This is a genomic window from Vibrio sp. Y2-5, assembly GCF_014596725.1.
Classification (GTDB): Bacteria; Pseudomonadota; Gammaproteobacteria; order Enterobacterales; family Vibrionaceae; genus Vibrio.
On record NZ_JACVEG010000005.1, the window covers coordinates 1 to 115,343 of the forward strand.

Genomic DNA, 115,343 nt, shown 5'->3' on the forward strand with positions numbered 1-115,343 from the left:
GTGTGGGGTCTCCCCATGTGAGAGTAGGACATCGCCAGGCTCATATTTAAAAAGGAGCCCGTCTAACGACGGGCTTTTTTAGTCTTGAAGACACAGCTTCTTGCTGATATGGCTCAGTCGGTAGAGCGCATCCTTGGTAAGGATGAGGTCCCCAGTTCGATTCTGGGTATCAGCACCATGTATTAGACTTGCGATAAGCGGTCACAAAATTTGCTTAGCGACCATAGCATTGTGGACCCACCTGATTCCATGCCGAACTCAGAAGTGAAACATAATAGCGCCGATGGTAGTGTGGGGTCTCCCCATGTGAGAGTAGGACATCGCTAGGCTTTATTTCCAAGCCCCTGTAGAGATACAGGGGCTTTTTCGTATCCATTAACCGAGCTGTCTGTTATTTCTTTTCATTCAATTTCCAGTCGTACTCATATTTTATATCCCCTTGATAATGGCTTACTCCAGTTCGGTATTTACTCAGATGCTCGAATAATTGAGGACGGTTACCAAAATCTTCCGCAAACCAATCATAAATAGATGAAAGGGTCAGATGGTTATCTTGATACGAAACACCTTTGTCACTATTGATGAATTCACGTGCAGCTTTTTCTAACAGAAGCTCAGTGTTTTCCGCGGTGAATGCCTTTGGTTGCAGGTTGGGACATCCTAAGCTGGCACAATTGATCGCATAATGTGTTCTCGGATCTCCCCAAATTGGTCTTAAAATTCGATGCTCTATATCATTGAGCGTTAAAGGCTTTCCTACCACATTTGCGATTTCATCATCCCATGGACCAAAACCAAACCAACTACCGATTTTGGTGATTGAAGCAATAGGGTAATTATCCAATATTAGCTGTACTGTAAGGGCGTTATAGAGATTTACCCAATACGCATACTGTTCTTTTTTATTCAGTTCTCTAGGATCGGTTTTCGATAACTCAGATAAATATTCAGTGAGCTTTTCTTTGTCTGATGGTGTGACTTGAGCGTATTTAAACAAGGTGTATTCACCCTGAGAGATTAGATAAATGTCTAGAATGGCTTGCCATTTGTGGTGAGATAACGAGGTACTGCTTTGTTGATTGCTGACATCCCAATAAGACCATAGATCGGATTTAGGTGCCGAAAACGAAAGTGGTGAGAACAGCAAAAGTGCGAACGCGAGGAGTCTTTTCATAAACGTGTCAGCTAAAGGGTATGTAGATAATAAGACCAAGATTAATCGTGTTTTATTTCAGTGATAAAAAAGGGTTGCTTGCCTGCAACCCTTTATCATTTCGTTATCTTAAGAATGAAGGAATTTTCGCTTCATACTCTGCAATTTTTGCTTCGTGTTGCAGAGTCAGACCAATGTTGTCTAGACCATTTAGCAAACAGTGGCGGCGGAATTCATCGATTTCGAATCCATATTCTTTACCGTTTGCCGTCACAATCATTTTTTCCAGATCAACGGTAACCTGCGCCCCTTCGTTTGCTTGGACATATTGGAAAATCTCATCAACTTCTTGCTCTGTTAAACGAACAGGAACCATTTGGTTATTGATAGAGTTGCCATAGAAAATGTCCGCAAAACTTGGAGCGATCATCACCTGAATACCATAGTCAGCAAGCGCCCATGGTGCGTGTTCACGAGAAGAACCACAACCGAAGTTCTCACGTGCTAGCAAAATACTTGCCCCTTTGTAGCGATCTTGGTTCATGACGAAATCTGGATTTGGTTGCTCTCCAGCATCATCTAGGAAGCGCCAGTCATGGAATAGGTGCTTGCCGAAACCAATACGGTTTACTTTCTGTAGAAACTGCTTAGGAATAATTGCATCGGTATCGACATTCGCTGCATCTAGAGGAACAACTAAGCCTGTATGTTTTTGAAAACCTGCCATTTAAATATCCTCTATCCTTAGTTGTTACGAATATCGACAAAGTGACCAGCAATCGCTGCTGCTGCAGCCATTGCAGGGCTAACTAGATGAGTTCTACCATCACGACCTTGACGTCCTTCAAAGTTACGGTTTGAAGTTGATGCACAACGCTCTCCCGCACCCAAACGGTCATTGTTCATCGCCAGACACATAGAACAGCCTGGTAAACGCCATTCAAAACCGGCTTCGATGAAGATTTTGTCTAAGCCTTCAGCTTCTGATTGAGCTTTTACCTGCTCAGAGCCCGGAACGATTAGTGCCTGTACATGTGATGCTACTTTCTTACCTTTGGCAACGGCGGCTGCTGCACGCATATCTTCAATACGAGAGTTAGTGCAAGAACCAACAAAGACTTTATCGACCTTGTAGTCTGATAGCATTTTGCCAGCTTCTAGTCCCATATATGCCAACGCTTTTTCAGCAGATACACGTTCGACCGGATCGCTAAAAGATTCTGGTGAAGGAATTGGCGTATCGACAGCAATTACTTGACCAGGGTTGGTTCCCCAAGTGACTTGAGGACGAATACTTGCTGCATCTAGTGTTACAACTGCGTCGAATTTCGCATCGTCGTCGGTTTTCAGTGTTTGCCAGTACTCAACTGCTGCATCCCAATCTGCGCCTGTTGGAGCAAACTTACGGCCTTTGATGTAATCAAAGGTTGTCTGGTCTGGAGCAATCAAACCGGCTTTTGCACCTAGCTCGATAGCCATGTTACATACCGTCATACGACCTTCCATAGAAAGATCGCGAATCGCTTCGCCACAGAACTCCACTACGTAGCCTGTACCGCCAGCCGCAGTTGTTTTACCTATAATGGCTAGAACGATATCTTTTGCAGTAATTCCCGGAGCGACTTTGCCTTTGACTTCGATTTTCATCGTTTTAGCGCGAGCTTGTTTTAGCGTCTGAGTCGCCATGACGTGTTCAACTTCAGATGTACCGATGCCGAATGCCAGAGAGCCAAATGCGCCGTGTGTAGCCGTGTGAGAGTCGCCACAAACGATAGTCATACCCGGAAGAGTAATACCTAACTCAGGGCCCATTACGTGAACAATACCTTGGTATTTATGATTGATGTCGTAAAGGGTAACGCCAAACTCTTCGCAGTTTTTAGCTAGTGTCTGCATCTGAATACGAGCCATTTCGCCAGATGCATTGATGTCTTTCGTCGTCGTTGAAACGTTGTGATCCATGGTTGCGAAGGTTTTGCTTACTTGGCGCAGTTTGCGTCCTTTTTCGCGTAAGCCATCAAACGCTTGAGGTGATGTCACCTCATGAACCAAATGACGGTCGATGTATAAAATTGGGTTTTCGCCTTGAGCGGCAACTACGACGTGAGCGTCGTAGACTTTTTCATACAGTGTTTTGCCCATGTGTTTGCTTCCTTGTCTCGCTCTTCTTGACTAGCCAATGACTTATAGAAAAGCCATTGGCTGGCGAGAGTACTAATTATTATGAATTAAGAATGTATTCAGCGATCTTGTCGCCCATTTGTGAAGTGGTTAGAGCAGGCTTGCTGCCTGACAGATCTGCTGTTAATTCGCCAGCTGATAGTGCTTTGCCTACTGCAGCTTCAATATCTTGTGCAGCCGCTTCTTCACCTAAGCTGTAACGAAGCATTAGTGCTGCAGAAAGGATTTGCGCGACAGGGTTAGCAATGTCTTTACCTGCGATGTCAGGAGCACTGCCGCCCGCGGGCTCATAAAGACCAAACTTGCTTTCATTCATACTTGCAGATGGAAGCATGCCCATAGAGCCAGTGATCATTGCACATTCATCCGAAAGAATGTCACCGAAGATGTTTGAACATAGCATGACGTCAAACTGAGATGGGTCTTTAATTAACTGCATAGTCGCGTTATCAATATACATATGTGATAACTCAACATCTGGGTAATCTTTTGCAATTTCAGTGACGACTTCGCGCCATAGAATCGAGCTTTGAAGTACGTTTGCTTTGTCGATAGAACAGACTTTCTTACGGCGTAGACGAGCTGATTCAAAAGCAATCTTAGCGATACGTTCGATTTCAAAACGATGGTAAACCTCAGTATCAAACGCTTTCTCGTTAGCGCCTTCACCTTCACGGCCTTTAGGTTGACCAAAGTAAATACCGCCCGTTAGCTCACGCACAACCACAATATCAAAACCGCGATCAGAAATATCCGCACGAAGAGGAGAGAACGCTTCTAGTCCCTTGTGGATCTGTGCTGGGCGCAAGTTACAGAACAATTGGAAATGTTTACGTAGTGGTAGAAGCGCGCCACGCTCAGGTTGTTCGTTTGGTGGAAGGTGTTCCCATTTTGGACCGCCAACAGAACCGAAAAGAACAGCGTCTGATTCTTCACAAGCGCGAAGTGTGCTGTCAGGAAGTGGGCAGCCGTGGTTATCAATTGCAATACCACCAACGTCATGTTCTTCACGCACGAAAGTTAATTTGTGTTTTTGTTCGATGGCATCAAGTACTTTGTGTGCTTGTTGCATTACTTCTGGGCCGATGCCGTCACCTGATAATACGGCAATCTTATACGTTTTGTCTGTCATGCGAGTCCTTCACTAATTTTGATAATTCGTTCAATGTTGTGTTTGCTGTCATTGCTTGTATTTTGGAAGCGAATTAAACGCCAGCAATGACTTTCTTCTTCTGTTTAATTTCTTCAATTTGATTTGCGCGATGAATGCTGTTAATTACATGCAATAGCGCTTGACCAGAGGCTTCAACAATATCGGTTGATACGCCTGTGCCGTGGTATTTACGTCCTTTGTAATTCGCAATGATGTCTGCCTGACCTAAGCCATCTTCGCCTTCGCCTTTTGCGGTTAAGTCGAACTTGTCTAGCACGATGTCATAGCCAGTCACGCGGTAGATACATTGATATAAAGCATCTACAGGACCATTGCCAACTGCCGCTTCACATTTCTCTTCGTCGCCACAACGCATTTTCACGCTGGTTGTCGCCATTACACTACCAGATTGAACGCTCAAATAGTTCAACTTGTAGTAATCATCTTCATCGCGAAGATTTGAGAAGTGCATTAACGCTTCCAAATCATAGTCGAACACTTGGCCTTTGCGATCCGCCAGTTTCAAGAAGTCTTCGTATAACGCGTTTAGGTTGTATTCGTTTTCGTTGTAACCCATGGAGTCCATATGACTCTTCACTGCTGCGCGACCGCTGCGACTAGTCAAGTTAAGTGCTTGGTTTTTCAAGCCAATCGACTCAGGCGTCATGATTTCGTAAGTATTCTTGTTTTTCAACATACCATCTTGGTGAATGCCTGAAGAGTGGCTGAATGCGTTTGCACCAACAATCGCTTTGTTGCTCTGAATCGGCATATTGCATAGTTGGCTTACCAACTTGCTGGTACGGTGAATTTCTTCGTGTTTGATAGCTGTATGAACGCCCAAAAACTCCTGACGAGTTTTGATGATCATGGCGATTTCTTCTAGGGCACAGTTACCAGCACGTTCACCGATACCATTGATAGTGCCTTCGATTTGGCGAGCACCGGCTTGAACTGCTGCAATGGAGTTTGCAACAGACATACCCAAGTCATCGTGACAGTGAACAGAAATAATCGCTTTATCAATGTTTGGTACACGGTTGAATAGGGTTTGGATGATGCCACCAAATTCACTTGGCACTGTGTAACCTACCGTGTCTGGAATGTTGATAGTGCGAGCACCTGCATTGATAGCCGCTTCAACCATACGGCATAGGTTGTCGATAGGTGTACGCCCTGCATCTTCACAAGAAAATTCCACATCATCAGTATATTGGCGAGCATGTTTAACCGCTTTCACCGCCATTTCTACGACATCGTCATAACTACGACGAAGCTTGTCTTCAACGTGGATGGTTGATGTTGCCAAGAAGGTATGAATTCGGAACTGTTCAGCTACTTTTAGCGCTTCAGCAGCCGCATCGATATCTTTCGCAACGGCACGTGAAAGCGCACAGATTCGGCTGTTTTTGATATTTTTCGCGATAGTTTGTACAGACTCGAAATCGCCCGGTGAGGAAACTGGGAAGCCCGCTTCGATCACGTCAACACCTAAGCGTTCCAGTGCGTAAGCGATTTGCAGCTTCTCTTTTACCGTTAGGCTTGCTGACAACGCCTGCTCACCGTCGCGCAAAGTTGTATCGAATATGATGACCTGATCGTTCATGTTTACTTCCTTACTCGAAGAGTTAATCGTTTACTTCCTGAATTTAGTTATAAAAAAACCCGCATCGTGTGCGGGTTCTTGTAAATCTGTTGTGGTGTCTTCCGTCCACTCATTACCCGCGCGATTGATTCACGATAAGGAGCAGGTTCAGGAGCAGAGAAGAACGAATTGTCATTATTAACATCCACAAATTTGAATTAACAAATTAGTACCGTACTCAACCGAGCGCGTCAACCCTAAAGTCATTTTTTTGTTCATATCGGAGCAGTTACTTCGTCAATAAGGCAAAAATCAGCAGTTTGTTGTTGAAAGCATGTCGCCAATGTAACCCATTTAAGCTTGAGTGTAAGACTAAGGTAAACAAATTTATTGCTGTACTACGACTAACTGTCATCCATTTACAAACAAACAGTCACGGATTTGCAATCTATAGCTTTTAGCTTGGAGGTAGGAACATTTCTATTTGAAGCATTTTCAATTGAAAGTAAGGGGATGCCATGAAAACCATCAAGCCCATCGCAAAACTTGATTTAGCTTTTTCGATGCTTTGTCTACAGCACAGGTTTAATCAGCCAGTCGCGAGGATCAGTAAAGCGGTCTCCCATACCGGAGATGGACATTTATATGCTCTATTTGGTGCATTGGCTTGGGCGATTGGTGGTAGCCATGGCTCAAACTTCTTAGCTGCGGGGTTGGTGGCATTTGCGATCGAACTGCCATTGTACTGGTTGCTAAAAAACAGCTTCCAACGCCGACGACCTCAAGAGCTTTCGCCCGTATTAACTGCTTTTATTACTCCGTCTGATCGTTATAGCTTGCCTTCAGGTCATACCGCTGCGGCATTTGTGATGGCAACCTTGATAGGTCAGTTCTATCCAGATGGTTATGAGGTTGCCTTTATGTGGGCGGCACTCATTGGCAGTGCGAGAATTCTGCTTGGTGTGCATTTTTTAACGGATGTGATTATTGGCGCCATTCTTGGTGCTAGCTGTGCAACGATTTCAATGCAGTTGTTGGAGATGAATTTTTGAAAATTTTGTATGGTGTTCAAGGTACCGGTAATGGTCATATTGCGCGTGCTCGGGCAATGAGTGAAGCTTTCAAACAGACTGATGCGAAAGTGGATTTCTTGTTTTCCGGTCGCGAAGCGCAAAAGTTTTTCTCTATGGAGAGTTTCGGTGACTACCAAATCCGTCGTGGATTAACCTTTGTGTTTGAGCAAGGGCGGGTAAATTATCTCCAAACCGCATTGAATAATAGCCCTTTGCAACTCATGCATGAAATCCGCCAATTGGATTTATCGGGTTATGATCTGATTCTGAATGATTTTGAACCTGTGTCTGCGTGGGCGGCCAAGCGCCAAAAGAAGGAAGTGATTGGTATCAGCCACCAAAATGCGTTTCGTTACCCAGTGCCATTAAAGGGTGCCAGTTGGTTGGATAAGCAAATCATGCAGCGATTTGCGCCAGCAAAGCATAATTTGGGCCTACACTGGTATCATTTTGATCAACCGATACTGCCACCGATTGTTCATACCACTTCGCAAGAGATGTTGAATCAAGACTTCATTTTGGTTTACCTGCCTTTTGAAGATGTTGATCAAGTGTGTGAGTTGCTATTTCGCTTCGTGAACAAATCTTTTATCTGTTATCACCCTCAGGTTATTGAACCGGAAACGGTAGAAAACGTTGAGTTAAGACCGCTATGTCATAGCAGTTTTCAGTACCATCTCCATCGCTGTGATGGCGTGATTGCCAACGGTGGATTTGAGTTGCCTTCAGAGGCTCTTTCACTAGGTAAAAAACTGTTATTGAAACCTTTGATGGGGCAGTTTGAGCAGCAGAGTAATGTGGCTACTTTGGAAACCCTTGGTCTGGCGTCCGCAATGGATTTTCTGGATGTTTCATCGGTGAGCAAATGGCTAGATGAAAAGCAGGCTGAACGGGTAATTTATCCTAATGTTGCTAAAGCCATTGTCGAATGGATCTTGCAGGGGAATTGGTCCAATCAACAAGATTTATGTGACGGTTTATGGCAACAAGTCGATTTCCCCAGTTATGCTTCGGTTAATTAACTTCTGATATTTAGCTGCTCCTAGCCGTTATATATGAAAAATAAAAGTTGCAGCTTATAGGCTGCAATTTTTTATTTTCCGGTACTGAAATTACCCCCAATAATTGGATTTAAATATAGTTAATATCAATGCTTTTATATCTGAACCCTCTCTTTCTAACGTTAGTCTTTATCTCTTTTGATACTTTCGATAGAGCTTGGTAATGCTTGTGTTTTGTAGGTTTATTCCTCTTTCTGATGTCAAAAAATCTGACTTTCCCTTGATGCTATTGCCATTCGGCAAACGAATGAATCATAGTTGGGCCAGCTTGAAAATATCCAAACAACCAATAATAAAAGTACAGGTTATCTATTCGCTTACGAATGTTTGATATTTGATTGGATAGATTAATTTAGAGGTATAGCGAATGTTAGATAAAAACGGCGGCATGGGAGCCATTTCTAGTTATCGTATGGAAAGCGTTTTACGTGGTGTCGATTTAAACCTACTGACGGTTTTTGATGCTGTAATGCAAGAGCAAAATATTACTCGTGCAGCTCATAATCTTGGTATGTCGCAACCTGCGGTAAGTAATGCGGTTGCTCGTCTTAAAGTGATGTTTAATGACGAACTGTTCATGCGCCAAGGTCGTGGTATTCAGCCTACTCAACGTGCTCGTCAGTTGTTTGGTCCTATTCGCCAGGCTCTTCAACTTATCCGTAATGAGTTACCAAGCTCTGTATTTGCGCCAGAAACATCAAGTCGCTTGTTCAAATTGGCTATTTGTAGCCCGTGTGATATTCGTTTTGCTCCGAAAATCATGGAAACCATCCATGAAATCGCGCCAAGTATTCAGTTGCACTTAGACGCTGAATTTGACCGAATGTTGGCGGAACGTATGCGTTATCAAGATACTGATTTTGTTATCGATTATGCGCATTTTGATGGTCAGGGTTTCTCTAGCACTGAGCTTTTCCAAGATGAATTAGTCGTTGTCGCAGCGAAATCTCATCCTCGCATTCAAGGTAAAGTGACCCGCGATGAGCTAATGCAAGAGAAACATGCGAAGCTATCAAAAATTCACGGCCAACGTAGTTTTTCAGAGCAGGCTTATCAAGAATTGTATTGCTCTTCAAGTTATGAAGGCACGAGTTTAAGCAACGTACTGTACGTGGTTGGTCAGTCTGAGCTCGTCACTGTCGCTCCTCGTTGGATGGTAGAAAACGTTGCAAATGCAGACATGTTACAAATTCTAGACTTCCCGTTCGAGAACGCAAAAATCAGTGGTTACTTAAGCTGGCATGAGTCAAGCGAAAAAGACCGTGGTCACATTTGGTTACGAGATCAATTGATGATGATTTGCCGCGAAGTAATTGCTCGCAAATAAGACGTAATTTTACGTTAATTATTTAAAACAGGATGTTAAGTAAAAGCCTTGGGAAGGAAGACCAACTCAAGGTTTTTTTATTGTTTGTTACGTCTAAAATTATCCATAAGTTTGATGTTTGTCAGTTGCCTTTTGTCTTTCAATCGGTACACTTGTGCGCTCGATTAGGCTTACAGGTGTAAGCTATAGGTAGATAGATGACTAATTTAGATTTTCATATCGTTAAACGTGTTCGTGAGCAAGTTGCTCACAACGGTGATCGTAGTGCCCTGAAACATAAACTAGGGGATGCATGGAAAAGCATTAGTTGGACACAATTTGGGCAGCAAATCGACGCGTTATCGTTAGCGCTTCTTTCTCAACATATTGGCGTTCAGGATAAGGTTGGTATTTTCTCCAACAATATTCCTCAATGGACTATTGCTGATTTTGCAGCATTGCAATTGAGAGCCGTCACTGTCCCTATCTATCCGACCAATACCGCCGATCAGTCTGCCTATATCTTGCAAGATGCAGATGTCAAAATTCTCTTTGTTGGTGAACAGCCTCAATATGACATCGCTTTGGACATATTCGAACAATGCGAACAACTTCAGCTTGTCGTCGCTATGGACGACAACATTGACCTGAAGGGCTTTGAGAGTGCTATTCATTGGTCTCAATTTACCGTGTTGGGGCAAGAGTCAGATCGTGAAGAGCTAGAAGCTCGTATTGCTCAGGCTAACTTTGAAGATCTGATTACCCTAATCTATACCTCTGGCACCACAGGTCAGCCGAAAGGTGTGATGCTGGATTACCGTAATATCGGTGCACAGCTAGAGGGACATGATCAGCGTCTTAATTTAACTCAAGACGATGTTTCGTTATGTTTCCTACCGCTTTCTCACGTATTTGAACGAGCTTGGACTTTTTACGTACTTTATAAAGGTGCGACTAACTGCTACCTACATGATGTTTCTTACGTACGTGAAGCATTGAGTGAAGTTCGTCCAACGGTGATGTGCGCGGTTCCGCGCTTTTATGAAAAGATTTTCTCTGCTATCCACGAGAAAGTGGCTAGAGCATCGTTTATTCGTAAAGTCATGTTTACTTGGTCCGTCAATATGGGCGCAAAGATGGCGGTATGTCATCAAGAACAGCGTAAACCTTCCTGGTTACTCACTAAATGCTATGGCATCGCGGACAAAGTGGTTTTGTCTAAACTGCGAGGATTGCTAGGTGGGCGCATCAACTTTATGCCATGTGGCGGTGCGAAGTTAGATGAAACCATTGGCCGTTTCTTCCATGCCATCGGAATTAACGTGAAACTTGGTTATGGTATGACCGAGACAACGGCAACGGTTTCTTGCTGGGATGACAAATGCTTCAATCCAGATTCTATTGGTCTTTCTATGCCGGGTGCTCAGGTTAAGATTGGTGAAAACAATGAAATTTTAGTTCGCGGTCCAATGGTGATGCGCGGCTACTATAAGATGCCGGAAGAGACAGCTAAGACATTTGATGAACACGGTTTCTTAAAAACGGGTGATGCTGGTCATATCGATGAACATGGCAACCTATTTATTACCGATCGCATCAAAGAGCTAATGAAAACGTCGGGTGGCAAATATATTGCTCCTCAGGTTATTGAAGGAGCAATCGGTAAAGATCACTTCATCGAACAAATCGCTGTTATTGCTGATACACGTAAATTTGTATCGGCGCTGATTGTTCCTTGTTTTGATGCGTTAGAAGAACATGCTAAAGAGCTGAATATCAAATATCACGACCGTTTGGAATTACTGAAAAACAGCGAAGTATTAGAGATGTTCGAAAAACGCATTAATGAACTTCAAGATGGTTTGGCGAAGTTTGAGCAGGTGAAAAAATTCAAGCTGCTACCGAAAGCTTTCTCTATGGATGAAGGTGAGTTAACTCCGACGCAAAAGCTGCGCCGTAAAGTGATCAACACTCGCTATCAAGATGAGATTGAAGAGATGTATCAGGAAAAGAAAAAGTAGTTTCTCCTTACTGATTTCTAAATACCGTGCTTTCTAAACAGTGACAATAAACATCGATCCCCAGTGAGATTATCTCTTGCTGGGGATTTTTTTATATGTGGCAGAAAGTAGCGTGTTTCGCCGTACATTACTCGACAGGTGTGAATATTTTGTACCGTTTTTTATTGTCGTTCTAAAACTATCCTCTGTATCGATGCTTTGAGGTAATCTTTGATACTTGTTGAATAAGCTTCTGCAATATATCGCCGAGATTGTATCAAATTAGTGGTTAGACCTAATGCTAAGAAAGGGTTAAAGTTGTTTCGTTACCTTAGCTTTTGTTATGACAAAAGCGGGACATAGCTGAAAGCGGAAAGTTTTCGAATTAGGCTACGAATAAGCCCTAGACTATGTAAAACCAGACCAATTAACCGACCGCGTTAATCGGATTCTGGTAAGGAGAAAATATGGCAATGTTATCCGGCGCAGAGATGGTCGTTCAGTCTCTGATCGAAGAAGGCGTAGAACAAATTTTTGGCTACCCAGGTGGTTCCGTTCTTGATATCTACGACGCCCTCCACGAAAAAACCGAAAAAATAAAGCATGTTCTTGTTCGTCATGAACAAGCTGCAACTCACATGGCTGACGGCTATGCACGTGCTACGGGTAAACCGGGTGTTGTGCTAGTGTGCTCTGGCCCTGGCGCAACAAATACAGTTACTGGTATCGCAACGGCATACATGGATTCGATCCCGATGATCGTAATCTCAGGTAACGTGGCAACCAATCTGATCGGTAATGATGCTTTCCAAGAGTGTGACATCGTTGGTGTTTCTCGCCCGATCGTTAAGCACAGCTTCCTAGTGAAGAAAGCAGAAGATATTCCAGAAACGATCAAAAAAGCCTTTTACATTGCATCGACCGGTCGCCCTGGTCCAGTGGTGATCGATCTACCTAAAGATGTAATGAATCCACAGATTAAGCTTCCATACCATTACCCAGAATCGATTAAAATGCGTTCTTATAACCCAACGACTTCAGGTCACAAAGGGCAAATCAAGAAGGCATTAAAAGCACTATTAGAAGCGAAAAAACCGGTGCTTTACGTGGGTGGTGGTGCCTCTATCTCTGGCGCTCACGAACAAGTGCAGCAGCTAGCTGAAAAACTGAATTTACCTGTAGTCAGCACACTCATGGGTTTAGGCGTGTTCCCAGGAACACATAAGAATGCCTTAGGTATGCTTGGTATGCACGGTGTGTATGAAGCGAATATGGCCATGCACAATTCAGACTTGATCTTCGGTGTGGGTGTTCGTTTTGACGATCGAACCACCAACAATCTTGAGAAATATTGCCCAGATGCGAAGATCATGCATATCGATATCGATCCATCATCTATTTCTAAGAACGTGAAAGTTGATCTGCCAATCGTAGGTTCAGCCGATCAAGTTCTGGAAACCATGCTTCAACTCCTTGGCGAGCAAGACGGCAGTAATGATGCTGAAGCCATTGATGAATGGTGGCGCGAAATTCAAGTGTGGCGCGATCGCAAATGCTTGTCTTATGAAACTTCAAGTGAACGTATTAAGCCTCAACAAGTCATTGAAACCTTATTTAAACTGACCAATGGTGATGCGTATGTGGCATCAGACGTTGGCCAGCATCAGATGTTTGCTGCACTTTACTATCCGTTTAATAAACCACGCCGTTGGATCAACTCGGGTGGCTTAGGCACTATGGGCTTTGGTTTACCTGCTGGTATGGGCGTTAAGTTTGCCATGCCGAAAGAAGAAGTGGTGGTGGTAACTGGTGACGGTAGTATTCAGATGAATATTCAGGAACTATCAACCGCATTGCAATACGATATTCCAGTGAAAATCATTAACCTGAACAACCGTTTCCTAGGCATGGTGAAACAGTGGCAAGACATTATTTATCAAGGGCGACACTCTAACTCCTACATGAGTTCAGTACCGGATTTTGCAGCGATTGCAGAAGCTTATGGTCACGTTGGTATTCGAATCAACACACCTGATGAGCTAGAAGCAGGATTGCAAAAAGCATTAGATATGAAAGACCGATTGGTTTTTGTTGATATCAATGTCGATGAAACTGAACACGTGTACCCAATGCAAATCAAAGGCGAGGGTATGGATAAAATGTGGTTGAGCAAAACGGAGAGAACCTAAGATGAGACACATTATTTCAATATTGATGGAAAACCAACCTGGTGCTTTGTCTCGCGTTGTTGGTCTGTTCTCTCAACGAGGCTACAACATTGAGAGTTTGAACGTATCTCCTACTGATGATGGCACTTTATCGCGTTTAAACCTGACCACGACCTCTACTGAGATGCAGCTTGAGCAGATTCAGAAACAACTGCATAAGCTAATTGATGTGCTTAAAGTTCAGGAAGTGACAGAGTGTGAGCACATTGAACGTGAGCTGATGTTGATTAAAGTGAAAGCGACGGGGTTCGCTCGCACGGAAGTGAATCGCACAACGGATATTTTCCGAGGTCAAATCGTTGATGTAACGGCTTCTCAATATACAGTTCAGCTTGCAGGAACCAGCGAAAAACTCGATGCTTTCATTCAGGCAATGGCTGAAGTGACAGATGTGGTTGAAGTTGCCCGCAGTGGTGTTGTTGGTATTGCACGTGGTGAGAGAGCACTACGTAGCTAACAATCCATCGCTTTAGCAAAATATCTCATTGAACGAAAAAACCAGCCGATTGGCTGGTTTTTTACTTTCTATCACTTAACCACCCGTTTCAGCTGGTGGTCAGTTTTAGAGACTAAAAGATTAGTGAAGGATACGTGCGCGAATAGTGCCTTCGATGCCTTTTAGTTTATCCAGTGCTTCTAACGAGCGATTTGCTTCAACATCAATAACCACATAGCCGATGTTTGCCGTTGTTTGTAGGTACTGAGCTGCGATATTGATGCCTTCTGATGCAAAAATGGTGTTAATTTGCGTCAAAATACCCGGACGGTTTTCGTGAATGTGTAACAGACGAGAACATTGACGATGTTCTGGTAGTGAAACTTCAGGGAAGTTTACACTTGAAAGTGTAGAACCGTTATCTGAGTATTTCGCTAGCTTGCCAGCAACTTCAATACCGATATTCTCTTGTGCTTCTTGAGTTGAACCGCCCACGTGAGGAGTCAGAATTACGTTATCGAATTTCATTAGCGGAGATTCAAACGCTTCTTTGTTTGAACCTGGTTCTGTTGGGAATACGTCGATGGCTGCACCCGCTAGGTGACCAGATTCCATCGCATCGCATAGCGCAGGGATATCTACTACCGTGCCGCGTGCTGCGTTAATGAAGATTGAACCCGGCTTCATGCGGTCAAATTCCTCTTTACCCATCATATTCTTTGTTTCTGGTGTTTCAGGAACGTGGAGAGAAACAACATCACACTTATTCAGCAGTTCACTCATGGTATGAATCTGAGTCGCATTACCCAGTGACAGCTTGTTTTCGATATCGTAGAAGTAAACACGCATACCTAAGTTCTCTGCGATAATACCTAGCTGAGTACCAATGTGACCGTAGCCGACGATACCTAGAGCTTTACCACGAGCTTCGTATGAGCTGTCTGCGCTCTTCTTCCAAATACCGCGATGAGCAAGCGCATTCTTTTCAGGGATACCACGTAATAGAAGTAGGATTTCACCCAGAACAAGTTCTGCAACACTACGTGTGTTCGAGAATGGTGCGTTGAACACTGGAACACCGCGTACAGCGGCAGCATCAAGATCTACTTGGTTTGTACCAATACAGAAACAGCCAATTGCTACCAGTTTATCTGCAGCTTTAATCACTTTTTCTGTCAGGTTAGTACGGGAACGAATACCGATAAAATGAACATCTTTGATTGCTTCAATCAGTTCACCTTCTTCGAGCGAACCCTTGTGGTATTCAATGTTGGTGTAGCCAGCAGCTTGCAGAACTTCTACCGAAGATGGATGAAGCCCTTCAAGGAGTAGTATCTTAATTTTTTCTTTTTCCAGTGAAACTTTGGCCATTATTCTCGTCCTTAAAATGGAAAGGGAGGGCTGATGCGTGAAACATCAAGCGAACTACACAATTATTAATCTAAATTAAAAAAGCAAACGTTTTCGTTGCGTTTGTTATGACCATTAAGTTATCAAATTTTTTTGTGATTGGGTAAGAAAATTACGGAATAAGGCATAATTTTCTTTATAGGAAAGCAACAAAAACGGCACCATAGGTGCCGTTTGTAATCTAATAACGAAAATAGCTCGTTTTATAGAATTATTCTTCGATTTTGGCGCCTTCAGGAGTACCAGTGATCACCACATCGGCTCCGCTAATAGCGAACAGACCGTTGGTTACCACACCTGCAATACCGTTAATCTTTGCTTCTAGGTCTTTAGCATCAGTAATGTGTAGTCCGTGAACGTCTAGAATTACGTTACCGTTATCGGTCACAACCCCTTGACGGTACACTGGGTCACCGCCCAATTTAACTAACTCACGAGCTACGTATGAACGAGCCATTGGAATAACTTCAACTGGAAGCGGGAATGTGCCCAGCACATCAACAGCTTTTGTATCATCAACGATACAAACAAATTTATCGGCAATAGCGGCAACGATTTTTTCACGAGTCAATGCTGCGCCACCACCTTTGATCATCTCACGTTGAGGGTTGATTTCATCAGCACCGTCAACATAGATATCTAGGTTCATGACATCGTTACAATCGAAAACTTCAATACCTAAACCTTTAAGCTTCTCAGTTGAAGCGATAGAGCTTGATACCGCGCCTTTAATATCATCTTTGATTGAACCCAAAGCATCGATGAAGTGATTCACTGTTGAACCAGTACCAACGCCGACAATGCTGCCTTTTTCTACGTATTTAAGTGCAGCCCAACCGGCAGCTTTTTTCATTTCATCTTGAGTCATGCCCATCTCCTGAGACGATTTTTTGAGAAAACTTGATTTCTAAGTGAAAGCTGTATGTTTTATATAAACGTTAGCGTGCGCGGGATTATATACGCAAAAGATTGAGAGATGTACTTCGGTTTCCGAATAATTGAAGTCATACCCTTCCTACTTGAAGCAGCAGGGCTTTATGTTTTGCTATGGGGGCTACGTTCGTTCACCCCAATCACGCATGGTAATTTGTGGTCATGGGGATTCACTCACTTGCCGCCTACCTGCAACTCCAAGTAGTTTGGGTATACGTCACTTCAGTGATGCTTGGTCTTGTAAGTGGTAAATAAGGAGCTTACCACTGCCAAATTTGGCTAGGAGTAACAATTTTAGGCAAGGGAATATCCCACTCTTCAGTTGGCAGTTCGTCGACATGCTGGCAGTCATGGGCCAAACCTAATGGAGACGCTCCTTTACCTGTCGTAAACCAAGGTTCGAGCGTTCGGTCGTAATAGCCTCCGCCCATGCCTAGTCGATGACCTTGAGAGTCAAAAGCAACCAGTGGCGTGCAGATAAGGTCCAGTTCTTTCACCGGACAAATCAGGGTTTGATTGAGCTTAGGCTCAAGAATGCCAAATTTGTTGTAAGTCATCGGTGTCTCTGGCTGATAATGCAGAAACAGTAAATGACCAGCAGAAAAAGGGTGCAAGACAGGTAGGTAAATATGTTTACCTTGTGACCAAAGCCATTCAATTAACGGTTGGGTATCCAGTTCGCCATCGGTCGACAGATAGAGAGCAATCCGCTGGCATGTGTGCATTTCTGGCAGAGTAGAAAAACGTTCGATAAGATCTTGGCTTGCCTGAAACTGAACATCACTGGCAAGTTGATTGCGTTTTTCGCGAATAAGTGTTCTTAGTTCTTGTCGTGAATACAACATTAGGGAACCCCAGAGTGCCGTTGTAGATTGTGGCCCTTGAACCAGCTAGTTCAAGGCGGATCAGCAATGGTAACCGTAGGCTTCTCGGTACGAGCCAAGCTTGCTCAATAGCTACTAAGTACTAATCCTTGGGTATTGCTTATCGGCTCGGGGACTTAAATCCACTGACAAACACCCCAGGGTAAATACTTTTGATGGCGGACGTCTAGATTCGTTCCAGTGTCACCTTATTGAGAGCTTCTTCTAGAGAAACGGTGAGCTTTTCCATGCGTTCACTGATTTCTTGCTGCTGACCATTATTTTGCTGCTGATAAGTTTGCAACTCATAGCAAATGTTCAACGCCGCAATAGTTAAGAGCTTCACTTCATTGGTTACTTTTGTGCGGTCAGTCATTTCTTTTAATCGTCGGTCGAGATCTTGGGCTGCACTAATCAGAGAGTCTTCCTGACCCGCTGGGCAATTTACCCGTGTCACTTTACCTAAAATTTCAACGTCAACCGCTTGATTACTCATGATAAATGAACTCTATTCATATCGCCAAAGATGATACTTCTCAAGTGACCATCGTGGGGGAAACTATAGGTAAAGCGCTCTCAAGATTCAAGCTTTTCCCGATTATCTATCAAAAATGAGCAACGAAAACTCAGTTCTTAGTCAATTTGCGTAAAACCTAGCCACAATTGGTAACTTGAGCGTTTTCGCATGAGTGTTGAAGTGGTAGGATTGGGCTTATTTTTCTGATTATGAGCCCGTTATGAGCGACATTACATTTCCGACTTACGACATTTTATCTGGCGAGCTGAAATCAGCTTCGTTAGGCATAAATCCTGCTGAGCTGCACGGTTTATTGACTGGCATGTTAGCTGGTGGATTAAGTTTGAAAGATGACAGCTGGCAGCCTTTGATTTTCGACTACACCAATGATGGCATGGGCTGGCCAGTTAAAGCGCTTGAAATGGCGAAACAACTTTTAGCAGCAACTAATGCTGAGCTGACGGACACAACGCTAGAGTTGAGCCTTGTTCTTCCGGTTGGTGATGGCCCTGAAGCGCTGTTTGATTTTGCTGATGGCGTCGCGGATTGGGTAAACCACTTTATCTCAGGTTTAGGTTTAGCGGGGGCTTCTCTTAATAAAGCGTCATCAGATGCAAAAGAAGCATTAGAAGACCTTGAAGAAATTACCAAGCTAGGCATTGATGAAGACGATGATCTGGAAGAGCAAGCACACCTATTAGAGCAGGTACTGGAGCACGTCAAAGCTTGTGCTTTGCTTCTGCACGCAGAGCTGGGCATTAAACCAGAGCAAGACAAAGCACCAACTATTCACTAAGGGCAAGGACTGTGAGCCAAGTAAAATCGTTTGATGTGATTATTGCTGGTGGTGCTATGGCTGGAGCTACGCTGGCTCTGGCATTGCATCAATTGAGTCAAGGCCGCTTATCTGTTGCGGTTGTTGAGCCTTTTCAATCCAATCATCAGCAACATCCGGGATTTGATGCACGCTCAATTGCTCTGTCTTATGGAACCGTTCAAATCCTACAACGTTTTGGACTTTGGTCCTCGCTTCAGTCTGTTGCTACGCCTATTGAGCATATTCATGTCTCTGATCGTTCTCATGCAGGAATGACCGATATCACGAAAGAAGAAGTGGGTGTTAACGCATTAGGTTATGTGGTTGAGTTGGCTGATGTCGGACGAATCTATGCTGAAAAAATGGAAAATACATCCAGCATTTCTCTGTATTGCCCGTTAAGTATTCAGAGCATAGAGCGCAATATCAATAAAGTCACAGCGATTTTATCTAACGGTGAACAAATAGAAGCTAAGCTACTAGTAGCGGCTGATGGCGCTGTTTCCACTTGTTGTGAACAAGTAGGCTTGCCATTACAAGAACACGATTTTGAACAGGTCGCCATCATTGCAAATGTGGTCGCGAGCGAAGCTCATCAAGGTCGTGCGTTTGAGCGATTTACCTCTCATGGTCCGATAGCGTTATTGCCTATGAGTGATAATCGAATGTCGTTAGTTTGGTGTTTACCACCAGATAAAGCACAAACTGTTATGGCTTTTGACGACGACGTGTTTCTCAATCAATTACAAGCTGAGTTTGGTTGGCGTTTAGGTAAGCTTGAAAGAACGGGTGCAAGAAGCGCGTATCCGTTGTTATTGAGATATCGAGAACAAAATATCTCACATCGGTTTGCCATTGTGGGGAATGCCGCTCAATCACTTCATCCTATTGCGGGGCAAGGTTTCAATCTTGGTATACGAGATGTTGCCAGTTTGGCTGAAGAGATCGTTCATGCTGAGGATGTGGGAAGTTACCGACTTTTGACAGAATTTAAGCGTAGACGTGACAACGACAGAACGGCAACGATTACGCTAACTTCCAGTCTGGTTCATCTGTTTTCTAATGACTGGCTAACTCTGCGTATTGGAAGAAATTTAGGATTAGCAGTGATGGATAACATTCCGGTGCTAAAAACTCCGCTGTTACGCCGCACCTTGGGTGTGGTTAATCGATAAGGTACTCGAAAATGATGCGAAGTGTAGATATTGCAATTGTCGGTGGCGGAATGGTTGGTTTAGCTTTAGCTGCGGCCTTTAAGCATACCGATTTAAGAATTGCAGTGATTGAAGGAAATCTTCCTCATGAAGGATTGGCTGAGCAACCTGATACCCGAGTGTCTGCTTTAAGCCGCTCAAGTGAAGTGATTCTAAGAAATTTAGGCGCGTGGCAAGGCATTACTATGCGACGAGCTTCGCCATATCAAGCGATGGAAGTGTGGGAACAAGACAGTTTTGCTCGCATAGAGTTTGATGCAAACAGCCTCACTCAACCAGATTTAGGCCATATCGTCGAAAACCGTGTCATTCAACTGGCATTGCTTGATCAGGTGAAGCTGCAAGACAACGTTTCTCTATTTATGCCTGCAAGTTGTGAAAAAATGGCGATCGGAGAAAGCGAAGCGTGGCTAACCCTGAATAATGGACAGACACTTACGGCCAAGCTAGTCGTCGGTGCTGATGGGGCAAATTCTTGGGTTCGTAAACAGCAAGATATCCCTCTGACTCATTGGGATTACGGACACAGTGCTGTCGTGGCAAATGTTCACACTCATAAGCCGCATCAGCAAGTAGCTCGTCAGGTATTCACGCCATTAGGTCCACTGGCTTTTCTGCCTCTTGGCGATCCGAATATGAGTTCTATTGTTTGGTCGACTGATCCCAACCGAGCGGAACAGTTAGTCGCCATGGGCGATAGTGAGTTTAATAAAACGTTGACGGCAGAGTTCGATTCTAGACTCGGACTGTGCAAAGTTGTTAGCGAACGAAGTGCTTTTCCTTTGAAGATGCGTTATGCACGAGATTTCGTTGCAGAACGAGTCGCTTTAGTTGGTGATGCGGCACACACCATTCATCCACTTGCTGGACAAGGTGTAAACCTTGGCTTCTTAGATGCTGCTAGTTTGGCGCAAGAAGTGATTGAGCTTTGGAATCGCGGTGAAGACATTGGCAGTAAACGCAATCTGCGCAGTTATGAGCGTTGGCGCAAGGCTGAAGCGGCAAAGATGATTGCAGCGATGCAAGGGTTCAAGGACTTATTTGAAGGTAATAACCCAGCCAAGAAGTTGATCCGTGGTATCGGTATGCGTCTGGCTGGTCAGCTACCAGGCGCCAAAGATGAGATCATGAAGCGTGCGCTTGGATTGAAAGGCAACTTGCCTGATTTGGCCAAAGTGAATAATGCGCAACCGATGATTTAATACTCTGTGTGAGCTATATAGGTCAGAAACGTAAAAGGGTTGGCAATTGCCAACCCTTTTTAAACTTAACGTTGTATCAAATTTGATGTGAAACTCGTTCGATGAGAAGCTCTATTTAAGCGTACGCACAGCGTAATTTTTTGATTTCTAGATTCACTTCTTTCACGGTCTGAAAATGTCGATGCTCAGCGCGTTCTGGCAAAATCAACTTACCGTTATCAAATTCGAATGTTCCAATTCCGTAGATATAAATTCTTCCTTTAAAAAGACGGCTAACATGTTTAGCAATCATTCCAGGCATGTAGCGCTTAAACAGTCTCATACTTCGATCCTTACGTTGTTCAGCACCTTTAGTATATTAAAATCAGCATAAAGTAAGTGTGACTTAAATGGTGCTTTATGCAGTTTTGGCTGACGTATTTATATTAATGTGTGGTTCTATGCAGTTTTTTGGGTAAATATCCTAATTTGTGTGACCAGAGCCTCAAATGAAAACCATCAATGGAACCCAAGATTTTCTGGCGTGCTTATTGAGCCAGATGAATATTACACAAAAAAGAATAACCCAATTTACATTCTCTTAATCAATATGAATGCGAAATTCGTGCCAGCGTTAGGTAAAAAAGTGCCCGCAAAAATAGTGCGGGCAAAAGTCACAGATGCATTACACAAAAAGTGGATGTCCTGAAACAATCAGTGGATTCACTTTTTTGTTGGTGAAGGGGACCCAGAATCACACATTCTGAATGAGCTTTAACCAACGGTTGGAGATTACTTTAAAATTTACTAAATGACTATTTATTGATCCTAAATGATTAAAAATTCATTTGGTGGTTTTTGTTTGTGTGATGTTGATCGCTATAAATTGTAATGCATTGCATCAATTTAGTTCATTCTTCGCGCTGAATGTGTGCAAAAGTGGGGCAGCAAAGCTTAATCAGGTCTTGAGTTTGAAGGGCTATACCAGCCATTGAGGAGCCGCTACTGATGGTGACAACAGGCTGTTCAAGAATTTGATGGTCAAAAATGACGGGCATTGATGTTTTAAGCAAGAGAGGAGTGACCGTTCCAAGCTGGTATCCGGTTATAGATTCGACATCTTTCATATTTACGCATGTCATGCGTCGCCATTGCAGAAGCGTTCGAACTTTTTTCGGATCAACACTTTTGTCTCCTGGAGCACAAGCTAGCGCTAACTGGCCGCCCATATCACGAAGCAGGATGCACTTAACCATTTGATTTGGCGTGATTCCGCGTTGATTTGCCGCATCTTCAATGGTAGTTGCAGGTGTTTGATGGTGCAGCAAGCGGAAAGCCACTTGCTGCTGTTCAAGGAATTGAGTGAGTTTTGTCTCGCTAACTTTATTCGTCATCGTTTAATGAATAAGGAAGCACTTCGATAGTCCAGCGAGTGTCCGGCTGTGAAGACAGCCTGAATTCTGTTTCTTGGTCTAAATTGTTTGGCAGTACAACCAAACCAATCGCTGTATTATCAGTAAAGGTGTAGTGAACCATAAGTTGGCCTGCTGAACGCCAGTTTTCACCGACAGAACGTTCCAACTGAACGATTTCATCGTTGCTCAATGGTGACTCTATGCTGCCTTTAACAATGTACATTGCACGCTTGTTGATGCCACGATACTTGGCTCGCGCTACGGTTTCTTGTCCTGTATAGCAACCTTTATTAAAGCTGATGCCATTTAGGGCTTGAAGGTTGAGCGCTTGTGGAATGTGCTCATTTTGCTCGGCTTGCGTTACCACTGGGTAAGCCTGCTCTATTTCAAATCGTGTCCAGAGCGATTCATCAACTTTAGCGGCTTCAGTACCATTGATGATCTTTTCTGCTTGCTCGCTGTCAACCAATAGTAGCCAACGTTGCGAATCAATCTTTACGGCACTTCCGCCTTCGATAGAGCGAACATCGCCACGAGTTTCGCTATGAGAATCAATCCAAGCTTGGGCTTGTGCACCTATTAAACCTAGAGCAATATCGCTGCTGTGGGTTATCTCAGCTTTGGAGAAAATTGCATATTTCTTTAGTTCGCGCAGTTCTACGTCGATGGCTGAAAGCGGCTGAAACATTGCATAACCATCGTTATGGTGAAAAATGCGAAAGACAGACCAGACTTTTCCTTTTGCGTCGCAATGTGCACCAAAAGTCATTTGCTCCGCTTCCAGAGAAACCACGTTACAGGTAACTTGTCCTTGCAAGTAAGACTTAGCATCTGTACCTACAATTTGAATCGCGCCCCAAGATGCTAGATGTGTGAGCATGAGCTCAGGCAAAGCGTCATCAGCATTGACAGATAGGGGAGAGAAAGTGTTTTTCCAATCCATGATACTCAACCATAGTGAACAATATTGATCTATGGTAATCCGGATAAGTTTTTTTGTCAGCTTGATTGGGACTGTGATTGAGCCCCTAGTTGATTTTTCTGTCTGTTGGTAGACTTAGCAAAATTACCGTTTGTTAGCCCTAATAACTATAAAGTGAGAAAGGTAGATGTATAACGCTGAAGAAAAAGCTCGAATTAAATGGGCATGTCGTCGTGGTATGTTGGAACTGGACGTCGTTATAATGCCATTTTTTGAAGAGTGCTTTGATGCCTTAAGTGAATCCGAGCAGAAGGATTTTGTGTCTTTGTTGGAATGTGATGACCCAGATTTGTTTACTTGGATTATGGGACATGGGCGTTCTGAAAATTTAGGCCATGCAGCAATCGTGGATCAAATTGTCGCTCATAACCTCAGCAAAGTCCGTTAAGCTAGAACTCTGCTACTCCTATACTGCCCAAGTATTCGCTGCCATTTTTTTCATGGTGTTGATATGGGCAGTCATTGTTTCCCCCATTCCTCTAGCCGCATCAGTGTGGCTACTATCTGTTTTCATACCTCGTCCATTGAGTGATTTTCTGCCGGATTCTTTACACGGTTCTGTTGAGATTGGTTTTGATGGTTATTTTATAATGAATAATCACAAGCAGTCTTTCGAGTCTGTTAGTGATCTTCAATCATTTGCTTTCTTATCTTTTCACACCAGAGGAAAACACTGGTTGTTATGGAGAGACAGTTGCCAAGAAGAGACATATCGTCAGTTATTGGTGAGACTGAAAAGAAAATAGGAGCTTAAGCTCCTATTTCTAATGTTAGGCAGATTATTCTTGCTTAAAGAATCAGCATTCTTTTGGCGAGAGAATGGTAGGTCCACTGTTTTCTAACTGCTCTGGGTAATCCAAAGTGTAATGCAAGCCACGGCTTTCTTTACGTTGCATTGCACAGCGCACCATTAATTCGGCTACCTGTAGAAGGTTACGCAGCTCCAGTAAGTTATTGGAAACGCGGAAGTTACTGTAATATTCCTGTGTTTCTTGTTGTAGCAACTGGATACGGCGTAGTGCTCGCTCTAAACGTTTATCTGTGCGTACAATACCCATGTAATCCCACATGAACAGGCGCAGTTCGTGCCAGTTATGTTGGATCACGACTTCCTCATCAGAGCTGGTGACTTGGCTCTCATCCCAAACAGGAACAGACGGCGGCATATCGATATTCTTAATGTTCTTAACAATATCTTTCGCTGCTGACCAAGCATAAACCACGCATTCCAGCAGTGAGTTAGAAGCCATGCGGTTTGCACCATGCAGTCCGGTATAACTTACTTCACCGATAGCATAGAGGTGCTTGAGATCGGTTTGACCTTGTTGATTAACTATGACGCCACCACAGGTGTAGTGTGCAGCCGGGACAATTGGAATCGGCTCTTTGGTGATATCAATACCCAAATCCATCAAACGGCGATAGATAGTTGGGAAGTGCTTTTCAATAAAATCAGAAGGCTTATGGCTGATGTCGAGATACATACAGTCCGCACCCAAGCGTTTCATTTCAAAATCAATAGCTCGAGCAACAACATCACGTGGTGCCAGCTCTGCGCGCTTATCGAAATCGAGCATAAAGCGTGAACCATCAGGACGTCGCAGGTAAGCTCCTTCACCACGAAGCGCTTCTGTTAGTAGGAAGTTGCGAGCTTCAGGGTGATACAAACAAGTTGGGTGGAACTGGTTAAATTCCAAGTTCGCCACGCGACAGCCTGCACGCCAAGCGATAGCAATACCATCGCCGGAAGAAACATCGGGGTTTGATGTATATTGATAAACTTTCGAAGAGCCACCCGTTGCAAGAACTACGTATTTAGCGCGAACGCTTTCAACGTGCTCTTCATTGCGGTTCCATACATAAGCACCAATCACTTTATTTTTATCACCGCCGACTTTATCTTCGGTAATCAGATCTAAAGCGTTGTAGCGTTCAAAAATAGAGATGTTCGGATGTTTATGAGCGTTATCCTGCAATGAAGTTTGCATTGCCATACCGGTAGCATCAGCAGCATGAAGGATTCGACGATGGCTATGGCCACCTTCACGGGTTAAGTGATAACGAGGGTTATCATCGTCATCATCACAGTCTTCTTCTCTGTCAAACGGTACACCGCCGTCAATCAGCCACTGTACACACTCTTTTGCATGTTCCGCGATAAAGCGAACGGTTTTTTCTTCACAGATACCATCGCCAGCGATGAGCGTATCCTGAACATGAGAATCAATGCTGTCAGATTCATCAAATACAGCGGCAATGCCACCTTGAGCGTAGAAAGTCGCACCTTCGCTTCGAGGTCCTTTACTCAGTACGATGACTTTGCAATGTTTTGCGATACGCAAAGCTAACGACAAGCCTGCTGCACCACTACCTATCACTAATACATCACATTGATGCTCTCGGTTTTCGTTCATAAAACTTTTAAATTCCCGAACTATAGTAGAATCGTACTACTCTATATTGAATTATTTCACTTGCTGATTTGATGAGCCTGATTGAAAAAGAGCGTCATACCAATGACAAAACTATAAAATGAATCAAGCAATTAGGAAACCGAGCTACGTGAGTCCCGCATTTAAATTGTGTTTTTAAAATAATAGTTTTTAAAAGCTATTGTTTTTATAGATTTGTATCCGCAAAATCGTTTAGGGGTTACAAACCTCGATTACATCACATTGTGCATTATGTTTGGCAATTAAATTAACACATAATTGAACTTTATCTTTTTTACTGAGTCACAATAGTGCTCATGTAAACAGTGGTGTCAATACTACATTCTGGATAATTAAAGCCCATATCTGAGAAGGTAAGGGAGATAACAATAGGAGTAACCGCTCGAATGAACGAGCAGCTAACCGATCAAGTATTGATTGAGCGAGTTCAGAATGGAGATAAGCAAGCATTTAATCTTTTAGTTTTGAAATATCAAAATAAAGTCTGCAATCTTATTTCTAGGTACGTGAGCAATTCAGGAGATGTTGCTGATGTAGCACAAGAAGCATTTATCAAAGCTTATCGCGCTATCCCAACTTTTAGAGGTGAAAGTGCGTTTTACACTTGGCTATATCGTATTGCTGTCAATACCGCGAAAAATCACATCGTAGCACAAGGGCGTAGGCCTCCTGCCACGGATGTTGATGCTGAAGAAGCTGAATTTTACGAAACTAACAATGCGTTAAAAGAAATATCGAACCCTGAGAACATTACGCTGTCGAAAGAATTGAAGCAGGCAGTGTTTAGTGCGATAGACGCGTTGCCTGAGGATTTAAAAACGGCAATGACTTTACGCGAGCTGGAAGGCTTAAGTTATGAAGACATTGCAGAGATTATGGATTGCCCTGTTGGTACGGTACGTTCTCGTATATTCCGTGCTCGTGAGGCGGTAGAAAAGAGAATCAAATCTCTTTTGTAGCGTTGGAACCAGTAAGAACCCAGTAATTGGAAAATAATGGTGAAAATAATGGCGGACAAACAACAACTTTCAGCTCTCATGGATGGAGAGATGGTCGACAAGTTGCTAATTCAAGAATTAGCAACTGATCGTGAAAGTATCGAAACGTGGAAAAATTACCACCTGATAGGTGATGTAATGCGTGGCGATGCACCCGAGAGACCGGAATGGAATATCGCTGAAAGTGTGGCATTAGCGTTGGAAAATGAACCTGCACATACCCCTTATACTGCCAATGTTACCGATTTAGATAGTATGAGAGTGGTGGAGGAGCAGCCTGCACCGCACAAAGCACGTCTACAACTACCAAAATGGTTATCTCCATTTGGTCAGGTAGCTGTTGCTGCGTGTGTCTCTTTAATTGCTATCATCGGTGTTCAACAATATGGTGCAAGTGGTTCTTCAGCTGCGGATCAACCTTTTCCTGTGCTGCAAACAGTTCCTTTATCTGGCAGTGTAGAACCTGTGAGTCTGACTCGTGAGTCAGTAAGACCAAGTATAGAATCAAATGCTCAGGAGCAGCGTCGTCGTGTTAACGCCATGCTTCAGGATTACGAACTGCAACTGAGACTAAATAGCGAGGGCTTGGGACAACACCAAGACTCAATCGAACCGGTAACTGAATGAAAAAATTTCTGATCAGTGTGTTGGCGCTGTTCAGTTTGAGCTCTACTACAGCCTTTGCAGAGGACGAATCTGCAGAGGCTTTATTGCATCAAATGAACGAAGCCAGTCAACATCTCAATTATGAACTGTCTTATATCCTGATTAAGAAAAACAGTATTGAACCTTTGCTGTATCGTCATGCTCGTCATGAACAGAAAGAATACGCTCATCTCGTTTATTTAAGCGGGCCTATGCGTGAAGTTTTTCAGCGTGACAATGAAGTGAGCTACATTGAACCCGGAGTCGAACCTTTTACCATCGAATCAGGTAATATGGTTGCGCCTACCATCCCTATGCTCAATAGCGATGTTACAGAGCTCAGCCAGTTCTATGATTTCGTGAAAATGGGACGAGCTCGCGAAGCGGGGACGCCCTGTCAAGTTGTGCGCATTGTCCCTAAAGACGGTTTAAGATATTCCTACATGCTTTGGGTAGATGAAAAAACACATTTACCATTACGGGCGGATCTCGTTGATCGATACGGTGAAGTATTAGAGCAGTATCGATCGATCTCTTACTCGGTCAGTGACAAACTGGCAGAGTTGATGGCAGGTTTTGATGATGTTCAATTACCGGAAGTGCTATCATTACCTAAAAGTAAAGTGAGTGAGACGTTCTGGTCAGTCGGTTGGAAGCCTGATGGTTTTAAATCTGTAAACCTCAATCGCTATCGAATGATGAATACCGAGCGAGTGGTTGAAAATCAGATGTTTTCAGACGGTTTGTTCAGTTTTTCTGTCTATGTTTCTTCCCGTGATGAACATTCACTGCAAGGGCAACTCATAAGACAGGGGCGCCGGACTTTACAAACGTTTATTAAGGGTGACCGTGAGGTTTCGGTAGTGGGTGACATTCCACCAGAAACGGCTAAACGTATCGCTCAATCGATTGTATTTGATAACACCAAGGCTACTGCACAATGATGACTGCGCTTGCCACTGTGATGGCTGTACAAACAAAAGAACAGGGTTTTCATGTTGAGTTGAGCTGTGAGCAGAAAACCAGTTGCAGCAGCTGCTCGTCGGCGAAAAGCTGTGGTACAGGCATTGTGTCCAAAGCAATTGGTGGCAAGTCATTACGCTGGCAGTTAGATACGGATAAGAGCGTATCTCAAGGTCAGGTCGTTGAAATCGGTTTTCCAGAAAAAAGCTTATTGCAGTCAGCTGCATTGGTTTATTTAGTTCCTCTGTTAATGATGATCCTTGGCGCTTGGCTTGCTGATAGCTGGCTTGCTCCCATGTTTGGTATGGGAGAAGGGATTGTCATTTTAACTTCACTGCTCTTCATCGGGCTGGGTATACGCCTAGCTAAAATTTGGTCTGGCTCGCTGGAAAAGCGTACAGAGCAAGAAGTGGTTCTTCTAAGGGTCCTTGGAGAGCCTATTGCCTAAATTATGATGCGATCCCAAAGGAAATTGGGTAGAATCGCCCAACTTGAATGAAAGGGCGCTTTAATTAGCCCTTCATATGTCCTAATTTGCAAAGAGTTTAGTCATCCCAAACCTATGAAGCACATTCGTAACTTTTCGATTATCGCCCACATTGACCATGGTAAATCGACTTTGTCTGACCGTTTAATCCAAGTATGTGGTGGATTAAGTCATCGTGAAATGGCAGAGCAAGTTCTTGATTCAATGGATCTAGAACGTGAGCGTGGTATCACCATCAAAGCACAGAGTGTGACACTCGATTACAAAGCAAATGATGGCGAAACCTACCAACTTAACTTCATCGACACACCTGGACACGTTGACTTCTCCTATGAAGTATCTCGCTCTCTAGCCGCGTGTGAAGGTGCATTACTTGTTGTTGATGCTGGCCAGGGTGTAGAAGCACAAACCCTAGCTAACTGTTATACGGCTATCGAAATGGATCTGGAAGTAGTGCCAATCTTAAACAAGATTGACCTGCCAGCAGCAGAACCTGAACGTGTAGCAGAAGAAATTGAAGATATTGTCGGTATCGATGCAATCGAAGCGGTACGCTGTTCAGCGAAAACCGGTCTTGGTGTTGACCTTGTTCTTGAAGAAATCGTTGCAAAAATTCCAGCGCCAGAAGGTGATCCGGATGCACCACTGCAAGCTCTGATTATTGACTCATGGTTTGATAACTACTTAGGTGTTGTTTCTCTGGTTCGCATTAAACACGGTAGCCTGAAGAAGAATGATAAGATCAAAGTAATGAGCACTGGTCAGGTTTGGAACATTGACCGTCTTGGTATCTTTACTCCGAAACAGATAGATACGACCGAACTAAACACAGGCGAAGTAGGTTGGGTAGTTTGTGGTATTAAAGACATCCTAGGCGCACCTGTGGGTGATACGCTGACTTGGGCGAAAAACGGCAGCGAGAAGCCGCTACCGGGCTTTAAGAAAGTGAAGCCTCAGGTTTATGCGGGTCTTTTCCCTGTATCATCAGATGACTATGAAAACTTCCGTGATGCGCTAGGTAAACTAAGCCTGAACGATGCGTCTCTGTTCTATGAGCCAGAAACATCAGCAGCACTAGGTTTTGGTTTCCGTTGTGGCTTCTTAGGTATGCTACACATGGAGATCATTCAAGAGCGTCTTGAGCGTGAATATGATCTCGACTTGATCACCACCGCACCGACGGTAGTGTATGAAGTGGAAATGACCAACAAACAAATCATGTACGTTGATAGCCCAGCGAAGTTGCCAGCGATCAACGATATTGAAGAAATTCGTGAACCAATCGCGCGTTGTAATATCTTAGTACCGTCGGAATACTTAGGTAACGTTATTACCTTATGTATTGAAAAACGCGGTTTGCAAGTTGACATGGTTTACCACGGTAACCAAGTTGCACTGACTTACGATATTCCAATGGCCGAAGTGGTACTGGACTTCTTTGACCGTTTGAAATCAACGTCTCGTGGCTATGCGTCTCTAGATTACAGTTTCCAACGTTTCGAAGCATCGAAGATGGTTCGTGTAGATGTTCTGTTGAATGGTGACAAAGTGGATGCATTGGCCATCATTACTCACCATGACAACGCTCAGACTCGTGGCCGTCAGTTGGTTGAGAAAATGAAAGAGTTCATTCCTCGCCAAATGTTTGATATTGCGATTCAGGCTGCTATTGGTAACCACATCATCGCTCGTTCAACAGTGAAACAGCTACGTAAGAACGTAATCGCTAAGTGTTACGGCGGTGACGTGAGTCGTAAGAAGAAACTATTGAAGAAACAGAAAGAAGGTAAGAAACGTATGAAGCAAATCGGTAACGTTGAGCTTCCACAAGAAGCGTTCCTTGCAATTCTTCACGTAGGTAAAGACTAATCGTTTTGTCTTGTCTGCAAGGTTTTACGTATTAACTCGCAAGTGAAAGAGTCTCGGCTCTTTCACTTTCGTATTTTTTAGATAAGGGAAGTCAATGGCTAATACATTCTCACTCATCTTAGTTCTTGTAACCTTGGTTACCGGAATTGTGTGGGCGTTGGAAAAATGGGTTTGGGCGAAGAAGCGCCATGAAAACGTGGCTCGTCAGTTAAAAACCGAACCCGATAGCATTGATGCCAGTTTGACGACCAAAGTTGCTCCACAGCCGTGGTGGATTGAGAATTCCGTTTCAATTTTTCCTGTGATCGCATTCGTGTTAGTACTGCGTTCATTCGTATTTGAACCGTTCCAGATCCCGTCTGGCTCTATGATGCCAACACTGCTGGTGGGTGATTTTATTCTTGTTGAAAAATACGCATATGGTTTGAAAGACCCAGTATGGCGTACACAGTTAGTGGAAACGGGCAAGCCTGAGCGCGGTGACATTGTGGTGTTCAAATTCCCGAAAAACCCAAGTATTGACTATATTAAGCGTGTAGTGGGTATGCCGGGTGATATCGTGCGTTATAGCCGAGATAAACAAGTCTGTGTGCAAAGTGCTGGCGAAGCAACCTGTAAACCTATCAAGTTGTCAAACGTGCAGGAAAGTGAGTTCAAGCAGAACGGCATTCCAATGATGAAACTTGACGAGCAGCTAGGCGAAGTGAAACACAATATTTTGATCAACCCGCTACGTATTGATGATGTTCGTCGCTATGAACCTCGTAGTGGTGTCAATGAGTGGGTTGTTCCACAAGGGCATTATTTTGTGATGGGTGATAACCGTGACAATAGTGCTGACAGCCGTTTTTGGGGCTTTGTTCCAGAAGCCAATTTAGTAGGTAGAGCTGTTGCTATCTGGGTGAGCTTTGAGTTCGACCGAGATCCTAACAGTGTCATCCCTGCTTGGATTCCAACTGGTGTGCGCTTAAGCCGCATCGGTGGCATTAACTAGGGCTGAATCGTTCAGCCCCGCAACACATCGAGAGAGTATGACTTCTCCAGTAAGTAGATTAGAAAAAAAGCTCAGTTATCAATTTAACGATCCTGAGCTTCTTGATTTGGCACTGACTCACCGCAGTGCCAATGGTAAACATAATGAACGTCTTGAATTTCTGGGCGATTCAATTTTAAGTTTTGTCATTGCTGACGACTTGTATCATCGCTTCCCTAAGATCAACGAGGGCGATATGAGTCGTATGCGTGCTACGTTAGTTCGTGGTCACACACTGGCTGAACTAGGTCGTGAATTCGAACTAGGAGATTACTTAAAATTAGGTCCAGGCGAGTTGAAAAGCGGTGGTTTCCGTCGTGATTCAATCCTAGCGGATGCGGTTGAAGCAATCATTGGCGCTATCTATTTAGACAGTGGCACTGAAGCGGTTCGCAGCATCATTTTAAGCTGGTATCAAACTCGCCTAGATGCAATTAAGCCAGGTGTGTCGCAGAAAGATCCTAAAACTCGCCTGCAAGAATTTCTGCAAGGCAGAAGAAAGCCTCTACCTGTTTACACAGTGACTAATATTAAAGGTGAAGCACACAATCAGGAATTCACTGTATCGTGTGATGTAGCAGGTATTGGAATGCCTGTGATTGGTAAAGGTACCAGCCGCCGCAAGGCAGAACAAGCGGCTGCTGAGACTGCACTAGAGCAATTAAGCAATGGCTGATAAAGAATTTGATATTGATGCATTCTTTGCATCAGAAGGCGAAGAAGTTCAAAAAGAGGCTTCTTTGCCAGAGAACCAGCACTGTGGTTTTGTTGCTATCGTAGGTCGCCCAAATGTGGGTAAATCTACGCTGCTAAACAATATCCTAGGTCAGAAGATCTCAATTACTTCGCGTAAGCCACAAACCACTCGTCACCGTATTATGGGTGTCGATACGCAAGGTGACTATCAAGCAATTTATGTTGATACACCGGGGCTACACATTGAAGAAAAACGTGCAATCAACCGTTTGATGAACCGTGCGGCAAACAGCTCTCTGAGTGATGTTAACTTAGTTCTGTTTCTCGTTGACGGCACACATTGGACTGAAGACGATGAAATGGTTCTGACTAAGCTTCAGAAAGCGAACTTCCCTGTCATACTTTGTGTAAACAAAGTCGACAACGTGAAAGATCGCAACGAAGTGATGTTGCACATGCAGGCAATGTCTGAGCGCATGAAGTTTGTTGATGTGGTGCCAATTTCTGCCAAATTAGGCAAAAACGTTGAAGTGTTGCGTAAGCACGTTCGCGACCACTTACCAAAAGCAGTTCACCACTTCCCAGAAGAGTATGTGACAGACCGTTCGCAACGCTTTATGGCTTCAGAAATTATCCGTGAAAAGCTGATGCGTTTTACTGGTGAAGAATTGCCTTATTCGGTAACGGTTGAAATTGAACGTTTCGACTACAACCCTGAAACCGACGGTTTCCATATTAATGCCTTGATTCTGGTTGAACGTATTGGTCAGAAGAAAATGGTGATTGGTAAGAACGGCGAAAAGATCAAAACTATTGGTCGCGAAGCTCGTTTGGATATGGAAGAACTGTTTGGCCGCAAAGTTTATTTAGAAACTTGGGTCAAGGTGAAATCGGGTTGGGCTGATGATGAACGCGCTCTTCGTTCATTAGGCTATATCGACGATCTATAATTTCACTGTAAAAGATTATATTCTGGCTCCATGATTGGGGCCAGTTTACTATTTGTCCTTGGTATTTCCCGCTTACGGATTCCCACACTATGTCTGACGGTTTACAGCGCTGCTTTGTATTACACCGCCGCCCATATAGCGAAACGAGCTTAATTCTGGACGTATTCAGCGAAGAATATGGTCGTTTAAGTATCATGGCAAAAGGGGCGAGAAGTAAGCGTTCAACAACCAAAGGCGCGTTGCAGGCTTTCACGCCACTGCTGTTGAAGTGGTCGGGTAATGGCTCAATGAAAACCTTGCGTCAGGCAGAGGCTATCAGTCTTGGATTACCTTTAAACGGAATATCTCTCTATTCGGCTATGTATGTGAATGAGCTTATTGGCCGGGTTTTGATGCCTGAAGTTCCTTCGCCGGGCTTATTTCATGACTACCTTACTGCACTGACCGAGCTAGCACAGAGTGACAACCCAGAACCTGCTTTACGCCGTTTTGAGTTGGCTTTGCTGTCAGCCATGGGCTATGGCGTAGACTTTATGCATTGTGCGGGAACCGGAGAGCCAGTTGACCCTAATATGACTTATCGATATCGAGAGCAGAAAGGTTTTATTGCATCGGTTAGGCGCGATAACCTCACCTTTCTTGGTAACGAATTAATTGCGATCAGTGAACGGCGCTTTAGCACAAAAGAGCAACTTCAAGCGGCAAAACGCTTTACACGTATCGCTTTAAAGCCGTATCTTGGCGGCAAACCTTTAAAAAGCAGAGAGTTGTTTAGGCAAGCAGCTCCCCCAAAATTAAATTCAAGAGGGACTCTCTCTTGAGCACGGAGTGTAGGAAAATGAGCTCAATTTATTTAGGCGTTAATATTGACCATATCGCGACAGTGCGTAATGCACGTGGTACTCAATACCCAGATCCTGTTCACGCAGCGGAAATCGCTGAGCGCGCTGGGGCTGATGGTATTACGGTTCACCTGCGCGAAGACCGTCGTCACATCAAAGATCGTGATGTACGCATTCTGAAAGAAACCATCCAGACTCGTATGAACTTGGAAATGGCGGTAACAGACGAGATGGTTGAAATTGCTTTAGAAACAGCGCCTGAATTTGTTTGTCTTGTTCCTGAAAAACGTGAAGAGTTAACCACTGAAGGTGGCTTGGATGTGATTGGTCAGTTTGAGAAAGTAAAAGCGGCAACGCAAAAACTGACAGAAGCAGGCATTAAAGTGTCTCTGTTTATTGATGCTGACCGTGAGCAGATCGATGCAGCCAAGAAATGTGGTGCTCCGTTTATCGAGCTTCACACTGGTCATTACGCTGATGCGAAAACCGAAGCGGATCAGCAAGACGAGCTGAAAAAGATTGCTGCGGCAGCAAGCTACGCGTCTGACCAAGGCATTACAGTAAACGCTGGCCATGGTCTGACTTACCACAACGTTGCTGCGATTGCTGAAATCCCAGAGATTTATGAGTTGAATATCGGTCACTCAATTATCGGTCGTGCACTGTTTGATGGTCTGCCAAAAGCGGTTGCAGACATGAAAGCAATCATGCTGGACGCGCGTCGCTAATTCGTATGATTGTTGGATTGGGAACAGACATCGCGGAGATTGAGCGCATAGAAAAGGCGCTCAATCGCAGTGGTGAGGCTTTTGCGCAGCGTATTCTGACTGAGAGTGAGCTCGAAGTGTTTACTCACTTAAAGCAGAAAGGGCGCTATTTAGCTAAACGTTTTGCGGCTAAAGAAGCCGCTTCAAAAGCACTAGGAACAGGCATCGCTCATGGTGTCAGCTTTCAAGATTTTGAAATCAGCAATGATGAGAATGGTAAACCGGTTCTTACGTTATCTGGAAAAGCGCAGCAAATTGCGCAAGCTTCCGCGGTGCGCTCCGTTCATATTACGATTTCAGATGAACGTCACTATGCAGTAGCAACGGTGATTCTCGAATCTTAATTCGAATGAGAATTTCAAATTCAAAAAAAGAGGTGCTTAAAGCACCTCTTTTTTTACACGTTAGATAACGCAGCCATATGGTTTAAACCAAATATGGGTCAGCGCTTGCTACCACTTTTTCCATTTCATCCTGAAGTTCAAACAGCTCTGGTTCGACATCTTGTACGCGGGCTCCTGAACGCAGGGTATGCTCTAGAGTCTCACATACTTTCTTCAAGCGTGGTACGCCGCTGTATGAACAGCTACCGTGAAGTTTATGAATATGGTGCAACAAATCTGTCGCAGGGTATTCATCGTCGTTGAGAGCCATCTCAATCACCTGATTGATCTCTTTGAAAGAGGCAAGCAGCATCTTGAGCATGTCTTTAGCCAAATCTTCCTTGTTTGCCGCCTGTCTTAATGCCAGCGACCAGTCTATAGCAATCATTCCATTGGCTGGTGCGGGTTCTTCAACTTGAATTTCTTCCAGCTCAATAGGTTCTTGATGTTCAAGCGTAATGGCTATATCCGTTTCGGTCTTCGGACTCCAATGAAGCAGAACTTGCTGCAAGATATGCTCTTCTATCGGCTTGGTGAGGTAATCATCCATACCCGCTTTAAGTAACCTTTCTCGTTCACCAACCATCGCATGTGCGGTGACGGCTATGACAGGCGTGTGGGTGTTGAGTTTGAGCTTCTTGATTTCGTTACAAGCAGTGACACCATCCATCTTCGGCATCTGAATATCCATTAAGATGATATCGAAGTGGCACTCTTTCGCTCGTTCAATGGCCTCTTCACCACTACTGCATGACACTACCGTTTTCACTCGTTCTTGAAGCAGAGCTGTGATCAGTTTTAGGTTGGCTGGGTTATCGTCAACCGCCATAACTGCGAGAGGTAATTGTTCGATATGAGGAATGAGTTCAACGGCTTTTTCAATCTTTGTCGCTTGATTGGCGATCAATGTCTGTAGCAGTTTCTTACGTGACAGTGGCTTAGTAATACATTGCACTGGGAATCTTTGCATTAACAAATCTGCCAGTGCCAATTCCGTACTTGGTGTACCGACAACCACATTTGCCGCCATAGACAATGCTTTCTCTACCCACTGTTCCACCAGTGATTGATCCGTTTCTTTGCTTGGCGCAAGGTTGAGCAGAACAAAATCGTAATGTTCGGAAGCGGTCGGAATCGCAGAGCGGTAAACCACATTTAATCCAGCCTGAACTAAGGTATGCTGCACGATAGAAGCCGCCTGCATGTTTGGCTCAATAAGTAGTATCTGTTTGTTACGCAGTGCTTGTGGATCCAGCCAGTCATGCATTGGCAAATCGGTGGTCATCAGACGCAAGTTAAACCAGAAGGTTGAACCTTGGTGCAGGCGGCTGGTTAAACTGATTTCGCCGCCCATTTGGCTGACCAGTTTCTGGGTAATAACCAGACCCAAACCAGTGCCGCCATATCGGCGAGAAATACTTGCATCGGCTTGGCTGAAAGCTTGGAAAAGCTGTGCTTGTTGACGTTCTGAAATACCGATACCGGTATCACGCACCATAAATTGAAGTTCAACGAAGTCATCGCGTTGAGAACGCAATTCGACACTAATATCAATGTTGCCACGTTCGGTGAACTTAATTGAGTTGCCGACCAAGTTAGTGAGTACTTGCTGAATACGCAGTGGGTCGCCCACCAAGCCAGCGGGAATTTTAGGATCCACTTTGAGGGTGATTTCCAGCCCTTTTTCGTGTGCACTTGCCGCTTGTAAGTTGACCACTTCTTCCAGCGAGTCTTGGAATTCAAACGGGATATTCTCCAGCGCAAGTTTGCCTGCTTCCAGTTTCGAAAAATCGAGAATATCGTTGATGATGGTCAGTAGGTTATTGGCTGATTTTTCGATGGTTTGTAGATAATCTGCTTGGCTGTTGGTCAGCTGAGTTTTCAGCATTTGGCGCGTAAAGCCGATTACACCGTTAAGTGGAGTACGTAATTCGTGTGACATATTGGCTAAGAATTCAGATTTCACACGCGCGGCTTCCTGCGCTCGTTTTTTCGCAATGTCTAATTCAACGTTCTGAATTTCGAGCTGTTCAAGTGTTTCACGTAGGTCAGACGTTGCTTGGTCGATACTGTGCTGCATTTCTACATGGTATTCAGACAGTGAGACAGCCATGGCGTTGATACCTTTTTTCAGGTCATCTAATTCACCATGCATGCGACCTTCAATACGCACATCTAAATGCCCGCGACGGATGCGGTCAACCACGTTTTTCATATGAATAATTGGGCGGGTAACATCGTGCATCAAGCGGAATGCAAACACGGCAGACAGCACCAAACCAAAAATCAATACCAAACAGGCTGAGAAAATTTCCTGATACTGTTGTAAACGCAGTGAAGAGAGGTCGAGCTCAATAGCGATGTAACCTAAAACCGGAGCTGACGATGTTTTTGCCGCGCTGTCACTGAACAGAGTTTCAGCCAGAATAGGGGTGCGCAGAATAAGCGTATTTTCATCGAGCTGAGAGCTGCTGAGTACCGGAATCGGCTTATCTTTCGGATACATCAAAGATTCGAAGTTCGGATGGAAGTTCGACGTTACGAAGAGCTCGTGGTTGGCATCAAACACCGCAATACTGCGCACTATGGTCGAATTTTTACGATGTGCGTAGCTGATGATGCGTCTTACCGATTCACGGCTTTGGTTTTTTAACGCTTCCTCACTGGCAATTGCCAAAGGTTCGATAATACTTGCACCCGAGTTGAGCACTTGTGTCTCTAAATCGTGATATCGGTTGAATGAGAATAACGCACTCAAAAGTAACCCGATAATCAAGGTTGGAGCCAAAGTAAGTGTAATTACACGTGCGCGTAAGCCGTATCTGGTCATTATTGTCTAAACATCATGGTGTGGATATGGGAAAATAGCCAACTATGCAGCTAGCCAACTACTCAAATTATGGTTAGCTTAATTCAAGAACCTTAGCTTCGACAATGCTCCCCAAGCAGAATAGTGACGCTGGGGCAAAAACTAATACATTAGGCACAGAACATGGCACGTTTCTTCCAACCGAAAAAGCGCAGCGCTTTAGAGACTAAACATCAAGCAGTGAGCGTTCAGAAGCTCGATCATTTAGGCGCAGGTATTGCCTATCTGGATAAGAAACCCGTCTTTATCGATGGCGCATTAGCGGATGAAGAGGTACTGATTCAGCTGACGGAAAGTAAAAGTAAGTTTGCACGCGCAAAGCTGATTAAAGTGCTCAAGCCAAGTCAGCAGCGCACTGTGCCTTTCTGCCCTCATTATGCTCAGTGCGGCGGTTGTGATTTGCAGCATCTGTCGCGTGACGCTCAGATTGAACATAAGCAGCAAACCCTGAGTCAGTTGATGACTAAATTCGCAGGGCAAGAACTTGCGCTTTCCGCTCCGGTTTCAGGGGCAGATAAAGGCTATCGCCGCCGTGCTCGTATCAGCATGATGTGGGATAAGAAAAACCAACAACTGCAGTTCGGTTTTCGCCGTAAGCAGAGTAAAGACATTGTCACCGTCACGGATTGCGCAGTATTAGAGCCCAGCTTAAATGCGTTACTACCTGAACTGAAAGCGCTGCTTAGCGGTTTTAAAAAGCCTGAACAGCTTGGTCACGTCGAACTGGTGAAAGGTGACAATACGTCGGTATTGGTGCTGCGTCATTTATCGCCTTTAGCGGATAAAGATCTTTCCGCGCTAAAAGAATTCGCGCAGCAGCATCTGTTAACGCTTTATGTTATGCCAAATGCTAATCAGCTAGATAAAGTGCTTGGTGAACAGGCTTACTATCAAGAAGTAGGTGTTACCATTCCGTTTCTGCCAAGCAATTTTATTCAGGTAAACCAGCAAGTTAACCAAGAAATGGTTGGGCAGGCTCTTGAGTGGTTGGACGTTCAAAAAGACGATCGTGTGTTAGATTTGTTCTGCGGCTTAGGTAACTTCAGCCTGCCGTTAGCAAAGTTAGCCGATAAAGTTGTCGGTATTGAAGGTGTGGATGAAATGGTAGAGATTGCGAAAAGCAATGCTCTGCACAACGAGATTACGAATGTTGAATTTTATCAAGCAAACCTTGAACAAGAGTTCGCAGGGGAAACCTGGGCACAACAGCAGTTCAACAAGGTTGTGCTTGATCCTGCTCGTGCAGGCGCGGTGGGTATTGTTGACCAACTTGCCAGTTTAGGCGCTGAGCGAGTTGTGTATGTTTCGTGTAATCCTGCTACGCTTGCTCGTGATAGCCAAAGCTTACTTGAGCAGGGTTACCAGCTCAAAAAACTCGGTATGTTAGATATGTTCCCACATACCAGCCATTTAGAATCAATGGCTCTATTTGTAAAAAGTAAAAAAGCAAAAGTGTAAAACTTGGTTAGGTAACGGACTTCCGTTGTCGAACCAGAGTAGAATAGCTCGCAAATTATAAGAATTAGGATAAAAAGATGGTCGCGGTACGTAGCGCACACTTAAACCCAGACGAACAGTTTGAGCTAGAAAAGTGGATTTCTAGTTTACGGCAAGACCCAAAAACAGCGGCAAAGCTTACAGAGGTTTATCACCAATGTGAGCACTTCTTAGTGGGTAACGCCAAAGGCCCACTATTATTATGGCGCGGTCGCGAAATGATCGAAATTTTGATCACTTTATCGATGGACCGTCCAACGCTGGTGGCAGCGTTATTGTTCCCAATTGCGACCAGTGGCTTAGTGGATCGCGAAGAAGTTGAAGAACATTACGGTAAAGAGATCATTAAATTAATTGCTGGCGTCGAAGAGATGGCAGCGATTGGTCAGTTAAATATCACCATGCAGGGTAGTGAAGCGTCAGCACAAGTCGATAACGTACGTCGCATGCTGCTGGCGATGGTGGACGACTTCCGTTGCGTGGTCATCAAACTTGCGGAACGAATCTGTAATCTTCGTGAAGTGAAAGATCAACCGGATGAGGTTCGTCGCTCGGCGGCAAAAGAGTGTGCCAACATCTATGCTCCACTGGCGAACCGTTTAGGTATCGGTCAGCTTAAGTGGGAAATCGAAGACTACGCATTCCGCTACCAACAGCCAGACACTTACAAACAGATTGCGAAACAGCTTTCTGAGCGTCGTATTGTTCGTGAACAGTACATCCGTGATTTCGTTGATAACTTAAGCGCGGAAATGAAGGCGTCGAACATCAATGCCGAAGTGAGCGGGCGTCCGAAGCACATTTACAGTATCTGGCGCAAAATGCAGAAGAAGAATCTGGCATTTGATGAACTGTTTGATGTGCGCGCCGTGCGTATCATCGCTGATAAACTGCAAGACTGCTATGCTGCGTTAGGTGTTGTACATACTCAGTTTAAGCATCTTCCTAGCGAATTCGATGACTATGTTGCGAACCCGAAACCGAACGGTTATCAGTCGATTCATACTGTGATTCTTGGCCCTGAAGGCAAAACCATTGAAATTCAGATCCGAACTAAGCAGATGCATGAAGAGTCGGAACTTGGGGTTGCTGCGCACTGGAAATACAAAGAAGGTGCAAGCAGCGGTCGTAGCGGTTACGACGAGAAAATCACTTGGCTACGTAAACTGATTGATTGGCAAGAAGAGATGTCTGACTCAGGCGAGATGTTGGATGAACTTCGCAGCCAAGTGTTTGATGACCGTGTGTATGCCTTTACGCCGCGTGGTGATGTTGTAGACCTGCCAATGGGCGCAACGCCACTGGATTTCGCATACCACATTCACTCTGAAGTGGGGCATCGTTGTATCGGCGCCAAAGTCGGTGGGCGTATTGTGCCATTCACCCATAAACTCCATATGGGTGATCAAGTTGAAATCATCACGTCGAAAGAACCAAACCCGTCTCGTGACTGGCTAAACCCAGCAACGGGCTTTGTTCACTCTGGACGAGCTCGCGCGAAGATCAATGCTTGGTTCCGTAAACAGAGCCGTGAGAAGAATCTCGAAGCCGGACGTGAAATTCTAGAAACAGAATTAGCGAAAATTGGGGCGACGCTGAAGGACGCAGAGCAGTACGCCTTGAAACGATTTAACGTCAACAGTGCTGATGAACTCTATGTTGGTGTTGGTAGTGGCGACTTACGTATTAACCAAATCGTCAACCACATCAATGCGCTAGTGAATAAGCCGACCGCGGAAGAAGAAGACAAACTCGTTCTTGAAAAACTCAAGGGAGACGAGTCGAAATCGTCAGCTCCTCATCGTCCGCAAAAAGATGCGGTAGTGGTTGAAGGCGTCGATAACCTGATGACGCACCTTGCGCGTTGTTGTCAGCCGATTCCGGGTGATGAAATCAAAGGTTATATCACTCAAGGTCGGGGGATTTCGGTACACAGAAGCGATTGTGAACAGTTAGAAGAACTGAGTCACCACGCACCTGAACGTATCATTGATACCGTTTGGGGCGCTGGATTTATGGGTTCTTACATCCTGACCTTACGAGTGGAAGCGATGGAGCGTGTAGGCTTGTTAAAAGACATCACTAGTCTGCTGGCAAACGAGAAGGTAAAAGTGCTTACCATGAAGAGTCGTAGTGACTACAAACGCCAAATTGTGACCATGGATTTCGAACTAGAGGTCAACAACATCGAAATTCTGGCTCGCGTGTCTAAGCGAGTAGAACAAGTTAAAGACGTCATGCTTGTTAAACGTCTTGGTTAATTCTATATAACAGATTGAAATTGAAGGTAAGTGGTTCGCCACTTACCTTTTTCTTTTCTATCCCTAATCACCGCTTGCTGGTGGATATTTTTAAGGAAACAGATATGAGTCATCCAATCGAGCAGTTAGTCGACATTATGGCGAAATTGCGTGACCCGGAAACAGGGTGTCCTTGGGATAAGAAGCAGACTTTTGAAAGCGTTGTTCCATACACCATTGAAGAAACCTATGAAGTGGTGGATGCCATTCACAATCAAGATTGGCTCAATTTAAAAGAAGAGCTCGGTGACTTACTGTTTCAGGTGATTTTCTATAGTCAGATGGCTCAGGAAAAAGGTTTGTTCGACTTTCGCGATGTGGTTGAGACGGTGAATGAAAAGCTGACTCGCCGCCATCCTCATGTTTTTTCGGATGCAAAATTTGCTGATGAAGCGGAACTGAATGCCAATTGGGAAAAGGAAAAATCCCTCGAAAAAGCTCAAGTAGGCAAAAGCGAGCAAAGTATTCTAGACTCTATACCACAATCGCTGCCAGCGTTATCGAGAGCGAATAAGATTCAAAAAAAATGCGCAAAATACGGTTTCGACTGGGAGACTTTAGGTCCAGTTGTAGACAAAGTGCATGAAGAAATTGAAGAAGTGGTTGCCGAAGCCATTAATATTGATGTTGATGAGGCGAGAGTTGAAGAGGAACTGGGTGATTTGCTGTTTGCCACGGTGAATTTAGTCCGTCACCTGAAAAAAGATCCTGAAGTCGCTCTAGCCAAAGCTAATCGTAAATTTGTAAGGCGCTTTCAAGGTGTTGAAACTCAAGTGAGAGAGCAGGATAAAACCTTGACGGACTTTTCATTGCAAGAGCTAGATGGCATGTGGGAGCGAGTGAAAAGAAGGGAAAAAGGTCTTGAATAAAGGTCTGAATACGACCTTTTGAGACAAAATTAACTCAATTAAATTACTTTGTTTGCATTCTGCGATAAGGCTATTTGATTTGAAGCAAAAAATTAAAAACTGAGTGTGATAGATTTCACGTTGTGGCGGTAATTGGGTTCTGGTATAGTTTCGTCCCGTCCAGAAGAAATCCATTTCCCTCATTCAACCAATTTCAGGTTAAACATGACGACAAATTATATTTTTGTTACTGGCGGGGTTGTATCCTCACTAGGTAAAGGTATTGCAGCAGCATCGCTTGCGGCTATTTTAGAAGCTCGTGGTCTTAAAGTGACTATGATGAAGCTTGACCCTTACATCAACGTTGATCCAGGCACAATGAGCCCTACTCAACACGGTGAAGTGTTTGTCACGGAAGATGGCGCTGAAACAGACCTTGACCTTGGTCACTACGAACGTTTCATTCGTACTAAGATGACCAAGCGCAATAACTTTACTGCTGGTCGTGTTTATGCTGACGTATTACGTAAAGAGCGTCGTGGCGATTACCTAGGTGCAACTATTCAGGTTATCCCGCACATCACTAACGCTATCAAAGACCGTGTAATCGCGGGCTCCGAAGGTCACGATGTGGCTATCGTTGAGGTTGGTGGCACTGTTGGTGATATCGAATCTCTACCATTCATGGAAGCGATTCGTCAGTTGGCAATCGAAGTCGGCCGTGAACACGCAATGTTCATGCATTTGACTCTCGTTCCTTACCTTGCTGCGGCAGGTGAAGTGAAAACTAAGCCAACTCAACACTCTGTAAAAGAACTGCTTTCTATCGGTATTCAGCCAGACATTCTAGTATGTCGTAGCGACCGTATGATCCCAGCCAACGAACGTAAGAAGATTGCTCTTTTCTGTAACGTTTCTGAGAAAGCAGTAATTTCAATGAAGGACGTAGATTCAATCTACAAGATCCCTCAATTGATCAAATCTCAAGGCTTGGATGATTTGGTTTGTGCTCGTTTCGGTATCAATGCTCCTGAAGCTGATCTATCAGAATGGGAACAAGTGATTTACGAAGAAGCGAATCCAACTGGTGACGTTGTTATCGGTATGGTTGGTAAGTACATTGAACTACCAGACGCTTACAAATCGGTAAACGAAGCACTGAAACATGCTGGCCTAAAAAATCGTTTGAATGTAACGATTAAATATGTAGATTCTCAAGACGTAGAAACTCGTGGTTTCGAAGTTCTGCACGGTCTTGATGCAATCTTAGTTCCGGGTGGCTTTGGTGACCGTGGTATTGAAGGCAAGATTATGGCTGCCCAATACGCACGTGAAAACAAGGTTCCTTACCTAGGTATCTGTCTAGGTATGCAAGTAGCGCTTATCGAGTTTGCTCGTAACGTTGCTGGTATGGAAGGTGCACATTCAACAGAATTTAACAAAAACACTAAGTACCCTGTGGTAGGTTTGATTACTGAATGGGTAGATAGTGAAGGTAACGTTGAAGAGCGTACTGAGACTTCTGATCTTGGCGGTACAATGCGTCTAGGTTCTCAGCTATGCCACCTAGAGAAAGGTACTAAAGCTTACCAACTATACGGTAGCGCGACGATCCATGAACGTCACCGTCACCGTTATGAAGTAAACAACAATCTTCGTCCGCAGATTGAGAAAGCTGGCCTAAAAGTTTCAGGCTTATCTGCTGACAAGAAATTGGTTGAAGTGATTGAGAACCCTGCTCACCCATGGTTTGTAGCAGCGCAGTTCCATCCAGAATTCACATCAACCCCTCGTGATGGTCACCCATTATTTGCTGGTTTCGTGAAAGCAGCGGGTGAGTTCCAACGCGGTGAATCTGAGAAGTAACAAGGATATGGACAGTTGCTTTAAGTTGTGCAGCTGTCCTTTATAGTTTTGACATTTAAATTCAACGAGAGGAAACATTAATGTCTAAGATCGTTAAAGTTCTAGGTCGTGAAATCATCGACTCACGTGGTAACCCAACTGTAGAAGCTGAAGTACACCTAGAAGGCGGTTTCGTTGGTATGGCAGCTGCTCCATCTGGCGCATCTACTGGTTCTCGTGAAGCTCTTGAGCTACGCGATGGCGACAAATCACGTTTCCTAGGTAAAGGTGTTCTTAAAGCAATCGCTGCTGTAAACGGTCCAATCGCTGACGCTCTAGTTGGTAAAGATGCTAAAGACCAAGCTGCTATTGACCAAGTGATGATCGACCTAGACGGTACTGAAAACAAATCTAACTTCGGTGCTAACGCAATCCTAGCTGTTTCTCTAGCAAACGCTAAAGCAGCAGCTGCTGCTAAAGGCATGCCTCTATACGAGCACATCGCTGAGCTAAACGGCACTGCAGGTCAATTCTCTATGCCTCTACCAATGATGAACATCATCAACGGTGGTGAGCACGCAGATAACAACGTTGATATCCAAGAATTCATGATTCAACCAGTTGGCGCTGCAACTCTTAAAGAAGCTGTACGTATGGGTGCGGAAGTATTCCACAACCTAGCTAAAGTTCTTAAGTCTAAAGGTTACAACACTGCTGTTGGTGACGAAGGTGGTTTCGCTCCTAACCTAAAATCTAACGCTGAAGCGCTAGAAGTTATCGCAGAAGCAGTTGCAGCAGCTGGTTACGTTCTAGGTAAAGACGTTACTCTAGCTATGGACTGTGCAGCATCTGAGTTCTACGACAAAGACGCTGGCATCTACAACATGAAAGGCGAAGGTAAAACTTTCTCTTCTGAAGAGTTCAACCACTACCTAGCTGGTCTAGTTGAAAAATTCCCTATCGTTTCTATCGAAGATGGTCTAGACGAGTCTGATTGGGATGGTTTCGCACACCAAACTAAACTTCTAGGCGACAAGATCCAACTTGTTGGTGACGATCTATTCGTAACTAACACTAAGATTCTTGCTCAAGGTATCGAGAAAGGCGTTGCTAACTCTATCCTTATCAAGTTCAACCAAATCGGTTCTCTAACTGAGACTCTAGCTGCAATCAAGATGGCTAAAGACGCAGGTTACACAGCAGTAATCTCTCACCGTTCTGGCGAAACTGAAGATGCAACTATCGCTGACCTAGCGGTAGGTACAGCTGCAGGTCAAATCAAAACTGGTTCTATGAGCCGTTCTGACCGTGTTGCTAAGTACAACCAACTTATCCGTATCGAAGAAGCACTAGCTGGTCGTGCTCCTTTCAACGGTCTTAAAGAAGTTAAAGGTCAAGCTTAATTCTTAATTGAGTTAATATTGATTTTATAAACTTTGAAACCCTCGCTTCGGCGGGGGTTTTTGTTTTAATACGGGTGATGAAGAGCGATGAGCCGTTCTGACCGTGTTGCTGCTATACCTAAAAGAAAGCAACCAACTTATCCGTATCGAAGAAGCACTAGCTGGTCGTGCTCCCCTTTCTTTTTACAAGAAGCGGTCTTAAATAAGTTAAAGGCCAAGCTTAATTCTTAATTGAGTAAAGTTAAGCTTTTAGAAACGCTCCACTTCGGTGGGGCGTTTTTTGTTTGGGGCTCGGGTGATAAGGTCAGTAAGTATCGAACACAAACACACATTAATTCATCCATGAAGCTCCAATTTGCCATCCATGGCAAATAAGGTTTGTTTATCGATACTCACTGACCTTCCTTATACATTTTCAGAAACTATCTGTTCTGAATTATTTTGCTGAAGGGGGAATAGGTATGCTGGAGCAAACATACAAGGGCATGGATGCCCTTGTTTAAGTGCACATGGATGTCTTGAACGGTTTGCGGAAGTATTCCTATTCCTTCCCGATAATCAAAGACGAAATCGTCTCAATCCGTCTTTTCTCTAGTTCATCGCGAATCGCTTTGCCCTGAAAGCCATCGGCAATAATATCCTTCACTCCGATACTCAGTGCGGCTTGATACGCAGCCTCAAATAGTGCTTTTTGCGGGTAAGGGTTCTCTTCACAACCTAAACGACCTGAGTGATCTGCCTGACAGCAGAGTAGCACCTCTTCTAAACGCTCTGGCTTTCGCCACACGTCAAGTTTATTGAGAATTTTGAGTTTGGTACTGGCTTTCAGCTCTGCTGCTCTGTGGATGTTTGAGTGCTGCTCACAAACCAGTAGCGCCAACTCTTTAAACTCGTTGGGTACTCGTACTCGTTCACACAGCTTCTTGATGATTTTAATGCCTGTATGACAATGCATTTTATGACTTGGCCATTCAGACTCAGGTGTGACACCTTTACCTAAATCATGCACTTGAGAGGCAAATCGTACTGTCAAAGATGAAGAAAGCTGAGCCGCTTGTTTCGCCACCATAAGAGTGTGAATACCGGTATCAATTTCTGGATGCCACTTTTCCGGTTGAGGAACACCAAACAGACGATCGAGTTCAGGAAGTACGACTCTTAAAGCGCCACAATCTCTCAGTACAGACAGAAATACTTCAGGGTTTTGAGTTGAAAGGGACTTATACCACTCCTGCCATACACGTTCTGCGGTCAAGTGCTCAAGCTCGCCGCTATCAGCAATTTGTCTCATCAAAGCCATGGTCTCTTCTGCAACCGTAAAACCAAGATGGGTCAGCTTTGCAGCGAAGCGGGCTAAGCGTAGAACACGAAGAGGATCTTCAATGAAGGCGTCGGAGACATGGCGCAAAATGCGATCATTGAGATCACGCTGACCGCCATAAGGATCGACAAGTGTGCCATCTTCAGCTTGTGCCATCGCATTAATCGTAAGATCGCGCCTGATCAAATCGTCTTCCAACGTGACATCTGGTGCAAAGTGACATTCGAAGCCTGTGTAGCCAGCACCGGATTTTCGCTCAGTACGGGCAAGCGCATATTCTTGCTTGGTTTTAGGGTGCAAGAAGACAGGAAAGTCTTTGCCAACGGCGGTAAAACCTTGGCTTAGCATTTCATCAGGGCTACTTCCCACCACAACCCAGTCCTTATCGTAAACAGGGATGTCGAGTAGTTTGTCGCGAACGGCGCCGCCAACTAGGTAAACTTGCACTAAACTGCCTCAAAAATCATTAATGTCATTGGATAATCATCAATGGCAATGATACTTTGCCTATATACTCAAGTCACCTCAAGATGCAGGATTCAAAGCTTCATCAACGAGTTGAGTATATTCACTTTGATAGAGGCAGGAGTATGTATCAACAATTTTTCGGTTTAGCTGAGTTACCTTTCTCAATTGTGCCGAATTCTCGCTATTTGTATTTAAGTCAACGTCACCAAGAGGCCATTTCCCACTTACATGAAGGATTGGGTGACGGTGGTGGTTTTGCCATGTTGACTGGCGAGGTTGGTACTGGGAAAACGACTGTAGCGAAAGCGATTCTGGATAATTTGCCCGCCAATACTCAAGCTGGATTTATTCTGAATCCAACCTTTTCAGAACAAGAGCTGTTGGAAGCCATTTGTGATGAATTTGCAGTTAGTTACGGAAAAAAAGCCACGCTCAAAAAACTCAGCCAGGCTCTTAACCAATTTCTTTTAGATAAGCATGCCGCCGGTATTCAGATCCTTCTGATTATCGATGAAGCGCAGCACCTTGCACCTGATGTATTAGAACAGCTAAGGTTGCTCACCAATCTAGAAACGGACAGCCGAAAGCTGCTGAAGGTGTTACTCATTGGCCAGCCTGAACTGCAACAGAAACTTCAATTGCCGCAGCTTCGCCAGCTAGCACAGCGAATTACTGGTCGATATCATCTTCTTCCTCTCGATGAAGTCGAAACGGCTCATTACATACGTTTTCGTCTGCAACAAGCGGGTGGCGATGGGAACTTGTTTTCTAACAAATGCGCCAAGTGGATTGCTCGTGAAACCCACGGAATTCCGCGGCTGATTAATTTAGTCTGTGACAACAGTTTGAAAGGGGCATTCAAGGCTGGGGAAAAAGAGCTAGATTTAGAGCGAGTGAAATGGGCTTGCCAGCAAGTGATGAGCTTTCAATCAACGGTGTATCAGCGCTCAGAAGCAAAACCTTCTTCTCTACGTTTCCCTTTCGTTGCTGTGACGTGCAGTTTAATTGGTCTTTCTTTAGCTGCCGCAAGTGCGTATTGGCTTCCCCCTATCATCAACGAGCAAGTGGCTCATCATTGGCCACTGCCCGAAGCAAAACCAGCGTTGCAAAAGATGGTGTTTCCAAAACAAGTGGAAGAGACTCTCGTTCAAGCTGAGGACCTAAGCAGTGCGCTGCGTGCTCTTTATGCGGTATGGGGGTATAAGGCGTCAGTGACAGATACCTTTTGCCAGTCGGATACCTCATCGCTTTTGCAATGCATGCCAAGTCAAGGTGACTGGCAGACTCTCCTACAACTCAACATGCCAGTAGTATTGACGCTTGAGGTTGATAGTCAGCCAAGCTATGCAGTGTTGTATCATTTGAATGGAGATGAGCTAGAACTTCTGGTGAATGGTGAACATATCCGTATTGATAAGCAGTGGATATCGCCGTTGTGGAAAGGCGAGTTCCATCTAACTTGGCAAGCCAGTTTTAAACAGACCTTAAAGAGCGGAATGAAAGGGCAGGAGATTGCTCTTCTTGATCGCAAGTTATCGCAAATTCTGGGCGAACCGGAACGGGAAACACAAGTGTTTGATGAAGAAGTAAAGCGTAAGGTTTCTTTGTTTCAGCGTTGGCAGAATATGTATGTGGATGGCATTGCGGGAGAACAAACTCTGCGTCGGTTAGAACTGCTTACTCAGCAAAATTCTCCTAAGTTGGAAGATCCTAAATTGGGTTCGCTAAACTTGGTAGGAGATGCATAATGTCGCAAGTCATGAATGCGCTAAAATCGTCACACCAAGGTTACCAGTCTAATACTATGACTACTGGTTATAGCTCTGCGATTTTCTCAGCAGAGAAGACTAAGAGCTTTCGTTGGTATCACAGCTTATTGTTGATTGTACCGAGTGCAGTAACCATATCGCTGCTGAGCCATCAAAGTTATCAACTTCAACAACAGAATATCAGGCAAGTAATGAGCCAGCCTGCGCTAGTGGAACAGATTCCAGCACCCGCTGAGTTTCTGCCTTATCCTAAGTTTACTGAGCTAAAAAGTACCTATCTCATTCCTGCTCAAACGGAACAGGTTTTAGCTGAAACTGAAGACGCCCCGTCTTCTGATAATAAGCAAACCAATGAAGCGACAGCCACTAAAACATCTGAGCCCTCAACTTCTGTGCAGAAAGAGAATACGCCTTTAAATCTAGAACAACTGGATTTGAGCGGTCTTTCGCCCGCGCTTGCTATGAGAGTTGAGTCGGCGATAAAAAGCGGCGGTTCAGCCTCTACAAGCAGTAACTCAAGAGCGATATCCTTGGTGCAAAATGCCGATAAGTTTTCTGGTCATCTACCAGAGATGGATTTTCAGACCCATGTTTATGCCAGCTCTGAAAGTAAGCGCTGGATAAAAATGAATGGTGTGGAGTATCACGAAGGGGATATGTTGTCAGACGGTGTGATGTTGATAGAAATTAACCCTCAAACAACATTGGTGCAGTTCGAACAACAGCTGATAGAAATTCCTGCGCTTTACCACTGGCAAGGTTAACCTTTTTTAGGGCGGGACAGCGTAAACAAAAAAGGTCACTAGCGAGTGACCTTTTTCAATTTGATTAGCGTTTATGCCCAACCGGCAGGGTTGCGCTTACGACGTGGAATAATGTGCGGAAGAATGAGTCCCAGTAGTAAACCGATACCTGCAACACCGCCACCATAAGTGAAGTATTTCAGTAGTAAGTCTTCTTTCTGTGTATCCAGTTTCGCACGCAATTCACGAATCTCAGTTTGAGACGCTGTGAGCTGCTTACTGATTTCACCGTAATTTTGTTCTAGTTGCGCAATTTGCTGGTTGCGAACTTCCAAAGATTCAACCAAGCCGGCTTTTTCGGAATCTGCACTTTGACGTGCATTCGCTAATTGCGATTTCACCTGAGCCAATTCTTTTTCAAGTTGTGGTAAACGAACTGCCATACTGACTTCACGAGTCACAAAACGGCTCTCCACCCAACCTTTTCTGCCGCGAGAGTCTACAATTTCGCTGTAGTTGCTTTCTTTGTTGGTTGAAACTAGCTGAACTTTCTCACCTGCGTCAATGCTGCCGATAATACGATATTGGTTGCTTGGACCAGAATGCATATAAGTAAACAGCTTATCGGCGATGTAACGGTCTTGTGCAAACGCTGGGCTTGCTAACATGGAAAATAACACCATGCAGATAAGTTTTTTCACGGTAAATCCCTTAGTTATAAATTGTAGCTTTACACTCATGTGGCAAATAGTAAAAAGTTTCTTATTCTCGTGCAACAAAGAAGGGAGGCAAAGCCTCCCTTTATGTGCGTTTGAGTCAATAATGACTTCGTCTTAACAAAGCGCTGACTTAATTACTTAAGCGAAAACGCCTTGAATCGCATAGAAGAACACAACCGCCAATAAAGCACCAGCTGGAAGCGTTACAATCCAAGAAGCAACGATGTTACGTACAACCCCTAGGTTCAATGCTGCGATACCACGCGCAAAACCTACACCCAGAACCGCACCAACAAGTGTCTGAGTGGTTGAAATCGGCAGGCCTGTACCAGATGCTAATACTACTGTAGATGCAGTTGCAAGCTGAGCTGCGAAACCACGGCTAGGTGTTAGTTCTGTAATACCAGTACCAACCGTTGCCATTACTTTGTGGCCCATAGTCGCTAGACCAACAACGATACCGAAACCACCAAGAGGTAGAATCCACCAAGCAATTGAACTTTTCGCTGAAATTTCACCCATTTGTTCGATAGTAGAAACTACTGCAGACAGTGGACCAATCGCGTTTGCAACGTCGTTTGAACCGTGAGCAAATGCCATCGCACAAGCGGTAATTACCATCAAAACACTGAAGATACTTTCTACACCAGAAAAGCTATGGTCGTCTTCACGGTTAGCAAATTTCTTCTGAATGTATAGATAGCCACCAACCATTACTAGTGCAGATACGCCAGCAGACCATAACCAAGCTTCTGTGCCTGAAAGGTGTAAGCCAACGTGCTTAAGCCCTTTCTTAATGGTTACAAGCGCAATCACCATTGTAGTGATGAACATGTATACAGGAACAAAGCGCTTAGCGTTGATAAGCGGTCTTTCTGTATCGAAAATAAGCCGTTGAGCACTGATGAATATGAAGTAAGCAAAGATACCTGAAATCAGAGGCGTAACAATCCAGCTACCCACGATACCTTTAACAGAGCCCCAATCAACCGCTTCAGTACCGAAAGATACACATGCGAAACCGATGATTGCACCGATGATTGAGTGAGTCGTTGATACTGGCCAGCCCATATACGAAGCAAGCAGTAACCAAGTACCTGCTGCTAGCAGAGCTGACATCATGCCATAAATAAGAACGTCAGGATGTTGAGCAAATAGTGATGTATCAATCACGCCTTTGCGGATTGTGTCAGTTACTTCACCACCGGCTAAGTAAGCACCTGCGAATTCGAACACCATCGCGATAAGAATCGCTTGTTTAACGGTTAGAGCTTTAGAACCAACTGACGTTCCCATTGCGTTCGCAACGTCGTTCGCACCAATACCGATAGCCATTAAGAAACCAAAAATGGCAGCAACAATAATCAGGACAGTGCCGTAGTTAGCAAGGATATCCATCTTTATACCTAGTTGTTTATAACAAGCGGAACTATTTCTTCGTGTTTTAGGCACGAATTTAAACCGTTGGCGATAAAAAATTAACGCTTAGTTCAGTTTTATAAAATAGCTCTTAGTTATTTGGTTAACTTTAAATTTATGAGCGAGAAAGCATCACTTCTAGACGAGCACCAACGCGCTGCGCCTGATCAGCGATACCGCCAACCCATTCAAAAATCTTGTATAAGAACATAACGTCAATCGGATTAAGCGAAGATTCTAGGGTTCTTAGCTTTTGACGTAGACGTATCTGAATAGCATCAGTATCGTCTTCGATTTCATCCAATTGATTAATCATTTCAGCAACGAGTGTTACTTCACGGCCTTTGAAGCCAGTCTCTAACAATTCGTCTAGCTCGTTGATCACTTTCTGTGCTTGAGCCGCTGCGTCTAAGCAACGTTTCACATAGATGATAAAGTCAGCTTGGAGAGGTTCAGGAATAATAAGCTCGCGACCAACAACACGACCAGAAATGTCCTTTGCTAGGTTCGCAAGTTTATCTTGCTGTGTGAGAAGTTCGAGCATGTCTGTACGGTCTACAGGCATAAACAAACCACGAGGAAGTTTAAGGCGAATTTCGCGCTTTAACACGTCAGCTTCTTTCTCTAAGTGAGAAATCTGTGCGCGGATTTCAGATGCTTTTTCCCAGTCTCCAGTTGCACAAACTTCAAAGAAAGGCACTAGATAAGAACAGCATTCATTTACACACACTACGTGTCGTTGCAAAGGCTTTATAGGGGACTTTGCAAATAACCCCATAATTGTATTTACTGGCATGGTCATTCAACCTAATAACTATAACCTGAAAAAAACATACACCATTGTATGGCTAAATGTTGAGCGATGGCTATAAAGGCGCGCATGTTAACCCATTAACAGTGTCATGAAAACTGTTTTAGATCATCAAACGGTCTATATTTCACTCTTGCTCAGCCGCGTTTTAGGCAATATCCTTTCGGTATCTGCTTTGAAAGGGTTAAATATGGAAACCGAGATAGAACTGAAGTTTTTTGTGTCACCAGAGTTTTCAGAAATTTTACGTCAAAAGATTTCTGATACAAAAGTACTTCAGCACAGTTGTCGAGAGTTAGGTAATACGTATTTTGACACTCCTGATAACTGGTTACGTCAACATGATATAGGGTTAAGAATCCGACGTTTCGATGATGTTTATGTTCAAACGGTAAAGACTGCAGGACGCGTCGTTGCTGGCTTACATCAAAGACCGGAATTCAATGCTGAACATCATAGCAACGAACCTGAGCTATCACTTCACCCTGCTGACATTTGGCCTCAAGGTAAAGAGGTTGACGTTCTGCAAGCGGAGCTTAATGCTCTTTTCTCTACCAATTTTACTCGTGAACAATGGCTTATCGGTATGCATGATGGTAGCCAAGTGGAAGTCGCTTTTGACCAAGGTTTAGTCATCGCGGGTGATAAAGAGTACCCCATTTGCGAAGTGGAGTTAGAACTGAAATCTGGGCAAACCGATGCACTGTTTACCTTAGCTCGTCAGTTCTGTGATAACGGTGGAATGCGCTTAGGTAATCTGAGTAAAGCGGCTAGAGGCTACCGTCTGGCGGCCGATTATCAAGGCGATGAAGTGAAACCGTTAAGTCTGGTTAACACCAGTAACCAAGACACGGTGGAGTTTTGCTTAATCAACTCACTGGAACACGCACTGTCTCATTGGCACTACCATGAGCAAATTTATACAGAGCGAGATTCCATTCCTGCATTGCATGAAATTAGTAATAGTATTCGCTTTATTCGCCAGATATTAAGCATTTACGGTGGTGTGGTTCCTCGTCGAGCAAGTGCGATTTTGCGTCAGGAACTGAAGTGGCTGGAAGAAGAGTTGAGCTGGTTAAAGTCTTATGACTATCTTGATGATCTTCTCGAAGACAAAGGTTATGCGCTGCGCAAACTCGATGCCCGTAAGTTATTAATTGCGGAGCTGAAAGAGCAACAAGATAGCTTGCCTCAGCGAGAAGAAAATTTACGTTTGCTCAACTCTGCTCGTTATACTGGCTTATTGCTTGACTTAAGTCGCTGGATCCTGACTCGTGGATGGCAGCCATTTCTTGATGAAAAAGCTCGTGAAAAAATGGCGACCAATATTCTTCGATTCTCTGCCAAGCAGTTGGATAGAACGTGGGCTGAATTGATTGAGTCGTTCCCTCCAGAACATCATTTGAGTAGCCAAGAGTATATTGATCAGCAGTATCGCTTGATGCGAAATCTTTATACCGGAATTGGTTTCGCAAGTTTGTACGATGCAGAGGAACGTAACTCTTTCCGTATGCCTTGGACTGATCTTCTGCACGGTATCGACGATTTATTAACGTTAAGAACGTTAGCGCCGTTTGTTGATAAGTTGGAAGGTGAGGAACAAGAGCAGCTACAACGCTGGTTGATTCGCCAAGAGAATTCGATTTTACATGCCATGGAGCAGACTCGAATTATCGGCGTAGAGGCACATCCTTACTGGCGTGACTAACTCAGACATGTAGTTTTGAAATCAGGGATACTTGTTAGTATCCCTTTTTGTTTTCTATTCCGTTGGCTTACTTTGTTTCGGCATATCTGGTTTGTTTTCCAGCTCCCCAATCCGGCGCAAAATTTCATTTTGCTGCACAACTATCTGATGCAGCATCTGCTGTTCTCTCTGCGCGTTTAAGAGTTGCCTCTTATCGGGCGAGGTAAGCAGTGAGGTGATCAAGCCAGAAATCATACCGAAGATCCCGACTCCGCACAGAATCATTGCTGTCGCTATCAAGCGTCCTGCCGTCGTGACAGGATAGTGGTCGCCATAACCTACTGTTGAAATTGTCACTAAAGCCCACCACAAAGCGTCACCACCAGATTGAATATTCGCATGAGGATCTTTGGTTTCGAAAAAGAGCATAAAGCTTGAACCCAGTGTCATCATCATAACCAACAGCAATAAGATCGATGCGATGGTGGTTTCTCTGCGATTGGAAAGTAGTTGTTTAGCGATCGCTCTTCCTGAACGAATGACTAGAACAATTCTTAGGATGTGGAAAATACGTGCGTAGCGCAGAGGCTCGATCATCGGGATACTCGCAACGAAATCTATCCAGTGCCGTTTCATAAATTGCACTCGATCTGTTGAGCGGATCAAATCTACGCTAAGTTGTAGGATGAAAATACTACATATAATGAAGTCTAGGCCGATAAATATATGGCGCATTTCTGGCTCTATTGGAAAAAATAGTAAGCCAGAGATCACAAATAGAGCTAAGAAAGACAAAATGAGTGATAACAATCCCATAGGTTTTGTTTCATCTTTGATACTATCTTTTTTCATACGAGGCTCGAAATAATTCAAAGTGCGTGAAGTTTTTTCACTGTATTAGTGATAAATAAGTGATTTTCAATATATAAGACATTGTGGAGGCATGACAATGACAACAATGGCATTTAAGCCATGGGAACGAGTAATAACGAATGTTCGCCTTGTTCCTAAGATGGTAATGCTGATGGTGTTCAGTACTTTCCTGATCATCGGTAAGCAACTTTGGGATGCTCACACCTTTTATAATGCTCTTTTGGCGGCAACCCAAAGTGCTGAAGTCGCGCAGAAACATTACGATGATTACATTGTGCAAGTGATCTGGCAAACCGGTCTTATGATCGCTGTTTTTGTCGTATTGCTTCTTTTTGCTGCACGGATCATGCTGCGTCAAACACAATATCTTAGTGAGTCTATCAAACAGATGGCACGACGTGATCTTTCTGCCGAGATTGAGATGGAGTGTAAAGATGAATATGGCGAACTGGCGAAGGAACTGGAAAAAACACGTCTTCAGTTGAAAGAATTGATTGTTGCTCAAGTTGACGCTTCCCAAGAGCTTACGGCTATGACGGAAATTATGACTCTTAGCATGTCCGAAACCAAAGAGTCTGCTCAAGAAGAATTCAATGAAATTGACCAGTTAGCAACAGCCATGAGTGAAATGTCTTCAACGGTGCAAACGGTGGCAGGGCATGCGCAAAGCGCGTCTTCATTAACTGAAGATGCATCCAAGCAAGCTCAGACAGGTCAACGATTTGTGAAAAGCACTGTCGGCAAGATGAGTGAGCTATCTAAAGACATTTCTAAATCTGCGCAGGCTGTAAACGAAGTTGAAGAACGTGTGGAGTCAATTAGCAGCGTTGTTGGCACTATCCAAAGTATCTCTGAACAGACAAACCTATTGGCACTTAACGCCGCGATTGAGGCTGCTCGTGCTGGTGAAGCTGGACGTGGCTTCGCTGTGGTTGCTGATGAAGTACGTAATCTTGCGCAGCGCACTCAAACCGCAACAGTCGAAATTCAAGATATGATTTCACAGTTGCAAAGTAGCGCGAACTCAGCGGTAGAGCTGATGGAAAAGAGTGTGGTTGAAGTGGCTGAAGGTGTTGAACTGGTGACTAACGCAGGCACAGAGCTTGACGGAATTGTGACTCAAGTTCAGCAAATCAATGATATGAACTTCCAGATCGCTACAGCTGCGGGTCAGCAAAGCAGCGTTGCTGAAGAGATGAATCAGAACTTAACTAATGTGAGAGAGTTGGTGGAAGCATCGGTTACTGTCGTCACTGAGCTGCTTGAAACCTCGGAAATCATGCAGGCAAATGCACAAGAATTAGACAGTAAAATCACGGAATTTAAAGTTTAATTTCTTCTGATACGAATAAGTCATGTATAAGCGCCCACAATTCGATTGTGGGCGTTTTTTATTACACTAAATTTGATATACCCTTCAATGAGTTTGGGTATAGTTACATCATCTTTCTTCGGGCTACCAGCATCAACAAGGACATATCATGCCATTGCCATCTCTTCTTGAAGATTATGCAAGTCAACAGTTTAGCCATTTGCTAGAACAGCAGCCAGTGATTGCTCTGTGGGATAGCGAGCTACAAACTCAGTTAAAAACCGTTGTCGGGTTGAGTAAGTTTGTTCTTGAGACATTGATACGTGACGACACTTTGTGTCGTGCACTGCCCGAAATACTAAGTGAAGACTCTCGTTGCGAATCCTATCGTGAGCGCCTTTTTACTCAGCTTTCAGTCTGTGAAGATGAAACCAATGGTTTACGTATCTTGCGTCAGTTCCGTAATCAAGAAATGGTTTATATCGCTTGGCGTGATTTTTTAAGTACATGGTCTTTGGATGAGAGCCTTGAGCATTTGTCGCAATTGGCGGAAGCATTGATATTCGAGACATATCAATGGCAATACAAAGCCTGTTGTCAAGAGTGGGGAACACCATGTAACGCCCTAGGTGAACCTCAGCCTATGTTAATTATGGGGATGGGTAAACTCGGTGGTGGCGAGCTAAATTTCTCTTCCGACATCGATTTGATTTTCACCTATCCGGAGAACGGGGAGACACAGGGGCAGCGCCGCAGCATAGCTAATGCCCAGTTTTTTACTCGTTTAGGCCAACGCATCATCAAAATGCTCGATCAACAGACCTTTGATGGTTTTTGCTATCGGGTAGATATGAGGTTACGTCCTTTTGGCGAAAGCGGTCCGTTGGTGATGAGTTATGCTGCGCTTGAAGATTATTACCAAGAGCAGGGCAGAGACTGGGAACGCTATGCAATGGTCAAAGCGCGTGTTATGGGGCGTGAGATGTACTCCCAGTACCAAGAGTTACGCCAAATGCTGCGTCCGTTTGTATTTCGTCGTTACATTGATTTCAGTGCGATTCAATCACTGCGTCGAATGAAGTCAATGATCAGCAGTGAAGTTCGTCGCCGTGGATTAAGTAACAACATCAAATTGGGTGCGGGTGGTATTCGGGAAATTGAATTTATTGCCCAAGTGTTTCAACTGATCCGGGGCGGAAGAGAACCGAGCCTTCGCCATCGTGGGTTACTCGAAACCTTGCAAGCCATTGATGAGCTGCAACTGTTGGAAAAAAATGAAGTTGAACAGTTAACCGAGGCCTATTACTTCTTGCGTCGTCTTGAAAATCTTCTTCAAGCCTTGGCAGATAAACAAACTCAAACCTTACCTGATAAGGCGGATGATCAGTTGAGACTGGCTTTTGCTATGGGCTTTGAATCTTGGGATCAACTGAATGCCCAAGTCAAACATCAGATGGCGAATGTTCATGCTGTGTTTGCTGCTTTGATTGGTGAAGAGGATGAGCAAGACGACAATACACTTGCTGCTCACTTTCACGAATTGTGGGACATGAGCCATAACCACGAGTTAATAGAAAGCATTGTTGAGAATGAGCTCACTATGCAAGATGGAGCAGAGATCGTCGATACCATCATTGGTTTTAAAGATGACTTAGCGAAACGCACTATCGGCCCTCGGGGAAGAGAAGTGCTCAATCGTTTGATGCCAAAGGTGTATCAAGCGATTTTTAATCACCCTGATGCGAAGTTTGGCTTATCAAGAGTACTGTCTTTACTGCACAGTATTGCGACTCGTACAACTTATTTGGAACTGCTCGATGAACACCCCGCAGCGCTAGTGCAATTAGTGCGTCTGTGTACTGCGAGTTCGATGATCTCAGAACAACTTGCTCGTTATCCGATACTTCTTGATGAACTAATTGATCCACAACATCTCTACAATCCTATTCCTTTGGAAAGTTACAAGACGGAGCTTCGAGATTTCCTCGCACGTATTCCCGAAGATGATATGGAACAGCAGATGGAAGCGCTGCGGCAATTTAAGCAAATATGCATTTTGAAGATTGCTGCCGCTGATATCGCGGATGTATTGCCCGTGATGAAAGTGAGTGACCACTTAACCTATCTTGCTGAAGCGATTGTAGAAGCTGTGGTCAATCAAGCTTGGCTACAAGTAACGGCTAAATACGGTGAGCCGACTCATTTAAAAGATCGTGAAGGAAAGGGATTTGCTGTCGTTGGCTATGGCAAAGTGGGGGGCTGGGAGCTTGGCTATAACTCTGATCTCGATATTGTTTTTATCCACGATTGCCCAGTTAGCGCCTACACTGATGGTGTTAAAGAGATAGATGGTCGTCAGTTTTATCTGCGTTTAGCTCAACGTATCGTTCATATATTCTCTGTGCGAACCGCTTCTGGAATACTGTACGAAGTTGATACCCGCTTGAGACCATCTGGCGCATCAGGGCTCTTGGTGAGTCCAACTGAAGCTTTTGAAGAGTACCAGCGCAATGATGCGTGGACTTGGGAGCATCAGGCATTGGTAAGAGCTCGCATGATTTATGGTGATGCACCTTTGCAACAAGCCTTTGCCAACATCCGCCATGACATTTTGGCTTTACCTCGGGAAGAGGAAAAACTGAAGCAAGAGGTGGTGGAGATGCGAATCAAAATGCGCGATCACCTCGGTGGGAAAAAGCCCGGCCGTTTCATGATAAAGCAAGATGAAGGCGGTATTACGGATATTGAATTTTTGGCGCAGTACTTAGTCTTACGTTTCAGCCATCAACAGCCAAAATTAACCCGATGGTCTGATAACGTGCGCATCTTTGAGTCATTATTGATTCAGGGTGTGTTGGAGGAAGAACAAGCTATGGCATTAACCCATGCTTATACGGCGATGCGAGATCAAATCCATCGCCGCAATTTAGTCAATCAAGACGCGGATGTGGATGAAAGCAAATTCGTCCATGAACGTGAAGTTGTAAAACATGTTTGGAATCAGTGGCTAGGTTAATAACAGAGTTCTGATATTAGATAACTTTAGCCGCTCATAGGGCTGTGATAAACTCCGCCCAGAAACAGTTATTGGAGATCCATAATGAAACCAATCCTACCTGACTACAGTGATGCTGGGGTATTAATTATTGGCGATGTCATGCTTGACAGATACTGGCATGGCCCGACTGGCCGCATTTCGCCAGAAGCCCCTGTGCCAGTAGTAAAAGTAGAGAAAAACGAAGAGCGTCCCGGCGGTGCTGCTAACGTAGCAATGAACATCGCGTCATTGGGCGGGCATGCGCATCTCGTTGGTTTGACAGGGATTGATGAGCCAGCGCAGGTGTTGAGTGAAAAACTCACTTCTCTGAAAGTAAAATGTGATTTTGTTGCGTTACCGGATTATCCAACGATTACAAAATTACGCGTGCTGAGCCGTGGTCAGCAGCTTATCCGTTTAGATTTTGAAGATCAGTTTGAAAACACTGATCCTGAATTGATCCTATCTCGTATGGAATCAGCTCTACCAAATGTACAAGCGGTGATCTTATCGGATTACGCGAAAGGTGCACTTGAGCATGTTCAGAAGTTTATTCAAAAAGCACGAGCGGCGAATGTACCGGTGTTTATTGACCCTAAAGGCGCCGATTTTGAACGTTACCGTGGTGCAACGTTACTAACTCCAAACCTCTCTGAGTTTGAACACGTAGTGGGCAAAGTGAAGTCTGATCAAGACTTGGTCGAAAAAGGTTTAGGTCTGATTGAAGAGTTCGATTTTGATGCATTGCTAGTGACTCGCAGTGAACATGGTATGACACTACTACGTCGTGGTATGGATCCTTTCCACTTACCAACTCAAGCCAAAGAAGTGTATGACGTAACAGGCGCAGGCGATACGGTTATTTCAGTATTGGCTTCTTCGGTTGCAGCGGGTAAACCTCTAGACGAAGCGTGTGCGTTGGCAAATGCTGCAGCAGGCGTGGTAGTCGGTAAACTCGGTACTTCGACAGTATCGACGATTGAACTGGCTGAAGCCGTTCATGGCAGCAAAGATACTGACTACGGCGTAATTGGTGAACAGGCTCTGATTGAAGCGGTGCGTAAAGCGCAAGCTCGTGGCGAGAAAGTTGTTATGACCAATGGTTGTTTCGATATTCTTCACGCTGGTCATGTTTCTTATCTGAATCATGCTGGTGAGTTAGGCGATCGCCTGATTGTTGCCGTCAATACAGATGAGTCTGTAAAACGTTTGAAAGGTCCTGGTCGTCCTGTGAACCCGACAGATCGCCGTATGGCTGTATTAGCAGCTCTAGGTGCTGTGGATTGGGTTGTACCGTTTAGTGAAGACACGCCACAACGTTTGATCTCTGCAGTGCTACCTGATTTGCTCGTGAAAGGTGGCGACTACAAACCAGAAGATATTGCTGGTGGTAAAGAAGTGATCGCGGCTGGCGGCCAAGTTAAAGTGCTCAACTTTGAAGATGGTTGTTCAACCACAGAAATCATCGAAGCGATTAAAGGTGGCAGAGGCTAATTAGCCTTTGTTGCTTTTAAATATGTCGAGAAAGAAAAAACGCCAGCATGCTGGCGTTTTTTATGTCCGTAAAAACCAACCTTAAGATTTAGTCTTTGCTGATTTCGCTGCTTTTAGGCCGCTGTTGATATCAAGGATATCTTGTTCAGACAGAGAACCTACAGCTTGACGAAGTTGCAATACACTCAGAATGTAGTTGTAACGAGCGGATGATAGGTTTTTGTTCGCGTTGTACAAGCTGCGAGTTGAATCAAGTACGTCAACGATAGTACGAGTACCGACATCAAAACCAGCTTCAGTTGCTTCTAGCGCTGATTTCGCTGAAATTACAGATTGTTCATAAGCACGCAATGCACCAATTGAAGCGTTGATGTTGTTGTTGTTTGCACGAACAGCCTTAATCACACTGCGGTAAGAGGCTTCTAAATCTTGGCTTGCCGAAACATACGCAAATTCCGCTTGTTTGGTTTGCGAAGTCACATTACCACCAGTGTACAGAGGCACAGATAAGTTCACACCGATATTTAAATCGTTGTAATCGTGACCATCAAAATTGTAACCATTGCCGCTGCTGTCCATTTGTTTGCCATAGTTGTATCCGCCATCGAGCGTTAATGATGGCAGGTGGCCAGAACTTGCTAACGAGATGTTGTCTTTCGCTACATCTTGCGCGATGCGAGATGACAAAAGAGATAAGTTCTTTTGTTGAGCTTCGTCAACCAAAGCATCCATTGAAGTCTCTGATGGGCTAGCAGAAAAACGGTTGGTATCAAGAATGCTCAGATCTTTGTGGTCTTGACCTGTAATTTCACGCAGTGACTCATAGCTATTAATTAAGGTATTTTCAGCTAATACTTCATCTGCCAAAACGCTGTCGTATTGAGCTTGAGCATCATGTACGTCGGTAATCGCAGAAAGACCTACTTCGAAACGCTGCTTAGTTTGTTCTAGCTGACGACCAACCGCTGCTTTTTCTGCACGGACAAACTCTAGGTTGTCTTGAGCACTAAGCACTGAGAAATAAGCTTGAGCAACTCGCAGGATCAAAGACTGCTGAACAACCGCATATTGTGCATCGGCTTGGCGAGCTTGTTTCTCTGCAGTATCTAATGAAACCCAGCTTGAACGATTGTAAAGTTCTTGAGAAAAGGAAATTCCTGCAGATAGCACTTCACTATCTTTTGGTTCGTCACTACTAGTAATGTTGTAACCAGCCGTCAGATTGATCTGTGGTAGTAAGCTACTACGGCTAGAAGTTACTGCTTCAAATGCTGCGTCACGTTGTGCCGCTGCGCTCAGTAATTGAGGGTCATTTTCTTTTGCTTGATCGTAAATTTGAGCAAGATCGTCAGCCGATACTGCAGCACTTAAGCTGCCAAGAGCTACGCTAATAAATACTGGAAGCAGTTTTTTCATTGGTCCTATTCCTGCCTATTATGAAGTTAGGGTGGGCGTTTCAAGAGTTTACCCTAATTTGGTTGTAATTTACTCGAAACTTTGCACTTTTTTACACTTAACTATCCATGTGTGCAATATAAATTTATTTCATTTAAAAATATATATAATTTTTGTATGAAAAGTTGAACAATGTCCTTGGAAGTCACCAGTTACCACGAGTAAACTACGTTGTTTAGCCGTCCTTTATTCATGTCGGGAGCTCTGGAATGTCACAAACCGATAAACCATTAGGTCAATTTACGTCGCAAGACATTGAAATCGTCTCAAAAGAGACACTGTTTCAAGGTTTTTTCCGTATGGTGAAATATCGCTTCAAACATAAGCTTTTTCAAGGCGGATGGAGTGAACCTATTGAACGTGAACTTTTCGAACGTGGGCATGCGGCGGCCTTGCTGCCTTACGATGCGGTTCGAGATCAAGTGGTTATCATTGAACAGATTCGTGTTGGAACACTCGAACAACAACGTCCGTGGCAGCTAGAAATTGTTGCGGGTATTATCGACCGTGATGAAAGTGCTGTTGAAGTTGTACGAAGAGAAGCGGTAGAAGAGGCTGGCGTTGATATTGGCCGAATTGAGTCTGTGACTTCATATTATCCTTCTGCTGGAGGATGCTCTGAAAAATTAGACGTTTTCGTTGGCGAAGTTGATTCCTCTCAAGCGAAAGGTGTTCATGGTTTAGACTATGAAGGAGAGGATATTAAAGTGCATGTCATGAGCCGTGATCAGGCTTACCAATTGGTAAAAGACGGCGTTATTGAAAATGGTGCATCAATCATTGCACTACAATGGTTGGAACTGAATTACGAGAATTTGAGAACTCAATGGCTGAAGTAATGGTGAAAAAACCATATCACGTAGATCTAAAAGAACTGATGCGGGTTTATGAAACAAACTACGCCAAGTTAAACGCTTTGCTGCCAACGCAGCCAAGTGTTGATGACTTACGTTGCTACCAAGCTGCTCAAATGACTTACCAACTTCAAGTGCTAGAAGTCACAAAGTACACAACTTTGGTGGAGATCTGTCAAAGTGATGATATTTCAGTGTTTCCATTACCAACCATGTCTGTCAGGCTGTACCACGATGCTCGTGTAGCAGAAGTGCACACCAGCGATCATCTCAGCAGGATAAAAGCGCGCCATGATTATCCGAATGAGAAAATGGTACAAAAAGATGAAAAGGCACAAATTAATCGCTTTCTAGGTGATTGGCTTACCTTCTGTTTAAAGCATGGTATTAGCCGCCAGCCGATTAATTTTAGTCATCCATAATAGTTAGGTTTATCGAGTTTGAACGTGTCGCCCAGTATAGACAATCCAGATAGCATAAAGCTTGTACAGATAACGGATACTCATTTATTCGCGCCAGATGATGGCTGTTTGCTTAGCGTAAATACCGCTGACAGCTTTCGTGCCGTGGTGAAAGAAATTTGTACCCAGCAAGTTCAGTATGATGCCGTTCTCGCAACAGGCGATATTTCTCAAGATCATAGTGCTGAATCTTATCAACGTTTTTCAGATAGCATTCAAATGCTGGAGAAAGACTGTTTTTGGTTGCCTGGTAATCATGACTACAAGCCGAATATGGGCGCAGTTTTACCTTCGTCTCAGATTCGTACCGAGGAACATGTATTGCTTGGTGAACACTGGCAAATGGTATTGTTAGATTCACAAGTTGTTGGTGTGCCTCATGGTCGTTTAAGCGATCATCAGTTAGCTTTGTTGGAAGAGAAACTGACTCAGTATCCTGATAGATACACCCTAGTGCTTTTGCATCACCATCCTCTGCTGGTAGGTAGCGCTTGGCTTGATCAACACACATTAAAAGACAGCGAATCATTTTGGGATGTGGTTAAACGTCATTCTAATGTGAAAGCGGTTTTATGTGGTCACGTACATCAGAATATGGATAAAGAACATATGGGAGTGAGAGTCATGGCGACCCCATCGACCTGTATTCAGTTCAAACCTAATTCCAATGACTTTGCGTTAGATAAAACTTCACCAGGTTGGCGTGAGTTGGAGCTATGCTCCGATGGCACTGTGACTTCAGCGGTAAAACGCTTAGCAAATGGTGTGTTTCAGCCTGATTTTGACGCAAGCGGTTACTGATATGATAAAGCGCCCACCACTACTTCTTTATATCCATGGTTTTAACAGTTCTCCTCTGTCGCATAAGGCGCAAGTCATGAGTGAGTATTGCAATAATCATCGTCCTGATATCAAAGTGGTTGTTCCAAAATTGCCGAGCTTTCCGGCTCAGGCAGCGCAACATCTTATGGATGTCGTCAATCAATATAAAGACGACTATCACATTGGTTTAGTAGGAAGTTCACTCGGTGGCTATCTCTCCACATGGCTAAACGCAAAATTTGGTTTTCGTGCGGTGTTAGTCAATCCAGCCGTGAAACCTTATGAACTTTTAGCTTCATTTCTTGGTGAACAAGAGAATCCGTATACCCAAGAACGTTACGTTTTGGATGAGTCCCATATTCAAGAACTCATAGCGTTGGATATTCCAAAATTAACGTCGCCTCACGATTTTTGGCTTCTGCAGCAAACGGAAGATGAAGTACTCGACTATCGTCAAGCTGTGGAAAAATATGCAGATTCGAAACAAACTGTGGAAAGCGGTGGCGACCACAGTTTTATTGATTTTGAACGTTATCCAGCCCAAATCATCAAATTCTTAGACTTATAGCCTTTTCATTGAGGTTAGAGTCATAATTTTGCTTGCCACTGACTGATGTCTCTTGACATCAGTCGTTCTCTTCCAGACTATGTTCCTCTTAGACTTTTCTCGTTTAGGTGTTAAAAAACACGTTAATTCGTTGCTTATTGTTAGAAAAATAAAGCGTTAATAAACGAGTTGTAAAGTATTAAGGGTCTTAAATCAATTTATCAACAGACCCTCCTTAATTTTATCGATAAAAGCATTACATACTATGACAGAACAATATAATGCTGGAGCCATTGAGGTTCTTAATGGCTTAGAACCAGTGCGTCGCAGGCCAGGGATGTATACGGACACCACGCGTCCTAACCACCTTGGGCAAGAAGTTATCGACAACAGTGTCGATGAAGCATTGGCTGGGCATGCCTCAAAGGTTCAGGTAATTTTACACGCTGACCAATCATTAGAAGTGATTGATGATGGTCGTGGTATGCCTGTAGATATTCACCCAGAAGAGAAAATTTCGGGTGTCGAACTGATTTTCTGTAAGCTTCATGCTGGTGGTAAGTTCTCTAATAAAAACTACCAGTTCTCAGGTGGTTTGCACGGTGTCGGTATCTCTGTAGTAAACGCGCTTTCGAAGCGTGTTGAAGTTGTCGTGCGTCGCGATGGTCAGGTATATGAAATCGCTTTTGAACACGGTAGTAAGGTTTCAGATCTAACAGTGACGGGTACTTGTGGCCGTCGTAACCGTGGTACCAGTGTACACTTCTGGCCTGACACTTCTTATTTTGACTATGCTAACTTTTCTGTTTCCAGATTAGTTAATAACCTTCGTGCTAAAGCAGTACTTTGTCCGGGATTAGAAATCACATTCTCCGATAAAATAAACGACAAAGAATACCGTTGGCTGTATGAAGATGGTTTGAAAGACTATCTGGTTGAAGGTGTAAAAGGCTATACCGTTTTACCGGAAGAACCCTTTACAGGTGAGTTTTCTGCTGAGACAGAAGCGGCGACATGGGCGGTGATCTGGCAACCAGAAGGTGGTGAGCTGATTACGGAAAGCTATGTAAACTTAATTCCGACTGCACAGGGCGGTACTCACGTTAACGGATTACGTCAGGGCCTTTTAGATGCAATGCGCGAGTTTTGTGAGTTCCGCAACTTAATTCCACGTGGTGTAAAGCTCACGGGTGACGATGTTTTCGACCGCTGTTCTTACGTATTGTCGATTAAGATGCAAGATCCTCAATTTGCAGGACAAACCAAAGAACGCCTATCTTCACGTCAAACTGCCGCATTCGTATCAGGTGTTGTTAAAGACTCTTTCAGTTTATGGTTGAATGAAAAACCGCAGTTAGCTGAGCAATTGGCTGAAGTTTGTATTGCCAATGCACACCGTCGTATGCGTGCGAATAAGAAAGTTGTTCGTAAGAAAGTCGCTTCAGGCCCAGCCTTACCGGGTAAATTAACCGACTGTTCGGGGCAGGACACAAGCCGCAGTGAAATCTTCTTTGTGGAAGGTGACTCGGCAGGTGGTAGTGCCAAGCAGGCTCGCGATCGTGAATTTCAGGCGGTGATGCCTCTACGTGGTAAGATCCTAAACACTTGGGAAGTGTCAGCTGATCAAGTTCTTGCCTCTCAAGAAGTACACGATATCTCAGTAGCCTTGGGTATTGATCCTGACAGCGATGATTTAAGCGGTTTGCGCTACAACAAAATTTGTATCCTTGCCGATGCTGACTCCGATGGTCTTCATATCGCAACGCTGCTTTGTGCTCTGTTTACCAAGCATTTCCAAGCTCTCACCAAAGCGGGTCATATCTATGTAGCTATGCCTCCTCTTTATCGTATCGACTGTGGCAAAGAGGTGTTCTATGCGTTAGATGACGCAGAGAAAGATGGCATTTTGGAAAGATTAAGCCAGAAGAAAGCCAAGATTAACGTTCAGCGATTCAAAGGTTTGGGTGAGATGAACCCACTTCAATTGCGTGAAACTACCATGGATCCAAATACTCGCCGTTTAGTTCAGCTCACTATTGATGATGAAACGGCAACGGACGAGATGTTGGACATGCTTTTAGGCAAGAAGCGAGCGGATGACCGTCGCAGTTGGCTACAAAGCAATGGCGATTTGGCTGAGGTGTAATGAATGAGTACTGAAATTAACTTCGAGGGTGTTGAACAACTTCCGATGCGCAAGTTTACGGAAGATGCTTACCTGAACTACTCGATGTACGTAATCATGGACCGTGCCTTGCCATACATTGGTGATGGTTTGAAGCCGGTTCAAAGACGCATTATTTATGCAATGTCGGAACTGGGACTCTCAGCTGCGGCAAAATATAAAAAATCAGCACGTACCGTTGGTGACGTGTTGGGTAAATACCACCCGCATGGTGACTCTGCGTGTTATGAAGCGATGGTATTGATGGCTCAGCCTTTCTCATACCGCTACCCTCTGGTGGACGGTCAAGGTAACTGGGGTGCGCCAGATGATCCGAAATCCTTCGCGGCCATGCGTTATACAGAAGCAAAGCTATCTAAATTTGCGGAAGTGTTATTAGGCGAACTTGGCCAAGGTAACGTGGATTGGCAACCAAACTTTGATGGCACGATGAAAGAGCCACAAATGCTGCCTGCGCGTTTACCACACATTCTTTTGAATGGGGTAACGGGTATCGCCGTTGGTATGGCTACGGATATCCCTCCTCACAACGTGCGTGAAATTGCGGATGCAACGATTCATCTGATTGACAATCCGAAAGCGGAATTGCCGGATGTAATGCAGTATGTGCAAGGGCCTGATTATCCAACCGAAGCGGAAATCATTTCTCCAAAAGCTGACTTAGAGAAAATTTATCGCACAGGTCGTGGTAGTGTTAAAGCTCGTGCGATTTGGCACAAAGAAGGCTCTGATATCGTTGTCACAGCCCTTCCGCATCAGGTATCTGGAGCGAAGTTGCTTGAGCAAATCGCTAACCAGATGCGAGCGAAAAAGCTGCCAATGGTTGAAGATTTACGTGATGAATCGGATCATGAAAACCCGACTCGCATCGTTATCGTTCCACGTTCAAATCGTGTCGATTGCGATTTGCTGATGAGTCACCTGTTCGCTTCTACTGATTTAGAGAAAAGCTTCCGTGTAAACCTGAATATGATTGGCTTAGACAATCGTCCTCAAGTAAAAGGTTTAGTGCGTATTTTAAGTGAGTGGATTGAATTCCGTCGTGCAAGCGTTCGTCGTCGTCTTCAATTCCGTCTTGATAAAGTGATGGCTCGTTTGCACATCTTGGAAGGTTTGTTGGTTGCATACCTTAACCTTGATGAAGTGATTGAAATTATCCGTACTGAAGACGATCCGAAAGCGGTATTGATGGCTCGCTTTGGTATTAGTGATATTCAAGCTGATGCGATCTTGGACACCAGACTTCGTAACTTAGCGAAACTGGAAGAGATGAAGATTCGCGGCGAGCAAGATGAGCTAGAGAAAGAGCGTAAAAAACTGGAAGATCTTCTAGGTTCTGAACGCCGTCTGAATACCTTGCTGAAAAAAGAGATCAAAGCAGATGCCGAGAAATACGGTGATGATCGTCGCTCACCATTAGTTGAGCGTGAAGAAGCGAAAGCGCTGACAGAACGTGACTTGATGCCAAGTGAACTGATCACTGTAGTGCTATCTGAAAAAGGTTGGATTCGTCATGCGAAAGGTCATGATGTTGATGGCGCAAGCCTAAGTTACAAATCGGGTGATGCTTACTTGGCTCAAGCAAGTGGTAAGAGTAACCAGCAAGCCGTGCTCTTTGGCAGTGATGGTCGCAGCTACTCGCTGGAGTCACACACTTTGCCGTCGGCTCGTGGTCAAGGTGAACCAATTACAGGTCGCCTGAACGTTGCTGAAGGGACGACAATCCGTCAGGTCATTATGGGCGAAGAAGAACAGCTCTGGCTGGTTGGCTCTGATGCTGGTTATGGTTTCGTATGTAAGGGTGCCGATCTGCTTTCGAAAAACCGTAGTGGTAAAGCTCTGGTGAACCTACCTGAGAACTCAGAAGTTATGGAACCTCAAGCGGTAAGCAACCTTGAAACGGATGAGATCTTAACCATTACCAACTTGGGACGCATGTTGCTGTTCCCAATTAAAGACCTGCCACAGTTAGGTAAAGGTAAAGGTAATAAGATCATCAATATTCCTGCTGCTAAAGCGAAATCCCGCGAAGAAGTGGTATCTCATCTGATTGCATTACCAAGTGGCGCTTCAGTTACTCTTTATGCAGGTAAGCGCAAACTTGGCCTGAAACCGAGTGATTTAGATAACTTCCGTGGCGAACGAGGTCGTCGTGGTGGGTTATTGCCAAGAGGCTTGCAGCGAGTAACAGAGATAGAGATTGATACTTCAAATACAGAATCAGTCTCAGAGTCTAAAGAATAACGCTGATTAGCATTAACAAAAAAGCCCCGAACTTCGGGGCTTTTTTGTGCTTCAAATTCAATATCGTATTAAGAGTTGTACTCTTCTGACCATCCGTCAGAGTCAGACATATCTGGCGCACCAGCAATGGCATTTTCTTCATCAGCCCATTCGCCAAAATCAATCATCTGGCATTTTTTACTACAAAAAGGGCGATAAGGGCTTTGCTCATTCCATACGACTTCTTGCTTGCATTGGGGACATTTCACCACAGTAGGCTTTGGGGACGACATCTAGATTTCCTATTAATGATGGTTCAGCTGCTAGAAATGTTTAATCAGCAGCACACAGCAAGGTCAAAGGGTATCTCTTCAGAGCTGGCTTGCCCAGTTTTAAAGTCGATAAATTTAATCGCAAAACGATTTTTATGCCCAGAGATCATTGGGTATACACCATATTCGAGCGGAATGGAGAGGCGTAATATGTTGGCATCTTCCGCATCGCTTTGGAAAAATCCGGATTGAGCGACACGAGGTTTAAAAGCACCAGTTTCACGAGTCAGTTTGAGCCAAAGAGTCAGCGCATCTAACAATGGCTTTAGTGTGCTCATCCATTTGTTGGCATCTTGAGATTTTTTCTCTAGCGAGAGGTGAAGCCAGTAATGCAATGCTGGAAGATCAAAACAGCATGATCCGCCGGGCAGGTTGAAACGCTGTCGGATGGCAGACAAGAAACGATCTTCTTTGAGGGATTGACCAAATCGATCAGCGCTCATTAGATTGCGATGCACTTCATCCACTTCAGTAAGTAATGTTGAAAGCATCTCTTGGTCTACACCGTCCACATTTAACCAACTGCGGTAAGTGAGGCGCTGTTTTTCGATATCTTTTGCCAGTTCACTCTTAAGTTGTATTTGCTCAAAAATCTCGAGCAGATCGAATAGAGAACGGAAAAATAATTGGTGCTGAATACTGTCAGCAAAGGCTGATGCTTTTTCCATCTGGTGCAGCAAAGCTTCAACTCGTAAGTAAATACGCGTTTTTTCATTCAGAGGGTGTTCAAACTTATGTGTCGTCATCAGATTTGCCTTGCGTCCTTTCGGCTTATTCTCACAGATTTTTACGGCTGATGGCTAGGTACTTTTTGTGTAATTCTGTGATTTGAGGCAAAAGTTTCTGGTTTTTCGCGTCATTTTTAATCACATCGTCGGCAATGGCTAAACGTTGTTCACGACTGGCTTGTGCCGCCAGGATCGATTTTGCTTGTTCCATCGGCACCTTGTCTCGACTCATTGTTCTTTCAATTTGTGTTTCTTCATCAACATCCACAACCAATACTCTGTCTGCCATATGCTGTAGATTGTTTTCCGTGAGTAACGGAACGACCAATAACGCATAAGGCGAAGTGACTCGTTGCAGATCTTGCTCCATTTGTTGACGAATCATTGGATGAAGCAACTGATTAACCCACGTTTTTTCTTCTTCATTGGCAAATATTCGTGTTCGAAGCTCCGCGCGGTTGAGTTCTCCCTCGGCCGTTAAGATTCCATCGCCAAAGTGTTGATGGATGGCTTCGAGGCCGATACTGCCTTTTTCCACCACTTGTCTAGCAATCACGTCTGCATCAACGATTTCAATACCAAACTGGTCGCGAAACATATTGGCGACAGTGGTCTTTCCGCTTGCGATGCCTCCGGTTAATCCAATCACTAATGCCATCGTTTAGTACCCCAATAAATAAGAGTAGTAGCTATCAATGATTTCGTGGCCCCACAACAGCGCTATCCAGCCTGCAATTGCAATATAAGGTCCAAAAGGGAAGGCTTTATCGATACCTTGTTTCTTTAATCGCAATTGAATAATACCGAATACCAGTCCGACAAGAGATGAAAGCAGAATAATCAAAGGCAGTTGTTGCCATCCCAACCATGCTCCAAGTGCCGCGAGTAGCTTGAAATCACCGTATCCCATGCCTTCTTTGCCAGTGGCAAGTTTAAACAGCCAGTACACTGACCATAGCGCTAAGTAACCAGCGATAGCGCCGATCACAGCATCTTGAAGCGTAACAGGACTGACACCCAATAATGACAGTGTTAGACCAGCCCAGAGTAAAGGCAGTGTCAACTGATCAGGTAGCAGCATCGTATCTAAATCGATAAAGGTTGCTGCGATAAGGACATAGCTGAAAAACAGTAGAGCAATCGTGAAGTAACTAAAACCAAAATGTTGTGCGACAAGAAAGCTCATCGCTGCTGTAAGCAACTCAATCAACGGGTAACGTGCACTGATAGGTGCCTGACAATGAGCGCATTTACCGCGTAATAACAGCCAGCTAATCACGGGTACGTTATCAATAATGCGCAGTGGTGTTTGGCAACTCGGGCAAGTTGAGCGTGGCGTGCTAAGGGTCAGTTTACCTTCTGGCACTTGAATGTTGGATTCAGGGAAATAGTCCGCACATTCCTGACGCCATTCTCGCTCCATCATTTTCGGTAGCCGATAAATCACCACATTAAGAAAGCTGCCGATAATTAAACCGAGTAGAGAGGCAGATGCTACGAAAAGCCAAGGATAGTATTCAAAAATTTCCATTTGTTCGCTCATTTGCCGCAGTAAAGGGAGGATATTGATTAAAAAACTAAGCGGTTGAATGCGTTAGTGATGGTTATATTACCCTAACACACTCATTAAGTTAAAGATTGGTAAGTACATTGCCACAACCAATCCGCCGACAACCACACCAAGAAACACAATAATCAACGGTTCGAGAATTTTCCCCAGATTATCGACAGTATTATCTACTTCAAACTCGTAGATAGAAGCAATTTTGTTGAGCATGTCGTCGAGTTTTCCTGACTCCTCACCGATCATTACCATTTGTAATACCATCTCAGGAAAAGCTTCTGTATTTCGCATCGCGATATACATAGGCATACCCGATGCAGTATCACGATGCACTTCATCAATGGCATATTCAAAGTGGACGTTGCCAGCGGTTTTAGCTGTGGTTTTTAAACTGGATAGAATCGGAATGCCTGCGCTAAAACTGGTGGCCAGTGTGCGACTGAACTTAGCGATAGCGGCTTTAGCTAACACGCTGCCGATAACCGGACATTTTAATCCTAGACGGCTGGTTTTCAGGCGAAACAGTGAGGATTTTTTCCTTGCAGCACGAAAGGCGACAACAGACGCAATAGTAACAACAAGAGCGACCAAACTATAAGCCTGAACACCGTGTGACAGTTTTAAAACCTGTTGCGTAAACCAAGGAAGTTCAGCTCCAAAGCCGCTGAACATGGCTTCAAACTCAGGTATTACCATGGTTAACATCAAGTAAGAGACACTTAGGGCAACAAGTACAACCATTGCTGGGTAAATCAATGCTTTGATAACTTTTGCTCTCAGTTCTTCGCTTTTTTCGCGGTACGTGGCTAAACGTTCAAAAACTTCGGCTAAGTTTCCCGACTGTTCACCAGTCTGAATTAAGTCAACATACAGGGAATCAAAGTGACTGCTGGTGTTACGCATCGCTTTTGAAATAGGAGTACCCGCTTCAACGCCTTTGGATATTTGCGTCAGAATCGATTTCATCTCTGGTTTACGGTGATTGTCACCAACCAGTTTCAGGGCTTGAACAATAGGAACGCCCGTGGTCAGCATGGTGGAGAGTTGGCGAGTGAGTATGGTGATGTCTTTGCCCTTAACTCGGTGAAACAGACGAGTAAAAAGTGGGGCACTGCCTTTTTTGATCTTTTTGACCTTAATACTCTGTTCACTTAACTTGTCACGAACTTCGCTTTCCGTCAGCGCCAGAAGCTGACCAGACACTTTTTTGCCTGTGCTGTTAATTCCGCTCCAACGAAAGCTACTGAGTTGAGGGCTAGAGTTCTTTTTCATATAAATACTCACTAGGGTCTGTTGATTAGAAATACAAAACGCGTTGTAACTCGGTAAAACTGGTGACACCTTGCTTTAATTTCTGTACGCCTGAGTCCAGCAAAGTGCTCATGCCATTGGCCTTAGCGATGGTTTCGATTTGCGCGACACTTGCTTTATTCATGACGGCTTCAGCAAGAGCATCATTGAAAGCCATCACTTCATAGATTCCGACGCGCCCCGAATACCCTCCGGTGCATTCGGTACAGCCTAAGTGATTGGCTTGGTAAATGGTTTCGTCCGCTGACAAGTTAAACTGTGATTGCAAGGTGACGGATGGCGTAGTGGCTATTTTGCAGCGGCTGCATAAACGGCGAGCTAGACGTTGAGCGATGATTAAACTCAGAGATGAGGCAAGATTGAAGGGTTCAACGCCCATATTGGCTAAACGTATGACGGTTTCGGCGGCAGAGTTGGTATGGAGCGTTGATAAGACTAAGTGTCCTGTTTGAGCCGCTTTAACTGCTATTTCCGCTGTTTCGAGGTCTCGAATCTCACCCACCATCACCACATCTGGGTCTTGACGCAGAAATGAGCGTAGCGCGTCAGAGAAGCCAAAACCTATCTTTGGTTGTACTTGCACCTGATTAATGCCAGAGAGGTTGATTTCCACCGGATCTTCCGCAGTGGAGATGTTAATTTCAGCGGTATTGAGTATGCGAAGACCTGTATAAAGAGAAACGGTTTTTCCGCTTCCTGTTGGCCCCGTCATCAAGATCATGCCTTGTGGCTTTTTAAGGGCATCTAAATAGTGCTGTTTTTGTACTTCGTCATAACCGAGCTTATCGATGTTGAGATTGGCCGCGCTGCTATCAAGCAGACGTAATACAATTTTCTCTCCCCATAAAGTTGGCAGCGATGAAACTCGCATATCAATCGCAGTATCCCGATTTAAACGCAGTTTAATTCGTCCATCCTGTGGAAGTCGTCGTTCGGCAATATCCAGCTTTGAAAGGATTTTAATACGCGCTGCAAGCCGCCGACTGAGATGGCTCGCAGGGCGATGAGTTTCAACTAAGATGCCATCACAACGCAGGCGAATACGATACACATCTTCATAGGGTTCAAAGTGAATATCGGAAGCCCCTTTACGCACAGCATCAAGTAACACCTGATTGATAAAACGACTCACAGGGGATTCGTCTTTACTGAGATCCTCAATCGATTGCAGTTCGTCATCAGAAAGTTGAACCAAGCTTGCTAGTTCATCTTGGCTGATTTCTTTGTTTTGCTTAGATTCATCACTGATAGTTCTACCATAGAGGCGACGAATAGCGGCTTGCAATGATTTATGATCGGCGAGGGCCAGTTCAACGTTTAAGCCAGTTGTGAAGCGAAACTCATCTTCTACACTCGGGTGAGTGGGGTCTGATACCGCCAGAAGTAATTGGTTATTTTGGTTTTGGATAGGCAGAGCATTAAAGCGAGTGATCAGTTCTCGTAATCCAAGTTGCTGGCAGACATCGGCATAATCAAACCCAACAAGGTCAATCACAGGCATGCGTAACTGTTGACTTAAATGGTTGGCGAGATCGGACGATTCTATTATTCCAAGTTGGATCAAAGCTTCCGGCACACTAGCGTCAGAAGCTTCAATATGATTTACCACGCTTTGCTCATCCGCCAAGCTCAATAGTTCGGCTTGGCGCAACAGTGCAATTAGGTTGGTTATCATTAGGGTTCGTTATTATTAAGTTGCAGGGTTAGCTGCAGTGGCGGATGCTGGATCAGCACAGCCTTTTAATTCTTGTCCTGTAGTGTGGGTACATTTCCAGCCATTCGCACTACGAGTAAAAGTAACGGTTTTGTCTTTAAGTGCACTTTCGCTCTTGATTGTAAAAATAAGAGTTCCTTCAGTCGTTCCTGTGTTGGCAAGTGCTAGCTCGCCTAAAGCGCTCATGTTTGCATCTCCCCCTACTTCATTTAAATTAGTTGGAAATGCTCCAGTTTCTTGAATCTCTAAATCGATATTGGTTAATAGCGTTCTAGGAATACTGACGGCAGTGTTCGCTTCCGTTTTTAATAGATAGCTTTGGTAGGCTGGAACTGCGATTGCACTAAGCACACCAATGATGCCAACCACAATCATCAATTCAATTAAGGTAAAACCCTTCTGTTTTTTAAGCTGATTTGTTTTCATTGCCTCTCTCCGTTTGTTTGGGCTATTCGGAGCAAGAGATTATGTGCTTGGTTTGATATTGAGAACGACAGCCGTTCAGTTGCGCGAGTGATGAGGTTTATTTATTGAACGACTTTCATATCCTCAACAAAAGCTTTCGACTGGCTTCGCATTCGTTTGGAATGGAGTATCAAGAAGGAACGAAAAACCCGCCGAAGCGGGTCTTAAAATTGAAACAAATTTAGGATCAAATTTGCTGATGATTATTTGCGGCGCTTATTTAAAACGCTTATTTGAAACGCATAGAGAGATCCATCGCTCTCACGTGCTTAGTTAACGCACCCACTGAAATGTAATCAACACCTGTGTCCGCGTATTCGCGCAGTGTTTCTAGGGTGACGTTGCCTGAATTTTCCAACGCCGCACGGCCTGCATTAATCGCAACCGCTTCACGCATCATATCCATAGTGAAGTTGTCGAGCATGATGATATCTGCGCCAGCTTCAATCGCTTCACGCAGTTCTTCTAGGCTCTCTGTTTCAACTTCAACAGGTTTACCCGGATTAAGTTCTTTCGCTGTTTTAATCGTTTGAGTGATGCCGCCATTGGCGATGATATGGTTCTCTTTAATTAGGTAAGCATCAAACACACCGATACGATGGTTATAACCGCCGCCACAAGCGACTGCGTACTTCAGAGCACTACGTAAACCCGGAATAGTTTTACGCGTATCCAGTAAACGGCAGTTGGTACCTTCTAACGCTTTCGCATATTCAGCGGTTGTCGTTGCACAACCTGAGAGTGTCTGAATAAAGTTCATTGCGTTGCGCTCGCCTGTAAGCAGGATTCGAGCAGGGCCTGAAAGCGTACACAGTGTTTGGTTTGGCTCGACTTTGTCTCCATCTTCCACATGCCAGTCGATTTTGACTTCACCACCCAGTTGTTTGAAGACTTCATCCGCCCAAGCTTTACCACAAAACACACCGTATTCTCGCGTGATAATGGTCGCTGTGCCTTGCACATCGGCAGGGATAAGACTTGCTGTCAGATCAGCCGCAGGGTCGAGAGTTCCACCTAAATCTTCCTTTAGGGTCGCTTCAACGGTGCGAGCAATTTCCAATGGTAGTTGTTGTTTTAGGTAATCAAGGCGCTCTTGGCTATTGTGAGTATTTTTCATCGCAAATCTTAGTCCGGATTAACAGAGGCAGGAATAATACGCTGAGTAAGATTTAAATTCAGCCCTTAATCTCGTATTTCGTTGTTATACTCTTCCTACTTGAAGTTGCAGCGCTTTATGTTTTGGTATGGTGGCTACGTTCGTTCACCCCAATCACATAGTTTATCTATGCTCAGGGGATTCACTTACTTGCCGCCTACCTGCAACTCCAATTAGTTTGAGTATAAGTAGTTAAATTAAATTTTATTCATCTGGAGCATTAAGGCTTTTCTTATGATTGATAACCAAGGTTGGTATCACACTGCGCGCAAAGTGCCGTCACCGTATTTTGATGAGAGAAGCGACGTTAACGATATTTCATTGCTGGTGGTGCATAACATTAGCCTGCCACCGGGCCAGTTTGGTAGTGATCATATTGAGCAGTTTTTTACCGGTAAGCTGAATCCGGATGAACATCCGTTTTTCAAAGTGATCCATAAAATGGGGGTGTCTGCGCATTGCTTGATTCGAAGAGACGGTGAAGTGGTGCAGTTTGTGCCGTTTACCGCCAGAGCGTGGCATGCAGGTCAGTCTTCTTTTGCAGGCAGAGAGCGCTGCAATGATTATTCGATAGGTATTGAGCTGGAGGGGACAGATTTTGTTGCTTATACAGAGGAACAATATCAGGCGTTAGCCAATCTCAGCCAAGAGCTGATGGTTGCGTATCCGCAAATCACGGTGCCAAGAATAACGGGGCATCAATACATTGCCCCGATGCGTAAAACAGACCCAGGTTTGGTCTTTGACTGGATAAAGTACCGCGCTTTACTTGAGTGATTTTATAGAGACTCTTGATACTCAGTCAGAACCTGTTCAATCCAAGTGGCAATACGCTCGTCGCTGAGTTCATATTGAGAATCTTCATCTAGCGCTAAGCCAACAAACTGAGTCCCATCTTCAGTCAGTGCCTTTGATGCTTCAAAGGTGTAGCCCTCAACAGGCCAGTAACCGATGATGTTAGCTCCCGTCTTCTTGATCTCGTCGTGCAGCAGTCCCATCGCATCCAGATACCATTCGCCATAGCCTTCTTGATCGCCTAAGCCGAACAACGCGACGGACTTGCCGTTTAGCGATACGCCATCTATTTGATCCCATATTTCGTTCCAGTCCTCTTGGATCTCTCCAAAGTCCCACGTCGAGATGCCTAATATTAGCAGATCATAGTCATCCATTAAGCTGAGTGGTGTTTCTTTTACATTGTGGATGTCGAGCAGATCATCACCAATAATAGCGCGCATTTTCTCTGCAGCCATTTCGGTATAGCAGGTCGTTGAGCCGTAAAATAGACCAATCTTCATACGTTATTCAGTTCTTTCTTTTTCTGGGATGGTAGATTCTAAACATAAAATGCCCCAGAGTGCAGCGAATATCCTGAGCATGCCCGATTTTTATGGTATATCCATGCGATATCTCGTAGCCTAGGTGGTTATTTGGCATATCGTCGATATCTCGCATAATGATAAGAAAAAGAGGAACACGTGTCGGAATTATTTTTGCCTGACCAAGGAATCATGGAGCAGTTCTTAGATACTCTTTGGCTGGAAAGAGGCTTGTCAGAAAATACGGTGGTTTCGTATCGTAATGATTTGACAAAGCTTTTAGGCTGGATGAATAAGAATAACTACCGTCTGAACTACATCAGTTTATCGGGTCTGCAAGAGTACCAAACTTGGTTAATTGACCAAAACTATAAGCAGACCTCGCGTGCGCGAATGCTCTCTGCAATACGTCGTCTGTTTCAATATCTGCATCGTGAAAAAATCCGCAGTGATGATCCAACGGCTTTAATGGTGAGTCCGAAGTTGCCTAAGCGCTTGCCAAAAGATTTGACCGAGGAGCAGGTTGAAGCTCTGCTTAATGCCCAAGATCTTAATGACCCTGTTGAGCTTAGAGACAAAGCCATGCTGGAGTTGCTTTATGCGACTGGACTGCGTGTAACGGAGTTGGTGTCTCTGACCACAGAAAATATCAGCCTACGCCAAGGGGTTGTGCGTGTTATTGGTAAAGGTGGAAAAGAGCGCTTGGTTCCGATGGGAGAGAACGCAATTGAATGGATTGAAACTTTTTTCCATCAAGGACGGTCTGAATTATTAGGTCAGCAAACCTCAGACGTGGTCTTCCCGAGTAAACGAGCGCAGCAAATGACCAGACAAACGTTCTGGCATCGAATCAAACATTATGCGGTGATTGCTGGCATTGATGTTGAGAAACTTTCACCACACGTTTTGCGTCATGCTTTTGCGACTCATTTGTTAAATCACGGCGCGGATTTACGTGTGGTACAGATGCTTTTGGGGCATAGTGACTTATCGACAACCCAAATTTATACTCATGTTGCAACTGAGCGACTTAAACAAATACATAGTGAGCACCATCCAAGGGCTTAAAGGTGATTTTAATGAGCGTATTACGCCGACTGACTTTATCTCTCTTACCATTATTAGCTTTAGCCGGTTTTTCAACAGGCTCTTCTGCGGCGACGGATATTGATAAAGAGGCTTTCATCAGCAAATTTGAAAAACTGGGAATGCCTGTGATTGATGTTGTTCCTTCATCTATTGACGGTTTGGTTGAAGTGAATACCGAAGGCGGTGTGTTATTTGCGTCTCCTGATGCCAAGTATCTAATCGCTGGTACACTTTATGAGCTTGGTGAAGACGGCTCTTATGTTGATGTGATGGCGAAACGCCAAGCGCCAATCAATGCTGAAAAAATCGCGCAGTTCAGAGACAGCATGATCGAGTACAAAGCGGATAATGAAAAGTACGCTGTGACTGTGTTTACCGATATTACCTGTGGTTATTGTGTTCGTTTGCATCAAGAGATGAAGGAATACAATAAGCGAGGTATTACCGTTCGCTATCTGGCTTTCCCGCGTCAGGGACCGAGTGGGCAAGTCGCTGACAATATGGCGAAAATCTGGTGTTCGGAAGATCCGGCATCAGCAATGCACAATGCAAAAGTGACCCGTGAGCCAGCTGAAGTCGCGCAAGGTAAAAACCTCGCTCAGTGTAAACAAACGATCACGGACCATTATCAGCTTGGTCGTCAGTTAGGTATTAGTGGTACACCAGCCATATTCTTACCGTCTGGTGATATGGTGGGTGGGTATTTACCTCCATCACAACTTGAACAACGACTACAACAGCAATAATTACCGAGGATACAGGCTTGAGGTGACTCAAGCCTGAGCATGTATGACAGAAATCCAGCTATGATCGAAATTCAACGCAGACCAGAACCTGATTTATCTCTTCTTCCTGATTCTATTCCGCCCATCTTAAAACGTGTTTATTTAAACCGTGGTGTTACCGATTTAGAGCAATTGAATAAAGCCGCTAAGGCATTGCATTCATACCAAAAATTGCACGGAATCGAACAGGCGGTTGAACTTTTATATCAAGCAATTAAAGAGCAAAAGCGAATCATCATTGTGGGTGATTTTGATGCTGATGGCGCGACAAGTTCTGCGCTTTCTGTACTGGCTTTGCGTATGCTTGGTAGCCGTAATGTGGATTATTTGGTTCCCAACCGTTTTGAAGATGGGTATGGATTAAGCCCTGAAGTGGTTGATCAGGCGATCAGCTTAGGTGCTGAGATGATTATGACCGTCGACAACGGCGTTTCTTCCATCGAAGGCGTCCGTTATGCCAAGCAAAAAGGTTTACAGGTATTGGTCACTGACCACCATTTGCCGGGAAATGAACTTCCGGAAGTGGATGCCATGGTGAACCCAAACCTTCAGCAGTGTGCTTTTCCTTCAAAAGCATTGGCGGGTGTGGGCGTTGCTTTCTACCTGATGATGGCTTTGTGTGTACACATGCGCAAAGTTGGCTACTTTGCCGAACAAGGCATGCAAGAGCCTAAGTTGATGGAATTGATCGATTTAGTGGCTTTAGGCACGGTCGCTGATGTGGTCGCGCTGGATGAAAACAACCGCATTCTGGTACACCAAGGATTACAGAGAATTCGAGCAGGTTTAGCAAGGCCGGGTATTCAAGCATTGATTGAAGTTGCCAAACGCGATGCGACTAAACTGGTTGCATCAGATTTTGGTTTTGCTCTCGGTCCGCGTATTAATGCTGCTGGTCGCTTGGATGATATGTCTTTTGGGGTTGAGCTTTTACTGTGTAATAACATCCATGCTGCACGCAGAATGGCGAGTGAATTAGATGGTTTAAACCAGACTCGTAAAGATATCGAAGAGGGAATGAAGCAAGAGGCGATGGCCTTTTGTGAACGTCTAGAGTTCGGTAAGGACAGCGAATTGCCGTATGGCTTAGTGCTGTTCCAAAGAGACTGGCATCAAGGGGTTATCGGTATTCTGGCTTCACGTATCAAAGAGCAATATCACCGTCCTGTGATTGCTTTTGCTGATGGTGGTGATGGGGTGATCAAAGGCTCTTGTCGCTCTGTTGTTGGGCTGCATATGCGTGATGCATTGGATAAAATTGATACTCAGAATCCGGGAATTATCAAAAAATTCGGCGGGCATGCGATGGCCGCAGGTTTGACGATTGCAGAAAAAGATTTTGAACAGTTTTGTAAGCTGTTTGATGACGTCGTTCGTGAAGACCTTGATGATGCGATGCTGAAAGGAGTGATTTTGACCGATGGTGAACTCAAGCCTGAAGAATTCTCTATGCACACCGCAGAAACACTGCGTGCTGGTGGTCCATGGGGACAAGCCTTTCCTGAGCCGATTTTTGACGGTGAATTTAAAGTGTTGCACCAAAAGTTGGTAGGAGAAAAGCATCTCAAGTTGATGCTTGAACCGCTTCATAAAGGTCATCCAACCAACATTATGATTGATGGAATAGCCTTCAATATTGACCTGCGACGTTGGCCCGACGCTTCAGTTAAAACGGTACGATTAGCCTACAAATTGGACATCAATGAGTTCCGGGGTAACCAGTCTTTACAGCTAATGATCGACCATTTAGAAGCAAAATAAACTTAACATTGAAATAACTTTTCTTTTTAGCGGCTTGCTTTAAGCCGCTATCAACTCCTCAAGATTTGTGGCAATTCTCTTATTGGCAGACTGCTGTTTGGTAAGTAATTGTGATTCCTATTCTAAAAAGTGCCTAGCATCATTCATGCAATGAATTGGTAACAATTCATGCTCACTACTTGTGTTCTGTATATGATTTGTAATTGGTCTTACCAATAATATGTCGAAAGTGGTTTATTATTGTTAACAAGCTGTTTGTATGGGGCTGGTTTTATGATTTAGGTCAATAATTGGCTGGACACTAACAGGTTGTATATGTTAATTTCTTCGTCAATTTGAAATTGGTATTACCAATTGCCAGCAAGGCATAAAGAGTAGAAGAATAATAAATTATGGCTTATCAAAGGATTCGTCAGCCGAAACTCTCTGATGTTATTGAACAAGAGTTGGAACGACTGATTATTGAAGGAACTCTGTCCCCAGGACAGCAACTGCCACCAGAACGCGAGTTAGCTAAACAGTTTGAAGTCTCTCGTCCATCGGTTCGTGAAGCTATTCAACGCTTAGAAGCTAAACGTCTACTTACCCGTCGACAAGGCGGTGGTACGTTCGTCAGTGAGCAGATTTGGAAAAGTTTCTCTGATCCTCTGCTAAATTTATTGTCAAATCATTCAGAAACTCAGCTGGACTTACTTGAAGCGCGACATGCATTAGAGGGTATTTCTGCCTATTTTGCTGCTTTACGTGGTACAGCAGAAGATTTTGCTCGTATTCAATCAAGCGTATTGAAAATTAACGAAGCGCAAGAGAAACACGATTTTGAAGCAGAAGCTTCAACCGTAATGGAGTTTTTGATTGCCATTACCGAAGCGACTCACAATGTGGTCATTCTGCATATCGTTCGTAGTCTTGCGCCTTTGCTAGAGCAAAACATTTTACAGAATTTTAAATTACTCCGTCACCGCCCAGAAGCGGTTGAGAAAGTAAACAAGCACCGAGCTAACATCGTGGATGCGATTGTTTCTGGTGAGCCTGATATGGCGCGCGAGATGTCACATTCTCATTTAGCTTATATTGAAGAAACATTGTTGGAACTGACCAGAGAGCAGTCTCGTCGTGAGCGTTCTTTACGTCGAATCCAACAGGGTAATGAGCCGCAGTAAGCGGTTTATTGCGATTATAAATAGAATCCAACCAATAGAAGGATAGATCGCCATGTCCGACATGAAGCATGACGTAGACGCACTGGAAACTCAGGAGTGGTTAGCTGCCCTTGAGTCAGTTGTTCGTGAAGAAGGTGTAGAGCGCGCGCAGTTCATTCTAGAAGAAGTGCTAGAGAAAGCTCGTTTAGATGGCGTTGATATGCCTACAGGCATCACAACGAATTACGTTAACACGATCCCAGCAGCACAAGAGCCAGCATATCCGGGTGATACAACACTTGAGCGTCGTATTCGCTCAATCATCCGTTGGAACGCAATCATGATCGTTCTACGTGCATCTAAGAAAGATCTAGAGCTAGGCGGCCACATGGCGTCTTTCCAATCTTCGGCTGCATTCTACGAAACTTGTTTCAACCACTTCTTCCGTGCTCCAAACGAGAAAGATGGTGGCGACTTAGTTTACTACCAAGGTCATATCTCTCCTGGTATCTATGCACGTGCATTCGTTGAAGGCCGTTTAACTGCTGAGCAGCTAGATAACTTCCGTCAAGAAGTAGACGGTAAAGGTATTCCTTCATACCCACACCCTAAATTGATGCCTGAGTTCTGGCAATTCCCTACAGTATCTATGGGTCTTGGTCCTATCTCTGCAATCTACCAAGCTCGTTTCCTTAAGTACCTAGACGGCCGTGGCCTGAAAGATACCAAAGAGCAGCGTGTATACGCGTTCCTAGGTGATGGTGAGATGGATGAGCCAGAATCACGTGGTGCTATCTCTTTCGCTGCGCGTGAGAAACTAGACAACCTATGTTTCCTAATCAACTGTAACCTGCAGCGTCTAGACGGCCCTGTAATGGGTAACGGTAGCATCATCCAAGAACTAGAAGGTCTGTTCAAAGGTGCTGGTTGGAACGTTGTTAAAGTTATCTGGGGTAGCAACTGGGATTCTCTAATTGCTAAAGACACGTCTGGTAAGCTTCTTCAGCTAATGAACGAAACTATCGACGGTGACTACCAAACATTCAAATCTAAAGATGGCGCGTACGTACGTGAGCACTTCTTTGGTAAATACCCAGAAACTGCTGCACTAGTAGCAGATATGACTGATGACGAAATCTTCGCACTTAAGCGTGGCGGTCACGATTCTTCTAAACTGTACGCTGCATTCAAAAATGCACAAGAAACCAATGGTCGTCCAACTGTAATCCTAGCGAAAACAGTTAAAGGTTACGGCATGGGTGAAGCGGCAGAAGGTAAGAACATCGCGCACCAAGTTAAGAAGATGGATATGACTCACGTTCTACACCTACGTGATCGTCTAGGTCTTCAAGACATTCTAACTGACGAAGCTGTGAAAGAACTTCCATACCTAACACTGGAAGAAGGTTCGAAAGAGCACGAATACTTACACGCTCGTCGTAAAGCTCTACACGGTTACACGCCACAGCGTCTACCGAAATTTACTGAAGAGCTAACTATTCCTGAAGTTGAAGAGTTCAAGCCTCTACTAGAAGAGCAGAAGCGTGATATCTCTACAACAATGGCATTCGTACGTACTCTGAACGTATTACTTAAAGACAAGAACATCGGTAAGAACATTGTTCCTATCATTGCTGATGAAGCTCGTACTTTCGGTATGGAAGGTTTGTTCCGCCAAATTGGTATCTATAACCCACACGGTCAGAACTACACACCACAAGACCGCGACATCGTTTCTTACTACAAAGAAGCAACGTCAGGTCAGGTTCTACAAGAAGGTATCAACGAGCTAGGTGCTATGTCTTCATGGGTTGCTGCTGCAACTTCATACAGCACAAACAACTTGCCAATGATCCCGTTCTACATCTACTACTCTATGTTCGGTTTCCAACGTGTTGGCGACATGGCATGGATGGCGGGTGACCAACAAGCTCGTGGTTTCCTACTTGGTGCAACAGCAGGCCGTACAACACTTAATGGTGAAGGTCTACAGCACGAAGATGGCCACTCTCATATCATGGCTGGTACTGTTCCTAACTGTATCTCTTACGATCCAACATTCGCTTACGAAGTGGCGGTAATCATGCAAGACGGTATTCGTCGCATGTACGGTGATCAAGAGAACGTGTTCTACTACCTAACTCTGATGAATGAGAACTACGCAATGCCAGCAATGCCAGAAGGCGCTGAAGAAGGCATCCGTAAAGGTATCTACAAGCTAGAAACTTACACAGGTTCTAAAGGTAAAGTTCAGCTATTGAGCTCGGGTACTATCATGAACGAAGTACGTAAAGCAGCGCAAATTCTAAGCGATGACTACGGCATTTCTTCTGACGTTTACTCTGTAACTTCATTTAACGAAGTGACTCGTGATGGTCAAGCGGTAGAGCGTTTCAACATGCTTCACCCTGAAGCAGAGGCACAAGTTCCTTACATTCAAACAGTAATGGGTACTGAGCCAGCAATCGCTGCAACTGACTACATGAAGAACTACGCAGAGCAAGTACGTGCATTTATCCCAGCTGAGTCATACAAAGTACTAGGTACTGATGGCTTCGGTCGTTCAGACAGCCGTGAAAACCTACGTCGTCACTTCGAAGTGAACGCAGGTTACGTTGTGGTTGCAGCACTAAGCGAACTAGCGAAACGTGGTGATGTTGAGAAATCTGTGGTTGTTGAAGCAATCAAGAAATTTGACATCGACACTGAAAAAACAAACCCGCTATACGCTTAATTGAAGGTAGGAAAGAATAATGGCAATCGAAATTAATGTACCTGACATCGGTGCGGATGAGGTTGAAGTTACTGAGATTCTTGTAAGCGTTGGCGACAAGGTTGAAGAAGAACAATCTCTTATTACTGTAGAAGGCGATAAAGCTTCTATGGAAGTACCGGCTTCTCAAGCAGGTATCGTAAAAGAAATTAAAATCTCTGAAGGCGATAAAGTAACCACTGGTTCACTTATTATGATCTTCGAAGAAGAAGCGGGCGCTGCTGCGCCTGCTCCAGCGGCAGAAGCGGCTCCTGCTCCGGCAGCAGCACCTGCAGCAGCTGAACTTAAAGAAGTTAACGTTCCAGATATCGGTGGCGACGAAGTAGAAGTCACTGAAATCATGGTTGCCGTTGGCGATGCTATCGAAGAAGAGCAGTCTTTGATCACTGTAGAAGGCGACAAAGCTTCTATGGAAGTACCTGCACCATTTGCTGGTACTCTTAAAGAAATCAAAGTTGCTGCTGGCGATAAAGTTTCTACTGGTTCACTTATCATGGTATTTGAAGTTGCAGGTTCAGGCGCTCCAGCAGCACCTGCGGCAGCTGAAGCACCAGCAGCGGCTCCTGCAGCATCTGCAGCGAAAGACGTGAACGTACCAGATATCGGTGGCGACGAAGTAGAAGTGACTGAAATCATGGTAGCTGTTGGCGATACAGTAACTGAAGAGCAATCTCTGATTACTGTTGAAGGCGACAAAGCTTCTATGGAAGTACCTGCTCCGTTTGCTGGTACGGTTAAAGAAATCAAAGTTGCAGCTGGCGATAAAGTATCAACTGGCTCATTGATCATGGTGTTTGAAGTAGCCGGTGCAGCTCCTGCGCCAGCAGCACCAGCTCAAGCAGCGGCTCCTGCGGCAGCTCCAGCACCTAAAGCTGAAGCAGCGAAACCAGCAGCTCCTGCAGCAACTGAATTTGAAGAGAACAACGACTACGCTCACGCTTCACCAGTTGTTCGCCGCCTAGCGCGCGAATTCGGTGTAAACCTAGCGAAAGTGAAAGGTTCAGGCCGTAAGAGCCGTATCCTGAAAGAAGACGTACAGAACTACGTGAAAGAGGCGCTTAAACGTCTTGAATCTGGTACTGCAGCTTCTGGTAAAGGTGACGGCGCAGCTCTTGGTCTACTTCCTTGGCCGAAAGTTGATTTCAGCAAGTTTGGTGAAACTGAAGTTAAACCTCTATCTCGTATTAAGAAGATTTCTGGTGCGAACCTACACCGTAACTGGGTAATGATCCCTCACGTTACACAGTGGGATAACGCAGACATCACTGAGCTAGAAGCATTCCGTAAAGAGCAAAATGCGATTGAAGCGAAAAAAGACACTGGCATGAAGATCACTCCACTTGTGTTCATCATGAAAGCTGTTGCTAAAGCACTTGAAGCGTTCCCAGCATTTAACTCTTCTCTTTCTGAAGATGGCGAAAGCTTGATTCTGAAGAAATACGTGAACGTAGGTATCGCGGTTGATACGCCAAACGGTCTAGTTGTTCCAGTATTCAAAGATGTGAACAAGAAAGGCATTTACGAACTTTCTGAAGAGCTAGCTGTAGTATCTAAGAAAGCTCGTGCAGGTAAACTGACTGCAGCAGACATGCAAGGCGGCTGTTTCACTATCTCTAGCCTAGGTGGCATTGGTGGTACTGCATTTACGCCAATCGTGAATGCGCCAGAAGTGGGTATCCTTGGTGTATCTAAGTCTGAGATGAAACCAGTATGGAACGGTAAAGATTTTGTACCGCGCCTACAACTTCCATTATCACTATCATACGACCACCGTGTGATTGATGGTGCGGAAGGTGCACGCTTCATCACTTACTTGAACAACTGCCTAAGCGACATCCGTCGTCTAGTGCTGTAATCAAAAAAGAGACAAGGCGGCTATAGCCGCCTTGATTCAGTATTTACCCAATCAATTTGAAAAAGGAATGCTTTTCCTGCATTTGAATTGTTGGCTAGCTCACAGGCTAAATGGATTTACTTTTCACACCATTAACATCTCTGTAAACTGTTGCGGTCTGAAAAATAAACGTATTATACAAAAAGATATCATACCCACTCAGCCTGTTAGGGATATTGACTACAAGAGGTCGAAATGAGCAAAGAAATTAAAGCCCAAGTTGTTGTACTTGGTGCAGGTCCTGCTGGTTACTCCGCTGCATTCCGTTGTGCCGACTTAGGTCTGGAAACTGTTATTATCGAACGTTACAACACTTTAGGTGGTGTATGTTTGAACGTGGGTTGTATCCCATCAAAAGCACTTCTTCACGTAGCGAAAGTTATTGAAGAAGCAAAAGCTCTTGCTGAACACGGTATCGTATTCGGCGAACCTCAAACGGATATCGACAAAATCCGTCTATGGAAAGAAAAAGTAATTAACCAGTTAACTGGCGGTCTTGGCGGTATGGCTAAGATGCGTAAAGTTACTGTTGTTAACGGTTTTGGTAAGTTTACTGGTCCTAACACTATCGAAGTGGAAGGTGAAGACGGTAAGACAACTGTAAACTTCGACAACGCTATCGTTGCTGCGGGTTCTCGCCCAATCAAACTTCCATTTATTCCACATGAAGATCCACGTATTTGGGACTCAACTGACGCTCTTGAGCTGAAAGAAGTACCTGGAAAACTGTTGATCATGGGTGGCGGTATTATCGGTCTAGAAATGGGTACGGTATACCACTCACTGGGTTCTCAAATCGACGTTGTTGAAATGTTCGACCAAGTGATCCCTGCTGCGGATAAAGACATCGTTAAGGTTTACACCAAGCGCATCAAAGACAAGTTCAACTTGATGCTAGAAACGAAAGTAACAGCGGTTGAAGCGAAAGAAGACGGTATCTACGTTTCAATGGAAGGCAAAAAAGCACCAGCTGAAGCTGAGCGTTACGATGCGGTTCTTGTTGCTATCGGTCGTGTACCAAACGGTAAACTTCTTGATGCAGAGAAAGCGGGTCTTGAAGTTGATGAGCGTGGTTTCATCAATGTAGACAAGCAAATGCGTACTAACGTACCTCACATCTTCGCTATCGGTGACATCGTTGGTCAACCAATGCTTGCTCACAAAGGTGTTCACGAAGGTCACGTTGCTGCAGAAGTTATCTCTGGTAAGAAACACTACTTCGATCCTAAAGTGATTCCTTCAATTGCGTACACTGAGCCAGAAGTTGCCTGGGTTGGTAAGACTGAGAAAGAAGCGAAAGCGGAAGGCATCAACTACGAAGTGGCGACATTCCCATGGGCAGCATCAGGTCGTGCAATCGCGTCTGACTGTGCAGATGGTATGACTAAGCTAATCTTTGATAAAGAGACTCACCGCGTAATTGGTGGTGCTATCGTTGGTACTAACGGTGGTGAACTACTAGGCGAAATCGGTCTTGCTATCGAGATGGGTTGTGATGCTGAAGATATCGCGCTAACTATCCACGCTCACCCAACTCTACATGAGTCTGTAGGTCTAGCGGCGGAAGTGTTTGAAGGTACAATTACAGACCTGCCAAACGCAAAAGCTAAGAAGAAATAATTCTTCTTGAGAGACAAAAAACCGCTGAAGATTCAGCGGTTTTTTTACATCTAAACGTTAATTTTTTAATTAACGTTTAGTTATTTATAGATACACAGCATACCCATGTAGGTATTCGCTAGCTGGTTGATGCTCTCTTTATCTTCCAAGCGGTTTGCTTGAACAAACAAGGAGTAGCAAAGACCGTGGAATAACATAGTCAGCTCTTCTGGGTCATGTTTGCTGCACACCTCACCACGTTCAATGGCTTTGCTGAAGATGTTCTTAACCAGCATGTGATTGGTTCGGTTGGTCGACATAAAGAGCGGCCATACTTCATCACGAGTTGAAGCACTCCATTCAAACCACACTTTTAGCCAGTAGCAATCCTGATAGCTGATTTCCACTAACTCTTTGGTGATGTTGCCAAGGTTCTCTTTGGCTGGTAAGTCTAAATCGATATTATCGGTTAAGAAGTTAGAGAATTGACGAACCACGTATGTAAGAACTTCATCAACTAAGTCTTCACGGGTCGGGAAGTAGTTGAATACCGTTGCCACTGAGACTTGAGCGATTTCAGCAATATCAGCGTGGCCGCCACGACCGATGCCGCGTCTGGCGAAAACCTCTAGCGCGATTTCCATAAGTTGAAGTTTACGTTTCTGGGGAGATAGCCGAGTCCTCGGGCGTTTCTCAATAGATGCGTCCATAATTGTATATCCTGCCATTTGATTTGTTACGTTGTTAGTTGAGTGTTTTCCACTCTAATGATTATTTTATTAGTTGCTAAAAGCTCTATGAGTGTACTGGTGCATATAATGAAGGTCAATGTTTGAACTATGTATTCGCTCCCATTATTAAAAATGAGCTTAATCAATAAGATCATATGATATAGACAGAGACTCATCATCTAGGGTAGGAGAAAGGGTTAACTCTGTTGCTCGGCAGTGTTACTATACGCGCCGAACAAATTCTGCGGCGCGTCTATTAGTGTATTGTGCCCCAACCAAACGAGAATGGTATGAAGCATACAGTTGAAGTAATGATTTCTGAACAAGACGTTCAGGAGCGTATCCGTGAACTAGGTAAGCAAATCACTCAACACTACCAAGGCAGCGAAGATTTGGTGCTGGTAGGCTTGTTGCGTGGTTCTTTTGTTTTCATGGCTGACTTGGCACGAGCGATTGAGCTGATTCACCAAGTAGACTTTATGACTGCATCTAGCTACGGTAACTCAATGACGAGTTCTCGTGATGTTCGTATCCTGAAAGATTTGGATGATGACATCAAAGGTAAAGATGTTCTGCTTGTTGAAGACATTATTGATACAGGCAACACATTGAATAAAGTAAAAGAGATCTTATCTCTACGTGAGCCTAAATCCATTCAGATTTGTACGCTGCTTGATAAGCCTTCTCGTCGTGAAGTGGACGTAGAAGTCTCTTGGGTAGGTTTTGAGATTCCTGATGAATTCGTTGTTGGTGTAGGCATCGATTATGCTCAAAAATACCGCCACTTACCTTACATTGGCAAAGTTGTTCCTCAAGAATAATTTTCCTAGCGCGACAATAAAAAAGCCCACTTCTGTGGGCTTTCTGCATTTAGTTGCTCTTCGTTTTCAATACAAAGAGATCAGCGACAAAGCAGCTTATGTTCTGAATTTAGGATCTTATCCATGGCTTTATTGTAGCTGTCATTAATGGTTTTACGAGAGTTACAGCGAACACCTAGGTACTCTAGCTTGCCGTCTTCAATACCATAAACTACACCATGAAGTTCTACATCCTGTCCTCGTTCCCAAGCGTTTTGTAGAATGGTTGAGTTCGCAAGATTATGGACCTGTTCTGCGACATTGATTTCCGCCAACTTGTCAGAACGATCCGCTTCTGGCATTTGTTCAATATATTTGCGGTGCTTATAGTACAAGTCACGAATGTGCAGTAACCAGTTGTTGATCAAACCCAGCTGTGGGTTGTCGATTGAGGCTGTCACACCACCACATCCGTAGTGTCCACAAACAATAATGTGCTTCACTTTAAGTACATCAACCGCATACTGAACAACAGAAAGGCAGTTTAAGTCAGTGTGAACGACTTGGTTGGCAACATTACGATGAACGAACAATTCGCCTGAATATAGACCAGTTAAACGTTCCGCTGGTACACGGCTGTCTGAACAACCAATCCATAAGAAATCTGGATTCTGTCCTTCAGCGAGCTTAGTAAAGTACTCTGGGCGATCAGCTTTAATAGACTCTGACCACTTTGAGTTGTTTTCGAATAGTTGTTTAATCTCTGGCATGTTACTTCCCTTAATAACAATACCTAAGTAACTTCAAGATACTTAGGTATGAACCAACTATACACAATGTCTCTATATCAATCTCTGACTATTTTGCTTATAGATTACTCATCTGAGCAGTGTAGAAAATTATCCATGATTTCTATCGATTAACAACATTCAGTTAGTAAGGCTATTTAAACGTACAGTTGTTAAGGTTTATAAAAACTATTTGATGTTTGGGGTTGAAAACCGCCGTTAAAATCGGCACATATACGGTATTCTCACAAAAAGAGCTCCATTATGTACGCATTAGAAATAGATCAGCTGCGCAAAACCTACGCGGGTGGTTTTGAAGCGCTGAAAGGCATTAGTGTGTCTGTCAAAAAGGGCGATTTCTACGCCTTGCTTGGACCTAACGGTGCAGGTAAATCGACGACTATCGGTATCATTTCTTCGCTGGTTAACAAGACGTCGGGCAAGGTGAAGGTGTTTGGTTATGACATCGATACTCATCTTGAAGAAGCGAAGCAGCAACTGGGCCTGGTTCCTCAGGAATTTAACTTCAACCAGTTTGAAACCGTAGAACAGATTGTTACTCAGCAAGCAGGTTATTACGGTGTCTCAAAAGCGCTAGCTAAAGAGAGGGCTGAGAAGTACCTAACTCAACTGGATTTGTGGGAGAAGCGTAAAGAGCGTGCTCGGAACTTGTCTGGTGGTATGAAGCGTCGCCTGATGATTGCGCGTGCATTAATGCATGAACCACAATTGCTGATCCTTGATGAACCGACGGCTGGCGTTGATATCGAATTGCGCCGTTCTATGTGGGAGTTTCTGAAGAAGATTAATGCGCAGGGAATTACGATTATTCTGACGACTCACTATCTGGAAGAAGCAGAAATGCTGTGTCGTAACATAGGTATCATCAACCGTGGTGAAGTTATCGAAAACACCACCATGAAAGGTTTGTTGTCGAAGCTTCACGTTGAAACATTTGTGTTGGATATCGAAAACGAAAGTCAGCTAACAGAACTTGACGGTGTTATTTCGCAAACCCTGAAAGACGGTTCGCTGGAAATAGAAATCGAAAAAACACAAGGGTTGAACCACATCTTTAGTCAGCTTACAGAGCAAGGCGTAAGGGTGTTGTCGATGCGTAATAAAGCTAACCGTTTAGAAGAGCTGTTTGTTCGAATTGTTCGCGAACAGAGTTAAGGAACCACTATGTATCAAATTTATTGGACAGCTTTTGTTAGCTTGTTAAGTAAAGAAGTCACTCGTTTTACGCGAATTTGGGTGCAAACCTTAGTTCCACCAGTCATTACCATGTGCCTCTATTTCATCATTTTTGGTAACTTGATTGGTTCTCGCATCGGTCAGATGAACGGTTTTAGCTACATGGAGTACATCATTCCCGGTTTGATTATGATGTCAGTGATTACTAACTCTTACTCGAATGTAGCATCATCATTTTTTAGTGCCAAAATGCAGAAGAATATTGAAGAGTTGCTGGTGGCACCTGTGCCTAACTACGTCATCATTGCAGGCTATGTGATGGGCGGTGTAACCCGTGGTTTGCTGGTTGGTTCGCTGGTAACTTTTGTTTCTTTGTTCTTTGTGCATTTGAATGTGGAACACTGGGGCGTCATCTTCCTGACTGTATTTATGACCTCTGTCGTTTTTGCGTTGGGTGGTTTAATCAATGCGGTATTTGCCAAAACGTTTGACGACATTTCAATTGTTCCAACCTTCATTTTGACTCCATTGACCTATTTAGGCGGCGTATTTTATTCGATCAGCTTGTTGCCAGAGTTCTGGCAAGGTGTGTCAAAGGTTAACCCAATTGTTTATATGGTGAACGCATTCCGCTATGGCTTCTTGGGTGTGTCAGATGTGGATATTGTCACTTCTTTCAGTGTACTGAGTGTGTTTGTTGTGGTGCTTTACTGTGTTGCTCATTACTTGGTCACTAAAGGTAAAGGTCTGCGCAGTTAATCATTTATCTTCGCGATAGCCCATTTAAGAGTGCATTCTTGCTCAATAAAAAAGGTCAACATAAGTTGACCTTTTTTTCTTTTAAACCAATGCATTGTGGAAATTAAATATCGGTTTAGCTCTGTTGTTCTGATACGAAATCGACAACCTGATTATCAATCAGTCGGACTTTACCTAAAAATGCTGACATCAAAATCACGACTTGCTTGGTTTCTTCAGACACTGGTAGCAAAGTGCGGGAATCACGAATAAAAATTTGATCCGGTTCTAGACCCGCTGCGCGCAGTTGGTCTTGAGCATCGACAACGATAGAGTCGTAATCACGACGACCACCACGTAACGCGCTGCTGATCCAGTGCATCGTACGAGCGAGTACTGGCGCACGTTGACGCTCGTTTAGAGACAGCAAGTTGTTGCGAGAACTCATCGCAAGACCATCCATCTCACGCACAGTAGGGACACCGACAATTTCGATATCCATGCATAGGTCTACAACCATTTGGCGAATCACAGCTAACTGCTGGAAATCTTTTTCGCCAAAGCAGGCTACATCAGGTTTAACGATGTTAAACAGTTTGGCGACCACTGTTGCCACACCACGGAAGTGACCCGGACGTGAAGCGCCTTCAAGAATGGTTGATAACCCAGGCACTTCTACAGAAGTCTGCTTATCAAGGCCATATGGGTACATGATTTCTGGGGTCGGTGTGAATACAATTTCCACGTTTTCACTGGTCAGTTTGTTATAGTCTTCTTCCAGTGTACGAGGGTAACTATTGAGGTCATCCACGCGTTCAAACTGCATTGGGTTAACAAAGATACTCACGATAACAATTTCGGCTAATTCGCGAGCTTTACGTACGAGTGTCAGGTGACCTTCGTGTAAGTTACCCATAGTTGGAACAAACGCCACTTTTCGACCATCACGCTTATACTGTTGGATCTGCTCGCGAAGAGCTGAGATATCAGCATATGTCTGCATGAACTACTCCTTAGGCAATAGTATGTGCTTCATCAGGGAAGCGTCCGGCTTCTACGTCAGCAATGTAAGCTGCCACAGCTTTATGCATGTCGCCTGTTTCAGCAAGGAAATTCTTTGAGAATTTTGGCATGTAATTGGCTGAAATTCCGAACATATCGTGCATCACCAGAATTTGGCCATCAGTGCTGTTACCTGCACCGATACCGATAACTGGTACATCCAAAATTTGTGTAATACGCTCTGCTAAACTGGCAGGTACACACTCAAGAAGAACGATTTGTGCGCCAGCTTCTTGCAGTGCAAGCGCATCTTTCACCATACGATCGGCTTGTTCTTGGTCACGTCCTTGAACTTTGTAGCCACCAAAAATGTTCACTGACTGAGGCGTCAAACCAAGGTGTGCACAAACTGGTACTGCACGCTCAGTGAGCATTTTAACGGTATCGACTAACCAGTCACCGCCTTCGATTTTCACCATGTTCGCACCAGCGCGCATGATTTTTGCTGCGTTTTCACAGGCTTGTTCAGGGGTTGCGTAGCTCATGAACGGCATGTCCGCCATTAGCAAGCAGTTAGGGCTACCTTTACGTACACAACGCGTGTGGTAGGCGATATCGTCAACACTGACGGGTAGAGTGTCACTCTCGCCTTGCAGAACCATACCCAGTGAATCGCCGACTAAAAGAACAGGCATCTCTTGGCTTTCAAACAGTTGCGCGAAGCTCGCGTCATAGGCAGTAGAGGTAGCAAATTTACGACCTTCTTTTTTCCACTTCATTAGGTCGTTGATTGTTATTTTTTTCATTGTATGTCCTTACTAAGTCAATTGGTCAGAGCGCGGCTATTGCCAAATACTCAGCCCATTGAGAGGAACAGATTTAAGTAACTCTTGAAGCGCAGTGCCATCAGGGAGTTGCAGCTCAGGTGTGATTTCTGCAAGTGGATATAGGACAAACTCTCTGACACGCATACCATAGTGAGGTACGGTTAGCCGTTCAGTATCGATGGTCTCATTGCCATATAGTACGATATCGAGATCGAGAGTCCTTGGCCCCCAACGCTCATCTTTACGTACTCGTCCTTGTTCTTGTTCAATCGCCTGAGTGCAATCAAGCAACTCAAGAGGTGTTAATTCTGTCTCAACTGCCACAACAGCATTAATGTAATCGGGTTGATTTTGCGGACCCATCGGAGTGCTGCTGTACAGTGATGAAGCCGCGATAAAACGCGACTTCGGTAACTTGGTTAGTGCTTCAATAGCATTGTTGGCTTGACTCACAGGGTCACTGAGATTACTGCCGACTGCGATATACGCTACTGTCATGATGCTGGCTTGCTCTTTTTCTTGCGTGTCGATGGACGACGGCGGCGAGTACCTGAAGGTTTAGTTACGCTGTCTAGGTCTGCCACCATTGCTTGTCGCATAGTACGACCCGCAGTTTGGAAGGTTTGCCACCAGTCAGCCAGTTGCTTCACTTCTCCGTCTTCAACTTCGCCGCGCATTTCTAGGAAATCGAAACCAGCACGGAATTTATTCAGTTCCATCAAGCGGAAAGCGCGTTTACCGTTACGACGAGGTAAGCGTAACTGCAGTTGCCAAATTTCACGCATAGTAGCGGTGTGACGACGAGGTATCGCAATCGACTTAACCACTTCATCAAGAATTTTGTTGCTCGCTTCCATAACCGCATCGTAGAAGTTGAGGTTATGACTTTCCATCATCTCTTCTGCGAGTTTCACCATCGGATACCAGAAAATCGCTGCAAACATAAAGGCAGGGTTAATGCGTTTGCCTTCTTCAATGCGTAGATCTGTTGAATCAAGCACTAAGTCGAGCATGTGCTCTGCTTGTGATGAGTAATCTTCAGTGAAGTGACGTGCGATAGTCGGAAACACTTGTTGGAACAGGTTGTACTCACGCATCAGGTGGTACGTTTCCAAACCGTGTCCAGATTGCAGCATTTTCAGCATCTCTTCATAGAGACGAGCGGCAGGAACATCGCGTAATAGCGGCGCTAAATCTTCAATTGGCGCTGCGGTATCTTCTTCGATGTCGAAATCCAGTTTTACTGCAAAACGAATCGCACGAAGCATACGCACTGGGTCTTCACGGTAACGAGTTTCTGGATCGCCGATCAGACGAACAAGTCTGTCTTCAAGGTCTTCCATACCACCTGCGTAGTCATGGATAGAGTAGTCGGCGATGTTGTAGTACATAGCGTTGATGGTGAAGTCACGGCGCTCAGCATCTTCATCAATGGTGCCGTAGACGTTATCACGCAGTAGCATACCGGCTTCTGATTGCACCGCTAGCTGTTTGTTTTGCTCCTGATGATGACCACGGAAAGTAGCCACTTCAATGATGTCGCGTCCAAACATGATATGTGCAAGACGGAAACGGCGACCAATCAAACGGCAGTTGCGGAACAACTGACGAATTTCTTCTGGCGTCGCATTGGTTGCGATATCGAAATCTTTTGGTACTTCTTCGAGTAGTAAATCTCGAACACCACCACCGACTAGGTAGGCGTCAAAACCCGCACCCTGAAGACGATACAACACCTTTAACGCGTTATCGCTGATCTGCTTACGCGAAATGTTGTGCTCTTGGCGAGTGACGATATTCAAAGCTAAGCTTGGATATATGTGATGTTCGCTTTCTTTTAAGTCGTTGTTATTCATGTATGTTTTACAATGATTGGTGTTGCCTCTTGTGCCGTTAATCTTTGCGATTACAGCCCAAACTGGCTGGATTTGCGGCTAATAATAGCTTACAAGGCGTCATTTGAGAATCTTGGTGTGATCTCGATCTGCTGTGGAAGCTGCTCAATATGCCAATTCTTTGTTCCCCAATCGATGATTTCATCAATTCGACCATCGGCGATTCCCTTGGGGAAAATAAACCCTAAAAACTGCATCGCTTTCATTAGCGTCGGCTTAGGGGTACTAGGATCAATCGCTGTTGCATGGTTTTGTTTGGATAACTTATTACCGTTGATGTCCATCGCAAGCGGCAAATGTAAATAGCTAACAGGTGCTTGGTTGAGCGTTTTATACAAGCTGATTTGACGGCCTGTTGGCTCAATCAGATCGGCGCCTCGTACAACCTCTGTGACACCTTGGTCAATATCATCGATAACGACCGCTAAGTTATAAGCGTACAAACCATCTCGACGCTTAATAATAAAATCTTCTTTGCTTAGTGCTTCTGGTATTGTTATCTCGCCGTGTTTCAGGTCGATGAATGACGAAACTGGATGATCCATCCGAAGTCGCACTGAGCAATCAGAGCGGTTTGTTAACCCTTTATCTCGGCATGTTCCAAGATAGAAGTCACCCGCTGTTTTAATTTGTTTACGCGTGCATTGGCATAAGTAAGCTTGGCCAGATGCGAGCCATTGTTCGATTTGCTGTTGATATAAATGGTGGCGATGACTCTGATAAACAACCTCTCCATCCCATTCTAATCCATACGCTTCTATTGCCTTTAATATAAGGCTGGCGGCGCCGGGCATTTCTCTTGGCGGATCGAGATCTTCAATTCTTACTAACCACTGACCAAGTTGCGATTTGGCTTGGAAGTAACTGCCTAATGCGGCGACTAATGAACCAAAGTGTAATGGTCCAGAAGGTGAAGGGGCGAAACGACCAACGTAACTCATAATGCCTATATTTGCTTAAGAAGATTGATGGAAGAAGTGTAAGTATCAAACTTTAAGAAGTTATTGGCTACCTTTACCAACATTTGCGAAAAAATAGTAAAACAAAAAGGGAGCAATCGCTCCCTTCGTGACATCTGTTGGGGTTAACCCATCATCTGTTTTTCTTTGATTTCCGCAAGCGTTTTACAGTCGATACAAAGATCAGCAGTAGGGCGAGCTTCCAAGCGACGAATGCCGATTTCAACACCACAAGACTCACAGAAGCCGAAATCATCTTCTTTTAGCTTGTCGAGTGTCTTTTCGATCTTCTTAATCAAACGACGTTCACGGTCACGATTGCGAAGTTCTAGGCTAAATTCTTCTTCTTGAGAAGCACGGTCAACAGGGTCTGGAAAGTTTGCCGCTTCGTCCTGCATATGGTGAACAGTGCGATCAACTTCTTCCCTGAGCTGGTTGCGCCAAGCTTGTAAAATTTTCGTAAAATGAGCCACTTGCTCTGGTGACATGTACTCTTCACCGGCTTTCTCTTGGTATGGCTCAACACCTGCAATGGCTAGGATGCCTAGCGTTTTCTTTTTGGATTCTGGCATACAGCATCTCCTACTAACACCTAGTCAACTGCTATCGCAGTCAATTTAAGGCGGGTATCTATAGCAAAAAGAAGTAACTGAGGCAAACACTGTTTTACAAAGTTATCGTCAATGTGGAGGTTTCATCAATTTTTTGACGATTGATGGGAAAATTCGATTGCCGATACCAGTTGTATTTCATTGTCTGAAAGTTCTGCTTTGTAGCACAGTACTTCCACGCCTGCTTCTTGTGCCATTGTTAACAATTGTGAATAGTTCGCGTCTATATGGCGAGCTGGTGAGACTTTTTCAATACCCGAATGTAAAACTGTGAACAAAAGTATGGCTCTGCTCCCATTTTGGGCCATTTCTGACAATTCTCGTAAGTGTTTTTGCCCACGAGTGGTGACGGCATCGGGGAAATAGCCTTGTCCTACACGTTGATTCTCTTCCCCAGTCTCGATATTGCGCTCATCCAAAAGAGTCACGCTTTTCACTTCTACATAACAGTTTGGTTTAGATTCGCTACAGAGCAAGATATCAATGCGACTATTTTCAGCACCATACTTAACTTCTGTGCGTAACTGCTCATAACCTTGCAGTTCTTTAATCGTCCCGTTTTGGATCGCTTCAACCGCAAGTTGGTTAGCTCGCGCAGTGTTGATGCAAATTCGATGGCCTTGTGCTGTTTCTGTCAGTTCCCAACTATTGGGGTATTTGCGCTTTAGATTGTCGGACGTTGAATACCAAACTTGGTTGCCTGGGTCTGCACACCCTGTCATCGCACCAGTATTAGCACAGTGAATAGTGATTTGCTTTCCATCTTTTAACTCTACATCCGCCAGAAATCGTTTGTAGCGTTTAATTAATGTCGCGCGCTCAAGCGCTGGTGTAAATTGCATCGAGATCCCTGTACTGTTTTTATGTACAATGCTTTGGTTGTTAATTTGGGATATTTAAACATAAGGACATTCTCTTGTCACAACTGCCGATTCTCGCAGTAATACCTGATTTGCTAGCAGGTGTTGAGCATTCTCCCCAACTGATTTTAAAAGCGGCTCCCGGCACGGGTAAGTCGACCTATTTCCCGCTCGCATTGCTGAAATCTGGTTTAGTCGACGGAAAAATTATCATGCTCGAACCCAGACGATTGGCAGCGAGAAATATTGCTCGTTACCTGTCTCAACAACTGGGGGAGTCAGTCGGGAAAACTGTGGGTTATCGGGTGAGAGGAGAAACAAAGGTCAGCAGTGATACCCGCTTGGAAGTGGTGACAGAAGGCATCATGACGCGCATGATTCAAAACGATCCTGAGTTAGACGGCATCGGCGCATTGATTTTTGATGAATTCCACGAGCGGAGCATTCATGCCGATACGGCGTTGGCGTTGAGTTTAGAAGTACAATCGGTACTTCGCGACGATCTTAAAATCATCGTGATGTCTGCGACATTAGATCAAGCTGCACTGCAACAGTTATTGCCTTTAGCGGAATATGTTGAGTCACAAGGTCGCGGTTATCCGATTGATGTTCGTTATCAGCCTATCGGCGTTAACGAACCTTTGGTTCCTGCAATGGCAAAACAAATCAGAACCTTAATGTTGAACCAACAAGGTTCTCTACTCGCTTTTTTACCGGGTGCTGCCAGCATCACCGCATTAGCGGATCAGCTCGGTGATCTTCCAAGTGATGTTGATGTGTGCCCGATTTACGGGCAGATGAGTTTTGCCGAACAGCAAAAGGCGATTTCGTCTGCGCCAGAAGGAAAGCGTAAAGTGGTTCTGGCGACCAATATTGCAGAGACATCACTGACCATTGAAGGCATTCGCATGGTGGTGGATTCTGGTTTGGAACGCGTGGCGCGTTTTGATTTGAAAACCGGCATCACCCGCTTAGAACAGGTGCGGATTGCTCAATCATCTGCCGATCAGCGTGCTGGTCGTGCTGGTCGTTTAGAAGCAGGTATTTGCGTTCGTTTATACAGTGAAGCTCAGTTTAATCAGCAGCCGAAAGTTTCTACTCCAGAAATTCTGCAAAGTGACCTTGCACCTCTGATGCTGGAATTGGCTCAATGGGGCGTCAAAAATGCTAATGAACTGCAATGGTTAGATTTACCGCCGACATCAGCGATGAATCAGGCGTCATCTCTGTTGCAATCTTTAGGTCTGATGGACAAGCAAAATCAGTTAACAGCAATGGGTAAAGAGGCGCATCGCTTGGGTGTGGAACCCAGAATCGCAGCTATGTTGCTAACAGTGGAAGACAAAAATCTCGCACTTTTAAATAGCGCAGTAGCGTTAGCAGCGCTGCTTGAAGAGCCAGAAAGGCAGGTACTCGATTTGCAACACAGTTTGCATCGATGGCAACAGGGGAATCATCCTAAGTCCAAACAAATGACTCAAAGAGCCAATACGTTGGCAAATAAGTTGGATGCGGCTTTTTCCCTTAATCGGGTCGAAAGCTCTTTGTTACCTTTGGTCGCTTGTTTAGCGTTTCCAGACCGTATTGCTCAGAAGCGAAGTCAGGGATATGGTCAGTTTTTGCTGGCAAACGGACACGGTGCTTTCATTGATGAATCACAACCTCTGGCGGGAAGTGATTATGTGATCGCCCTTGATCTTATGCGTTCGCTGGGCTCATCAAACCAAATAAGCCAGTCCAGCCGGATTTTTTGCGCACTGGATATGGATATCGAAGCTTTGGAATCTCAGTTTGGTTTTTTGTTTGCCACCAGTGAGCAGGTGGATTGGGATGAAAAAGCCGGGAGGCTTGTCGCTGAAGAGCGTTGCTGTTTGGGTGACGTCGTTGTTCGACGTCGTACCTTACCTGAACCTGATAAACAAAAAATGACGCAAGCCTTGCTTAATTATGTCGAGCGTAAAGGTCTTTCGGTTTTAAACTGGAGCGAAGACACCGTACAGTGGTTGGAACGGGTACGCTGTGGCATTGAGTGGCTTGATGATGAAGAGTGGCCAGCGATGGATGACGCAAGCCTGTTAAACGAGTTAAGAGAGTGGTTAGAGCCTTACTTGATTGGCATTACCTCAGTGAAAGCTTTGCAGAAAGTCCCCCTCATTGAAGCGCTTAATGCTCGGTTGGGGTGGCCGCTCAATCAACAGTTAGATGAATGGTTGCCAGTTACCCATGTATTGCCAACCGGAACACATAAGAAAATACGTTATCAATGTGGTAAAGAGCCGGTGTTATCGGTTCGAATGCAGGAAGTGTTTGGTGAAAAAACGTCACCCGTTATTGCCAAGGGGCGTCAAGCGATTGTGATGGAACTGCTGTCACCAGCGCAAAGACCATTGCAGGTGACCCGCGATCTCGCTGGCTTTTGGGCTGGTGCATATAAAGAAGTGCAAAAAGAGATGAAAGGGCGATACCCGAAACATGTTTGGCCTGACGATCCTGCAAATCACGTTGCAACAACGAAAACAAAACGACAATTGAATTCATGACAAATAAACGCAGTAACCCGAAATCCGGAAGTAAAAGAAAAACGGCGGCTAAACCGTCTTCAAGATCGCGCAGACCGTCAAACAAACCTAACCGCCCTAAGTCTTGGTTAAAGCGGTTATGGGGTATTGGATGGAAAGTGGGTGTCGCCGTCATCGCTTTACTGGTCTTTGCTGGCATTTATCTCGACAGCGTGATTAAGCACCGCTTCGAAGGGCAGCTATTTGATTTGCCAACGGTTGTTTATGCCAGGATTCTGGAGATTGCACCCGGAGACAATTTAAGTATTAAAGAACTTCGTAATGAGCTTGATGTACTGAACTACAGAAAAGTCGCTAACCCGAGATATGCTGGAGAGTATTCTGCCTCTGCAACACGTATTGAGGTTATTCGTCGTCCGTTTGAGTTCTCTGATGGCCCTGAGCCAGATCGTCACGTTATGATCAGCTTCGATGAAAACGGGGTACAGCGTATTCAGTCACTAGAGCAAAAGGGTGACTTTGGCTATTTGCGATTAGAGCCAAAGATGCTTGGCATGCTTGAAAAAGATGTCCAAGAGCAGCGTCTGTTTTTACGTCGCGAGCAGTTCCCTGAAGTGATGATTGATGCACTGTTGATCACTGAAGACAGACACTTCTATCAACACGACGGTGTCTCTCCACTAGCAATTGTGCGCGCTATGATGGTGAACCTCAAAGCGGGTCGCACAGTGCAAGGTGGCAGTACTCTGACTCAGCAGTTAGCAAAAAACATCTTCTTATCCAGCGACAGAACCTTGTGGCGTAAGCTGCGTGAAGCGTATATGGCGCTGATCATTGATTACCGTTACAGCAAAGACCGCATTCTTGAAGCGTATCTGAACGAAGTTTATTTAGGTCAGAATGGCAAAGAAGGCGTGCATGGTTTTGGTTTGGCGTCTCGCCTTTATTTTGGTCAGCCGCTACAAGAACTGCGAATTGATCAATTGGCACTGCTGGTGGGCATGGTCAAAGGACCTTCCTATTACAACCCTATGCGTTATCCTGAAAGGGCAAAAGAGCGTCGAGACTTAGTTCTTCGTCTTATGATGGATCAAGATATCCTAACGGCAAAGCAGTACGAGCAAGCGGTGACTCGTCCATTGGACGTGCAAAAAGTGGCGCGCATTGCCAGCCGTCAGCCTGCGTATTTCCAGCAGCTCTCTATCGAACTAAATGAAAAACTGGGACGTGATTTTAAATCAGATTCAGGATTGCGTGTTTTCACCTCTCTTGACCCTGTATCGCAAGCCAAACTGGAACAAGCCATCGCAAATAAAGTTCCAGAGCTAGAAAAAACGGCCGGCAAAGGTTTGGAAGCCGCCGCGATTGCGGTTGACCGTCATAGTGGCGAAATTCGCGCTATGGTAGGTGGTAAACGAACAGGCTACGAAGGCTTTAACCGCGCGCTTAATGCGCGAAGACCGATTGGCTCTCTGGTGAAACCTGCTGTTTATCTCACAGCACTAGCTCAACCTGAGAAATACAATTTAGCGACAACTTTAGTTGATAAACCGATATCTCTGAAAGGCAGCGAAGGCAGTGTTTGGAGCCCAAGAAACTTTGACCGCCAATACCGAGGTGATGTGCCTTTGTACATGGCTTTGGCTAAGTCTTTGAACGTGCCAACGGTTCAGCTCGGTATGTCACTGGGCATTGATAAGGTTTCGGATACCTTGCAGCAACTTGGGGTAGACAAAAGTGAAATTCGCCCTGTGCCGTCAATGTTACTAGGTTCATTCTCGCTCTCACCTTATCAGGTGGCACAGATGTATCAGACGTTAACCAACTCTGGCAAAAGAGCACCGATGTCAGCGCTACGTTCGGTATTGGATTTAGAAGGTAATGTCTTGTATCAATCCATTCCGAAGGTTTATCAAGCTGTTGATCAACAAGCGGCTTGGCTCACTACATACGCCATGAAACGTGGTGTGTTAGAAGGAACAGGACGTTACCTACAGAATCAGTTTGCTTGGGCTGCGCTTGCAGGAAAAACTGGTACCAGTAATGACAGTCGTGATAGCTGGTTTGTGGGCGTTGATGGTCGAGAAGTAACAACGATCTGGCTTGGACGAGATGACAACAAACCCACGGCTTTAACTGGCTCAAGTGGTGCATTGCGTGTGTACGCTCAGTACCTGCATTATCGGATTCCTGAGAAACTGGTTCTGCCATGGCCAAAGGGCGTGACGACGGTGGGTTTTTCGAACAAAAACGGTGGTGCGCTTGCGCTGGACTGTGGAAACGACTTTAAACTTCCCGTTTGGGATCCGAGCGGCGACTGGAAAAAACAGTGTGAGAATCACCCTGTGGAATGGATAAAAAAACTCTTCCAGTGGTAGTGACCGAAGTTTATAGTATTTTGAATTTTAAGGGATTGAGGGCGTAGCGTGGCGAAAAAGTTGCTCTGTTTTATCTGCTTGGCTTATGCAGTGGCTCCGTTTGGCGTTTTCGCCAGCGCAGCGGATTCACAAACGGAATCTATTCAAATAGAACAACCCCAAACCAAGCGCCCTAAAATTGCCTTGGTGCTCGCTGGTGGCGGCGCGAAAGGCGCGGCACATGTCGGCGTGTTAAAAGCGCTGGAAGAAATGCACATTCCTGTCGATATAGTGACTGGAACCAGCATGGGGGCTTATGTCGGTGGTTTGTATGCCACGGGTATGAGTGCTTCTGAAATAGAAAGCCTGATTTATAGCGTTGACTGGAACAGTGGTTATCGCGATCGCGTAAGTCGTAGTCAACGACTTGTGAGAGATAAAGAATACGAAGATCGTTATCAATTGACGACAGATTTAGGCATCCATTGGTGGGAAGTGCGCGCTCCTAAAGGCGTGGTTCAAGGTCAGAATATGTTACGAATTCTGCGAGTGACCACTGGTAACCTCTCTCCGTTTGAATCTTTCAATCAGCTCGCCATTCCTTATCGTGCTGTGGCAACGGATATTGTACAACTTCAACCTGTGGTACTCGATAAAGGCTATTTGGTCGATGCCATGATGGCGAGTATGTCGGTTCCCGGAGCATTACCGCCTTATGAAGTTGATGGTCACCTGCTGGTGGACGGTGGTGTCACTAATAATATGCCTGTTGATGTTGCCAGAGAAATGGGCGCGGACATAGTCATTGCGGTAGATATCAGCACCGATTACAAAGCGCAGGAAGACTTTACCAATTTTCTTACCATGGCAGATCAGTTGTCCAACTATCTTGTTCGCCGCAGTACTCAAGACCAAGCCGATATGTTGACGGACGAAGATGTTTTTCTAAAGCCTCAAGTGGGGCAGATGGAGACAACCGAATTCGAGCGTATGCCTGATGCTTTTGAGAAGGGATATCAAGCTGCGATAGCAAATCAGCAGGCGTTATCTAAGTTGTCGCTGAGCAGTGCTGATTACCAGAAATACATTGATGAAAAAGAAGAACGCAGACATGAGTTGAAATATGGCGATGAAGTTGTAGTCGATAAAATCATTCTAAATAACAACAGCCATTACAGTGATTTGTTACTGAAAAACCTTTTAAATCTTGATCAAGGTAAGGCGTTGACTACTGAAGAAATAGAAAAAAGTGTTGAAAATCTCTATGCATTAGACCGATTTGAACTGGTCAGTTACAAATACCAAAAAAATGAAGATGATGAAGAGTTGGCTGTCGATGTACGAGAAAAGTCTTGGGGGCCAAACTATGCCAATTTCCGTTTTTTCTTAGAAGACGATTTTACCACTGACAGCCAGTATTCTATTGGTATTTCAACCAATTTCACTGATCTTAACTCCAGCGGCGCCGGAGTCATGATCAATATGGATGGTGGTACGGATAAACGCCTTGAAGCGGAATTTTACTCCCCACTATTTTCCACACAAAAGGCATTTACCACCCTGTCTGGACGCTACACTAATGATAAGCGAAATGTGCCAGTCAGTGGATTTGATAATACCGGCTTAGAAGCAAGCAAAAATTATGTACCCGTCTCTTATTTGGAGTGGGTAGCAGAAGCTGCGATTGGATATCAGAGCGCGCTGTGGAGTGAGGCGAAAATTGGTGTTCGTTACACAGACGGTAGTGCAGAACTCTCAAATTTACCTGATGTTGGGGATGTATCCTTTAAACGGCAAGGATTATTTGCCAGTTATCGGATTGATACATTAGACAGTTTTAGTTTGCCGACTCAAGGTGTCTATTTGGACTTCGAATATCTGATTTCTCATGATGATTCCTATTCCAATTCCTCTGTGATGGAAGAGGATGGTGAAGATACGGTTTATGAACTTTCGACCAAATTTGTCGCCGCACAGAGCTATAAACGCCATACTTTGGTCGGAAATGCAGAGTATGGAATTGTAAAAAGTAAGAACTCTTCCACACCGATTGATCCTAAAACCATCGGTGGTTTTTTGAATTTGTCCGGTATACCGCGCAACAGTCTGATAGGACAAAATAAAGCGTATACTAGTCTGATTTACCGTTATCGCTGGTTTGACAATGACTTTGGACTCTTCTCATCGCCTGTATATCTTGGGGCGTCGATTGAGTATGGAGGCGTTTGGTCTGACCCCGATTTAGGTCTAGATGAGGCTCCTTTATATGGTGCAGCGTCTGTTTTTGCAGGTGTTGATTCGCCAATAGGGCCTGTAATGTTCGGTTATGGACGCACAGAGCAGAATTTCGATTCGTTATATTTGATTCTAGGGACCACGTTTAAGTGATGAGGGATAAAGTTTAATGGTGAGAATCGTCAAACTTTAGTCTTAAGTTGCTATGTTGGTCAAAATGATGAGATTTTAATTTCTCGTTAAATTTGCTATTCTGACGCCCACAGTTTGGCCTCTAGGGCGCTGTTTCTCAGTCATATTTGAATGAAAACAAGGGCAACGGAGAGCCAAGTTTCCAAGGATGTTCACTTACATTTTTATAATTATTAGGTGAACCGCAATGAGAGGAAAAAAGTCGTGCTTGAAGCCTACCGTAAACACGTCGAAGAGCGTGCCGCTGAAGGAGTTGTACCTAAACCCCTAGATGCAGAGCAAGTTGCTGGACTTGTTGAACTGTTAAAGAATCCCCTTCAAGGTGAAGAAGAATTCATCCTTGATCTGCTTGAAAACCGTATTCCACCGGGCGTTGATGAAGCTGCTTATGTAAAAGCGGGCTTTTTAACGGCTATCGTGAAAGGGGACGTTACTTCTCCACTAGTCAGTCGTGCAAAAGCGGCACAGCTACTAGGCACAATGCAAGGTGGTTACAACATCGAGTCACTCGTTTCATTACTTGATGATGCAGAGCTTGCACCAATTGCTGCTGAAGCTCTATCTCATACATTGCTTATGTTTGATGCTTTCTATGATGTAGAAGAGAAAGCAAAAGCAGGTAATGAATTTGCGAAGCAAGTTCTTCAGTCTTGGGCTGACGCAGAATGGTTCCTGTCTAAACCTGCGCTACAAGAGAAAATCACTCTCACTGTCTTTAAAGTAACAGGTGAGACGAACACGGATGATTTGTCACCTGCACCAGATGCATGGTCCCGTCCTGATATCCCTGTTCACGCTTTAGCAATGCTGAAAAACGAACGTGACGGCATTAATCCTGATCAACCAGGCAGCGTTGGTCCAATTAAGCAAATTGAAGCGCTTAAAGAGAAAGGGCATCAGCTAGTTTACGTTGGTGACGTTGTGGGTACGGGCTCATCTCGTAAATCAGCGACTAACTCTGTGCTTTGGTTCATGGGTGACGACATCCCATTCGTTCCAAACAAACGCGCTGGCGGTTATGTGCTGGGCGGTAAGATTGCTCCAATCTTCTTTAACACTATGGAAGATGCTGGCGCGCTACCAATCGAAGTTGACGTATCGAAAATGAACATGGGTGACGTAATTGACGTTTATCCATTCGAAGGCAAAGTATGTAACCACGAAACAGGTGAAGTACTGGCTACCTTCAAACTAAAAACAGACGTATTGATTGATGAAGTACGTGCTGGCGGTCGTATTCCATTGATCGTTGGTCGTGGTCTAACAGATAAAGCTCGCCAATCTCTAGGTTTGAGTGCATCTGACGTATTCCGTCGCCCAGTGCCAGTTGCTGACAGCGGCAAAGGCTTTACGCTTGCTCAGAAAATGGTGGGTAAAGCGTGTGGCGTAGAAGGTATTCGTCCAGGTACTTACTGTGAACCGAAAATGACAACGGTTGGTTCTCAAGATACTACTGGCCCTATGACTCGTGACGAGCTGAAAGACCTTGCGTGTCTAGGCTTCTCTGCTGACCTAGTGATGCAGTCATTCTGTCATACTTCAGCGTATCCAAAACCTGTCGACGTGAATACTCACCATACACTGCCTGATTTCATCATGAACCGTGGTGGCGTATCGCTACGTCCGGGTGATGGTGTTATCCACTCATGGCTAAACCGTATGTTGCTTCCTGATACCGTTGGTACTGGTGGTGACTCACATACTCGTTTCCCATTGGGTATCTCGTTCCCTGCGGGTTCTGGTTTGGTTGCGTTTGCAGCAGCAACAGGCGTTATGCCTCTTGATATGCCAGAGTCTATCTTGGTTCGCTTCAAAGGCGAAATGCAGCCGGGTATCACACTTCGTGACCTAGTACATGCAATCCCTTACTACGGTATCAAGCAAGGTCTACTGACTGTAGAGAAAGCAGGTAAGATCAACGAATTCTCTGGTCGCGTACTAGAAATTGAAGGTGTTGAACACCTAACTGTTGAGCAGGCATTCGAACTTTCAGATGCTTCTGCAGAACGTTCTGCAGCGGGTTGTACAGTGAAACTGTCTCAAGAATCAATCGAAGAGTACCTAAACTCTAACATCACTATGCTTAAGTGGATGATCGCTGAAGGCTACGGTGATGTGCGTACGATTGAACGTCGTATTAAAGCGATGCAAGAGTGGTTAGCAAACCCTGAGCTAATGAGTGCAGATAAAGATGCAGAATACGCTCACGTAATCGAAATCGATCTTGCAGACATCAAAGAGCCAATTCTTTGTGCGCCAAACGATCCAGATGATGCTCGTCTTCTATCTGACGTTCAAGGCACTCAAATCGATGAAGTGTTCATTGGTTCATGTATGACAAACATTGGTCACTTCCGTGCGGCAGGTAAACTGCTTGAGAAGTTCAATGGTCAGCTAGAAACGCGTCTATGGGTGGCTCCGCCAACTAAGATGGACCGCGATCAGCTAACAGAAGAAGGTTACTACGGTATCTTTGGCCGTGCTGGGGTTCGTATTGAAACTCCGGGATGTTCACTATGTATGGGTAACCAAGCTCGCGTAGCGGATAAATCAACGGTAATGTCTACGTCAACACGTAACTTCCCGAACCGTCTCGGTACTGGTGCAAACGTGTATCTATCTTCAGCAGAGCTTGCGGCAGTTGGTGCAATTCTAGGTCGTATCCCGACTAAAGAAGAGTACCTACAATACGCAGAGCAAATTAACGCAACAGCTGCGGATACCTACCGTTATCTAAACTTCCACCGCATGGCGGATTACACCAAGAAAGCTGACACGGTAATTTTCCAAGAGCCAGCATAAGTTGAGCTAGTGACGCTTTAATGGTTAAAAACCGCTGATGAAAATCGGCGGTTTTTTATTATCACTTTTTAGCTGTTGGAGAAAGCTTCTATTGTTAAGTGAGCTTGAGCAACCTAGCAATGTTGCTTGAGGTTTGCAGCAGGTTAAGTTCAGCTTCCTGTAATGCAGTATCAAGATCAACGGAGCGGTTAACAATCGCGAAGACGGCGTCTAAACCATACTGATGAACCACACCATAGTCAGGTGTAAAACATCCTGCAATCGCGATGACTTTTTTACCATAACATTTGGCTGTGCGTGCAACGCCGATAGGCGTTTTCCCATGTATGGTCTGACTATCGATGCGTCCTTCACCGGTGATCACTAGATCGGCATCTTGTACCAAGCTATCAAGTTTTATTGCCTCAATAACGATATCAATGCCCGGTTGTATCTCAGCGTTCAATACTCCGACTAAAGTGGCGCCCATTCCACCGGCAGCACCGCCACCAGAAAGAAGCAAAATATCTTTGTTAAGATCTTTTTTAACCACGTCAGCAAAGTGCTTCAAAGCCTTATCAAGAGTGTCCACCATCTCTGGCGTAGCTCCTTTTTGCGGACCGAATACAGCAGAAGCACCATGAGCACCACATAGTGGATTGTCCACATCGCAAGCAACCAGAAATTCCACTTGTTGAAGACGAGTATCCAAGGTTGAGAGATCAATGGTGGCAAGCTTGTTTAGCGAAGCTCCACCAGCGGACAAAGCCAAACCTTGCGAATCCAAACATTGAACGCCCAAAGCTTGTAACATACCTAAACCAGCATCGTTAGTGGCGCTACCACCGAGCCCAACAATGATGCGTTTTACGTTGTGATTCAACGCTGCCAGAATCAACTCACCGGTACCGTATGAGGTTGTGAACAGTGGATTTCTGCTTGCTTGAGGAACCAAATGTAGACCGGAAGCCGCAGCCATTTCGATGACGGCGGTATCACCGTCACCTAATAGTCCATAAAAACCTTCAACAGGTTGCCCCAGTGGATCAGTTACTTGGCAAGCGATAATGCTGCCCCCCGTTGCATCCACCAAGGATTGCACCGTGCCTTCGCCACCGTCTGCCATCGGTACTTTGACGTAGTCTGCGTGAGGAAAGACTTGTTTAAATCCTTGTTCAATAACAGTCGCCACTTCCGTCGCGGACAGACTTTCTTTAAAAGAATCAGGTGCAATAACTATCTTCATGAACTCTCTCTTACAGTAAAATCAGACTTAATAGGTAAACCAGCGCCATGGTCATCACACCTTAAATCAATGTTGCTACAGATGCAGTGCCTTGGTTTCTCCCGAACCAATGATTCTTCCTTGTTCATCCATGACATTGACGGGATAAGGGATGATTTTCATGGTGCGTTCAACGATTTGACGAGCGATAGTTTCGTTTAGTTTCATGCTGAGAATGGCGTTAGAATACGAATTTGTCGATAATAGTACCTGATCTCGTTATCAATAGAGAAACCCATGGAATTTGAATTTACGAAAAACACCTTAATGGGTGAGTATTACGTTAGCTGCAACATGGAGCACCAGATAGTGGCTCGTTGGCTACAAGAAGAGATTGGTAAAGATCGCACAAAGATTGAGCAAGTGTTTTCGTTACTCGACCAAGTGCACCAAAGTCCAGCAAAAGAGTGGAAATTGGCAGGAAAAGAGATCTCACTTTCGGTGTTAGGGAGTGAAGTGACTGTGCAAGATAACGCGCTTGGTTACAGCCATGATATTGAGTTTGAAAGCGAATTTGAGCTTTACGATAGTGAAAGTACCGCAGAATGTGGTCTGGAAGATTTTGAATCAATGATGAGACAGTGGAGTGAGTTCATTCAAAACTATTAATGACTGACTTTTATTGTGTGCACTTAAGTGGTGAAGAATGGCTTAAGCGCATTATTTTTGGGAAAGGGTTGCACAACATTTGTGCGACCCTTTCTTTTTTTTGGACTGAGATCACTCTAAGTCTATATATATCAATAGGTTGAAAAGTTGGCACGTACCTTGGATTACTAGAATGGGATTAGAGTTAATGGACTACAGCTTCAGAGAGGACGCGATGAAACTCATAAACGCAATCATCAAACCATTCAAACTTGACGATGTACGCGAAGCTTTAGCTGATGTTGGCATCGAAGGGATGACAGTATCAGAAGTAAAAGGCTTCGGTCGTCAGAAAGGTCACACAGAACTTTACCGCGGTGCGGAATACCAAGTGGATTTCCTACCTAAGGTAAAAATCGAAATCGCTACACAAGCAGACAACGTAGATCGTGTTGTGGAAGCAATCATCAAAGCTGCTCATACAGGCAAAATTGGTGACGGAAAAATATTTGTTTATGACTTAAGTCAAGCTGTTCGTATTCGCACTGGCGAAATGGACGTAGAAGCACTTTAAGAATCAGGGATTGGAGACAACTATTATGGAACTGTCAGTAACTGTAGCGGAGTTACGCTACGCACTGGATACTTTCTTCTTCTTAATTTCAGGCGCACTAGTAATGTGGATGGCTGCAGGTTTTGCAATGCTGGAAGCAGGTCTGGTTCGTTCAAAAAACACCACTGAAATTCTGACCAAAAACTTTGTGCTTTACGCTATCGCGTGCACTATGTACTTAATCGTTGGTTACAACATCATGTACGTAGATAACGCTGAAGCGGGTTGGTTACCTTCATTCGGTACACTAATCGGTTCTCAAGCTGAAGGCGCTGACCACTCTCTAGAGTCAGATTTCTTCTTCCAAGTAGTATTCGTAGCAACTTCAATGTCTGTAGTATCAGGTGCGGTTGCTGAACGTATGAAGTTATGGGCATTCCTAATTTTCTCTATCGTTCTAACAGCATTTATCTACCCAATGGAAGGTTACTGGACTTGGGGCGGCGGTTTCCTATCTGAAGCTGGTTTCAGTGACTTTGCTGGTTCTGGTATCGTACACATGGCAGGTGCAGCAGCAGCTCTAGCTGGTGTTATCCTACTCGGTGCTCGTAAAGGTAAGTACGGCAAGAACGGTGAAGTTTACCCAATTCCAGGTTCAAACATGCCACTTGCTACTCTAGGTACACTTATCCTGTGGTTCGGTTGGTTTGGTTTCAACGGCGGTTCACAGTTGATGGTTTCTGATTTCGAGAACGCAACTGCGGTTGGTAAAATCTTCCTAAACACGAACGCAGCAGCAGCAGCGGGTGCAATTGCAGCACTACTCGTGTGTAAAACAACTTGGGGTAAAGCTGACCTAACTATGGTTCTAAACGGTGCGTTAGCTGGTCTAGTTGCTATCACTGCAGACCCACTATCACCATCACCACTATACTCTGTGGCTATCGGTGTGGTAGCTGGTGCAATCGTAGTATTCAGCATCATTGCTCTAGATAAACTGAAAATCGATGATCCAGTGGGTGCTATCTCTGTGCACGGTGTGTGTGGTTTCTTCGGTCTAATGGTTGTGCCACTAAGCAACTCAGATGCAACTTTTGGTTCTCAGCTTCTAGGTGCAGTCGTTATCTTCGGTTGGGTATTCGTAGCAAGCTTGATTGTTTGGTCTATCCTGAAAGCAACTATGGGTATCCGAGTTTCTGAAGAAGAAGAGCTAGAAGGTATGGACATGCACGACTGTGGTGTTGAAGCGTATCCAGAGTTCTCAGTGATTAAATAATTAATATTTAGAACTTCGTCGAAAAAACCTGCTCTAGTAGCAGGTTTTTTATTATCTACGATTGTGTTCGGCAAAAATGGTTAATATAATTTATGTAAATAAAAAACATTATCATTATCACTACACATAGGTTCGAACGATGAAAAAGATGCTTACCCTTTCTGCACTTGCATTAAGCACTTTAGCCCCTTCTGTAATGGCAGCAGAGGAAGTGAATGTTTACTCTTACCGTCAGCCTTTTCTTATTGAACCAATGTTTAATGAGTTCACCAAAGAAACCGGTATTAAGGTAAACGTGAAGTTTGCAAAAGAAGGTATAGCAGAGAAGTTGGCGCAAGAAGGTGAATACAGCCCTGCTGATATCGTTCTGACTTCTGAATTTAGCCGTCTATTTGAACTGTCTGATAAGAAATTAACTCAGCCAGTGAATAGTTCAGTGATTGATGAAAACATTCCTGCCCAATACCGAGATAGTAACGATGAGTGGTTTGCGCTAACCATTCGTACTCGTAGTGTTTACTCTTCACGTGATCGTGTAGGCAAATTGAGCGAAGACTTTAACTATCTTGATTTAGCAAAGCCTGAGTATAAAGGTAAAATCTGTACTCGCAGCGGTAAACACCCATACAACATTGCTTTGGTTGCGTCGATGGTTGCTAACTATGGCGAAGCAGAAACCAAAACTTGGTTGGAAGGCTTGAAAGCGAACCTTGCGCGTAAACCTCAAGGTAACGACCGTGATCAAGTCCGTGCAATTAAAGAAGGCCTATGTGATCTTTCTTTAGGTAACAGCTACTACTTGGGTAAGATGCTGGAAGATAAAGAACAAAAAGCCTGGGCTGAGTCGGTATACATCAACTTCCCAGGTCAAAATGCGCAAGGTACACACGTAAATGTGAGCGGTATGGCTATGGCTAAATACGCTCCAAACCGTGACAATGCTTTGAAACTGATGGAATTC

Annotated in this window: 96 protein-coding genes, 1 tRNA gene, 1 rRNA gene, 1 other RNA gene and 1 pseudogene (1 of these 100 running past the window's edge); 59 read left to right on the forward strand and 41 right to left on the reverse strand. The window is 44.5% G+C overall.

The features are described from left to right. Positions 1-102 precede the first annotated feature (102 nt). Positions 103-178: transfer RNA gene (locus tag HUO09_RS13575), tRNA-Thr, on the forward strand. Between the two features lie 35 nt (positions 179-213). After that, positions 214-329, forward strand: a 5S ribosomal RNA gene (gene rrf / locus HUO09_RS13580). Positions 330-391: 62 nt separating this feature from the next. Here rrf and HUO09_RS13585 read toward each other — a convergent pair. The 5 genes from HUO09_RS13585 to leuA all read right to left on the reverse strand — a co-directional run bounded on the left by HUO09_RS13585 (position 392) and on the right by leuA (position 6,093). Next, positions 392-1,174, reverse strand: a complete 783-nt coding sequence (locus HUO09_RS13585; protein WP_188234333.1) for a DUF547 domain-containing protein — start codon at positions 1,172-1,174, stop codon at positions 392-394. A 103-nt stretch (positions 1,175-1,277) separates the two neighbouring features. Then, positions 1,278-1,880, reverse strand: a complete 603-nt coding sequence (gene leuD / locus HUO09_RS13590; protein WP_167413252.1) for a 3-isopropylmalate dehydratase small subunit — start codon at positions 1,878-1,880, stop codon at positions 1,278-1,280. Between the two features lie 17 nt (positions 1,881-1,897). Then, positions 1,898-3,295, reverse strand: coding sequence for a 3-isopropylmalate dehydratase large subunit (leuC, locus tag HUO09_RS13595; RefSeq protein WP_167413251.1), 1,398 nt, complete (start codon positions 3,293-3,295; stop codon positions 1,898-1,900). A 79-nt stretch (positions 3,296-3,374) separates the two neighbouring features. Next, positions 3,375-4,466, reverse strand: coding sequence for a 3-isopropylmalate dehydrogenase (leuB, locus tag HUO09_RS13600; RefSeq protein WP_188234334.1), 1,092 nt, complete (start codon positions 4,464-4,466; stop codon positions 3,375-3,377). Positions 4,467-4,539: 73 nt separating this feature from the next. Beyond that, a complete protein-coding gene (leuA, locus tag HUO09_RS13605; protein WP_167413249.1) occupies positions 4,540-6,093 on the reverse strand; it encodes a 2-isopropylmalate synthase in 1,554 nt (517 codons plus the stop codon). A gap of 497 nt (positions 6,094-6,590) precedes the next feature. Here leuA and HUO09_RS13610 point away from each other — a divergent pair, with 497 nt between their 5' ends. The 6 genes from HUO09_RS13610 (at position 6,591) to ilvN (ending at position 14,197) form a co-directional block, all read left to right on the forward strand. Further along, positions 6,591-7,124: a phosphatase PAP2 family protein gene (locus tag HUO09_RS13610; RefSeq protein WP_167413248.1), complete on the forward strand. Its 534-nt coding sequence runs from the start codon at positions 6,591-6,593 to the stop codon at positions 7,122-7,124. Then, positions 7,121-8,167 (forward strand): MJ1255/VC2487 family glycosyltransferase, encoded by a 1,047-nt coding sequence (locus HUO09_RS13615; RefSeq protein WP_188234335.1) that lies wholly within the window; start codon positions 7,121-7,123, stop codon positions 8,165-8,167. Before HUO09_RS13610 ends, HUO09_RS13615 begins: the two co-directional genes overlap by 4 nt. 406 nt (positions 8,168-8,573) lie before the next feature. Further along, positions 8,574-9,533 (forward strand): transcriptional regulator LeuO, encoded by a 960-nt coding sequence (leuO, locus tag HUO09_RS13620; RefSeq protein ID WP_167413246.1) that lies wholly within the window; start codon positions 8,574-8,576, stop codon positions 9,531-9,533. Positions 9,534-9,730: 197 nt separating this feature from the next. After that, positions 9,731-11,533, forward strand: a complete 1,803-nt coding sequence (locus HUO09_RS13625) for a long-chain fatty acid--CoA ligase (RefSeq protein WP_167413245.1) — start codon at positions 9,731-9,733, stop codon at positions 11,531-11,533. Positions 11,534-11,979: 446 nt separating this feature from the next. After that, positions 11,980-13,701 carry an acetolactate synthase 3 large subunit gene (locus HUO09_RS13630; RefSeq protein WP_188234336.1) on the forward strand — a complete coding sequence of 574 codons (1,722 nt, stop codon included), beginning with the start codon at positions 11,980-11,982 and terminating at the stop codon, positions 13,699-13,701. A 1-nt stretch (position 13,702) separates the two neighbouring features. Continuing rightward, positions 13,703-14,197 carry an acetolactate synthase small subunit gene (ilvN, locus tag HUO09_RS13635; protein ID WP_167413244.1) on the forward strand — a complete coding sequence of 165 codons (495 nt, stop codon included), beginning with the start codon at positions 13,703-13,705 and terminating at the stop codon, positions 14,195-14,197. A gap of 120 nt (positions 14,198-14,317) precedes the next feature. Here ilvN and serA read toward each other — a convergent pair whose 3' ends face one another. The 5 genes from serA to zapA all read right to left on the reverse strand — a co-directional run bounded on the left by serA (position 14,318) and on the right by zapA (position 17,878). Continuing rightward, entirely contained in the window at positions 14,318-15,547 is a 1,230-nt protein-coding gene (serA, locus tag HUO09_RS13640) for a phosphoglycerate dehydrogenase (RefSeq protein ID WP_167413243.1), read from the reverse strand. 250 nt (positions 15,548-15,797) lie between these two features. After that, positions 15,798-16,454, reverse strand: a complete 657-nt coding sequence (rpiA, locus tag HUO09_RS13645) for a ribose-5-phosphate isomerase RpiA (RefSeq protein WP_167413242.1) — start codon at positions 16,452-16,454, stop codon at positions 15,798-15,800. A gap of 325 nt (positions 16,455-16,779) precedes the next feature. Next, complete coding sequence (locus tag HUO09_RS13650) at positions 16,780-17,364, reverse strand: 5-formyltetrahydrofolate cyclo-ligase (RefSeq protein ID WP_188234337.1); 585 nt, start codon at positions 17,362-17,364, stop codon at positions 16,780-16,782. A 2-nt stretch (positions 17,365-17,366) separates the two neighbouring features. After that, a non-coding RNA gene (gene ssrS, locus HUO09_RS13655) (6S RNA) lies at positions 17,367-17,550 on the reverse strand. A gap of 19 nt (positions 17,551-17,569) precedes the next feature. Next, complete coding sequence (gene zapA, locus HUO09_RS13660; protein ID WP_167410453.1) at positions 17,570-17,878, reverse strand: cell division protein ZapA; 309 nt, start codon at positions 17,876-17,878, stop codon at positions 17,570-17,572. Between the two features lie 241 nt (positions 17,879-18,119). Between zapA and HUO09_RS13665 the strand changes: the two genes are divergently transcribed. From HUO09_RS13665 to HUO09_RS13675, 3 genes are read left to right on the forward strand one after another with little or no spacing between them, the layout of a single operon-like run. Then, positions 18,120-18,695: a YecA family protein gene (locus HUO09_RS13665; RefSeq protein ID WP_188234338.1), complete on the forward strand. Its 576-nt coding sequence runs from the start codon at positions 18,120-18,122 to the stop codon at positions 18,693-18,695. A gap of 56 nt (positions 18,696-18,751) precedes the next feature. Then, a complete protein-coding gene (ubiH, locus tag HUO09_RS13670) occupies positions 18,752-19,891 on the forward strand; it encodes a 2-octaprenyl-6-methoxyphenyl hydroxylase (RefSeq protein ID WP_223159460.1) in 1,140 nt (379 codons plus the stop codon). Positions 19,892-19,902: 11 nt separating this feature from the next. Next, positions 19,903-21,132 (forward strand): FAD-dependent 2-octaprenylphenol hydroxylase, encoded by a 1,230-nt coding sequence (locus tag HUO09_RS13675; protein WP_188234340.1) that lies wholly within the window; start codon positions 19,903-19,905, stop codon positions 21,130-21,132. Positions 21,133-21,247: 115 nt separating this feature from the next. On the opposite strand, the gene HUO09_RS13680 is transcribed toward HUO09_RS13675, so the two are convergent. From HUO09_RS13680 to ygfZ, 3 genes are all read right to left on the reverse strand, one after another. Further along, positions 21,248-21,454, reverse strand: a complete 207-nt coding sequence (locus tag HUO09_RS13680; protein WP_042484665.1) for a DUF1107 domain-containing protein — start codon at positions 21,452-21,454, stop codon at positions 21,248-21,250. Between the two features lie 568 nt (positions 21,455-22,022). Then, a complete protein-coding gene (locus tag HUO09_RS13685) occupies positions 22,023-22,505 on the reverse strand; it encodes an aminoacyl-tRNA deacylase (protein WP_188234341.1) in 483 nt (160 codons plus the stop codon). Beyond that, complete coding sequence (gene ygfZ, locus HUO09_RS13690; RefSeq protein WP_167410448.1) at positions 22,495-23,469, reverse strand: tRNA-modifying protein YgfZ; 975 nt, start codon at positions 23,467-23,469, stop codon at positions 22,495-22,497. Before ygfZ ends, HUO09_RS13685 begins: the two co-directional genes overlap by 11 nt. Before the next feature lie 166 nt (positions 23,470-23,635). Between ygfZ and HUO09_RS13695 the strand changes: the two genes are divergently transcribed. Continuing rightward, positions 23,636-23,896, forward strand: a complete 261-nt coding sequence (locus tag HUO09_RS13695; RefSeq protein WP_167410447.1) for a succinate dehydrogenase assembly factor 2 — start codon at positions 23,636-23,638, stop codon at positions 23,894-23,896. Between the two features lie 409 nt (positions 23,897-24,305). Here HUO09_RS13695 and nadB read toward each other — a convergent pair whose 3' ends face one another. After that, positions 24,306-25,922 carry an L-aspartate oxidase gene (gene nadB / locus HUO09_RS13700; protein WP_167410446.1) on the reverse strand — a complete coding sequence of 539 codons (1,617 nt, stop codon included), beginning with the start codon at positions 25,920-25,922 and terminating at the stop codon, positions 24,306-24,308. A gap of 425 nt (positions 25,923-26,347) precedes the next feature. Here nadB and rpoE point away from each other — a divergent pair, with 425 nt between their 5' ends. From rpoE to acpS, 11 genes are all read left to right on the forward strand, one after another. After that, positions 26,348-26,920: an RNA polymerase sigma factor RpoE gene (rpoE, locus tag HUO09_RS13705; protein WP_102940929.1), complete on the forward strand. Its 573-nt coding sequence runs from the start codon at positions 26,348-26,350 to the stop codon at positions 26,918-26,920. 48 nt (positions 26,921-26,968) lie between these two features. Next, positions 26,969-27,586, forward strand: coding sequence for a sigma-E factor negative regulatory protein (locus HUO09_RS13710; RefSeq protein WP_188234342.1), 618 nt, complete (start codon positions 26,969-26,971; stop codon positions 27,584-27,586). Next, complete coding sequence (gene rseB, locus HUO09_RS13715; protein WP_188234343.1) at positions 27,583-28,548, forward strand: sigma-E factor regulatory protein RseB; 966 nt, start codon at positions 27,583-27,585, stop codon at positions 28,546-28,548. Before HUO09_RS13710 ends, rseB begins: the two co-directional genes overlap by 4 nt. Then, positions 28,545-29,015, forward strand: a complete 471-nt coding sequence (locus HUO09_RS13720) for a SoxR reducing system RseC family protein (protein ID WP_167410443.1) — start codon at positions 28,545-28,547, stop codon at positions 29,013-29,015. Before rseB ends, HUO09_RS13720 begins: the two co-directional genes overlap by 4 nt. Positions 29,016-29,129: 114 nt before the next feature. Next, on the forward strand, positions 29,130-30,923 hold the full coding sequence (lepA, locus tag HUO09_RS13725) for a translation elongation factor 4 (protein ID WP_188234344.1): 1,794 nt from the start codon (positions 29,130-29,132) through the stop codon (positions 30,921-30,923). A gap of 94 nt (positions 30,924-31,017) precedes the next feature. Beyond that, positions 31,018-31,917, forward strand: coding sequence for a signal peptidase I (gene lepB, locus HUO09_RS13730; RefSeq protein ID WP_167410441.1), 900 nt, complete (start codon positions 31,018-31,020; stop codon positions 31,915-31,917). Positions 31,918-31,954: 37 nt separating this feature from the next. After that, the gene (rnc, locus tag HUO09_RS13735; protein ID WP_167410440.1) at positions 31,955-32,632 is read left to right on the forward strand and encodes a ribonuclease III; all 678 of its coding nucleotides are present in this window, start codon (positions 31,955-31,957) and stop codon (positions 32,630-32,632) included. After that, complete coding sequence (gene era, locus HUO09_RS13740; RefSeq protein ID WP_188234345.1) at positions 32,625-33,602, forward strand: GTPase Era; 978 nt, start codon at positions 32,625-32,627, stop codon at positions 33,600-33,602. The genes rnc and era overlap by 8 nt, the downstream gene beginning before the upstream one ends. An 89-nt stretch (positions 33,603-33,691) precedes the next feature. Then, positions 33,692-34,423, forward strand: a complete 732-nt coding sequence (gene recO, locus HUO09_RS13745; RefSeq protein WP_167410438.1) for a DNA repair protein RecO — start codon at positions 33,692-33,694, stop codon at positions 34,421-34,423. Between the two features lie 17 nt (positions 34,424-34,440). After that, a complete protein-coding gene (pdxJ, locus tag HUO09_RS13750) occupies positions 34,441-35,172 on the forward strand; it encodes a pyridoxine 5'-phosphate synthase (protein ID WP_188234346.1) in 732 nt (243 codons plus the stop codon). Between the two features lie 5 nt (positions 35,173-35,177). Next, on the forward strand, positions 35,178-35,555 hold the full coding sequence (gene acpS / locus HUO09_RS13755; protein ID WP_188234347.1) for a holo-ACP synthase: 378 nt from the start codon (positions 35,178-35,180) through the stop codon (positions 35,553-35,555). 82 nt (positions 35,556-35,637) lie between these two features. On the opposite strand, the gene barA is transcribed toward acpS, so the two are convergent. Then, a complete protein-coding gene (gene barA / locus HUO09_RS13760; RefSeq protein WP_188234348.1) occupies positions 35,638-38,424 on the reverse strand; it encodes a two-component sensor histidine kinase BarA in 2,787 nt (928 codons plus the stop codon). Between the two features lie 162 nt (positions 38,425-38,586). Here barA and rlmD point away from each other — a divergent pair, with 162 nt between their 5' ends. From rlmD to eno, 5 genes are all read left to right on the forward strand, one after another. Then, the gene (gene rlmD, locus HUO09_RS13765) at positions 38,587-39,921 is read left to right on the forward strand and encodes a 23S rRNA (uracil(1939)-C(5))-methyltransferase RlmD (protein ID WP_188234349.1); all 1,335 of its coding nucleotides are present in this window, start codon (positions 38,587-38,589) and stop codon (positions 39,919-39,921) included. Between the two features lie 77 nt (positions 39,922-39,998). Then, entirely contained in the window at positions 39,999-42,221 is a 2,223-nt protein-coding gene (gene relA, locus HUO09_RS13770) for a GTP diphosphokinase (protein WP_188234350.1), read from the forward strand. A gap of 104 nt (positions 42,222-42,325) precedes the next feature. Further along, entirely contained in the window at positions 42,326-43,129 is an 804-nt protein-coding gene (gene mazG / locus HUO09_RS13775; RefSeq protein WP_167410432.1) for a nucleoside triphosphate pyrophosphohydrolase, read from the forward strand. Between the two features lie 204 nt (positions 43,130-43,333). After that, on the forward strand, positions 43,334-44,974 hold the full coding sequence (locus HUO09_RS13780; RefSeq protein WP_167410431.1) for a CTP synthase: 1,641 nt from the start codon (positions 43,334-43,336) through the stop codon (positions 44,972-44,974). 80 nt (positions 44,975-45,054) lie between these two features. Then, positions 45,055-46,356 (forward strand): phosphopyruvate hydratase, encoded by a 1,302-nt coding sequence (gene eno, locus HUO09_RS13785; RefSeq protein ID WP_167410430.1) that lies wholly within the window; start codon positions 45,055-45,057, stop codon positions 46,354-46,356. Positions 46,357-46,897: 541 nt separating this feature from the next. Here the strand turns inward: eno and HUO09_RS13790 are convergent. Continuing rightward, positions 46,898-48,124 carry a multifunctional CCA addition/repair protein gene (locus HUO09_RS13790; protein WP_188234351.1) on the reverse strand — a complete coding sequence of 409 codons (1,227 nt, stop codon included), beginning with the start codon at positions 48,122-48,124 and terminating at the stop codon, positions 46,898-46,900. 143 nt (positions 48,125-48,267) lie between these two features. Here HUO09_RS13790 and HUO09_RS13795 point away from each other — a divergent pair, with 143 nt between their 5' ends. Together HUO09_RS13795 and HUO09_RS13800 are read left to right on the forward strand one after the other, a co-directional pair. Further along, positions 48,268-49,893 carry an ExeA family protein gene (locus tag HUO09_RS13795; protein WP_188234352.1) on the forward strand — a complete coding sequence of 542 codons (1,626 nt, stop codon included), beginning with the start codon at positions 48,268-48,270 and terminating at the stop codon, positions 49,891-49,893. Then, complete coding sequence (locus HUO09_RS13800) at positions 49,893-50,678, forward strand: general secretion pathway protein GspB (RefSeq protein WP_188234353.1); 786 nt, start codon at positions 49,893-49,895, stop codon at positions 50,676-50,678. Before HUO09_RS13795 ends, HUO09_RS13800 begins: the two co-directional genes overlap by 1 nt. A gap of 71 nt (positions 50,679-50,749) precedes the next feature. On the opposite strand, the gene HUO09_RS13805 is transcribed toward HUO09_RS13800, so the two are convergent. The 3 genes from HUO09_RS13805 to HUO09_RS13815 all read right to left on the reverse strand — a co-directional run bounded on the left by HUO09_RS13805 (position 50,750) and on the right by HUO09_RS13815 (position 53,591). Beyond that, positions 50,750-51,358 (reverse strand): TIGR04211 family SH3 domain-containing protein, encoded by a 609-nt coding sequence (locus HUO09_RS13805; RefSeq protein WP_167410426.1) that lies wholly within the window; start codon positions 51,356-51,358, stop codon positions 50,750-50,752. A 156-nt stretch (positions 51,359-51,514) separates the two neighbouring features. Further along, positions 51,515-52,774: an inorganic phosphate transporter gene (locus tag HUO09_RS13810; RefSeq protein ID WP_188234354.1), complete on the reverse strand. Its 1,260-nt coding sequence runs from the start codon at positions 52,772-52,774 to the stop codon at positions 51,515-51,517. 136 nt (positions 52,775-52,910) lie between these two features. Then, entirely contained in the window at positions 52,911-53,591 is a 681-nt protein-coding gene (locus HUO09_RS13815) for a TIGR00153 family protein (protein WP_167410424.1), read from the reverse strand. 205 nt (positions 53,592-53,796) lie between these two features. Here HUO09_RS13815 and HUO09_RS13820 point away from each other — a divergent pair, with 205 nt between their 5' ends. Beyond that, a complete protein-coding gene (locus HUO09_RS13820; protein WP_167410455.1) occupies positions 53,797-55,314 on the forward strand; it encodes an inorganic triphosphatase in 1,518 nt (505 codons plus the stop codon). A gap of 54 nt (positions 55,315-55,368) precedes the next feature. Here HUO09_RS13820 and HUO09_RS13825 read toward each other — a convergent pair whose 3' ends face one another. Beyond that, positions 55,369-56,145, reverse strand: a complete 777-nt coding sequence (locus HUO09_RS13825; protein WP_167410423.1) for a potassium channel family protein — start codon at positions 56,143-56,145, stop codon at positions 55,369-55,371. Positions 56,146-56,242: 97 nt separating this feature from the next. Between HUO09_RS13825 and HUO09_RS13830 the strand changes: the two genes are divergently transcribed. The 3 genes from HUO09_RS13830 to hldE all read left to right on the forward strand — a co-directional run bounded on the left by HUO09_RS13830 (position 56,243) and on the right by hldE (position 62,009). After that, positions 56,243-57,499 (forward strand): methyl-accepting chemotaxis protein, encoded by a 1,257-nt coding sequence (locus HUO09_RS13830; RefSeq protein ID WP_167410454.1) that lies wholly within the window; start codon positions 56,243-56,245, stop codon positions 57,497-57,499. Between the two features lie 148 nt (positions 57,500-57,647). Next, positions 57,648-60,494, forward strand: a complete 2,847-nt coding sequence (glnE, locus tag HUO09_RS13835; RefSeq protein ID WP_188234355.1) for a bifunctional [glutamate--ammonia ligase]-adenylyl-L-tyrosine phosphorylase/[glutamate--ammonia-ligase] adenylyltransferase — start codon at positions 57,648-57,650, stop codon at positions 60,492-60,494. 84 nt (positions 60,495-60,578) lie between these two features. Further along, positions 60,579-62,009 carry a bifunctional D-glycero-beta-D-manno-heptose-7-phosphate kinase/D-glycero-beta-D-manno-heptose 1-phosphate adenylyltransferase HldE gene (gene hldE, locus HUO09_RS13840; protein ID WP_167410421.1) on the forward strand — a complete coding sequence of 477 codons (1,431 nt, stop codon included), beginning with the start codon at positions 60,579-60,581 and terminating at the stop codon, positions 62,007-62,009. Positions 62,010-62,090: 81 nt separating this feature from the next. Here hldE and tolC read toward each other — a convergent pair whose 3' ends face one another. After that, positions 62,091-63,425: an outer membrane channel protein TolC gene (tolC, locus tag HUO09_RS13845; protein ID WP_167410420.1), complete on the reverse strand. Its 1,335-nt coding sequence runs from the start codon at positions 63,423-63,425 to the stop codon at positions 62,091-62,093. 248 nt (positions 63,426-63,673) lie between these two features. Between tolC and nudF the strand changes: the two genes are divergently transcribed. From nudF to parC, 6 genes are all read left to right on the forward strand, one after another. Then, positions 63,674-64,303 carry an ADP-ribose diphosphatase gene (nudF, locus tag HUO09_RS13850; RefSeq protein ID WP_188234356.1) on the forward strand — a complete coding sequence of 210 codons (630 nt, stop codon included), beginning with the start codon at positions 63,674-63,676 and terminating at the stop codon, positions 64,301-64,303. Beyond that, on the forward strand, positions 64,291-64,740 hold the full coding sequence (locus HUO09_RS13855; RefSeq protein ID WP_042484558.1) for a DUF1249 family protein: 450 nt from the start codon (positions 64,291-64,293) through the stop codon (positions 64,738-64,740). The genes nudF and HUO09_RS13855 overlap by 13 nt, the downstream gene beginning before the upstream one ends. A gap of 18 nt (positions 64,741-64,758) precedes the next feature. Beyond that, positions 64,759-65,580: a 3',5'-cyclic-AMP phosphodiesterase gene (gene cpdA, locus HUO09_RS13860; RefSeq protein ID WP_167410418.1), complete on the forward strand. Its 822-nt coding sequence runs from the start codon at positions 64,759-64,761 to the stop codon at positions 65,578-65,580. A 1-nt stretch (position 65,581) separates the two neighbouring features. Continuing rightward, entirely contained in the window at positions 65,582-66,169 is a 588-nt protein-coding gene (gene yqiA, locus HUO09_RS13865) for an esterase YqiA (protein WP_167410417.1), read from the forward strand. Positions 66,170-66,413: 244 nt separating this feature from the next. After that, a complete protein-coding gene (parE, locus tag HUO09_RS13870; RefSeq protein WP_167410416.1) occupies positions 66,414-68,294 on the forward strand; it encodes a DNA topoisomerase IV subunit B in 1,881 nt (626 codons plus the stop codon). Positions 68,295-68,297: 3 nt separating this feature from the next. Next, the gene (gene parC, locus HUO09_RS13875) at positions 68,298-70,577 is read left to right on the forward strand and encodes a DNA topoisomerase IV subunit A (RefSeq protein WP_188234357.1); all 2,280 of its coding nucleotides are present in this window, start codon (positions 68,298-68,300) and stop codon (positions 70,575-70,577) included. A gap of 68 nt (positions 70,578-70,645) precedes the next feature. Here the strand turns inward: parC and yacG are convergent, their stop codons facing one another. From yacG to nadC, 8 genes are all read right to left on the reverse strand, one after another. Beyond that, on the reverse strand, positions 70,646-70,849 hold the full coding sequence (yacG, locus tag HUO09_RS13880) for a DNA gyrase inhibitor YacG (RefSeq protein ID WP_167410414.1): 204 nt from the start codon (positions 70,847-70,849) through the stop codon (positions 70,646-70,648). A gap of 44 nt (positions 70,850-70,893) precedes the next feature. Further along, a complete protein-coding gene (gene zapD / locus HUO09_RS13885) occupies positions 70,894-71,634 on the reverse strand; it encodes a cell division protein ZapD (protein ID WP_167410413.1) in 741 nt (246 codons plus the stop codon). A gap of 31 nt (positions 71,635-71,665) precedes the next feature. Further along, the gene (coaE, locus tag HUO09_RS13890) at positions 71,666-72,274 is read right to left on the reverse strand and encodes a dephospho-CoA kinase (RefSeq protein WP_188234358.1); all 609 of its coding nucleotides are present in this window, start codon (positions 72,272-72,274) and stop codon (positions 71,666-71,668) included. 3 nt (positions 72,275-72,277) lie between these two features. Next, entirely contained in the window at positions 72,278-73,147 is an 870-nt protein-coding gene (locus tag HUO09_RS13895) for an A24 family peptidase (RefSeq protein WP_167410411.1), read from the reverse strand. 78 nt (positions 73,148-73,225) lie between these two features. Then, a complete protein-coding gene (locus HUO09_RS13900; RefSeq protein ID WP_188234359.1) occupies positions 73,226-74,452 on the reverse strand; it encodes a type II secretion system F family protein in 1,227 nt (408 codons plus the stop codon). 25 nt (positions 74,453-74,477) lie between these two features. Further along, complete coding sequence (gene pilB, locus HUO09_RS13905) at positions 74,478-76,166, reverse strand: type IV-A pilus assembly ATPase PilB (RefSeq protein ID WP_188234360.1); 1,689 nt, start codon at positions 76,164-76,166, stop codon at positions 74,478-74,480. A 15-nt stretch (positions 76,167-76,181) separates the two neighbouring features. Continuing rightward, on the reverse strand, positions 76,182-76,631 hold the full coding sequence (locus tag HUO09_RS13910) for a prepilin-type N-terminal cleavage/methylation domain-containing protein (protein WP_188234361.1): 450 nt from the start codon (positions 76,629-76,631) through the stop codon (positions 76,182-76,184). 268 nt (positions 76,632-76,899) lie between these two features. Next, entirely contained in the window at positions 76,900-77,787 is an 888-nt protein-coding gene (gene nadC / locus HUO09_RS13915) for a carboxylating nicotinate-nucleotide diphosphorylase (protein WP_167410407.1), read from the reverse strand. A gap of 273 nt (positions 77,788-78,060) precedes the next feature. On the opposite strand from nadC, the gene ampD reads away from it, so the two are divergent. Further along, positions 78,061-78,603: a 1,6-anhydro-N-acetylmuramyl-L-alanine amidase AmpD gene (gene ampD, locus HUO09_RS13920; RefSeq protein ID WP_167410406.1), complete on the forward strand. Its 543-nt coding sequence runs from the start codon at positions 78,061-78,063 to the stop codon at positions 78,601-78,603. A gap of 2 nt (positions 78,604-78,605) precedes the next feature. On the opposite strand, the gene fldB is transcribed toward ampD, so the two are convergent. Then, positions 78,606-79,124, reverse strand: a complete 519-nt coding sequence (gene fldB, locus HUO09_RS13925) for a flavodoxin FldB (protein WP_167410405.1) — start codon at positions 79,122-79,124, stop codon at positions 78,606-78,608. 180 nt (positions 79,125-79,304) lie between these two features. On the opposite strand from fldB, the gene xerD reads away from it, so the two are divergent. The 7 genes from xerD to lpdA all read left to right on the forward strand — a co-directional run bounded on the left by xerD (position 79,305) and on the right by lpdA (position 90,209). Next, positions 79,305-80,213: a site-specific tyrosine recombinase XerD gene (gene xerD / locus HUO09_RS13930; RefSeq protein WP_188234362.1), complete on the forward strand. Its 909-nt coding sequence runs from the start codon at positions 79,305-79,307 to the stop codon at positions 80,211-80,213. Between the two features lie 11 nt (positions 80,214-80,224). Beyond that, positions 80,225-80,980 (forward strand): bifunctional protein-disulfide isomerase/oxidoreductase DsbC, encoded by a 756-nt coding sequence (gene dsbC / locus HUO09_RS13935; RefSeq protein ID WP_167410403.1) that lies wholly within the window; start codon positions 80,225-80,227, stop codon positions 80,978-80,980. A gap of 60 nt (positions 80,981-81,040) precedes the next feature. After that, complete coding sequence (gene recJ / locus HUO09_RS13940) at positions 81,041-82,780, forward strand: single-stranded-DNA-specific exonuclease RecJ (protein WP_188234363.1); 1,740 nt, start codon at positions 81,041-81,043, stop codon at positions 82,778-82,780. Between the two features lie 392 nt (positions 82,781-83,172). Then, positions 83,173-83,943: a pyruvate dehydrogenase complex transcriptional repressor PdhR gene (pdhR, locus tag HUO09_RS13945; protein ID WP_167410401.1), complete on the forward strand. Its 771-nt coding sequence runs from the start codon at positions 83,173-83,175 to the stop codon at positions 83,941-83,943. Positions 83,944-83,995: 52 nt separating this feature from the next. Beyond that, positions 83,996-86,656: a pyruvate dehydrogenase (acetyl-transferring), homodimeric type gene (gene aceE / locus HUO09_RS13950; protein ID WP_167410400.1), complete on the forward strand. Its 2,661-nt coding sequence runs from the start codon at positions 83,996-83,998 to the stop codon at positions 86,654-86,656. Between the two features lie 19 nt (positions 86,657-86,675). Beyond that, positions 86,676-88,550, forward strand: a complete 1,875-nt coding sequence (gene aceF / locus HUO09_RS13955; RefSeq protein ID WP_188234364.1) for a pyruvate dehydrogenase complex dihydrolipoyllysine-residue acetyltransferase — start codon at positions 86,676-86,678, stop codon at positions 88,548-88,550. 234 nt (positions 88,551-88,784) lie between these two features. After that, positions 88,785-90,209, forward strand: coding sequence for a dihydrolipoyl dehydrogenase (lpdA, locus tag HUO09_RS13960; RefSeq protein ID WP_167410398.1), 1,425 nt, complete (start codon positions 88,785-88,787; stop codon positions 90,207-90,209). An 80-nt stretch (positions 90,210-90,289) separates the two neighbouring features. Here the strand turns inward: lpdA and HUO09_RS13965 are convergent, their stop codons facing one another. Next, the gene (locus tag HUO09_RS13965; RefSeq protein WP_167410397.1) at positions 90,290-90,898 is read right to left on the reverse strand and encodes a LuxR/HapR/OpaR family quorum-sensing transcriptional regulator; all 609 of its coding nucleotides are present in this window, start codon (positions 90,896-90,898) and stop codon (positions 90,290-90,292) included. A 311-nt stretch (positions 90,899-91,209) separates the two neighbouring features. Here HUO09_RS13965 and hpt point away from each other — a divergent pair, with 311 nt between their 5' ends. Next, entirely contained in the window at positions 91,210-91,740 is a 531-nt protein-coding gene (hpt, locus tag HUO09_RS13970; RefSeq protein WP_167410396.1) for a hypoxanthine phosphoribosyltransferase, read from the forward strand. 80 nt (positions 91,741-91,820) lie between these two features. Here the strand turns inward: hpt and can are convergent, their stop codons facing one another. Then, a complete protein-coding gene (gene can / locus HUO09_RS13975; protein ID WP_167410395.1) occupies positions 91,821-92,489 on the reverse strand; it encodes a carbonate dehydratase in 669 nt (222 codons plus the stop codon). A gap of 282 nt (positions 92,490-92,771) precedes the next feature. On the opposite strand from can, the gene HUO09_RS13980 reads away from it, so the two are divergent. Both HUO09_RS13980 and HUO09_RS13985 read left to right on the forward strand, forming a co-directional pair. Beyond that, positions 92,772-93,683, forward strand: a complete 912-nt coding sequence (locus HUO09_RS13980; protein ID WP_167410394.1) for an ABC transporter ATP-binding protein — start codon at positions 92,772-92,774, stop codon at positions 93,681-93,683. A gap of 9 nt (positions 93,684-93,692) precedes the next feature. Continuing rightward, positions 93,693-94,463, forward strand: coding sequence for an ABC transporter permease (locus HUO09_RS13985; protein WP_167410393.1), 771 nt, complete (start codon positions 93,693-93,695; stop codon positions 94,461-94,463). Positions 94,464-94,578: 115 nt separating this feature from the next. Here the strand turns inward: HUO09_RS13985 and panC are convergent, their stop codons facing one another. From panC to sfsA, 7 genes are all read right to left on the reverse strand, one after another. Beyond that, positions 94,579-95,445, reverse strand: coding sequence for a pantoate--beta-alanine ligase (gene panC, locus HUO09_RS13990; protein ID WP_188234365.1), 867 nt, complete (start codon positions 95,443-95,445; stop codon positions 94,579-94,581). 10 nt (positions 95,446-95,455) lie between these two features. Then, entirely contained in the window at positions 95,456-96,250 is a 795-nt protein-coding gene (gene panB, locus HUO09_RS13995) for a 3-methyl-2-oxobutanoate hydroxymethyltransferase (RefSeq protein WP_188234366.1), read from the reverse strand. 36 nt (positions 96,251-96,286) lie between these two features. Beyond that, positions 96,287-96,769: a 2-amino-4-hydroxy-6-hydroxymethyldihydropteridine diphosphokinase gene (folK, locus tag HUO09_RS14000; protein ID WP_188234367.1), complete on the reverse strand. Its 483-nt coding sequence runs from the start codon at positions 96,767-96,769 to the stop codon at positions 96,287-96,289. Continuing rightward, the gene (pcnB, locus tag HUO09_RS14005; RefSeq protein ID WP_167410389.1) at positions 96,766-98,127 is read right to left on the reverse strand and encodes a polynucleotide adenylyltransferase PcnB; all 1,362 of its coding nucleotides are present in this window, start codon (positions 98,125-98,127) and stop codon (positions 96,766-96,768) included. Before pcnB ends, folK begins: the two co-directional genes overlap by 4 nt. Positions 98,128-98,216: 89 nt before the next feature. After that, positions 98,217-99,107 carry a tRNA glutamyl-Q(34) synthetase GluQRS gene (gene gluQRS, locus HUO09_RS14010; protein WP_188234368.1) on the reverse strand — a complete coding sequence of 297 codons (891 nt, stop codon included), beginning with the start codon at positions 99,105-99,107 and terminating at the stop codon, positions 98,217-98,219. A gap of 143 nt (positions 99,108-99,250) precedes the next feature. After that, positions 99,251-99,697, reverse strand: a complete 447-nt coding sequence (dksA, locus tag HUO09_RS14015; RefSeq protein WP_042484487.1) for an RNA polymerase-binding protein DksA — start codon at positions 99,695-99,697, stop codon at positions 99,251-99,253. 125 nt (positions 99,698-99,822) lie between these two features. After that, on the reverse strand, positions 99,823-100,578 hold the full coding sequence (gene sfsA, locus HUO09_RS14020) for a DNA/RNA nuclease SfsA (protein ID WP_167410387.1): 756 nt from the start codon (positions 100,576-100,578) through the stop codon (positions 99,823-99,825). A 74-nt stretch (positions 100,579-100,652) separates the two neighbouring features. On the opposite strand from sfsA, the gene hrpB reads away from it, so the two are divergent. From hrpB to acnB, 4 genes are all read left to right on the forward strand, one after another. Beyond that, positions 100,653-103,136, forward strand: coding sequence for an ATP-dependent helicase HrpB (gene hrpB, locus HUO09_RS14025; RefSeq protein WP_188234369.1), 2,484 nt, complete (start codon positions 100,653-100,655; stop codon positions 103,134-103,136). Further along, positions 103,133-105,493, forward strand: a complete 2,361-nt coding sequence (gene mrcB, locus HUO09_RS14030; protein ID WP_188234370.1) for a penicillin-binding protein 1B — start codon at positions 103,133-103,135, stop codon at positions 105,491-105,493. The genes hrpB and mrcB overlap by 4 nt, the downstream gene beginning before the upstream one ends. 48 nt (positions 105,494-105,541) lie before the next feature. Beyond that, complete coding sequence (locus HUO09_RS14035; RefSeq protein WP_188234371.1) at positions 105,542-107,860, forward strand: patatin-like phospholipase family protein; 2,319 nt, start codon at positions 105,542-105,544, stop codon at positions 107,858-107,860. Positions 107,861-108,103: 243 nt separating this feature from the next. Next, positions 108,104-110,701 carry a bifunctional aconitate hydratase 2/2-methylisocitrate dehydratase gene (gene acnB, locus HUO09_RS14040; protein ID WP_188234372.1) on the forward strand — a complete coding sequence of 866 codons (2,598 nt, stop codon included), beginning with the start codon at positions 108,104-108,106 and terminating at the stop codon, positions 110,699-110,701. A 94-nt stretch (positions 110,702-110,795) separates the two neighbouring features. On the opposite strand, the gene HUO09_RS14045 is transcribed toward acnB, so the two are convergent. Continuing rightward, on the reverse strand, positions 110,796-111,926 hold the full coding sequence (locus HUO09_RS14045) for a glycerate kinase (RefSeq protein WP_188234373.1): 1,131 nt from the start codon (positions 111,924-111,926) through the stop codon (positions 110,796-110,798). An 81-nt stretch (positions 111,927-112,007) separates the two neighbouring features. Next, positions 112,008-112,133, reverse strand: a pseudogene (locus tag HUO09_RS14050) (sugar diacid recognition domain-containing protein); the annotation flags it as partial. Positions 112,134-112,202: 69 nt separating this feature from the next. Between HUO09_RS14050 and HUO09_RS14055 the strand changes: the two are divergent. The 4 genes from HUO09_RS14055 to HUO09_RS14070 all read left to right on the forward strand — a co-directional run. Next, positions 112,203-112,574: a YacL family protein gene (locus HUO09_RS14055; protein WP_188234374.1), complete on the forward strand. Its 372-nt coding sequence runs from the start codon at positions 112,203-112,205 to the stop codon at positions 112,572-112,574. A 214-nt stretch (positions 112,575-112,788) separates the two neighbouring features. After that, complete coding sequence (locus tag HUO09_RS14060) at positions 112,789-113,127, forward strand: P-II family nitrogen regulator (RefSeq protein ID WP_102954171.1); 339 nt, start codon at positions 112,789-112,791, stop codon at positions 113,125-113,127. Between the two features lie 25 nt (positions 113,128-113,152). Then, positions 113,153-114,382 carry an ammonium transporter gene (locus tag HUO09_RS14065; protein ID WP_167410380.1) on the forward strand — a complete coding sequence of 410 codons (1,230 nt, stop codon included), beginning with the start codon at positions 113,153-113,155 and terminating at the stop codon, positions 114,380-114,382. Between the two features lie 139 nt (positions 114,383-114,521). Next, a protein-coding gene (locus tag HUO09_RS14070) for a Fe(3+) ABC transporter substrate-binding protein (RefSeq protein WP_167410379.1) crosses the window boundary here: on the forward strand, positions 114,522-115,343 show its 5' portion. It continues 192 nt past the right edge of the window; 822 of the gene's 1,014 nt are visible here — the first part of the coding sequence; the start codon lies at positions 114,522-114,524; its stop codon lies beyond the right edge, outside the window.

Bases quoted from the DNA above. Each gene is read 5' to 3' on its own strand.
- HUO09_RS13585 (WP_188234333.1), bottom strand. From the start codon at position 1,174: ATGAAAAGACTCCTCGCGTTCGCACTTTTGCTGTTCTCACCACTTTCG.
- leuD (WP_167413252.1), bottom strand. From the start codon at position 1,880: ATGGCAGGTTTTCAAAAACATACAGGCTTAGTTGTTCCTCTAGATGCA.
- leuC (WP_167413251.1), bottom strand. From the start codon at position 3,295: ATGGGCAAAACACTGTATGAAAAAGTCTACGACGCTCACGTCGTAGTT.
- leuB (WP_188234334.1), bottom strand. From the start codon at position 4,466: ATGACAGACAAAACGTATAAGATTGCCGTATTATCAGGTGACGGCATC.
- leuA (WP_167413249.1), bottom strand. From the start codon at position 6,093: ATGAACGATCAGGTCATCATATTCGATACAACTTTGCGCGACGGTGAG.
- HUO09_RS13610 (WP_167413248.1), top strand. From the start codon at position 6,591: ATGAAAACCATCAAGCCCATCGCAAAACTTGATTTAGCTTTTTCGATG.
- leuO (WP_167413246.1), top strand. From the start codon at position 8,574: ATGTTAGATAAAAACGGCGGCATGGGAGCCATTTCTAGTTATCGTATG.
- HUO09_RS13625 (WP_167413245.1), top strand. From the start codon at position 9,731: ATGACTAATTTAGATTTTCATATCGTTAAACGTGTTCGTGAGCAAGTT.
- HUO09_RS13630 (WP_188234336.1), top strand. From the start codon at position 11,980: ATGGCAATGTTATCCGGCGCAGAGATGGTCGTTCAGTCTCTGATCGAA.
- ilvN (WP_167413244.1), top strand. From the start codon at position 13,703: ATGAGACACATTATTTCAATATTGATGGAAAACCAACCTGGTGCTTTG.
- serA (WP_167413243.1), bottom strand. From the start codon at position 15,547: ATGGCCAAAGTTTCACTGGAAAAAGAAAAAATTAAGATACTACTCCTT.
- rpiA (WP_167413242.1), bottom strand. From the start codon at position 16,454: ATGACTCAAGATGAAATGAAAAAAGCTGCCGGTTGGGCTGCACTTAAA.
- HUO09_RS13650 (WP_188234337.1), bottom strand. From the start codon at position 17,364: ATGTTGTATTCACGACAAGAACTAAGAACACTTATTCGCGAAAAACGC.
- zapA (WP_167410453.1), bottom strand. From the start codon at position 17,878: ATGAGTAATCAAGCGGTTGACGTTGAAATTTTAGGTAAAGTGACACGG.
- HUO09_RS13665 (WP_188234338.1), top strand. From the start codon at position 18,120: ATGAGCGACATTACATTTCCGACTTACGACATTTTATCTGGCGAGCTG.
- ubiH (WP_223159460.1), top strand. From the start codon at position 18,752: ATGGCTGGAGCTACGCTGGCTCTGGCATTGCATCAATTGAGTCAAGGC.
- HUO09_RS13675 (WP_188234340.1), top strand. From the start codon at position 19,903: ATGATGCGAAGTGTAGATATTGCAATTGTCGGTGGCGGAATGGTTGGT.
- HUO09_RS13680 (WP_042484665.1), bottom strand. From the start codon at position 21,454: ATGAGACTGTTTAAGCGCTACATGCCTGGAATGATTGCTAAACATGTT.
- HUO09_RS13685 (WP_188234341.1), bottom strand. From the start codon at position 22,505: ATGACGAATAAAGTTAGCGAGACAAAACTCACTCAATTCCTTGAACAG.
- ygfZ (WP_167410448.1), bottom strand. From the start codon at position 23,469: ATGGATTGGAAAAACACTTTCTCTCCCCTATCTGTCAATGCTGATGAC.
- HUO09_RS13695 (WP_167410447.1), top strand. From the start codon at position 23,636: ATGTATAACGCTGAAGAAAAAGCTCGAATTAAATGGGCATGTCGTCGT.
- nadB (WP_167410446.1), bottom strand. From the start codon at position 25,922: ATGAACGAAAACCGAGAGCATCAATGTGATGTATTAGTGATAGGTAGT.
- rpoE (WP_102940929.1), top strand. From the start codon at position 26,348: ATGAACGAGCAGCTAACCGATCAAGTATTGATTGAGCGAGTTCAGAAT.
- HUO09_RS13710 (WP_188234342.1), top strand. From the start codon at position 26,969: ATGGCGGACAAACAACAACTTTCAGCTCTCATGGATGGAGAGATGGTC.
- rseB (WP_188234343.1), top strand. From the start codon at position 27,583: ATGAAAAAATTTCTGATCAGTGTGTTGGCGCTGTTCAGTTTGAGCTCT.
- HUO09_RS13720 (WP_167410443.1), top strand. From the start codon at position 28,545: ATGATGACTGCGCTTGCCACTGTGATGGCTGTACAAACAAAAGAACAG.
- lepA (WP_188234344.1), top strand. From the start codon at position 29,130: ATGAAGCACATTCGTAACTTTTCGATTATCGCCCACATTGACCATGGT.
- lepB (WP_167410441.1), top strand. From the start codon at position 31,018: ATGGCTAATACATTCTCACTCATCTTAGTTCTTGTAACCTTGGTTACC.
- rnc (WP_167410440.1), top strand. From the start codon at position 31,955: ATGACTTCTCCAGTAAGTAGATTAGAAAAAAAGCTCAGTTATCAATTT.
- era (WP_188234345.1), top strand. From the start codon at position 32,625: ATGGCTGATAAAGAATTTGATATTGATGCATTCTTTGCATCAGAAGGC.
- recO (WP_167410438.1), top strand. From the start codon at position 33,692: ATGTCTGACGGTTTACAGCGCTGCTTTGTATTACACCGCCGCCCATAT.
- pdxJ (WP_188234346.1), top strand. From the start codon at position 34,441: ATGAGCTCAATTTATTTAGGCGTTAATATTGACCATATCGCGACAGTG.
- acpS (WP_188234347.1), top strand. From the start codon at position 35,178: ATGATTGTTGGATTGGGAACAGACATCGCGGAGATTGAGCGCATAGAA.
- barA (WP_188234348.1), bottom strand. From the start codon at position 38,424: ATGACCAGATACGGCTTACGCGCACGTGTAATTACACTTACTTTGGCT.
- rlmD (WP_188234349.1), top strand. From the start codon at position 38,587: ATGGCACGTTTCTTCCAACCGAAAAAGCGCAGCGCTTTAGAGACTAAA.
- relA (WP_188234350.1), top strand. From the start codon at position 39,999: ATGGTCGCGGTACGTAGCGCACACTTAAACCCAGACGAACAGTTTGAG.
- mazG (WP_167410432.1), top strand. From the start codon at position 42,326: ATGAGTCATCCAATCGAGCAGTTAGTCGACATTATGGCGAAATTGCGT.
- HUO09_RS13780 (WP_167410431.1), top strand. From the start codon at position 43,334: ATGACGACAAATTATATTTTTGTTACTGGCGGGGTTGTATCCTCACTA.
- eno (WP_167410430.1), top strand. From the start codon at position 45,055: ATGTCTAAGATCGTTAAAGTTCTAGGTCGTGAAATCATCGACTCACGT.
- HUO09_RS13795 (WP_188234352.1), top strand. From the start codon at position 48,268: ATGTATCAACAATTTTTCGGTTTAGCTGAGTTACCTTTCTCAATTGTG.
- HUO09_RS13800 (WP_188234353.1), top strand. From the start codon at position 49,893: ATGTCGCAAGTCATGAATGCGCTAAAATCGTCACACCAAGGTTACCAG.
- HUO09_RS13810 (WP_188234354.1), bottom strand. From the start codon at position 52,774: ATGGATATCCTTGCTAACTACGGCACTGTCCTGATTATTGTTGCTGCC.
- HUO09_RS13815 (WP_167410424.1), bottom strand. From the start codon at position 53,591: ATGCCAGTAAATACAATTATGGGGTTATTTGCAAAGTCCCCTATAAAG.
- HUO09_RS13820 (WP_167410455.1), top strand. From the start codon at position 53,797: ATGGAAACCGAGATAGAACTGAAGTTTTTTGTGTCACCAGAGTTTTCA.
- HUO09_RS13825 (WP_167410423.1), bottom strand. From the start codon at position 56,145: ATGAAAAAAGATAGTATCAAAGATGAAACAAAACCTATGGGATTGTTA.
- HUO09_RS13830 (WP_167410454.1), top strand. From the start codon at position 56,243: ATGACAACAATGGCATTTAAGCCATGGGAACGAGTAATAACGAATGTT.
- glnE (WP_188234355.1), top strand. From the start codon at position 57,648: ATGCCATTGCCATCTCTTCTTGAAGATTATGCAAGTCAACAGTTTAGC.
- hldE (WP_167410421.1), top strand. From the start codon at position 60,579: ATGAAACCAATCCTACCTGACTACAGTGATGCTGGGGTATTAATTATT.
- tolC (WP_167410420.1), bottom strand. From the start codon at position 63,425: ATGAAAAAACTGCTTCCAGTATTTATTAGCGTAGCTCTTGGCAGCTTA.
- nudF (WP_188234356.1), top strand. From the start codon at position 63,674: ATGTCACAAACCGATAAACCATTAGGTCAATTTACGTCGCAAGACATT.
- HUO09_RS13855 (WP_042484558.1), top strand. From the start codon at position 64,291: ATGGCTGAAGTAATGGTGAAAAAACCATATCACGTAGATCTAAAAGAA.
- yqiA (WP_167410417.1), top strand. From the start codon at position 65,582: ATGATAAAGCGCCCACCACTACTTCTTTATATCCATGGTTTTAACAGT.
- parE (WP_167410416.1), top strand. From the start codon at position 66,414: ATGACAGAACAATATAATGCTGGAGCCATTGAGGTTCTTAATGGCTTA.
- parC (WP_188234357.1), top strand. From the start codon at position 68,298: ATGAGTACTGAAATTAACTTCGAGGGTGTTGAACAACTTCCGATGCGC.
- yacG (WP_167410414.1), bottom strand. From the start codon at position 70,849: ATGTCGTCCCCAAAGCCTACTGTGGTGAAATGTCCCCAATGCAAGCAA.
- zapD (WP_167410413.1), bottom strand. From the start codon at position 71,634: ATGACGACACATAAGTTTGAACACCCTCTGAATGAAAAAACGCGTATT.
- coaE (WP_188234358.1), bottom strand. From the start codon at position 72,274: ATGGCATTAGTGATTGGATTAACCGGAGGCATCGCAAGCGGAAAGACC.
- HUO09_RS13895 (WP_167410411.1), bottom strand. From the start codon at position 73,147: ATGGAAATTTTTGAATACTATCCTTGGCTTTTCGTAGCATCTGCCTCT.
- HUO09_RS13900 (WP_188234359.1), bottom strand. From the start codon at position 74,452: ATGAAAAAGAACTCTAGCCCTCAACTCAGTAGCTTTCGTTGGAGCGGA.
- pilB (WP_188234360.1), bottom strand. From the start codon at position 76,166: ATGATAACCAACCTAATTGCACTGTTGCGCCAAGCCGAACTATTGAGC.
- HUO09_RS13910 (WP_188234361.1), bottom strand. From the start codon at position 76,631: ATGAAAACAAATCAGCTTAAAAAACAGAAGGGTTTTACCTTAATTGAA.
- nadC (WP_167410407.1), bottom strand. From the start codon at position 77,787: ATGAAAAATACTCACAATAGCCAAGAGCGCCTTGATTACCTAAAACAA.
- ampD (WP_167410406.1), top strand. From the start codon at position 78,061: ATGATTGATAACCAAGGTTGGTATCACACTGCGCGCAAAGTGCCGTCA.
- fldB (WP_167410405.1), bottom strand. From the start codon at position 79,124: ATGAAGATTGGTCTATTTTACGGCTCAACGACCTGCTATACCGAAATG.
- dsbC (WP_167410403.1), top strand. From the start codon at position 80,225: ATGAGCGTATTACGCCGACTGACTTTATCTCTCTTACCATTATTAGCT.
- recJ (WP_188234363.1), top strand. From the start codon at position 81,041: ATGATCGAAATTCAACGCAGACCAGAACCTGATTTATCTCTTCTTCCT.
- pdhR (WP_167410401.1), top strand. From the start codon at position 83,173: ATGGCTTATCAAAGGATTCGTCAGCCGAAACTCTCTGATGTTATTGAA.
- aceE (WP_167410400.1), top strand. From the start codon at position 83,996: ATGTCCGACATGAAGCATGACGTAGACGCACTGGAAACTCAGGAGTGG.
- aceF (WP_188234364.1), top strand. From the start codon at position 86,676: ATGGCAATCGAAATTAATGTACCTGACATCGGTGCGGATGAGGTTGAA.
- lpdA (WP_167410398.1), top strand. From the start codon at position 88,785: ATGAGCAAAGAAATTAAAGCCCAAGTTGTTGTACTTGGTGCAGGTCCT.
- HUO09_RS13965 (WP_167410397.1), bottom strand. From the start codon at position 90,898: ATGGACGCATCTATTGAGAAACGCCCGAGGACTCGGCTATCTCCCCAG.
- hpt (WP_167410396.1), top strand. From the start codon at position 91,210: ATGAAGCATACAGTTGAAGTAATGATTTCTGAACAAGACGTTCAGGAG.
- can (WP_167410395.1), bottom strand. From the start codon at position 92,489: ATGCCAGAGATTAAACAACTATTCGAAAACAACTCAAAGTGGTCAGAG.
- HUO09_RS13980 (WP_167410394.1), top strand. From the start codon at position 92,772: ATGTACGCATTAGAAATAGATCAGCTGCGCAAAACCTACGCGGGTGGT.
- HUO09_RS13985 (WP_167410393.1), top strand. From the start codon at position 93,693: ATGTATCAAATTTATTGGACAGCTTTTGTTAGCTTGTTAAGTAAAGAA.
- panC (WP_188234365.1), bottom strand. From the start codon at position 95,445: ATGCAGACATATGCTGATATCTCAGCTCTTCGCGAGCAGATCCAACAG.
- panB (WP_188234366.1), bottom strand. From the start codon at position 96,250: ATGAAAAAAATAACAATCAACGACCTAATGAAGTGGAAAAAAGAAGGT.
- folK (WP_188234367.1), bottom strand. From the start codon at position 96,769: ATGACAGTAGCGTATATCGCAGTCGGCAGTAATCTCAGTGACCCTGTG.
- pcnB (WP_167410389.1), bottom strand. From the start codon at position 98,127: ATGAATAACAACGACTTAAAAGAAAGCGAACATCACATATATCCAAGC.
- gluQRS (WP_188234368.1), bottom strand. From the start codon at position 99,107: ATGAGTTACGTTGGTCGTTTCGCCCCTTCACCTTCTGGACCATTACAC.
- dksA (WP_042484487.1), bottom strand. From the start codon at position 99,697: ATGCCAGAATCCAAAAAGAAAACGCTAGGCATCCTAGCCATTGCAGGT.
- sfsA (WP_167410387.1), bottom strand. From the start codon at position 100,578: ATGCAATTTACACCAGCGCTTGAGCGCGCGACATTAATTAAACGCTAC.
- mrcB (WP_188234370.1), top strand. From the start codon at position 103,133: ATGACAAATAAACGCAGTAACCCGAAATCCGGAAGTAAAAGAAAAACG.
- HUO09_RS14045 (WP_188234373.1), bottom strand. From the start codon at position 111,926: ATGAAGATAGTTATTGCACCTGATTCTTTTAAAGAAAGTCTGTCCGCG.
- HUO09_RS14055 (WP_188234374.1), top strand. From the start codon at position 112,203: ATGGAATTTGAATTTACGAAAAACACCTTAATGGGTGAGTATTACGTT.
- HUO09_RS14060 (WP_102954171.1), top strand. From the start codon at position 112,789: ATGAAACTCATAAACGCAATCATCAAACCATTCAAACTTGACGATGTA.
- HUO09_RS14065 (WP_167410380.1), top strand. From the start codon at position 113,153: ATGGAACTGTCAGTAACTGTAGCGGAGTTACGCTACGCACTGGATACT.